This window comes from Leucobacter sp. G161 (assembly GCF_001482305.1).
Lineage (GTDB): Bacteria > Actinomycetota > Actinomycetes > Actinomycetales > Microbacteriaceae > Leucobacter.
In genome coordinates this window covers 1-94,114 of record NZ_LOHP01000053.1, presented here as the reverse complement: position 1 = coordinate 94,114, position 94,114 = coordinate 1, and the positions used below count along the sequence as shown (strand labels likewise).

Below are 94,114 nucleotides of genomic sequence, written 5' to 3'. Positions count from 1 at the left end.
TGGGTCACCGAAGCCGGAACCACCTACGACTTCACCACCCCCATCACCACCAACACCACCATCTACGCCGACTGGACCCAGCAGTCCGGGCCCGTAGTGCCTCCGACGGCAACAGTAGATCCGCCGAAGAAAACCGTGAAGCCGCCGAAGCTGCCGGTCACTGGCGGCGGCGAGCAGCAATTGATGCTCGGGCTCGCTGCTGGAAGCATCCTGCTTCTCGGCAGCGTCGTGCTCGTTGCGAGGCGACTGAGTAACCGTCGCAGTGGAGCCTAAGCTCTCAGAACACAGTTGAGGGCGGTTGCCCGCAGGAGTTCCTGCGGGCAACCGCCCTCAACTGTGTGTGTGCCCTCGCGGTTACGCTTGTAGGTCGACAGTGAACACCGCTCCGGTGTTTTCGCGCAGCTCCTCTTCAGTGTGACCGGGCGCGATCCGCCGGAGTACGAGCTCCCCGGCTTCAACGTCGAACACCGCACGGTCCGAGATGATCCGGTTCACGACACCAACGCCGGTGAGGGGAAGGTCGCACGCGGCCACAATCTTCGGGGTGCCATCTTTCGCGACGTGATCTGTGATGACGATCACGCGTGGCGTACCGGCGACAAGATCCATCGCCCCGCCCATGCCCTTCACGAGTTTGCCCGGGATGGTCCAGTTCGCCAGGTCACCGTTGCCCGCAACCTGCAGCGCGCCAAGGATCGCGGTCTGCACGTGGCCGCCGCGGATCATGCCGAACGACGTTGCTGAATCAAAGATCGATGCCCCGGGCACGAGTGTCACTGTCTGCTTGCCAGCGTTGATGAGGTCGGGGTCTTCGTCGCCCTCAAAGGGGAACTGGCCCATGCCAAGGATGCCGTTCTCGCTCTGCAGCATCACGCTCACGCCCTCGGGGAGGTGATTTGCAACGAGTGTCGGGATGCCGATCCCGAGATTCACGTACTGCCCGTCCTCGAGCTCTGCCGCAGCGATCGCGGCCATTTCGTCTCGTGTCCACATGGTTAGACCGCCTCTCGGGTGCGTACGGTGCGCTGTTCGATGACTTTGAGAGGATCTTCGACGGCGACGATGCGCTGCACGAAGACCCCGGGGGTGTTGACGAGCTCGGGGTCGATGTACTCCGCTTGAAGATGCTCGACTTCTGCGAGGGTCACGCGGCCAGACATAGCGACGAGGGGATTGAAGTTCTGTGCGGTGAGCCGGTAGCGGAGGTTGCCCTCGGGGTCGGCGGTGTGTGCGCGCACGAGCGCGAGGTCAGCGACGATGCCACGCTCGAGGATCGCGCGCTTGCCGTCGAACTCGGCCTCGGGTTTGCCCTCGGCGATCGGGGTGCCAACCCCGGTGGGCGTGTAGAACGCCGGGATGCCCGCACCGCCGGCCCGAAGACGTTCGGCGAGGGTGCCCTGCGGCACGAACTCGACCTCGAGTTCACCGCTGAGGTACTGCTCGGCAAAGAGCTTGTTCTCGCCGACGTAGGAACCGAGCACACGGCTCACCTGCCGGTTCTCCAACAGCAGTCCTAGCCCTTGACCGTCGACGCCCATGTTGTTCGACACGACTGTCAGGTCTTTCACCCCCGTGTCACGCAGGGCGACGATGAGATTGTGGGGAATCCCGCACAATCCAAAGCCTCCCACCGCGACCGTCATGCCGTCTCGTGCGACATCGGCCACTGCCTCTGCCGCGCTGCTCCAGGTCTTTGATGCCATCCTCGCCACCCTCCGTTCACGATGCGGTCACTGCGACCACGTTATGCCGAGCGTAGAACTCCTGCAATAGGCGGCGCAAGGGCCACGGGCGCGTCGGTTTGGAACCGCTCACCTCGTGATTCATCATCGTGCTATCGTTCACATTATGGACGCTACGTTGCGCATTCCCGGAACCCAAGTGGTGGGCCGCGTGGCCGGCATCCTCCGCGCACTCAGCGCCGCGATGCCCGAGGGCGCATCGACCACGGCTCTCGCACGCGAGTCTGAGATCACGCGCCCGACCGCGCACCGACTCCTCTCTGCCCTCGCCGAGGAGGGCTTCGTGGATCGCGAGCTACACAGCGGCCGCTGGCTCCTCGGCCCCGAGCTGTACCTCATGGGAACGGTCGCAGCAGACCGCTACGACGTCACCGAAATCGCGCGAACTCACGTCACCGCCCTCGCCTCCGCCACCGGAGAGAGCGCGTTCTTCTCCGTGCGGCGCGGCAGCGAAACCGTGTGTTTAGAGCGGCAGGACGGAAACTTCCCGATCCGCTCCTTCGTGCTTCACGAGGGTAAGCGCTTCCCGCTCGGGGTCGCCTCGGCTGGGCTCGCGATCTTGTCGTTTCTGCCAGCAGCCACCGTCGACGCCTATCTCGTGGACGCGCGCCTCACCGAGCACTACGGCGAGGCGCACGAGGCGGCAGCACTCCGGCAGCGAATCGCCGAGACCCGGCGAACCGGCTACGCGGTCAACCCCGGCCTAATCGTGCCCGGCAGCTGGGGCATGGGCGCTGCGGTCTTCACCAGTTCAGGGCAACCAGCGTGGGCACTGACGCTCACCGGGATCGAGTCCCGTTTCTCCCCGGACCGGATCCCCGAACTCGGCCGGCTGCTCCTCGACCACGCGCACCAGCTCACCGAGCAGCTCGCGCGGCGGTAGCCGCTCGGCGGCCCGCGCGCAGTCCCCCCACAGGGATTCGAACCCTGACTGAAGAGATTTTAAGTCTCCTGCCTCTGCCAGTTGGGCTATAGGGGGCTGTTCAATCTTCCCACAGCCGGGGCGCCTCTCGCGCGCCAGCAACGAGAAGAGCTCCGGCGCCGTGCGGAGATCCAGAGATCTCGCACCGCGCCGGAGCTCGTGCTCACGGAAGTGGTTACGCGCCCAGGCGGTTGCGCAACCCCTCGAGCTCTGCGTTCAGAGCTGCGGGCAGGCGGTCACCGAACTGCGCGAAGAACTCCTCGGTGAGGTCGGCCTCTGCGAGCCACGACTTCGGGTCGATGTCGAAAATCTCGTCAAGATCCTGTGCGACCTCTTCGATGCCGTCGAGGTTCAGCTGACCGTCGGCAGGCACGATGCCGATCGGAGTCTCGCGCCCTTCGTACTCGCCCTCAACACTGCGGATCACCCAGTCGATGACACGCGAGTTATCGCCGAAACCAGGCCACAGGAAGCGGCCGTCGTCGCCCTTGCGGAACCAGTTCACCTGGAAGATCTTCGGAGCCTTGTCGCCGAGCTTTTCGCCCATCTCGAGCCAGTGGCCCCAGTAGTCGGCCATGTTGTAGCCGCAGAACGGCAGCATCGCGAACGGGTCGCGGCGCAGCTCGCCGACGGTACCCTCCTGGGCTGCCGTCTTCTCCGAGGAGATCGTGGCGCCCATGAAGACGCCGTGGTTCCATGAGCGCGACTGCGCGACGAGCGGGACGTTGGTTGCGCGGCGTCCGCCGAAGAGGATCGCGTCGAGCGGGACACCGTCGTGCTCGAACCAGTCATCGGCGAGCGTCGGGGTCTGCTGGATCGGCACGGTGAACCGCGAGTTCGGGTGCGCAGCGGGGCGGCCCGACTCAGGAGTCCAGTCGTTACCCTGCCAATCGGTGAGGTGCGACGGGACCGCGTCCGTCATGCCTTCCCACCACACATCGCCGTCATCGGTCAGTGCAACGTTCGTGAAGACCGTGTTGCCCCAGAGGGTATCCATTGCCACCGGGTTCGTGGTCTCGCCGGTGCCGGGAGCCACGCCGAAGAAGCCGGCCTCGGGGTTGATCGCGTACAGACGACCGTCGCTGCCGGGGCGGAGCCATGCAATGTCGTCGCCGATGGTCTCAACCTTCCAGCCGGGAATGGTCGGCTGGAGCATCGCGAGGGTTGTCTTGCCGCAGGCCGAGGGGAACGCAGCTGACAGGTGGTAGTCCTTGCCAGTCTCGGTGTTCGTGAGCTTGAGGAGCAGCATGTGCTCGGCAAGCCAGCCCTCGTTCTTGCCCATGACGGAGGCGATGCGCAGCGCGAAGCACTTCTTCGAGAGCAGTGCGTTTCCGCCGTAGCCCGAGCCGTACGACCAGACCTCGAGGGTCTCGGGGAAGTGCGTGATGTACTTCAGGTCGTTGCAGGGCCACGCGACGTCTTCCGCGCCGTCAACGAGCGGTGCGCCGACCGAGTGCACGGTGCGTACCCACTCGCTCCCGGGCACGATGCCGTCGAGTGCGGCCTGCCCCATGCGCGTCATGATCCGCATGTTGAGCACTGCATAGGGTGAATCGGTGATCTCGACACCCAGCTGGGTGATCGCGCCACCGACGGGGCCCATGGAGAACGGCACGACGTACATCGTGCGGCCGCGCATCGAGCCCTCGAACTTGGGCATGAGCTCAGCGCGCATCGCGTCTGGAGCGACCCAGTTGTTCGTGGGGCCTGCGTCAGCTTCGTTCTCCGAGCAGATGAACGTGCGATCTTCTACACGCGCAACGTCGCTCGGGTTCGACCGGGCGAGGAAGCTGCCGGGCCGAAGGTTCTTGTTGAGGGCGATCAGCGATCCCGACTCAACCATTTCGCTCGTGATGCGGTTCCACTCGTCCTGCGAGCCGTCGCACCAATAAATAGAATCGGGCCGAGTAAGCTCGGCTACCTCGGTGACCCACTGCAGGATCTCGGGGTTGGTGGTGGTAGCGCTCTCGCGTACGAGCTCAGCGATCGAAGCGAGGGTTGTGTTGCTCATGCCTACGGATTCTCCCTAGTGGTGCCGTCGAAGTTGGCTTGTATTCCTATTCTGGCCGTCGTTTCGGGTAAACAATTACCAAACAGGCTGTCAATTTCTCAACTTCTTGCCATATAGTCAAATTATGCCTCAGGTTTCTGTACCCTCCCTCAGTGCCGCCACGATCGACCGTTTGGTGCTCGGCAAACGACTGCGCCACTTCCGCACCGAGGCGGGTCTCACCCTCGAACAGCTCGGTTCCCGTGTCGGTGTTGTCGCCAGCCAGTTGTCACTCATCGAGAACGGAAAGCGCGAACCGAAACTCACGCTGATCCAGTCCATCGCCAGGGCGCTCAACATCGACGCGGGTGATCTCCTCAACGCGGATGCTCCCGACCGGCGCAGTGAGCTCGAGATCGAACTCGAGCGAGCCCAAAGCACCCCGGGATACGAGCAGCTCGGGCTCCCCCGGATCCGCTCGCCACGCGCGCTCAACGATGACACGCTTGAGGCGCTCATTGGCCTACACCGCGAACTCGCACGTCGCACCCGCGCCGCGGCGACAACTTCTGAGGAAGCGCGACGCGCGAATACGTCGATTCGGATGAAGATGCAGGAGCTCGATAATTACCTCCCCGACATCGAACGGATCGCGACGGAGCTCATGGGACGGATTGGCCACACCGTGGGCGCCGTCACGCACCGCGATGTCGCAATTCTCGCCGAAATTCTCGGATTCACGCTGATCTTCGTTGACGATCTCCCACCGAACACGCGAAGCATCACCGACCTCGACAATGGGCGCATCTATCTGCCGCCAACCTCCATTCCCGGGGGGCACGGACTGCGGTCACTAGCACTTCAGGCGATGGCGCACCGGGTGCTTGGGCACTCCGAGCCGCAAAGTTACGCCCAATTTCTCGAACAGCGCCTGCAGATCAACTATTTCGCAGCCGCTTGCCTGCTCCCTGAGGATGGGGCAGTTGAGTACCTCCAGCAGGCCAAACGCGATCGGAATCTCGCGATCGAGGATCTCCGCGACGCGTTCGGCGTTACCCACGAGGCCGCGGCACACCGGTTCACAAACCTCGCCACCAGACACCTCGACCTCCGCGTGCATCACTACCGCACCGACGGAGCTGGCACCCTCGTTCGCGGATACGAGAATGATGGGCTCCCCTTCCCCGTGGACGAGGGCGGTGCGATTGAGGGAGAACTGCTCTGCGCGAAGTGGGGTGGACGAACCGCGTTCAACCGGCAGAACCGCACGAGCGAGTTTTATCAGTTCACGGCCACACCCAACGGGACCTACTGGTCGAGCGTGCAGCCCGGTGACGCCGAGCTCGGCCCGTTCGCCATTGCCTGTGGCGTGCAATTCGATGATGCGCGGTGGTTCCGCGGACGCGACACCCAGGTTCGTAGGCGATCCACGTGCCCCGACGAGTCCTGCTGCCGCACGGCTCCGCCGGCGCTCCGTGAGCGCTGGGAAGGAAAGGCCTGGCCGAGCGCACGCATGCACCAGCACGTGCTCTCACCGCTGCCAACCGGCACGTTCCCCGGAGTCGACGATACATCGATGTACGAGTTCCTCTCGAAGCACGCTCCCGCGATGTAGCTCCGCACTGGCCAGGGCGCCGGCGCGGCAGGGACGCGAAAAGGCCGCGGGGATCCATCAGGATCCACCGCGGCCTTTTCGTTTGAGCAGCTGTTAGTCAGCAGCGGGGCGCGGACGCGAAGCGAACTCTTCGAAGATCGCACGCGGCTCGGTCACTGCCTCGATGTTCACGATGTCGCGGCCGAGGAAGAAGTGCCCAACCCAGCCACCGAATACACGCCACTTGCGCTCCCACGTCGGGATTGCAAGGCCGTGGTAGAAGCGGTGTGCGAGCCACGCGACGTAGCCCTTCAGCGTGAAGTTGCCCGAGCGGAACACACCGGTGTTCATGCCGAGACCAGCAACAGCGCCGGCGTTCTTGTGGTTGTACTCGTGAACACCCTCGCCACGCAGCGTCGCCACGATGTTCTTTGCGAGGAGCTTGCCCTGGCGGACTGCGTGCTGTGCGTTCGGAACGCAGAAGCCGCCGGGGCCGGGGGTCGAGGAGATATCGGGGACCTGCGAGGTGTCGCCCGCGGTCCAAGCGCCCTCGACGATGTCGCCGTCTTCGGTCGCAACACGCAGCGACGGGGTGCCGACCACGTGGCCGCGCCCGCCGATGGGAAGATCGGTGCCCTTCAGGAACGGACGGGGCATCACGCCAGCGGTCCAGACGATGAGGTCCGACTCGTACTTCTCGCCGGTCGACAGCTCGATGTGGCCGCCCTCAGCGCTGGAGAGCTGCGTGTCGAGGTGAATGTCGACGCCGCGACGGGTCTGGTCCTTGACGACCCAGTCAGCGAGCCCCTCGGTGACCTCGGGCATGATGCGGCCCATTGCCTCGACGAGGTGGAACTTCGTCTCGTCGAAGGTGATCTCCGGGTAGCGGCGCAGCAGCGCGGTCGCGAACGAGCGGAGCTCGGCAACCGACTCGATGCCTGCGAAGCCGCCGCCAACGACAGTGACGGTGAGCAGACGTGCGCGCTCAGCCGAGTCCTTGGGCAGCGACGCTGCGCGCTCGAAGTTGCCCACCATGCGGTCGCGGATCGCGACTGCCTCTTCGATGGTCTTCATACCGATCGCGAGGTCCGCGATTCCCGGGATCGGGAAGGTGCGCGAGACCGAACCGGTCGTGATGACGATCTGGTCATACTCAAAATCGTACGCCTCGCCCACGGTCGGCGTGATGGTCGCCGTCTTCGTTGCGTGCGAAATGCCAGTCACCTTGCCGGCGATGTTCGCGGTCTTCTTCAGGTGGCGGCGACGCGCAACAACTGCGTGTCGGGGCTCGATCGAGCCAGCAGCCACCTCGGGAAGGAACGGCAGGTACGCCATGTAGGGCAGCGGGTCAACAATGGTGACCTCTGCCTCGCCCGAGCGGAGCAGCTTCTCGAGCTTCCATGCGGTGTAGAAGCCGGCGTATCCGCCGCCGACGATCAGAATCTTCTTCGCCACGAAGCGATCTCCTTGAATGCTCAAATATGCACAAATTGCAGGGTGCAGGGTGCGCCCGCACGTCGCGCGGGAAGCCTGCTGGGCAACATTCACCCAACCCAGTACACCCTACCTGCAAAGTTGCTGCAGATCGTCACAAACGTCGAGTTGGCGCACCCAAACCGATGATTCTACGAGTGAATTTCACTCATTCCGCACGATATGCGCGGTTATACACCCCAACCGGAACGCTCGAGCGCAAGATCGCCAATCGGGTTCACCCCGGGCCCCGCCGCGAGGGCGTGCCCAATCAGGGCGTGCAGGCACTTCACGCGGGTGGGCATGCCGCCGGCGCTAATTCCGGCGAGCTCAGGCACCTCGCCGACCGAGTCACGGTCAGCGATGTACTGCTCGTGAGCACGCGCGTATGCGGCGCGGAGCTCCTCGTCTTCGGCGAGCATCTCATTGAATTCGACCATCATCCCGACAGCTTCAAGCCGCGACGCAGCTGCAACGACCTCGGGATGCGACAGGTAGTAGAACGTCGGAAACGGCGAGCCGTCAGGGAGCCGCGGTGACGTCGCGACAACGGTCGGGCTGCCGTCGGACGCGCGCGCTGCGATTCCAACGACGCCTCGTGCTTCACGGCCAAGCTGGTCGCTCACCGCCGCGATGTCCTCGGGTGTCGGTGCGGGGAATGGGGGCCGGGTCACTTCGTGCTCCTTGCGGCTTCGTCTTCGGTGGGGGTATCGGGAACTGCAGTACCTGAGGCGATCACGGAACCAACCAGGTCCTTCGCCCAGTTACGTTCGACGTGCGTCAAGTCCTTGCTCGTCTGCTCTTGAGACTCGACGGGGAGCACCACATCGGAAATGATGCTCAGCTGGGTTTCGCCAGGCAACACGTACGAGAGTCGATCGCGAGCCTGGGCGCGAACATACGCCGGATCTTTCCAGCGTGAGCGCTCAGCGTCGATCTCCTCGACCGCCTCACGGTGCTGCCGCACGCTCTCACGCAACTGGGTGATCTCGCGCTGCTGCTGCACGAACGTCGAGATGTTTGGGCTGAGAATGAACGCCCCGGCAATGACCGAGACGACCACGACCACGGTGAACACACTAAAGCGCAGACTCGCGGCCCACGCCGCGATGTCTGCGCCCCAGTGCTTCACCGTGTACTCCTCAGCTTCGGCGTGTGGTTACGCCTGGAAACGCGGGAACGCGTCGCGGCCAGCGTAGCGTGCTGCGCCGCCGAGCTCCTCTTCGATGCGGAGAAGCTGGTTGTACTTTGCGACGCGGTCGGAACGAGCCGGTGCGCCAGTCTTGATCTGACCGCAGTCGGTCGCGACGGCGAGGTCGGCGATCGTCACGTCTTCGGTTTCTCCCGAGCGGTGCGACATGACTGCGGTGTAGCCGGCGCGCTGCGCCATCTGCACGGCGTCGAAGGTCTCGGTGAGGGTACCGATCTGGTTCACCTTCACGAGGATCGAGTTGCCGACCCCCTTCTTGATGCCGTCTGCGAGGCGCTCGGGGTTCGTGACGAAGAGGTCGTCGCCCACGAGCTGCACGCGTGCGCCGAGCTCGTCGGTGAGGTGCTTCCAGCCGTCCCAGTCGTCCTCATCGAGTGGATCCTCGATCGAGACGAGCGGGTAGCGGTCGACGAGATCTGCGTAGTACGCGGCCATCTCGGCTGCGGTGCGATCCTGGCCCTCGAACTTGTAGACGCCGTTCTCGTAGAACTCCGACGACGCGACGTCGAGTGCGAGCGCGATGTCGCGGCCCGGCTCGAAGCCTGCGCGCTTGATCGCTTCGACGATGAGGTCGAGCGCGGCGACGTTGTTCGGCAGGCTCGGGGCGAAGCCGCCCTCGTCGCCGAGACCGGTCGAGAGCCCCTGCTCGTTGAGCAGCGCCTTGAGCGCGTGGTAGACCTCGACGCCCCAGCGGAGACCCTCCGAGAAGCTCTCAGCGCCGAGCGGCACGGCCATGAACTCCTGAATATCAACGTCGGTGTCGGCGTGCGCGCCACCGTTGATGATGTTCATGAGCGGCACGGGAAGTGTCGATGCGTTCGGGCCACCGAGGTAACGGTAGAGCGGCAGCTCGGCCGACGCGGCTGCGGCGTGCGCAACTGCGAGGCTCACCCCGAGGATCGAGTTCGCGCCGACGCGCGACTTGTTGTCGGTGCCGTCGACCTCGCGGAGCACGGTGTCGATGATGCGCTGGTCGTCGGCTGCGAAGCCTTCGATTGCCGGGGCGAGGTCGTCGAAGACCGCGTCGACGGCCTTGAGCACGCCCTTGCCGAGGTAGCGGTCCTTGTCGCCGTCGCGCAGCTCGTATGCTTCGAAGGCGCCCGTCGATGCGCCCGAGGGCACAGCCGCGCGTCCCACCGAATCATCGGTCAGGCCAACCTCGACCTCAACGGTCGGGTTTCCGCGCGAATCAAGAATCTCGCGTGCGATCACCGCGTCGATAAATGCCACAGTTTGCTCCTTGTGGTGGAAGTCATGAGACGCGTGTTCCGCGCCTCTTCTCAGTGTAGAGGGTGTGAGGGTGTGAGCCCCGGGAGTTCAGGCCATTACTCGCCGAGATCGCGCCAGCTGAGTTCGGTGACGTCGCGCACTGCGGCGCGCACGTTCGCGAAGCGGCTGAAGCCCTCGGCTTCGAGCCGGGCGACGAGCGTCTTCATGTTCTTCTGGCGCTTCTCGAGGCGCACGCGCAATCCCTCGGCGACGAGGGCCCGCTTCAGCGTCATGAGGTCGTCGAGTGACGCGTCGGCGTCGGCGACGAGCGCGACGGCCTCCGGGCCTGCGCTCGAGTCGACCTCGATGAGGTCGACGACGCGCTCGAATCCGATGGAGAACCCGACGGCGGGCACGTCTTGGCCGAGGAAGCGGCCGATCATGCCGTCGTAGCGGCCGCCGCCACCAACGGAGGATCCGGATCCGGGGTGCGCGATCTCGAAGATTGTGCCGGTGTAGTAGCCCATGCCACGCACGAGCGTCGGATCGAAGCGGATCTCGACGCCCTCCGGCAGGCCGCCGGCGAGCGCCTCGCCAAGCGTGACGAGGCTCGCGACGCCCTCTTCGGCAGCGCCAGCGGGCAGCACGGACGCGATTGCCTCGCGGGTCACGGGGATGCCCGCTTCGAGCGCGGCGTCAACGCCCGTGAGGATCGCACGCATGGCCTCAGCGGCCGCGGCGTTCGTCTCGGCGAGCTCGGCGGTCACGCCGTCGACACCGATCTTGTCAAGCTTGTCGATCGTGATGAGCGCACCAGCCTGCTCTTCTGCGGCGAAACCGCAGTGATCGAGCAGCCCGAAGAGGATCCGTCGATCGTTCACGCGGATCACGCAGTCCTTGAGGCCGAGCTGCGCGAGCGCCTGCGACGTCGCGGTGATGAGCTCGATCTCGGCGATGACGCCGGACTCGCCAATAATGTCAATGTCCGCCTGTACGAACTGGCGGTAGCGCCCCTTCTGCGGGCGCTCGGCGCGCCACACTGGCCCGATCTGGATCGAGCGGAACACGGGCGACAGCTCTGCGCGGTGCGTCGCGTAAAAGCGCGCGAGCGGCACGGTGAGATCGAAGCGCAGGCCGAGGTCGGCAAGCTGTTCGGGGTCGCCGGCGTCGACAGCTGCGGCGAGCGCCTCCGGTTTGATGCCGCGCTTGAGAATCGAGAAGCTCAGCTTCTCGTTGTCTCCCCCGAGGCCCGAATGCAGCCGCGCATGATCCTCGACGACGGGCGTTTCGATCTCGTCGAAGCCGTGCGAGCGATAGACGCCCCGGATGATTCCGAGCGCGTGCTCGCGACGGGCCTTGTCGGCGGGCAGGAAGTCGCGCATGCCGCGCGGCGGGTTCACTGGGTTAGCCATGCGCTCCATTCTTCCATGTTGTGGCACGGTTCGAGCACGGCGGGGTCAGCGCGCGCCCGGCGCGGCCGCGCGGCCAATCGCACGGGCCGCCTCGTGCACGGCCGCACCATACTCCGCGTAACGCTCTGGGACGATGCGGCTCGACGGGCCGGACACTGAGACGCTGCCGAGCGGGTCCCCTCCGGGACCGAGAATTGCCGCCCCGAGCGACGTGATTCCCGTGCTCAGCCCCTCCTCGTTGATCGAGTACCCCCTGGCGCGTACGGCCCGGATCTCGTCGAGAAGCACAGTGCGATCGGTGAGTGTCCGTTCCGTGACACTGTCGAGCGAGCTTTCGAAGTAGCGGTGAATATACGCGTCTTCCGCAGCGGCGAGGTATGCGAGCCCGGTGGCAGAGGCGTGCAGTGGGATCTTGCTCCCCAGCGGGAGGAAGGCGCGCAGCACGTGCGGCGTGTCCAGCCGCTCGGCAAGGATGAGAATGTCCCCGTCTGGAATCGCGAGGTGCACCGTCTCGGTCGTTGCGAGCTGTAGCGCGTTCATCGGCGCGATCGCAATGTCTCGAAGGGTACTCATAGCGCCGCTTCTGACCGCGACAGCGTAGGCGTGCGCGGTCAGCGACCATAGCTTGCTTGAGTCGTTCTGCTCCACCCAACGCAAGCCCTCGAGGGTCGTGAGGGCACGCAGCACCGTGGCTTTGGACGCATCGAGTTCGCGCGCGAGCTCAGACAGCCCGACCGGCTGCTCATCTGAGACTGCTTCGATCACGCGGATAGCGGTCACCACACTTTGGGTACTCATGGTTCCATCATTGCGCGTACCGGCCTTGACGGAAAGCTGACAAGCACATACGTTAGTCGGAACGCGAAGTGAACCACTGGTTTATCTAGTGAACCAGTGGTGAATTCTCGTTCCCGAACTCTTGAGTGAAAGGTTGGCCAATGACGGCCCAAATCATCGCACTGCTGTTGTTCGTCGGAGTGTTCGTCCTCGCAACGTTGCGTAAGGTCCACCTCGGCGTCATTATGTTTGCGGCCGCCGCCGCAGTGGGGCTCTGGCTCGCCCAAATGAGTCTGCCAGACGTGATCGCGGGGTTCCCCGTATCTCTGCTCGTCCTCCTCGTCGGCGTCACCTACTTCTTCGGAATCGCGCAAGCGAACGGCACTGTTGACAGGATCATTGAGCGCGCAATCAGCGTCGTTGGCGATCGCGCGGCACTCCTCCCCCTCGCATTCTTCATCCTCACCGCCGGCATCAGCGCCATGGGCTCCCCCCTCGCCGGCCTCGTGATGGCCCCAGTGGGCATGCCGCTCGCAAAGAAATACGGGATCGACCGCATGCTCATGGGGCTCGCCATCGGCTGCGGGCTGAGCGCCGGCGCCTTCGCCCCGACGAGCCTCTTCGGAATCGTGACGTACGGCACGGCCCACTCCGTTGACATCGACCTCAACCCGCTCGTTCTATTCGCGGTCGCGCTGGGCACGAACCTGCTGCTCCTCGCTGCGGCATACGTGATGTTCGGCGGTCTCGCACTCTTCCGGAGGCGCGGAGCCGGCCTGGTCCCCGACGACCTCCCGCACCTGAGCGCCACGAAGCCGAACCCGCAGCACCCGTTCGAGCACGAGGGCCACGCAGCCCAGAGCCGCCATGCGGTCACCTCTGGCATCCAGACGCTCGAGGATCCCAAGCTGCTGCAGCCCGCGCTCGCGCGTATGAGCGGGGTGCAGGTCGCAACGGTGCTGTGCATGCTCGGGCTCATCGCAAGCGTCATCATTCTGGCTGCGCTCGGCCTCACCCCCGACATTGGTGTGCTCTGCTTTGCGTTCGGCACGGTGCTCACGATCATCGACCCGAGCGCGGGTAAGACTGCGGTCTCAAAGATCGACTGGTCGACCGTGCTCATGGTGGGCGGCATCATCACCTTCGTTGGGGTCCTCGAACACATGGGAGCCGTCGACCTACTGGGCGAGGCCGCAAGCAATGTGGGCACTCCCCTGCTCTCGGCATTCGTCATCTGCCTCATCGGCGGCCTCATCTCCGCCTTTGCGTCGACTACCGGCATGCTCGCGGCACTGGTGCCGCTCGCGATTCCACTCGTCGCTTCAGGCGACATCGCTGGCTGGGCTGTCATTGCGGCGCTCGGCGTCTGTTCCTCGATCGTCGATGTCTCCCCGTTCTCCACGGTCGGGGCGACCCTCGTGGCGACCGTCGACGAAGACGAACGTCCACGAATGAACCGCCTACTGACCCGCTGGGGGCTCTCCATGGTCATCGTCGGGCCGGTCTTGCTCGTCGGTGTGCTTGTCCTCCCCACGATGCTCTAAGCCACAACCCGAAACGGATCCACCATGCTTCCCTTGAGTTCTGTTCGCATTATCGATCTCAGCCGAGCACTCGCCGGCCCCCACTGCACGGCGCTGCTCGCTGACCTCGGCGCAGATATCGTCAAAGTCGAGTCCGGGCGGAGCGGCGACCCTGCGCGCGCTTGGCCCCCGTTTGAGGGAGAGCACAGTCTGTACTTCGACTCGGTGAACCGAAACAAGCGGTCCATCGCGCTCGATCTCTACAGCGCCGCTGGCACGGCGGTGCTCGACCGTCTCCTCCAGGGCGCTGATGCACTCGTTGAGAACTTTAAGCCGGGAACCCTTGCTGCCATGGGCTACACCGAGGAGCGCCTCTACGAACTCAATCCCAGGCTCATCGTCGCTTCCGTGACCGGGTATGGGGACACCGGGCCGCTCAGCGAGCGGCCCGGGCTCGACCAGGTGATCCAAGCTGTGTCCGGCATCACGTCGGTCACCGGCCCGGCAGATGCGAGCGGCTACCGGGTCGGCCTCCCGATCGTGGATCTGACGAGCGGGATGACGGCCGCAATCGGCCTGCTCGCTGCACTCCTGGGGCGAGAACGGCAGAGCTCCCCTGACGACCGGATTGGCCGCGTCTCGACTTCGCTCTACGAGACGGCGCTGAGCCTCTCGGTATTTCAGGGGCAGGGAGCACTCACGAACGGATCGGTGCCGCGCCCCCAAGGCAACGATCACCCGAGCATCACCCCGTACGGCGTATTTGCGACTCGCACCGAACCGATCGTGGTCGCGGTGACAACCCCGTCGCACTGGCGGAACTTCTGCGACACGCTCGGCGCTGAATCGTTGTTTGCCGACCCACGTTTCACCACGGGGCGAGACCGCACCGAGCACCGCGCAGTGCTCAACAACCTCATCACCGAGATCCTCTCGAACGAGGGGGCTGAGGCGTGGATCGAAGCGCTCAATGCCGTCGGGATTCCCTGCGGCGCGATCCACGACTACGGTCAGGTGTTCGCGCACCCGCACACCGCAGCGCTCGGGATGATCGCCGACACCGTGCGTGGCGACGGAAGCGACCTTCGGGTACTTCGCGGCCCACTGAGCCTCGACGGCGCCGCGACCGGCGTCCACCTCCCGCCGCCGCTATTCGGCGAGCACGGGCAAGACGTACTTCGCGAACTGGGCCTTCCACAGGGCGAGATCGACACCCTCATCGCAAATGGCGTGCTTGCCGGACACCCCAACACCGGAGTCCAGCGTTGACCGCCGGACAGATCCGCGTCTCAGTGCACAACTGGATCGGGGCGATCGAAATCCATCGTCCAGACAAGCGCAACGCGGTGACGCCGGAGCTGTGCGACGAACTCGCTGCAGCTGTGGCGCGACTTGACGAGAACCCAGATGTTCGTGTCATCACCCTCGCCGGCGCAGATGGGGATTTCTCGGCGGGGGCCGACATCGCCGAGCTTCCCCGAGTCCTCTTCGATACCTCGGATCGCGATCCCGCCGGTCGCACCGGATTCGACCATCTCACCGCTGCCGACGTAGCGTTCGGTGCCGCGACAAAGCCAACCGTCGCCCTCGTCCAAGGAGTCTGCATGGGGGGCGGTTGGCAACTCGCCTCAGCGTGCGACATCGTGCTGTGCTCTGACGACGCGAAAATCGCGATTACCCCCGCGCTCATCGGCATCGTCTACCCGCGACGCGGCGTCGACCGCCTCGTGCGACTCGTCGGCGCCAGCCGCGCAAAGTATCTGTTGTTCAGCGGCACAAGGGTTTCGCCTGTCGACGCGGAGCGCTGGGGGCTCGTAACCACGCTGCTTCCTGCGGCGCAGTTCGCTTCTGAGAGTGCCGGCTTCGTCGCTCGCATTGCGGTAAATTCACCGTACTCGGTACACACCACCAAGCGGCTCATCGATGCGGGCACCGGAGCAGAGGGTCGCGGCGGGAACACCCTCGACGATGAGTGGGCTGCGGTGTGGGAGGACATGCCAGACAACCCCGATTTCGCTACGGGCCGGACAGCTTTCCTCAGCGGGCAGAAACCAGACTTCACTTGGCATTGACCCGAGATCAGCACTCCCGTCGCCGGTCAAGGCGCAGCCCCACCACGCGCTTCCCGGGACACTTCGTCGGACAGGAATACCCCGGCACCATCTGCAATGGTGTCGGGGTATTGCCGCGGTGGGCAGCCGCACAGCTGGTCGCGCGACAGCCACTCGGTTAGTGGGAGCTGGGCGGTTCTGCGCCGTACCCGGTGAGCTCACGCACCTCCATTTCGGCCGCCAGTTTCTTAGATTCAACGGTCTTGTCGGTGATCGACACGATCCAGGCCAGGAGGAACCCGACCGGGATCGAGATGATGCCGGGGTTCGACAGCGGGAAGATCGCGAAGTCGATGTTCTCTCCGAACATGGAGTTCGGAGAGCCGGAGACCACGGGCGAGAGGATGATGAGTCCGACTGCCGTGACGAGGCCCCCGATCATCGACCACACTGCGCCGCGTGTAGTGAAGCGCTTCCAGAACAGCGAGAACAGGATCGTCGGCAGGTTCGCCGACGCTGCGACCGCGAATGCGAGTGCCACAAGGAAGGCAACGTTCTGGCCCTGCACCCCGATTCCGCCAGCGATCGCGACGAGGCCAATCACCACGGTCGTGTACCGTGCGACACGGACTTCCTGCTTCTGCGTCACCTTGCCCTTCTTAATCACGTTCGCATAAATGTCGTGCGCGAATGCCGCGGACGCGGTAATCGTGAGCCCGGCGACGACCGCGAGGATCGTCGCGAACGCAACCGCGGAGATGAACCCGAGCAGCACTGGACCGCCAAGCTCAGCCGCGAGCAGCGGAGCTGCAGAGTTCACACCTCCCGGGGACGAAACAATGGTCTCCGGCCCAACGAATGCGGCTGCGCCGTAGCCCAGCACGAGTGTGAACAGGTAGAAGATCCCGATCAACCAGATCGCCCAGACCACAGAGTGGCGTGCTGCCTTCGCCGTCGGCACCGTGTAGAACCGCATGAGTACGTGCGGCAGACCGGCAGTGCCGAGCACGAGGGCAAGCGCCAACGACACAAAGTCGATGGGAAGTGCTCCGTACTGGATACCGGGAGCGAGAATCGCATCGCCAGTCGTGTTCTCGGGGTTTGCGACGGCTGCTTCCAGCACCGCCGCGAAGTTGAACCATTTGAGTGCGAGTACCCAGATAGTCATGGCTGCGGCACCAAGAATCAGGAGAGCCGCCTTGATGATCTGCACCCAGGTCGTGCCCTTCATGCCACCAATGAGCACGTACAGGATCATCACGAGCCCGACGATCGCAACCACCAGCGATTGGCCCCATCCCGCATCGACGCCCAGCAGCAACGAGACGAGCCCGCCAGCACCGGCCATCTGTGCGAGCAGATAGAAGAATGTGACCGCCAGTGTCGTGAGCGATGCCGCCATACGTACTGGCCGTTCCTTGAGCCTGAACGAGAGCACGTCGGCCATCGTAAATTTCGCGGTGTTGCGCATGAGCTCGGCGACGAGCAGGAGCGCAACGAGCCAAGCGACGAGGAATCCAATCGAATAGAGGAAGCCGTCGTAGCCGTTCACTGCGATCGCCCCGCAGATCCCGAGGAAGGAAGCCGCGGAGAGGTAGTCCCCCGCAATTGCAAGGCCGTTTTGTCGACCGGTGAATGACCGGCCACCGGCATAGAAATCGGCCGCTGTCCGGTTGTTCCTGCTCGCTCGGACCACGATAACCATGGTCACCGCGACAAACAGCAGGAAGATGGAGATGTTCAGGACAGGGTTTTGTTCAGCTGCGCTCGCTGCTTTGAACGGCCCGATTGCCGCAAAGCTTGAAGATTCAGTCACGTTCATTTCACGTCTCCTTCAACTTCAACGTCGATCGTGGGGACCATCACTTCGAGCTCAGCGCGCAACGACTCCGCGAGCGGATCGATGCGCCGGTTCGTGTACATCACATACGCGGTCGTGATTGCGAACGTGGTCAGGAATTGCAAGAGGCCAAACCAGATCCCGACATTCATGCCGAGCAGCGGTTGGGCCATGAACTCGTGCGCATACGCGCCGAGAAACACATACAGTAAAAACCAGGCAAGAAATGCGCCCGCGAGCGGAAATACGAACTTCCGCAGGCGGTGTTTCAAATCTTGGAATTCCGGTCTGGCTTGGAACTCCTCGTAGTCGATGGAGGGTGCTGCACCTTCCACCGTTGGGGCATCTTCGTCGGACATTTGGGCCTCCTTGCCCTCCTCCGGATGTCAAGGTGCAGAGCATCCGTTCTACAGTGAACGGCTCGCCCCTTGAGAACCACGGCTATGCGGTCTGGTTCCGATGCTAGAAACCGTGATATGCATGTAGTACCCCCGAAAGTTGGGAAGCCGGTGATGTCTTCTCTCAGCGAAACGAGTCAGCAAATCATTCAGGACGCCGTTACAGAGTTTTCGCGCGCGACTAGATTTCCACTCGCTTTCGGAGGCTATGAGTCTCACGGTATAACCACGGTAACTGCGCTCAGCGGAACCCATGGGTTAAGCCTGCAGGGCCTGCGCGTGGCGAACCGGCGGGGGCTCGGCGGGAAGGCCATGGTTGAGCACCGACCACGATTCACCAGGGACTACATGTCCTCGCGCCAAATCAGCCACGACTACGATGTCGAGATCGGCGCCGAAGACATCGTGATGCTCGTCGCTGTGCCAGTCGTCGTCGAGGGCGAGACCCGCGCCGTCCTCTACGGCGGAACCCGTGGTGAGGCTCCGCCTGACGAGTCGTTCCTGCGCGCAGCAGCTGCCGTGTCCCATACGCTCGCGGACGAGATTCGCACGGAAGATGCCAGGGCCCCCGCTTCCCCAGAGCCGGCGGCACCAGAACTCCCGGGGCCGCTTCTCGAAGAACTGCGTAACAGCCACGCGGAGATCCGGCGGATCGCAGCAGAGACCACCGACCCAGTCGCACGTGCACGCCTATCAACATTGGAACACCGGCTCGCTGGTCTGGGCCGTGGGTCGCAGCCGCACGACACGATCCACCTCACGGATCGGGAACTCGACGTGCTCACACACGCGGCGTTGGGTGGAACGAATGCGGAAATTGGAGTGGTGCTCGGCATCGCTGAGAGCACTGTGAAGAGCTACCTGAAGACCGCAATGGGCAAGCTTGAGGCTTCAACCCGCCACGCTGCCGTCGCAGCTGCGCGTGGCTTCGGCCTCATCCCATAGCCAAGGGTCGCCGCGGGTTTTCATTGCCGTCCGTGCGGGGCCGTCAGAACGATCCGCGGGTCGCACGCGGGTAACGGCGAAGCCCCGGGCCACTCGAATGATCGAGCGTCCCGGGGCTTCGCCGTGCACGTTAGTGGTTGACTGGCGGCTCTGCACCGTATCCGGTGAGGGCCCGCACCTCCATTTCGGCGGCGAGTTTCTTGGATTCACGATTCGGATCGGTCACCGAGCCGATCCATCCCAGGAAGAAGCCGAGCGGGATCGACACGATGCCCGGATTCTTCAACGGGAAAATGGCGAAGTCAACACCAGCCCCAAGCATGGCGGTCTCGTTACCCGATACCACCGGCGAGAAGGCGATGAGCAGCACGGCTGCGAGCAGACCGCCCACCATCGACCACACGGCCCCACGAGTCGTGAAATTCGACCAGAAGAGCGAGTACAGGATGGTGGGGAGGTTCGCCGAGGCCGCTACTGCGAAGGCGAGTGCGACGAGGAACGCGACGTTCTGTCCTTGCACGCCGATCCCGCCGAGGATCGCTGCCGCTCCGATGACCAGCGTGGTGATCTTTGCGACGCGCACCTCCTGCTTCGCCGTGGCCTTTCCCTTTTTGATGACGCTGTTGTAAATATCGTGCGCGAACGACGCAGACGCGGTGATCGTGAGCCCCGCCACCACGGCAAGGATCGTCGCGAACGCAACTGCCGAGATGAACCCGAGCAGCAGCGGTCCACCGAGTTCGGCAGCCAGCAGGGGTGCTGCCGAGTTCTGTCCGCCGGGCGCGTTCATGATGGTTTCCGGGCCGACCAGTGCGGCCGCACCGTAGCCGAGCACCAGCGTGAAGAGGTAGAAGATGCCGATGAGCCAGATCGCCCAGACCACCGAGCGGCGTGCTTCCTTCGCCGTTGGCACCGTGTAGAACCGCATGAGCACGTGCGGGAGGCCGGCGGTGCCGAGCACGAGCGCGAGCGCGAGGGAGACAAAGTCGAGCGGGTTGCCGCCGTATTGCAGCCCCGGCGCGAGGATCGCGTCACCGTTGACGTTCTCCGGGTGATTGACCGCGGCCTCAAGCACGGCTGCGAAGTTGAATCCCTTGAGCGCGAGCACCCAGACCGTCATCGCGCCGGCGCCCGCGATGAGCAGTACCGCCTTGATGATCTGCACCCAGGTCGTGCCCTTCATGCCCCCGATGAGGACGTACAGGATCATCACGACGCCGACGACGGCGACGACGAGCGACTGCCCGAGCTTGTCGTCCACCCCGAGCAGGAGCGACACGAGCCCGCCGGCGCCGGCCATCTGCGCGAGGAGGTAGAAGAACGAGACCGCGAGTGTCGTCAGCGCGGCCGCCATGCGCACGGGGCGCTGGCGCAGCCTAAACGAGAGCACATCGGCCATCGTGAACTTCGCGGTGTTGCGCATGAGCTCAGCGACGAGGAGCAGTGCGACGAGCCACGCAACGAGGAATCCGATCGAGTAGAGGAAGCCGTCGTAGCCGTAGATCGCAATGGCGCCACAGATGCCGAGAAACGATGCCGCCGACAGGTAGTCGCCAGCGATTGCGATGCCGTTCTGGCGGCCAGTGAACGACCGCCCTCCCGCGTAAAAATCTGCGGCGGTGCGGTTGTTGCGGCTCGCACGGATCACGATCACCATCGTCACGGCGACGAATGCCAGGAAGATGGAAATATTCAGGACGGGATTCTGATCCCCAGAAACTTGCGCGGTAAACATCGTGGCGTGATTCATCGTGCGCCTCCCGGTGTGGTCGTCGGTACGTCGCCAGCTGCGGCGAGCGCTTCGAGCTCAGCTCGCAGTGCGGTGGAGGCGGGGTCCAACCGCCGGTTCGCGAAACTCACGTACCACATGGTGATGCCGAAGGTCGTGACGAACTGGGCCAGGCCGAGCCAGAGCCCGACGTTCATGCCGAGCAGGGGCCGCGCCATAAACGCGTGGTTGTAGGCGCCGAGCAAGACGAAGCCGAGGAACCAGACGATGAACGCGACTGCGAGTGGGAAGGTGAAGCGGCGGAACCGCGATTTGAGCTCTTGGAACTCGGGTTGTGCTTGGAACGCTTCGTAGTCGATTGGGGTGTCTGGGCGCGCTTCGGCGCTACCTTCACCACCTGTTGGATCTGTATGCATGGGGCCTCCTTGCCTCACGGTGTGGATCAAAATGGTTCGTGCGCTACCGCGGCAGCGTGACGACGTTGGTCGGCGGCGCGGAGACGGTCGTCGAGAGGGCCTCGATGAACTCGTCAACGACACCCGCGTCCTCGATCGTTGCCGGAACGGTGTACTCCTCGCCGTCGACGATCTGTCGCATGGTTTTGCGCAGGATCTTTCCTGAGCGGGTCTTGGGAAGTCGGTTCAGCACGGTGACGTCGCGGAAGGATGCGACGGGGCCGACCTGTTCCCTGATGAGGGCGATGAGCTCGCTCGCGAGCGTCGCGCTGGCGATGTCCGATCCGCGCGAGATCGTGACGAAGCCGGCAGCGCGCTGGCCCTTGAGTTCGTCGGCGATTCCGATGACCGCGCACTCTGCGACGGCCGGGTGCTGCGTGAGCACCTCCTCGAGTGAGCCTGTGGACAGCCGGTGCCCGGCGACGTTGATCACGTCGTCGGTCCGGCCCATCACAAAGAGGTGTCCGTCGTCGTCAAAGTGCCCGGCGTCGCCGCTCGCGTAGTAGCCGGGGAACGCGGCGAGGTAGGAGTCGATGAAGCGCTGCTTGCTCCCCCAGATCTCAAGCATGCCGCCCGGGGGCAGCGGGAGCTTGATCGCGATGTTGCCTTCAACCCCTGGCGCGGTAATGTCGGCTCCCGCCGCGTCGACGATGCGCACGTTGTAGCCGGGCATCGGGACAGTGGTGGAGCCGGCCTTCACCTGCAGCTCCTCGATGCCGAGCGGGTTCGCGCAGATCGGCCAGCCGGTTTCCGTCTGCCACCAGTGGTCCACCACTGGCACACCAAGGCCGTCGCGCAGCCAGTGCCACGTTTCGGGGTCCATGCGTTCGCCGGCGAGGTAGATCGCGCGGAGGTTCGAGAGGTCGTACTTCGCGAGCTCGGCGAGGTCTGGGTCTTCGCGCCGGATCGCCCGGAGCGCTGTCGGGGCGGTCGAGAGGATCTTCGCGCCCGTCTCAGCGAGCACTCGCCAGAATGCGCCGGCATCCGGCGTGCCCACCGGCTTGCCCTCATACAGCACCGTCGTACCGCCCGCGATGAGCGGCCCGTAGACGATGAACGAGTGACCGACGACCCAGCCGACGTCTGACGCAGTGAAGATCGTGTCACCCGGCCCGAAGTCGTAGATGCCGCGCATCACCCAGCTGAGCGCGACCGCGTATCCGCCGCTGTCGCGCACGATGCCCTTCGGGCTTCCGGTCGTGCCCGAGGTGTAGAGGATGTACAGCGGGTCGTTCGCGTTGACGGGTACGGGATCGGCTGGCTCAGCTCCGGCGACGAGCGTGTCCCAATCGTGCCAGGCCGCGCCAGCGCCGTCGTCGGCGTAGTCGGCAGCTGAGCCTGGCACCTCGTCACGGTTCGCGACGATGACGGCGTGTACCCCCGATGCTTCCTCCCCGCAGATCTCGAGCGCGCGGTGTACGAGCGGAAGGTAGCGGACCTGGCGCCCAGGCTCGAGGCCGCCGGAGGAGGTCACGATCACGCTCGGCTTCGCGTCCTCGATGCGGGTCGCGAGCTCATTCGCTGCGAACCCACCGAACACGACCGAATAGATCGCCCCGAGTCGCGCACACGCGAGCATCGCGACGACGGCCTCCGGAGTCATCGGGCAGTAAATCAACACCCGGTTGCCCTTCTCGACGCCGAGGCTGCGGAGCGCACCGGCGAATGTTGCGACGCGATCGCGCAGCTCGAGGTAGCTGATGCGCTGCTGCGTGCCGGTCATCGCTGAGTCGGCGATGAGCGCGATGGTGTCACCGCGGCCGGCATCGATGTGGCGGTCGAGCGCGTTTGCGCAGACGTTGAGCGTGCCATCTGGGAACCAGCGCCACTCCGTCTCGCTGCGCTGCTCAAGCGCGGTCTGTGGCGCAGTGTCCCAGTCGAGGCGTTCAGCAGCTTCGAGCCAGAAGTCGTCTCGGTGGGACTGACTGCGATCCCACACTTCCTGGTAGCCATTTCGGGGAACAGCTGACATGATCTCTGTCACGATGAGTCTCCTGAGCATTTGTTCAAGACACACTGCGTCGTTGCAATGCGTACCCTGATGGTATGGAGAGCGCGTACGATGGATATACCCCCGAAAGTTGGTAGCTTCAATGGTGAAACTCCTGCAGTCCAGTCTCAACCGCGTCATTGACGAGGCAGTAGCCGAGTTTTCTCGCGTCACGTCATTTCCGCTCGCCTTCGGCGGTTTCGAGTCGAACGGCACGACGACCGTCACTTCGGTCGCAGGCAACCGCACCCGCAGCCTCTTCGGCCTCAGAGTGCAGCGAGCGAGGGGGCTCGGTGGCCGCGCGATGAGCGAGGCGAGGCCACGTCTCACCCCCGACTACGCGCGTTCGCGCCTGATCACTCACGACTACGACACCGAGATCGGCGCCGAGGACATCGTGACACTGCTCGCGATACCCGTGATCCTCGACGGCCGCGTGCGCGCCGTGCTCTACGGCGGCAACCGGAGCGATTCCCGTTCCAGGCAGGCCTCCGTCCCGGCCGGAATTGCCATCGCGCAGGAGCTGGCCAACGAGCTCAGAGTGCAAGACGAAGTGGAGCGGCGGCTAGCTGCGCGCGAAACAGAGGACGGCCCAGGTGCAGCAGACCGAAGCCAATTGGGAGCGATTCCAAGCGCGATACTCGAGGAGCTCCGCAGCGGGCACGCTGAGCTGCGCGCGCTCACCGCAGCCGTGAACGATCCAGAAATTCGACAGCGACTCACCGAACTCGGCAATCGATTCGCGCGTATCGGGAGCCCCGCCGCGAGCATCGAAAGCTCCGTACACCTGTCCAAGCGCGAGATCGACGTGCTCGTCCTCGTTGCTCGAGGCAGCACCAATGTCGAGATCGGGCAGACCCTCCAGCTGGCGGAGAGCACCGTGAAGAGCTATCTCAAGACGAGCATGGCGAAGCTTGAAGCGTCGACCCGGCATGCCGCCGTCGCCACGGCGCGCAGACTCGGCGTGATTCCCTAGCTGGGAGCTCTCCGTGGGCTAGTCGCAGCTGACGCGCTCAGCGAGCCGATTCACCGCGAGGCGCAGTGACCGGTCCGGATCCACACCGGCCGCGTTCGCACGAATGACGAGCGCGAGCATCGCGTCGCCGATACCCACCTCGGCCATTGCGGTTTCCGCCGGTCCAATCGCGGCCGACAGTGGATCCTCGGCTGAGCGCTCAGCCGCGGACGGATCCACCAGCCTGGCGCGCTTGAGCCGTTCAACGACCTTCGCCGCGCGGGCCAGCGTCGGCATCCCGGCCGGTATCCCTTCGAGTGGCGCGCGCGAGCCGCGATCCTCCCCCGCCGCGTCTTCCTTCAGCCGTTCCCACTCTGCGTTGAGCTCGGCGACCGTCATGTGCCCCCGGTCGCCGAACACATGCGGATGGCGCGCCACGAGCTTCTCATTGAGCGACTGCGCGACCGATGCGAGGTCGTAGCCCTCGCCATCTCGCTCGGCGATGACCGCGTGGAACAGCACCTGGTACAGCACGTCCCCAAGCTCACCGCGCACCTCCTCCGGGGGCAGGTCGCGCTCGATCGCATCAATGAACTCGGCCGTCTCTTCGATGAGGAACGGGGCCAAAGATTCGTGCGTTTGCTCGGCGTGCCAGGCACATCCTCCGTCCGCGACCATGCGGCGTACTGTGTCCAACACCCCCTGCACGGCTTCGCTTGCGGGTGTCGGTTTGGGTCTGTCAGAGCCAGCATCCATACCGAGAGCCTAACGGGTGCGGTGAAAAGGTGCCCGGGTGGCACCGGTGTTGCGACTTCCGCGTAGGGAGAATCACAGCCCCACACGGACCGATGTCGTTAGGCTCGTGTGCATGAAACCCCGCAGCTTTCGTCGAACCCACACCGCGATCACTGCTTCCGTGCTGCTGCTTGCGCTCTCCGGTTGCGCATCGCTCCCGTTCAGCGCCGCGTCGACGCCCGAAGCCGGCGCCGAGGCCCCCGGCCGCGTGGGCCCGGAAGGGTGCGGCGTGAGTGCTGAGCGGGTGTCCGCCCTCGTCGATGACGCACTCGCTGAGCTTGGGCCGGTTCAAGATTCGGTGCTCGCCGGCGAAGTACCTGATCTCACCGCGCTCGTCGCGCCGTTCGAAACGGACCTTGCTTCGCTCACCGAGGGCATCACCGACCCCACGCTGCTCACCGCGTTGGAGCGCGTCCAGGCAGCCATGACGGGCTTCGAGGGCATCACTGCCCCTGCCAACGTGCTCGAGGCTCCCGGCTATGTCGGAGACATCACGGCGCAGCTCAAGGAGCTGCAGGATGCCGGCACAGCGCTGCAACAGCTCTGCACCGGCTCCTAGCTGGTCACGCTTCCCCGTTGTCGCTTACGCCTTCGCTTCCGCGTCGGGTTCAAGCAGCGCCGCGATCACGTTCGACGTCCACGCGACGATGTCGCCATCCTCGGGGGACGACCGCTGTCCGACACCCGCGAGCGGGCTACGGGACGACGCGGTACCCCCCGGCAACGGGATCTGCAGCGTCTTCGTGGACTCTGTGTACTTGCCGCCCGGGTACATGCGATTCATGCGCATACGGCGCGAGTCGAGCAGAGTGACCGGCTCCATGCGCAGCGTCGGCCCAAGCGCGACAACCTTCGACAGGCCGAGCAGCGAGGCGCGGCGGCGCAGCGAGGAAACACCGGCCAGGCGCAGCACCTCCGCGGGCGGCTCACCGTAGCGGTCGGTGAGTTCCTCAAGCACGAGCGAGACGTTCTCCGCAGGGGCCTGCGGGTGCGAGGCGGCCGAGAACTTCTGGTAGGCCTCAAGACGCAGCCGCTCGCTCTCGACATAGTCTTCGGGGATGTGCGCGTCGACCGGCAGCTCAAGGATGAGCTCTGTGTTCGTCTGCACGTCCTCACCCTTGAACGTGCTCACGGCCTCGCCGATCATGCGCAGGTACAGGTCGAACCCCACGCCCGCGATGTGCCCGGACTGCTCGCCGCCGAGCAGGTTGCCCGCCCCTCGCAGTTCGAGATCCTTCAACGCGACCTGCATGCCCGAGCCGAGCTCGTTGTTCGCGGCGAGGGTCTCGAGCCGCTCGTTCGCGAGCTCGGTGAGCGGCTTGTCAGGGTCGTAGAGGAAATACGCGTACGCACGCTCGCGACTGCGCCCCACGCGGCCGCGGAGCTGGTGCAGCTGGCTCAGGCCGTACTTGTCGGCCTGGTCGATGATGATGGTGTTCGCGTTCGCGATGTCGAGGCCGGTCTCGATGATGGTCGTCGAGACGAGCACGTCGAACTTGCGCTCCCAGAAGTCCTGCACGACCTGCTCGAGCTGGTGCTCGGAGAGCTTGCCGTGCGCGACGGCGACGCGCGCCTCGGGCACGAGCTCGGCGATCTTCGCCGCGGTGCGGCCGATCGAGCTCACCCGGTTGTGCACGAAGAAGACCTGCCCCTCGCGCAGCAGCTCGCGGCGGATCGCGGCCGAGATCTGCCGGTCGCTCCGGGGGCCAACGAAGGTGAGGATCGGGTGGCGATCCTCCGGCGGCGTCGCGAGCGTCGACATCTCGCGGATGCCGGTCACCGCCATCTCGAGCGTGCGCGGGATCGGCGTCGCGCTCATCGCGAGGATGTCGACGCCAGTTTTGAGCGCCTTGAGCTTGTCCTTGTGCTCGACGCCGAAGCGCTGCTCCTCGTCGATGATGAGGAGGCCCAGGTCTTTGTAGATCACGCCGTCGGCGAGCAGGCGGTGCGTGCCGATGACGACGTCGACGGTGCCGGCGGCGAGGCCCTCGATCGTCTCCTTCGCTTCTTTGTCGGTCTGGAAGCGGCTGAGCGCGCGCAGCTGCACGGGGAAGCCCGCGAAGCGGTTTTGGAAGGTCTCGAAGTGCTGGTTGGCGAGCAGCGTCGTCGGCACAAGCATCGCAACCTGCTTGCCGTCTTGCACGGCCTTGAACGCGGCGCGAATCGCCACCTCGGTCTTGCCGAAGCCGACGTCGCCGGCCAGCAGCCGATCCATCGGCACGGGGCGCTCCATATCGCGCTTCACCTCGTCGATGGTCGTGAGCTGATCGAGGGTCTCCGCGTACGGAAACGCTTCCTCGAGCTCGCGCTGCCACGGGGTATCGTCGGAGAACGCGTGACCGGGAGACGCCATGCGCGCCGAGTAAAGCTTCACGAGCTCAACCGCAATATCGCGGACGGCCTTGCGGGCCTTCTTCTTCGCGGTCGACCAGTCGCTGCCGCCCATCTTCGACAGTGGCGGTGCCTCGCCGCCAACGTAGCGCGAGAGCTGGTCGAGCTGGTCGGTGGGCACGTACAGCTTGTCGCGCGGCATGCCGCGCTTCGTCGACGCGTATTCGATGACGAGGTACTCGCGTAGCGCCTTCGTCGCGTCGCGGCCGACCCCCGTCGGCACCATGCGCTGTGTGAGCTCGACGAACTGGCCGATACCGTGCGTCTCGTGCACGACGTGGTCGCCCGCGACGAGCTTGAGCGGATCGACGACGTTCTTGCCGCGACGACGGGCCAGCTTCTGCCCGGTCTGGCCCTGCGAGGTGACCGTGCGCCCGAAGAACTCGGCCTCGGTTTCGAGCAGCAGCTTCGCTTCTTCGCTTTCGAAGCCCTGCCAGGCGATTCCCGTCACGACATAGATGACGCCCGCCTCGCGGGTCTCGGGCAGTTCGTCGACGATGCGTGCGGCCGCTCCGGCTTCGGCGAGCAGGTCGCGTGCGCGCTCCACGAGCCCCGCGCCCTGTGCAGTCACGACCGCGCGCCAGCCGTCGCTCACGCGCTGGCTCAGGTGCACGGGCGCCTGCGCGGTCGCGTCGCCATCTCCCACGCCTCGCCGCACCGCGCCGCCCTGGACCGTGACAATTGCGTCATCGACGCCGTCGATCACGGTGAGGCCGCGAGGCTCCTCCCCCTCAGGGGCGGCGGGCTCGTCGCCGGCGTCGCGCACGAACCCGGTCATGCTCCACCACGGGCGATGCTGCGAGGCGCGACGAAGTTCTGCGACGGTGAGCATCCCGCTGTTGCCGGTGGGCACCGGCGCATCTGCGCCGGCGGTCGCGGCGTGCCAGGCAGCCTCGAGGAACTCGCGGTTGGTCTCGGCGAGGCTCACCGCGCGGCCCGCTATGCGCTCGGGCGAGACCACGAGCACCGCGCCGCCCTCGGGCAGCAGGCTGGTGAGCGGCGCGAGCCCGTCGACGAGCTGCGGCAGCAGGCTCTCCATGCCCTCGACCGCGATCCCCTCGCTCATCTTCTCGAGCATCGTCGACAGCGCCGGGAACTGCGGCAGCAGCTCGGCCGCGCGCAGTCGCACGTCGTCGGTGAGCAGGAGCTCGCGTGCCGGCCACAGCTCAAGCGTCTCGACGGGGTCGCCGGCGCTGCGCTGGTCGGACACCGAGAAGCGGCGAATCTGGTCAACCTCGTCACCGAAGAAATCGACGCGCATGGCCTGCTCGGCAGCGGGCGGGAACACGTCGAGGATCCCGCCGCGCACGGCGAACTCACCGCGCCGCGTGACCATATCCACGCGGGTGTACGCGAGTTCCACGAGCCTGCGTGAGAGCGCTTCGAGGCCGTGGCTGCCGTCACCGATCTGCGGCTCGGCCCCCGCGCGCAGCACGACGGGTTCAGCGTGCGCGGCATGCGGCGACACCGGCTGCAGCGCCGCACGCACCGACGCGACGATTACGAGCGGGCCCGCCTCCGACTGTGCAGGGTTCTCGCTGTAGTCGCGCAGCATCCGCAGCGCTTCCGCCCGGCGGCCAACGGTCTCAGCGCTCGGGCTCAGCCGCTCGTGCGGCAGCGTCTCCCACGCGGGGAACTCCGTGGTGCGAGCCTCGGGAATGAGCGATGCGACGGCCTGGCGGATCGCGTCAGCCTCACGGCTCGTCGCCGCGATCAGCAGGTAGGCACCGCGGTCGCCGCCCTCGCGCCGCCGGCGAATGAGGCCGGCAATGAGGGGGGCGCGCAGCCCGTCTGCGACCGAAAACTCGGAGTCAACGGGGGCGGCATCGAGCGCACGCGCGAACGAGGGCGCAGTTTCGAGGAGGCTGTCGAGCCCTTTCAGACTCACCGGGCTCCCCCGTGGAAGCGCTGCTGGGTTGCTGTGAGACCGTCGGTCACGAGCATCTCGCTCGCATCGGCCGCGTCCTCGAGGAGCACCGCGAGCGTCTCACGCTCACCCGAGGCGAACGGCTTCAGCACGAAATCTGCGGGGTCTTGCTGGCCCGGCGGCCGCCCGATCCCGATCCGCACGCGCAGAAACTCGGGGGTGCCGAGCGCCTTCGCGATGTCGCGCAGGCCGTTGTGGCCGCCGTGGCCGCCGCCCTGCTTGAGCTTGAGCGAGTCAAAGGGCAGGTCAAGCTCGTCGTGCAGCACGATGACCCGCTCAGGGTCGACCCCGAAGTACTTCGCGAGCGCCGACACTGGCCCGCCCGAGGTGTTCATGAAGCCGTTTGACTTCGCGAGAATCAGTTTCGGGCCGCCCGGAACAGGCCGCCCCTCGGCGACACGGGAGTTCGTTTTGTGGGGCGAAAACTTCGCACTCATTCGGGTCGCCAGCACGTCAAGCGCCATCTGCCCGACGTTGTGCCTGGTTGCCTCATACTTCGGGCCTGGGTTGCCGAGTCCCACGACCAGCCAGTTATCACTCGCCACGGTCTCTTCGTCCTTCTTCGTTCGCCGCCAAAACACCCCTTAAGCCTAGGGGTGATTGTCGAGTTCACGCACCGAAATAGCTCTCGGCGGAACTCGCCCTCTCGTTACACGCAAAGAAACCCGCCGGGCGGTGGCCGCCCGGCGGGTTTCTTCAACCGTTACTGGTTACTCAGCAGCAGGAGTTTCGCCCTCTGCGGCCTCTTCGTCAGCTGCGCTGCCGCGCGGCACGACGACCTGAACGACCATGTGGGTGTCCTCATCGATGAGTTCTGCACCCTTGGGGAGCACGAGATCGCCAGCGACGAACTGGGTGCCCTCAACGGCGCCCTCAACGCTGACCTCAACCGACTCGGGAATCGCGGTCGCGGGAACGAGCAGGCGGAGCGTGTTGAGCTCCTGGATCGCGGTGGTGCCCGAGAACGACTCGCCGGTCACGTGGATCGGGACCTCGACCTCGACCTTTTCGCCCTTCTTCACGATGAGCATGTCGACGTGCTCGATGATCTGGCGTACCGGATCCTTCTGCACGTCCTTGACGAGCACGAGCTCCTGCTTGCCATCGAGCGTGATCTCGACGAGCGGGTTCGCGTAGCGCACAATCAGGCTCAGCGGGTGAGTCTCGACGGTGACGTGCTTCGGGTCGGTGCCGTGACCGTAGACCACTGCAGGGGTCTGGCCGACAGCACGGAGCTTGCGCGCAGCGCCCTTACCGAAGTTCTCGCGGACGGTTGCATCAAGCTTGTTCTCAACGCTCATAATGATTCTCCTTGCGGGCTCTCGCCCCGTGTCGGGTGGATTTCTCCACCGGCGTGGTGTCTCGCACTCAAAACGTGCGACGCAGCGATGCCCCAAAAGGCAGGTCGTTCCGCGTCGATAACGGGTGCTTGCGCACCCCTCGCCGAAGTACAGCCTCTAATATTACACGATCCGCAGCCCCGGCTACACCGCGAGCATTGCGACGGCGTCGCGCACCGGCGTATCGCCGTCAAGCAGATCGAACGCGACACCCGCGAGGTCGGCCCGTGCCACCACCTCGGCAAGCACCTGCGCGACGTTGTCACGGCTCACCGGGCCGCGTTCGAGCACCCCGACAGCGACGCGCGCCGTGCCCTGCTCATTCGTGAGCGTGCCCGGGCGCACGATCGTCCAGTCGAGGCCGCTCGCTTCGAGTGCAAGATCAGCAGCGTACTTCGCGCGCTGGTACGCGAGAAAGTCGGGGCCGACGCTTTCCGGTGGCGTGTTCGCCACACCGATGTACGAGATCTGCACGAGCCGCGCCCCGAGCTGGGCCGCGGCGGCCATCGTGGTGAGCGCGCCCTGGTGGTCGACGCTCTCCTTGCGTGCGGGGCCGGAGCCGGGGCCAGCGCCCGCCGCGAAGAGCAGGGTGTCAGCCCCGCCAATTGCTGCGGCCAGCTCCTCAGCTTTCGCATGTTCAATGTCGACGAGTACCGCTTCGCCGCCAGCCCGCTCGACGGCGCTCGCGTGGTCAGGATTGCGGATCACACCGAGCACACGGTGGCCCGCCCGCGTGAGTAGCGCCGTCGTGCGCAGCGCGATCTGCCCGTGGCCGCCGATGATCGCGATGGTGCGGGGATCTTGGGGATTCGTCACTGTGTCCTCCGTGCGGTGGGTGGGCTGGATCAGACCACGTCAGTCAACTGGGCGACCTCTGCCCCGTAGGCCCGCGCGAGGTCATCGGCACGCACGCGTGCCCCGATCCCGTGCTGACCCGCGCCGACGAGGATCTCCTCGCCGGCAAGGCTCCTGTCGAGGATGACAGGCCAGGCTGTCGAAGCACCGAGAGGGGTGATCGTGCCGCGCTCGTAGCCCGTGGCCGCAAACGCCGCGTCGGCGTCGGGCAGCGAGAGACGGTTGACGCCGAGGTGCGAGCGGAGCTTCGCCCAGCTGAACTGGGCGTCGAGCGGGGTGAGCACGAACACGAACGAGTCGCCGCGCTGCACCACGACGGTCTTCGCGACCGTCGCCCCGCCGAACTCGCCGGACGTCGGGCGGCCGGAGCCATCGCGCTGCACGAACTCGACCGCCAAACCGCGAGAGGCGGCGTCGGACGCCGCCCGCGGCACTTGTTCGTTCACGTCTGCTGGTGTCATCGCCTGACCTCATCACTTCTTCGGGGGCGTTCCATTCCGCTTCGATGAAACGCCCCGGGCCCCGAAACTATTTCCGCTTCGGGTGCCACAGCGACGTTTAGTCGTTCCACGACCAGATGTCGTCGCCGCGCAGCGTCGCGTCCGCGCCGCCGTCACAGTAGATGACCTGGCCCGCCATGTGCGTGTTCTGCGCGTCGGTGAGCCAGATGAGCACATCGGCGATCGACTGCGCGGGCTGGTGCGAGTTCAATGGCATCGGCACTGCCGAGTCGACCATCGCGCGACCCTCTTCAGTTGCGAGGAGCTCGGCCGTCATCGGGGTGACGACGGTTCCGGGCGCCACCGCATTCAGGGCGATGCCTGCACCGGCCCAGGCCGGGGTGATCGATTCGCGGCGTACCCAGCGCGCAATCGCACGCTTCGACGAGGGATACACGGCATAGCCGGCCTCGGGCCCCTGCGCAACAATCGACTCGGCGATTGCGAGCGTCTTCGCCTCGTCACCTGAGAGCGCCGCTTCCACCATCTCCTTCGAGTTCGGCTGCAGCGAGGCCATCGAAGAGACCACCGCCGCGCGCGGGGCGTCTGATGCGGCGAGCGCGGGCTGCAGCGCCTCGAGCAGTTCCGTGACACCGAAGTAGTTGATCGAGATGGTCTTGGCGATCGGTGCCGAGATGCCGGCGCAGGCGATGACGCCGTCGATCACGCCGCCGGCGAGGTCTGTGGCGCGCTTCGCTGCGTCGAGGCGGCCCGCATTGGTGGACAGGTCTGCCTCAACCTCGGCGCCTGCCAGGTCAATGCCGATGACGCGGTCGCCGCGGTCGCGAAGCGTCTGCGCGGTGGCGGCTCCGATGCCCGAGGCCGAGCCGGTGACAACGTATGTGCGAGTCATAGTGTTTCTCCTTCTGCTGTACTGCGCGCGCTGAGCGCGCAGTGGTACTTCCCCGTGTGGGGCGTCCCCAGGTGGTAACGATCCACCCGCGTTTAGTCGCGAAACTCCCCCGTGAGCCTCCTGGATGCCGCAGTGATCACGTCGATCTCCGCGGTCGTTTGATGTGCCATCGCCCGTTCGACCAGCTGCGTCCCCGCAGCGGCGAGGCGCTCGTAGGCGTCGCGTCCCTGCTCGGTGAAGGCGATCTCGATGGCGCGCTGATCCCCTTCGCCGCGCGCTCGTTCGACGAGGCCTGCGGCTTCGAGCCGCGCGATGAGCTTGCTCGTGGTCGGCCGGCTCTGCGCGAGCTCGTCAGCGAGAGCGGCGGGGCGGATGGATCCGCCGAGCAGCCCCATCGTGTAGAGCGCACGCACGTCACCAGCGGGGATCTCGACGCCGACTGCGCGCGCGACGCTGCCCTGCGTGGAGACCGCGTTCCAGTCTCGGACCAGGCCGATCACCGCGGCAAGCAGCTCGTGCACCGCTTCTTCGCGTGGGCGTTCGTTCATGCTTCAAGGCTACCAGTAGTTGCCTCAGGCAACTACTGTTTTGGCTGCCGGCGAACGTGGTACACGCAGGCGAGGCTGGCTCGTGCCGCGGTGCACGAGCGTCTGGGCAGCTGAACGCCCGAGCGCCCCACGTCTGCGTCGTTAGTCAGCGCCGCTAGTCGGCGACACTCACGAGGCCCGACTCGTAGGCAGCGACGACGATCTGCGTCCGGTCGCGCAGCCCGAGCTTCGAGAGGATCCGCGACACGTGCGTCTTCACCGTCTGCTCCGAGAGAAACAGCGCGGCCGCGAGCTCCGCGTTCGTCTGCCCGGACGCCACGAGCCGCATCACCTCGAGTTCACGTTCGGTGAGCTGCGACAGCGTCGCCCGCTGCTTCGGCTCAGGCCGGGCGGCGTAGTCGGCGATGAGCCGCCGCGTCACCGACGGCGCGAGCAGGGCCTCGCCGCCAGCAACGATCCGCACCGCCTGCACAAGATCCTCCGCGCTTGCGTCCTTGAGCAGAAACCCGCTCGCGCCGGCCCGGAGGGCGGCGAACACGTACTCGTCGGCGTCGAATGTCGTGAGCATGATCACCCGCGGGTTGTCGTCGCCGGGGCGCGCGAGCACGGCACGCGTCGCGTCGAGGCCGTTCATGCGGGGCATGCGAATGTCCATGAGGAGCACGTGCGGGCGCGTGCGGCGCACCAGCTCCACCGCGGCGTCACCGTCGGCCGCGTCACCCACGACGGTAATGTCGGGCTGGGCGCCCAGCAGTGCGCCGAAACCCTGGCGCACCATCTCCTGATCGTCGACGATGGCGACGCGGATGGGCTGGGGTTCGGGCGTGGAGGTGCTCATCCGTCGATCATAGGCGCCAGGGCTCGAAGTGGCTCGCGGGAACAGCCGATGCACCTCAGCTTCACTCCAGCGAGGGACCAGGAGTACCCTGGGGATCACTCCGCTGGGGGATGCTCTGCCCGCCACCCAATCTCTACAGTGAGGCGAAGGCCGACAGATAGGGAACACTTTCACCATGGACAACCACCTCCAGGCGGATCAGCGGGCCTCCGCGGCCCCGCCCAGGCGCGGGCTCTACTCGCTCACGATGATCGGGCGAGACCTCGGCTACATCCTCCCGGGCTTTCCCATCTCGGTGCTGTCGTTCTCACTCCTCCTCACCCTCTTCGTGACGTCTGTCACCACCGCGATCATTTGGGTGGGCGTACTCCTGCTTCCGGTGACACTGCTCTGCGCGTCGTTCTTCGCCGAACTCTCCCGGAACCGACTCCACTGGTGGGGCGGCGGAGTGACCGCCCCGCAGTATCTCGAACGTGGCGCGGGAATGGCCGGACTCCTTCGGCTCTTGCGTGACCCCCGCCGCTGGCTCGACCTCGTCTTCGAGACCTTCGTCAGCTTCCCGCTGCGTCTCTTCACGTTCGTGGTCACCATCACGTGGGTGTCAGCGGCACTCGGCGGCATCACCTGGGCCTTTTGGGGATTCTTCCTCCCTCGCGAGGGCAACACGTTCCCGGCAAACTTTCTCATCGCCATCTCGGAGGGCGCCATCTCCCCCGAGGTCGCGAATTCCTTCGCAGCTGAGGCGACCGTGTACACGGTCTTCGGCATCGCCGCCTGCGCGCTGACGCCACCGATCGTGCGCGGCCTCGCACTGCTCGACGCAACCGTCACCCGCGCCGCGCTCTGCTCGGCGTCTGCTTCTCCGACGGAGCGAGAGTGGCAGCGCCCATTGGCTCGCCGAATCAGCTCGGCAGAGGGATGGGCGTGGATTACCGCGGGCTACTCAGCCGCGATCCTGGTCGCCGTCGGCTGGCCGGTGCTCTCGAGTATCTACTCGGTGCACGTCGCTATCGCGATGGTGCTCGTCATCGGGCAGGCAGCGGCGCTCCTCCTCGCGATTCGACTCCCAGCGATTGCAATTGCTGTGGCCGCGGTCATTCCGGCAGTCACCGCGCTCGTCGCCGCAATCCATCCCGCGGTTCCGTGGCCGTGGCCGGTCAGCATGCTCATTGTGCAGTCCGGGATCGCGCTCATCGTCGCGCTTCGCCACCGTTGGCCGTGGGCGATCACCGCATGGCTGCTCCCCCAGCTCGCCGTGATTGCAACGGTGCCAGCCGGATCCGGGTTCACATCTGGCGCCGTCACCAACATTGTCGTCAGCGCCTCAATCTCGCTCGGCATTGTACTTCTCGGGATTGTCATCCGGGCGTTCGCTGCCGACCGCGGGGCGCTCGTCGAGGAACGTCGCGCGAACGCCGAGCTTGACGCCAAGCAGCGCGAGCTCGCCGCGCGAAACCTCGTTGCACGCGAACTGCACGACGTCGTCGCCCACAGCATGTCCGTCGTCAGCATTCAGGCCAACACCGCGAAATACCGTATCCCCGGACTCGACGAGGCCGCGGAGGCCGAATTCGCGGCCATTGCGCAATCCTCACGTCAGGCACTCACCGAGATGCGAAGCCTGCTCGCCACGCTGCGTGCGCCCGAGGGAACCGCGCCGCTCGTACCGCAGCCAACACTTGCCGACCTGCCCGCACTCATTGAGACAAGCCGGCAGTCCGGAGCAACCATCGCGTATCGGGCAGACGGCTGCGCTGACGGGGACGCAACCGCGCGGGTTCCCGCCGCCACCGCGCTCACCACCTACCGCATCGCGCAGGAAGCGCTCAGCAACGCGATGCGGCATTCCCCCGGCGCTGATATCGACGTCACCATTGCGGTGACCGACGCCGAGATCACGGTCGCCGTCACGAACGGGCCGCCGAGCCTCCCCATGGGTGGGGCAGCTGGTTCGGGGAGCGGGCTCTCTGGGCTCAGCGAACGCGTTGCGGTGCTGGGCGGCACCATTGCCGCCGGCCCCACCGCAGACGGCGGGTTCTCAGTTCGCGCAACGCTGCCACTGTAACTGGACTGAATCCGCGCTCGGCGCGTGCCCTGATTTCAAGATCACCCAGGCCCCCACCCCCGAACAGCGCAACAGCAGATTAGTATTTACTCAACGAGCAACGGGAATATATCTCCGCGGCCACGATGATTCGGACCAGCTATCCTTCACCGCTGAGCGCCCAGCGTGTTCCCCGGCTCGAGCCAGCGTCGCCGAGTAAGGCGACTTCCGAGGGAGGACATGGAATGACAGTGAACGGACACACCGACCCACGCTTCACACGACTCACCGAGCTACTCACAGCAAACATCGCGTCGGGTGACGAACTCGGAGCCGCCATTGCGGTCGACATCGACGGCGACAGCGTCGTTGACCTGTGGGGTGGCTACGCAGACGCCGCCCGGACGCGGCCGTGGCAGGCCGGCACCATCGTCAACGTCTGGTCAATCACGAAGGAGATCACGGCACTCGCGATACTCATGCTCGTCGACCGCGGCCTCATCGACGTCGACGAACCCGTCGCGACATACTGGCCCGAGTTCGCACAGCACGGGAAGGAAGCCGTGCTGGTACGGCACCTCATGTCTCACACCTCCGGGGTCTCGGGATGGGAGCAGCCGATGACCATCGCTGAGATGTACGACTGGGAGGCGTCGACCGCGAAGCTCGCTCAGCAGGCGCCCTGGTGGGAGCCCGGAACCGCGTCGGGCTATCACGCCCAGAACCAGGGGCATCTGCTCGGAGAAGTGCTGCGGCGCGTCACAGGGAAGACACTCAAGCAGTTCGTCGCCGAGGAGATCGCTCTTCCGCTCGGCACGGACCTGCAGATTGGCGCAGGAACGGCAGACGACCACCGTGTCGCGGAGATCGTCCCGCCCCCACCGATCGACATGAGTGCGGCACAGACGATGCCAGATTCACCGCGGGTGAAAACGTTTACGGGGCCCGTCATCGAAGCTGCAGCCGCGAACACCATCGCTTGGCGACGTGCTGACATGGGCGCAATGAACGGCCACACAAACGCCCGCGCACTCGCCCGGACGTTCTCGGTGATCTCACGCGGCGGGGAGATCGACGGAGTCCGGCTACTCTCGCCACCAACGATCGACCTGATCTTCGAGGAGCAGTCCCACAACGTAGACCTCGTCCTTGGTGTGCCGCTGCGGTTCGGCATCGGGTTCGGGCTCCCCGAGCCAACAACGCTGCCGTACATTCCAGACGAACGCGTCTGTTTCTGGGGAGGCTGGGGAGGCTCCCTCGCGCTCATGTTCCCCGAACGCCGCGTGACAGTCTCGTACGTGATGAACAAGATGTCGCCGGGAATCATCGGGTCGGAGCGGTCAGCCGCCTACCTCACCGAGATCCTCGCAGCCGTCAAGTAGGGGCACCTGCGCCCTGCACCAGCCCCTGCACCCTGCACCCTGCACCAGCACCTGCACCTCCACCTGCAGCACACATAGATCTGGGATCCACCGAAGATATGTCGTACACCGCGATTGCGGGCATATCTTTGGTGGATCCCAGATCGAACTGCAGACGCAGCAGGGAGGCGTGCTTAGGCGGCACCCTCGAACAGTGACGTCACGGAGCCGTCTTCGAAGACCTCGTGGATCGCCTTCGCCAGCAGCGGTGCGATCGGCAGCACGGTGAGCTTCTCGAACCGTTTCTCCTCGGGCACCGGGAGCGTGTCGGTGACGACAACCTGATCGATGAAGTCCTGCGACAGGTGCTTGATCGCGTCGCCGGAGAAGATCGCGTGCGTGCACGCGATGGTGACGCCACGAGCGCCATTTGCCTTCAGCGCCGCAGCTGCCTTTGCGATGGTGCCACCGGTGTCAATCATGTCGTCAACGACGACGCACCAGCGGTCCTTCACGTCACCGACGATCTCGTGCACACTCACCTGGTTCGGCACGAGCGGATCGCGGCGCTTGTGAATGATCGCGAGCGGCGCGCCGAGCTTGTCGCTCCAGACGTCGGCAACGCGCACGCGGCCCATGTCGGGCGACACGACAACGAGGTCGTCACGGTTGATGGTCTTCTGGAAGTGCTCGAGCAGCACCGGCATCGCGAACAGGTGGTCGACGGGGCCGTCGAAGAAGCCCTGGATCTGCGACGCGTGGAGGTCGACCGACATGATGCGATCCGCGCCGGCGGTCTTGAACAGGTCGGCGACGAGGCGTGCCGAGATGGGCTCGCGACCGCGACCCTTCTTGTCCTGACGCGAGTACGGGTAGAACGGCGCGACAACCGTGATCCGCTTCGCCGAGGCGCGCTTGAGCGCATCGACCATAATGAGCTGCTCCATGAGCCACTCGTTGATCGGGTTCGTGTGTGACTGGATCACGAACGCATCGGATCCGCGCACGCTTTCGTCGAACCGGGCGTAGAGCTCACCGTTCGCGAAGGTGCGGGCATCGGTGGGAACGAGTTCGGCGCCAAGCTCAGCGGCGACCTGTTCGGCGAGCTCTGGGTAGGCCCGTCCGGTAATGAGAACGAGCTTTTTCTGCCCGGTCATCTCGATTTTGCTCATCAGTGCTTTCCCACTTGCCCTTCGGTAATTACGTTGTGTGAGGTGTGTCGTTGAGTGAGTCTGTTGCGGGCTGTGCAGCCCGCTCCGCGGCTGCTGCGGAGGTCGTACCCTGGCGGTTCTCGGTGACCCAGCCCTCCAGGTTGCGCTGGGGAGCCACGGTCATCGCGAGCGCGCCAGCGGGCACGTTCTTACGTACGATCGTCCCCGCCGCGGTGTACGTTCCATCTTCAATGGTAACCGGAGCGATGAGGACATTCTTAGAGCCGATACGTACAGCGTCTCCCACCACCGTTTGGTGTTTGTTTACGCCGTCGTAATTCGCGACGATCGTCCCGGCCCCGATGTTCGACCCTTCGCCGACGGTGACATCGCCGACGTAGCTGAGGTGCGGCACCTTTGAGCCGTCGCCAATGCGCGCGTTCTTCGCCTCCACAAAGGCACCGATCTTGCCGCCCTCGCCGAGCTCGGTGCCCGGACGGATGTAGGCAAATGGGCCAATCTCTGCGCCCGCCTGGAACACGGCAAGCGTCGCCTCAGACCGTCGTACTCGGACGCCCTCACCCACCTCGCAGTCGGTGAGCGTCGTATCCGGGCCGATCACGGACCCGGTGCTGACCGAGGTCGCTCCGTGCAGGAAGGTGCCTGGCAGGATCTCGACGTCGGACGCAAGAGATACGTCCGCGTCGATCCACGTCGTCGCGGGATCTACGATCGTGACGCCGTTGCGCTGGTGCCCGCGAATGATTCGCGCATTGAGTTCGCGGCCCGCATCTGCAAGCTGGGCGCGATCGTTCACGCCGGCGACGACCCACGGGTCAGTCGTTGCGACCGCTTCCACTCCGCCGCCGCTCGCAAGGATTCGCGAAGCCGCGTCGGTGAGGTACTTCTCGCCCTGCGCGTTGTTGGTGTCGATGTCAGCGAGCGCGCGCGCCAGTGCACGGAACGCGAACACGTAGATGCCACCGTTGATCTCGGTGATGAGACGCTGCTCGTCGCTTGCGTCCTTTTCCTCGACGATTCCTGTCATGCCGCCGGAGGCATCGCGGAGGATCCGGCCGAGCCCCGTGGGGTTATCGAGCAGCGCCGAGAGCAGCGTCATGTCGCGCTGTTCTGCGAAGTGACTGTCGAGCAGCCCATCGATCGAGGGGCCGTCAACGAGCGGTGCGTCGCCAGAGAGCACCACGACCGAGCCGTCAAAGTCCGTCGGCAGGGCGGCGAGCGCAAGCTCCACCGCACGGCCGGTGCCGGGTACCTCGTCCTGATCAACGATCACCGTGTCGGGCGCATGATTGAGGATCGCAGCCGAGACGCGATCACGGTCGTGTCGCACGACCGCCACGATCCGCTCTGGGGTGAGCGCGGCTGCGGTGTCGAGCACGTGCTCGATGAGAGAACGGCCACCGATGCGGTGCAGCACCTTCGGAAGCGTCGACTTCATTCTGGTGCCCTGGCCAGCGGCCAGGATGACAACAGCGAGTGAGCGTTCTGCCATGTCGGGAGTCCCTTTCCTATTCGCGAGCGGGTGAGCGCTTCGCGGAGCTGCGCCGTGGTTGGCGCGACGTGAAGAGGGCGTTAACGCTCCCCCAGTCGCTCCGCCCCTAGGATTCGAACCTAGACTTAACAGCTCCAAAGGCTGTCGTGCTGCCATTACACCAAGGCGGACCGCACCGAAACCGGCACGGATATAGTCTGCCAGACGTCAGCGCCTCTTTCGTACTTCTTCGCCCGAACGGGGCCAACTCCGGCGGGTTCACGGCAAAAAAGCCTGTGTCACCCGCAATAATGAGTGAATGGACGACCGCATGCAAGACACGACCGATGAGGTCGACGGGATCATCGCGTCGTGGAGCGCAGCCCGCCCTGACCTTGATTTCGCGCCCCCCACCGTGTTCTCACGCCTCTCACGGATCGCGAAACACCTCGACCGCGCCAGGTCGCACGCGTTCGAACGCTCGGGGCTGGCCTCGTGGGAATTCGACGTACTTGCGGTGCTGCGCCGCAGCGGTTCGCCGTACCGGCAGAGCCCGAAAGTACTCGTCCAGCAGACCATGGTGTCCAGCGGCACAATGACCAATCGCATCGACAGGCTCGTCGAGCGTGAGCTCGTCAGGCGGCTGACAGACCCCAACGACGGCCGCGGGGTGCTCGTCGAGATGACCCCGCTCGGGCAGACCCTCGTCGATGCAGCGATGACCCGGCTCACCGACGCCGAGGAGCGCCTGCTCGGCGCGATGAGCCGGCCGGAGCGTGAGCGGCTCGCCGTGCTGCTCCGCAAGCTTGCCCGGAGTGTGGATCGTTTCGAGCCGGTCTCCGAAGTGATCGACGGGATCGACAGCCAAGAGCCCTAGGCCGCTCCTGGGGCAACGCCTGGCGGGACGCGCAGCGTTCCTGCCCCTGCCCCTGCTTCGAAGGCCGCCGCATACCCGAGCAGGTCGGGGTCGCTGTAGCCAGCGCCAGCGAAGGTCAGTCCGACTGGCATGCCAATATCGTCCATGACTCCCATGGCAACCGTGACCGATGGGATGCCGAGGTGCCTGAGCGCGTAGTTGCCGTTCGAAAAGAACACGCCGTTTGACCAGGCGTGGTCGGCTGCGGCCTCGTTGCGTTCCGCGTTCTCGGCGCCGACATCCGCGTTCGCGGGGAAGACGACACCGTCGAACCCCTCGGCGGCAAGCCACGATTCGAACAGTTCTTCGCGGAGCCGCACGAGCGCGCGCAGACCTGCCGCAAAGTCCTCCCGCTCCCGCGGATCAGGAATGCCGGCACGCGCAAACGCGACCACTGACCGGTACCGGTTCTCGTAGTCCTCGACCTCCTCGTAGCGGTCGGGGAGGGTACCCGGCGGTTGCGGAAAGATGGTGTCAGGGTCGACTGAAGCGAGGTCAGGAATCGCGGGGTCACCATTCGCGCGGAGAAAGTCATCCCAGCCGAAGGCCAGGAAATGATTGAACTCGGTGTCCATCCATCCCTCGGGGAGCACGCCGAGCGCCCCCACGTTTTCCTGGCCTGGCCGGTCACCCTCGTAGCGTTCAATGAGCGGGAAGTCAGTGGGCACGACCTCAGCTCCGAGAGCTTCGAGCCTGGCGCGGGATGTCTCCCACAGCGCGAGCACTGACGGCCGCACCGCGATCGGGAAGTTCGGGTCGAGTCCAAGGTACATTTTCGGCACGGCGAACCGTTTTCCGACGAGGCTGACCGACTCGGCGTGCTCAAGATACGAGTCGGGGCGGTGCTCGCTCGGCCGGGGCAGGGTAACCACCTGCTGGGCACGCCAGAAGTCACCGCGAGTGATCGCATCATCGGCGACGAGCACGTCGAGCAGCCGCAACATGTCTGGCATCGAGCGAGTGTGCGGCACGACGACGTCACGCGCCGGGAACAGCGGCCAGTTCCCACGAATCGATAGGATCCCCCACGACGGCGTGTACGCGCAGAGGCCGTTGTTCGAGGCCGGGCTTCTGCCGCTCGACACGGTTTCCTCCCCCATGCCGAACGCGGCAAGATTTGCCGCGGTCGCAACGGCGGAGCCGTTCGAGGATCCGGACGCGTATGCGGCCGCGAGATAGTCGCGGTTGTACGGCGATTCGGCGCGCCCGTAGACGCCGCGCTGCATGCCGCCGTCGGCCATGGGCGGCATGTTGGTCTTGCCGAGCAGCACTGCGCCGGCCTCGCGCAGCCTCGCGACGGAGAACGCGTCCCACTGCGCGATGAGCGTGCTGAACGCCGGCGATCCTGAGGCTACGGTGAGTCCACGCACCATGTACGAGTCCTTCACGGTGAAGGGGATCCCCTCAAGCGCGCGCGGCGTGCCAGCGGCCCAGCGCGCGTCCGATTCTGCCGCCTCGGCGAGCGCGTCGGGGTTGCGCACCACGATCGCGTTCAGCCCCGATTCACCCGTATCGAGCGCTTCGATTCTCGCGAGGTATTCCTCGGCGAGCTGGGTCGGGGAGGTCTCCCCCGAGTGGAACGCTGCGAGCACGTCATCGATGCTCGCTTCCCAAAGAGTAAAAGGCTCACGCATGCCCCCATGTTAGTGGGAGCAGGCGTGAGCCCTGGGCGAGGTGGGTCCGCTCAGCGGACCCACCTCGTGTCACTTACGGCCGATGACCGCGCGGGCGACGATCTCGCGCATGACCTCGTTGGTGCCGCCGTAAATGCGGTGTACGCGTGCGTCAAGGAAGGCGCGCGTAATCGGGTACTCGGTGATGTAGCCGTAGCCACCGTGAAGCTGGACACCCTGATCGAGGATCTCCCACTCGCGCTCGGTGCACCAGAACTTCACCTTGGCTGCCTCGTCTGCGCTCAGCTCGCCCTTCTGGAAGAGCCGCATCGCGCGATCGACGAACGCCCACATGACGTCGACGGTGGTCGCCATCTCCGCGAGCCTGAAGCGAGTGTTTTGGAAGTCAGCGACCGGCTGCCCGAATGCCTCGCGGCTCTTCGTGTACTCGAGCGTCCACCCGAGTGCTGCCTCCGAGATCGCGGCCGCGACGACGCCGATCGAGAGGCGCTCGAGCGGCAGGTTCTCCATGAGCTGCACGAAGCCGTGCCCCTCGACCCCACCGATGAGGTTCTCATCGGGAACGAACACGTCGACGAAGCTGAGCTCGGCGGTGTCGTGGCCGTGCGCGCCCATCTTGTTGAGCTTGCGTCCGTGGTCGAAGCCTTCCATGCCCGACTCGATGATGATCAGGCTGAAGGCGTCGGGGCGGTTGCCCTCGCCGGTCTTCACGAACGTGACGACCATGTCGGCCGTCTTGCCGCTCGAGATGAAGGTCTTTGCGCCGTTGACGATGTAGCCGCCCTCGGTCTTCTTCGCCGTCGTGGTGACGCCGCGCAGGTCACTGCCGGTGCCTGGCTCGGTCATTGCGAGCGCGCCGAGCACCTCGCAGGTAGCCATCTTCGGCAACCACTTCTTCTTCTGCTCGTCGGTGCCGAAGCGTGCGAGGTACGGGACGGCAAGGTCGTCCTGGATGCCAGCAGCGCCCGCGAGCGATGCGCCGGTGCCCGACTTGATGAGCTCCTCGTTGACGATGGAGCGGAAGCGGTAGTCCTCGAGCATGCCGGCGCCGCCGAACTCCTCGGGAACGGAGAGACCGACGAGGCCCTGTTCAGCTGCGGCAAGCATCGTGGCGCGATCAACCTCGCCGTCTGCTTCCCACTGCTCCATCTTTTCCTGGGTGACGTAGCGCTTGATGAATTCCTTCACCAGCTCGCGAAAATCGTCGTGGATCTCTTCGTAAATATCGCGTTCCATGTGCGTATTCCCTTCGCATCGTCGCGGTGAGCGGTTGTGACCCTTCCGACTCGCTCCTCGCTAGGGGCGAGCACAAGACGGGCTTTGGGTACTCCCAGCATGGGGGACGCGCTCATGCAACGTCAAGAGATTTGTTGCGCAGCTCCAGGATTCTGCGCTGCAAGCGCCGTTGGCCTGCGCAATAGCTCCACCGCGAGCACGAGGGCAAGCAAGCCGGCGAGGGCACCGAATACCATCCCGAGCGAGACCGGCCGGTTGAGAAAGATCGTGAGCACCGTGCCTGCGACGGCGATCGCCCAGATCGCCGGGCGTAGCCTGTCCACCCACGTGCCAAAGGCTCCCGTGCTGAGGTGTAGTCGATCAAGTCCGTTACGCATCCGGTCGAATCCGCGGTTCGCGGCGCCCCGGATGGCGCGAGCCTGTCGAGTTCCACCGAACAGCCACGCTGCGACCGCGATCAGCACGCACAGCACGATAAGGGCCACGAGGATCGCGTGCATATTCAGAGTCACCTGCACGAACAGCGTTTCGGCTGTGGATGTTGGCATGAACGCCGGGCTCATGGCGGCGAGGAAAAAGAGCTTTCCCGTACCGATACCGGCGAGCAGCAGCACAAACGATGCCGCAAGCCCGAGCCCGGCACCGAGCGCTGCACGGGTTCGGTTTCGCGCGAGCCCGACCCCGGCGACGAGCAGCCCGAGGACGACCCAGGGCAGCCAGTAGCCGACGGCCGTTGCAAAGCCATAGCCCGTTCGAACTGCGGTCAGGGACTCCGAAGACACGAGTGGGATGGACCGATCGACCTCAGGGATGTGCGCGGCGAGCCCAACGCCCTGCGCCACCAACAGGTCCTTGGCCTCGGCGATGACACTGCCGATTTCGATCGAGAGGGTGCCATCGGCCGCGAGCTGCAGTGCGGCATTCGGGTCGCCCTGGATCACCGCGATCGCGCGGGCGTGCGTCTCCCGGAGCGCTGTCTCCCAGATGCGGGCGAACTGCGGAGACTCCACCATGCGCTCAACGGTACTGCTGAGGATCGAGTGAATTCCGTGGACAGCCGGCCCCTCGAGCATGCCGAAGGCGAGCGCGGCCTGAGGCGGCAGGTCGAGCGCGCTCAACCCGGTGACAGCGTCGTGAACCACCGCTTCGATATCGAGGCTGTCCTCGACCGCGCTCACGACCTCGCCCGCGATGAAGGCCTGAATCTCCGGCTTCTCCGCGAGAGGAGCAAGGCCAGATACGAAGCGGTCGGTATCGACGAGTTCGGCACGCACCCACGTGCCGACGACCGCGACAGGTGCCAGCAGCGCACACAGCACGAGCAAGACCACTGCGAGGAGCGACCGAGCCCGCGCACCCCCAGACCGCCGCTGTCGCAACGTGCTGTTCTCACGCTCGAGCGCGCCGAGCCGTGCCCGCAGTTGCGTTACCTCAGTGTGCTCGCCCATGGGTGAGGCTCCTCTGTCCGAGCCGCGGCCCCGTGCGCCGCGAACATTTGCTCATAGCGGGAGATTAGCGCACCCTGTGTGATTCCCGTCAGGGTTAACGCCGCGGCCGTATGGATTCCGTTAGGGCCCCGTATTGCGGCTCCGAACGGGTATTGAATCGGGGCATGCGCCACCGCGGCGCACGGCTCCGGCTCCCGCCGTCCGCTATCTCATGAACGGAGTGCATCGTGCTCGATGTCGTCTTCGCGTTCGGCGTGATCGCGCTGTTCGCACTCATCGGCCTGCTGGCGAAGGCGGTGGAGAAGCTGTGATCGTCTTCGACGCCGTCGCTGCGCTCGCCGCCATTGCGGCGCTCGCGTACCTCGCGATCGCTCTCGTGCGCCCGGAGAAGTTCTGATGGGCTGGCTCTACGCGCTCCTCGCCGTCGCGAGCGTTGCCGTCGTCATCGCCGTCATCTACCGGCCGCTCGGCGACTACATGGCGTGGGTCTACACGTCAACGAAGGATTGGCGCATCGAGCGCGGCATCTACCGGCTCATCGGAGTGGATCCACGCGCCGAGCAGAGCTGGCAGGCGTACCTGCGCGGGGTGCTCGCGTTTTCAGCGGTCGGCCTCCTCCTCGTCTACGGCATGCAGCGGCTGCAGCAGTGGCTCCCCTACTCGCTCGGCCTCACGGCTCCGAGCGAGCACCTCTCGTTCAACACGGCCGCGTCGTTTGTCGGCAACACGAACTGGCAGGCCTACGCCCCCGAGTCCACCCTGGGTTACTCGGTGCAGCTCGCGGGTCTCGCCGTGCAGAACTTCACCTCTGCGGCCGTCGGCATCGCGGTTGCGATCGCGCTCGTGCGCGGCTTCGCGTACCGCCGCTCGGGCACGATCGGCAACTTCTGGGTCGACGTCACGCGTGGCACGCTGCGGCTGCTGCTGCCGATCGCTGCGGCGAGCGCGCTCGTACTCATCGCGGGCGGCGTGATCCAGAACTTCAACGGCTTCACCGATGTGACGACCCTCGCTGGGGCAACGCAGACGATTCCGGGTGGCCCGACGGCTTCGCAGGAGGCGATCAAGCTGCTCGGCACGAACGGTGGTGGCTTCTTCAATGCGAACTCCTCGCACCCGCTCGAGAACCCGACGCCGCTCACGAACCTATTCGAGGTGCTGCTCATGCTCGCGATCCCGTTCTCGCTGCCGCGCACCTTCGGCCGGATGGTCGGCGACAATCGGCAGGGGATCGCGATTCTCAGCGTGATGGGGCTGCTCTACCTCCTCAGCTTCTCGGCGCTCACGGCGCTCGAGCTCGCCGGGAGGGGCACGGCACCCGAGCTTGCGGGGGCCGCGCTCGAGGGCAAGGAGCAGCGGTTCGGCGTCATCGGCTCGACGCTGTTCGCGACGACGAGCACTGGCACCTCAACCGGTGCGGTGAACTCGATGCACGACTCGTACACTGCGCTCGGCGGGATGTTCCCGATGCTGAACATGCTGCTCGGCGAGGTCTCCCCCGGCGGCGTCGGCTCCGGCACGTACGCGATCCTCGTGCTCGCGGTGATCGCGGTGTTCATCGCCGGCCTGCTCATCGGCCGCACTCCCGAGTATCTCGGCAAGAAGATCGGGCCGCGCGAGATCAAGCTCGCTGCGCTCTACATTTTGGTGATGCCGACGCTCGTGCTCACGGGCACCGCGCTGAGCTTCGCGCTGCCGGGCGTGCGTGAGAGCGTGGCGGGTGAGTCGATCCTCAACCCCGGCGTGCACGGCATGTCTGAGGTGCTGTACGCGTTCACCTCGGCCGCGAACAACAACGGCTCGGCGTTCGCCGGGCTTACCGCGAACACCCCGTGGCTGAACACTGCCCTCGGCGTCACGATCTTGCTCGGCCGCTTTGTGCCGATCATGCTCGTCCTCGCGCTCGCCGGTTCCCTTGCGGCGCAGGATCGGGTGCCCGCCACCGCAGGCACCCTCCCCACCCATCGCCCACTCTTCGTTGGGCTGCTTGCTGCGGTGACGGTACTCCTCACCGCGCTCGCGTTTCTTCCCGTTCTCGCGCTGGGTCCCCTGGCTGAAGGGCTCGTGTAACCATGTCTACGACAACCTCTCCCGCCCGCGGCGGGTTCTCACTCGCCCAGCTGGGGGCCGCGCTTCCCGGCGCGTTCCGCAAGCTCGATCCGCGGGAGCAGTGGCGCAACCCGGTGATGTTCATCGTCTGGGTCGGTGCCGTGCTCACGACGGCGCTCGCGCTGGCCGAGCCGTTCCTCGGCGGCCCCGCCGATTCGGGCGGCAGCTCCGTTCCCGGGTCGTTTACCGCGGCGATCGCGTGCTGGCTGTGGCTCACGGTACTGTTCGCGAACGTCGCTGAATCGGTCGCCGAGGGTCGCGGCAAGGCGCAGGCCGAGTCGCTCAGGAAGACGCGTACGTCGACGACCGCGCGCCGCATCGACGGGTACGACGAGGTCGCCGATGCGTCGGCTCTCGACACCCGTTCGACCGCGGTGCCATCAGCTGACCTGCGCGTCGGCGACACCGTGCTCGTGGAGGCGGGCGAGTTCATTCCCGGCGACGGCGACATCGTGTGGGGCATCGCCTCAGTCGACGAGTCGGCAATCACGGGCGAGTCCGCCCCGGTCGTGCGGGAGTCGGGCGGCGACCGCTCGGCGGTCACGGGCGGCACCCGGGTGCTGTCGGACCGCATCGTGGTGCGGATCACCTCGCAGCCGGGCGACACCTTCGTCGACCGCATGATCGCGCTCGTGGAGGGCGCGGCCAGGCAGAAGACCCCGAACGAGGTCGCGCTGAACATCTTGCTCGCGAGCCTGTCGATTGTATTCGTCGTCGTCGCGCTCACGCTGAACCCGATCGCGTCGTTCGCCGCAGCCCCAGTGAGCCTGACGGTGCTCACAGCGCTGCTCGTCTGCCTCATCCCGACGACGATCGGCGCGCTGCTCAGCGCGGTCGGCATCGCGGGGATGGATCGGCTCGTGCAGCGCAACGTGCTCGCAACAAGCGGCCGCGCGGTTGAGGCCGCCGGCGATGTCACGACGCTGCTGCTCGACAAGACCGGCACCATCACCTACGGCAACAGGCGCGCAAGCGATTTCCTCGCACTCTCCGGCGTCGCGCACGGTGAGCTCGTCGCGGCGGCCGCGCTCTCGTCGCTCGCAGACCCGACGCCCGAGGGCAGCTCGATCGCCCGGCTCGCCGAGCAGCTCGGCGCAAACTTCGACCGCGCACCCGGCGGCACGCAGGTGCCGTTCACCGCGCAGACCAGGATGTCCGGCGTCGATCTGCCCGACGGCTCGGTCGTGCGGAAGGGCGCGGGGAGCGCCGTGCTCGCCTGGCTGCGCGAGGACGGCGGCGCGATCCAGCCCGAGACGGAGACGGAGCTTGAGGCGCGCGTCGCCGAGGTCTCGTCGAGCGGCGGCACCCCGCTCGTCGTCGCGGTCGCCTCCCCCGGCGGCGAGCGCCGCGTGCTCGGCGTCGTGCACCTCAAGGACGTCGTGAAGGAGGGACTGCGCGAGAAGTTCGTCGAGCTGCGCGCGATGGGGATCCGCACCGTCATGATCACGGGAGACAACCCGCTCACCGCCGCAGCAATCGCGAAGGAAGCCGGCGTCGACGATTTCCTCGCGGAGGCGACCCCGGAAGACAAGCTCGCGTACATCCGCAAAGAACAGGCGGGCGGCAACCTCGTCGCGATGACCGGCGACGGCACGAACGACGCCCCCGCGCTCGCGCAGGCCGACGTCGGCGTCGCGATGAACTCGGGAACGTCGGCCGCGAAGGAGGCCGGCAACATGGTCGACCTCGACTCCGACCCGGCGAAGCTCATCGAGATCGTGCGCATCGGCAAGCAGCTGCTCATCACGCGCGGTGCGCTCACGACGTTCTCAATCGCGAACGACATCGCGAAGTACTTCGCGATCATCCCGGCGATGTTCATGGGGGTGTTCCCGGGCCTCGCTGCCCTGAACATCATGGGCTTGAGCTCCGCCGCGTCGGCCGTGCTGTCGGCGATCATCTTCAACGGCCTCATCATCGTGGCCCTCATCCCGCTCGCACTCAAGGGCGTGAAGTATCGGCCGGGCGGTGCCTCCCAGCTCCTCGGTCGGAACCTCGCGGTCTACGGCCTCGGCGGCGTCGTCAGCCCGTTCCTCGGGATCTGGCTCATCGATCAGCTCGTCCGGCTCATCCCCGGGTTCTAACCGCCCTCGGAATCCGCAGCACACACTCACGAAAGAAGCACACACTGTGACTACCGCACCCCGCACATCCCGCCGCACGGTCTGGGTCGCGATCCGCGCGATGATCGTGTTCACTCTACTCGTCGGTGTCGCGTACCCGCTTGCGATCACCGGAGTTGGCCAGCTCACGTTCCCGAACCAGGCGAACGGCTCGTTGCGCGTGAACGGGGCGGGCGCTCCGGTGGGATCCGCGCTCATCGGCCAGCAGTTCCTCACGGCTGCGGGCGAGCCCGATCCCGCGTTCTTCCAGCCTCGCCCATCGGCAGCCGGTGACGGCTACGACGGGGCAGCTTCGTCGGGATCAAATCTCGGGCCGGAGAACCCCGAGCTCGTCGGGGCGATCGCCGAGCGCAAGCGCGCCGTCGCGACCCTCAACGGGGTGCCCGAGAGTCGGGTGCCGGCCGACGCGGTCACCGCCTCTTCCTCGGGCCTCGACCCGCACATCAGCGAGGCGTACGCCGCGATTCAGGTCGATCGTGTTGCCGAGGCGCGCGGGCTCGACCGTGCCGCGGTGACGCAGCTCGTCACCGATCACACGCAGGGCCCCGACCTGGGGTTCCTCGGTGAGAGTAGGGTAAACGTGCTCGAACTCAATCTGGCGCTCGAGCAGATGCGGGGGTGAGCATGGTGAAGCGGGGCAGGCTTCGCGTGTTTCTCGGTGCCGCGCCGGGCGTCGGGAAGACCTACTCGATGCTCGAAGAGGGGCGCCGCCTGCTCGCGGACGGCCGCGACGTGGTGGTCGGGGTCGTCGAATCGCACGGCCGCGCCGCGACCGCTGCCCTGGTGACGGGGCTGCCGCAGGTCGCCCGCGCCCGCGTCTGGCACCGCGGCGTCGAGCTCGAGGAGATGGACCTCGCGGCGATCATCGATCGGCGCCCCGAGCTCGCGCTCGTCGACGAGCTCGCGCACACGAATGCCCCCGGCTCGGCGCACGACAAGCGCTGGCAGGACGTCGAAGCGCTCCTCGCGCACGGCATCGACGTGATCTCGACGCTCAACGTGCAGCACATCGCCTCCCTGAATGACGTCGTCGAGCAGATCACCGGCGTGCCGCAGCAGGAGACGGTGCCCGATAGTTTCCTCCGCGGTGCCGACCAGCTCGAGCTCGTCGACCTCGCGCCGCAGTCGCTTCGCGATCGGCTCGCGGGCGGCTTCGTGTACCCGGCCGAGCGGATCGACGCGGCACTCTCGCACTACTTCCGCCTCGGAAACCTCACCGCGCTGCGCGAGCTCGCGCTCGTGTGGCTCGCCGACGAAGTCGATCAGGCCCTCAAGGGCTACCGGGCGGAGCACGGCATCGAGGGCACCTGGGAGGCGCGCGAGCGGGTCGTCGTCGCGCTCACCGGTGGCCCCGAGGGCGAGACGCTGCTGCGGCGCGGGGCCCGGATCGCGGCCCGCTCGGCCGGCGGCGAGCTGCTCGCCGTGCACGTCACCAGCCAGGACGGGCTGCGCACCGCGGGCCCCGACGTGCTCGCCCAGCAGCGCGCCCTCGTCGACCAGCTCAACGGGAGCTACCACCAGGTCGTTGGCGAGGACGTGCCGACCGCGCTCGTCGAGTTCGCGCGCTCGGTGAACGCGACGCAACTCGTGCTCGGCGCAAGCAGGCGCGGCAGGCTCGCCGCCGTGCTCACCGGCCCCGGAATCGGCGCAACTGTGGTGCGTGAGTCGGGCGATATCGACGTGCACATGGTGAACCACGCCGCCGCCGCCCGTCGCTTCGCGTTGCCACCGCGCACCGGTGCGCTCACCGCCAGGCGGCGGATCCTCGGCTTCGTCGTCGCCCTCCTCGGCGGCCCGGCGCTCACGTTCCTGCTCACGCGCGTGAGCACCCCGGATTCGATCACCAGCGACGTACTCAGCTACCAGCTGCTCACCGTCATCGTTGCGCTCGTCGGTGGCATCTGGCCGGCGCTCTTCGCAGCAGTGTTCTCGGGTCTCACCCTCGACTACTTCTTCATCGAGCCGATCTACACGGTCCACATCCACGAGCCGCTCCATCTGCTCGCGCTCGCGCTGTACGTGACCATCGCAAGCCTGGTGAGCTTCATCGTCGATCGCGCGGCCCGGCACACGCGCGCGGCGAAGCGTTCCGCCGCGGAGTCAGAGTTCATCCAGACCATCGCCGGCAGTGTGCTGCGCGGGGATGACGCGACGCAGGCGCTCGCGGACCGCACCCGCGAAGCGTTCCAACTCGCGGGCGTGCGGGTGCTCGCGGCGGGCAACGGCGAGGGCGAGTCGGCGCCGCCGCGGGTCATCGCGAGCTCAGGCGACCCCGGGGCAGACACCCCGGTCACCCGGGTGCCGCTCGGCGAACAGGCGACCCTCGAACTCACCGGCCGCCCCCTCGCGGCCGCCGAGCAGCGGCTGCTGTCGGTCGTCGTTGCGCAGCTCTCCGTGGCACTCGACCAGCAGCAGCTCGAACAGACCGCGCGCGACATCGAGCCGATCGCCGCGTCTGACCGTGTGCGGGGGGCTTTGCTCTCGGCGCTCAGTCACGACCTGCGTCGTCCACTCGCGGCGGCGACTGCCGCCGTCGGCGGGCTGCGCACGGCCGCTGCGAACCTCACCGACGCAGACCGGGCCGAGCTCCTCGACACCGCTGACGAGAGCCTTGCCGCGCTCGCGACGCTCCTCACCGACCTGCTCGACGTGAGCCGCATTCAGGGCGGCGTGCTGAGCATCGCCAGCGTCCCCACTGACCCGGCCGAGGCGATCGCTCCCGCGCTCGACGAGCTGGGCCTCGGACCCGCCGAGGTACAGCTTTCGCTCCAGCACGACGAAGCGCTCACCATCGCCGACCCCGTGCTCCTCCAACGCGTGCTCGTGAATCTCCTCGCGAACGCCCAGCGGCACTCGCCGCCGGCAACCCCCATCCTCATCACCACGAGCGTGTTTGGTGGCGCGCTCGAGATCCGCGTCATCGATCACGGGCCCGGAGTGCCACGTGACCGGCTCGACGATATCTTTGTGCCGTTCCAGCGGCTCGGCGACACCGACAACGAGACCGGCCTCGGGCTCGGGCTCGCCCTGTCACGCGGCTTTGTTGAGGCAATGCACGGTACGCTCACCCCAGAAGACACACCGGGAGGAGGCCTGACGATGGTGGTATCGCTCGCCGAGGCGGACGGGGCGGCAGCGTGAAGATCCTCATCGCCGACGACGACCCGCAGATTCTTCGCGCCCTGCGCATCACGCTCAGCGCGAAGGGCTACGAGGTGTTCACCGCAGCAGACGGCCGGGAGGCCATCTCGGCCGCGGTCGATCACGGGCCCGACCTTGTCGTGCTCGATCTCGGCATGCCCCAGCTTGACGGCCTCGATGTCATCCACGCGATCCGGGGCTGGTCGCGCGCGCCCATCCTCGTCGTCTCCGGCCGAGCAGGCGCAGACGACAAGATCGAGGCCCTCGACGCCGGCGCCGACGACTACGTCACGAAGCCGTTCTCGGTCGGCGAGCTGCTCGCGCGCATCCGCGCCCTCACCAGACGCAGCCCACACGACGAGGCCGCGCCGGTGGCGAAACTTGGCGCGGTCACGATCGACCTCGCGGCGCACAGCGTCATCCGCGAGTCGCCCACCGGCGACCGACAGATCCGTCTCACTCCGACCGAGTGGCAGGTGATCGAGATCCTCATCCGCAACGCGGGCAAGCTCGTCACCCGGCAGACCCTGCTCACCTGCATCTGGGGCACCGAGCACGCCGAAGACACCGGGTACCTGCGCTTGTACGTCTCACAGTTGCGAAAGAAGATCGAGGACGATCCAGCGAACCCCGCGCACATTCTCACCGAGCCCGGGATGGGGTATCGGCTCCTCACCTGAAACGCGGGACGGAACGCTCACTCGGGCAGCACTTCCGAGGTGTTCCGAAGGCCGACTACTCACTTTCCGACATAGGGCACTCAGGTTCCGTGCAATGGGCGCCAGAGCCCCGAAAAGACGGGTTCCGGGTCCTAGCGTGGTGATGTGACGCGCTGCGTCACGCGCGCTCCCAACTGCTGCGCGCCTCGCTGTATGTGAAAGGTCTCTATGTCCGCAGGACGACACTTGGGAGCTGCCGCTGTCGCGGCGCTCGCCACATCCCTCTTGGTCTCAGCGCCGCAGGCGGCGCTCGCCCTCGACGATCCACTGTTAGACGGCAAGGCCGAGGGCAGCAGCGAGTACGGGCTCATCGGCGACAGCCTGACCGCCATCAACAACATCTACGGGGTGACCGTCGACGCGGCCGGCAGCATCTGGTACGCGGTGACCGATGACTCTGCTGCCGCGAATCGGGGCATCTACGAGTACCGTCCTACGGGCTTCGACGCCGCCGTCGGAGACTACCGCGGCAACGGCGAGTACACCGAAACCGGAGGCTACCTCACATCTGCGTGGGAAGGCCCCATCCAGTACGCCAATCGGGACAGCACCGCCGCCGACCCTGCCGGCGGCAAGCTCCCGTGGGCAGAGCCCCGCGGCGTCATCTCCCTCGATGACGGCGGCATTGCGGTGAGCGACACGAACGGGAACCTCTCGGACCCGCCAGGCACGATCCTGTTCTACGACGACGAACACCGCATCGCCGGTAACGCCGGGCTCGGAGGCGACCAGGGCTGCTCCGAACTCGCAGAGGGTGAGCTTGCGTGGGCCCCCTTCTTTACCGTCACGGGCGACCGGCTCTTCGCCCCGTACGAAGGCTGCAACGTCGTGAGCGTCTTTGAGGTGCCAGGCGGTGACCCGCTCTACCGGCTCACCGGCGAGGGGCAGACCGCCGGGCTCGAGAACAACGGGCCGGTCACCGATGGCCCGGGCAACCTCGACGAGATCTACGGGGTATCGAGCGACGGCGATTCCATCATCACCTCCGATCTCGGGTTCAACCGCGCCACCAAGGCCGGTATGGTGCAGCGGTGGAAGGTCGACGACCCCTCGGGCAGCTGGGAGCTGGATACGAGCTTCGGTGAGGACGGGGCCATAGCGTTCCCCAACCAGATGATTTACGACACTGTCGTAGGCCCCGAGGGCTACCTCTATGTCGTGCCGCAGACCGGTGCGGTCTTGCGCTACAGCAATGACGGCAAGGAGTTGCTCGACGAGGTGCAGGTGCGCGACGTGCCGTACACACAGGCACGCGACCTCGACGTCACGACCGAGGGCTGGATCGTCATGACGGCGAAGGGCGAGCACAGCCTCCGCCTCATGGCACGCGCGCCCTCCCCCATGACCGGGTTCACCGGGTCACCCGGTGCCCTGGCGGGAAGCGTCGAGCTGGCGTGGGATGAGAACAAGACCGTGTACGGTCAGGCCCCCGTGCTGGACTACGTCGTGGAGCGCTCCGCAGACGACGGCAAGACGTGGGAGCTGATCGAGCGCGAGCCAAGCCTCGAGACGAGCCTCACCGTCACCGAGCTTGAGCCGGGCACGTACAGCTTTCGCGTCACCGCATACAGTGAGGCTGGCCGCGGCGACGCCGCGACCATCGACTCGGTGATCCCGAGCGAGGAAGCCCCAGCGATTGATGTCTCGCTCACCGGCAAGGCGCCTGCGACACCGGGGGCTGGCGAACCGATCGTGTGGACCGCGACGGTCACGAATGCTGGGAACACTCCCCTCGCAGACGCCGAGGCTGTGTTCATGCGCGGCGCAGACGACGCAGAGGAGACCGTCCCCGTCGGCGCCCTCGACGTCGGCGACGAAGCGGTTGTTAAAGTGACCACTGAGACCACACCCGAAGAGGTTGCCTCGCTGACTGCGGAGAACGCGGTGGCGGTGCAGGCGATCGATCCGAGCGGCGGCAAGGTCGCGGCTCAGGCGACGGCAACCGTCACACTCGGAGAGCCGATAGGCCCGGTGGTCCCACCGGTCGATCCACCCGTTGACCCGGTGGATCCCGTTGACCCGGTCAACCCGGTCACTCCGGCTGACCCGCCGGCCGTCGGGAAGGGCGCAGGGAGCGGTCTCGCGAGCACAGGCGGGGCTCCCGGCATCGCGGCGCTCGCGCTTGCTGCACTCCTCCTCGGCGGCGGCGCGGTGACGCTGCTCGTGCGGGCACGCCGAACCGTCTAGCCCAGAGACTCGAATGGGCTCGTCCACCCCCACGGTGGCCGAGCCCATTCGAAGTTTCAGGCGCTGTGTGAGTTGTTCGACCCAGCGACGATGCGTCCGAGCAACACCTCAGGCTCGGCGCGGGGACCCGTGAAGAACGGGATCTCCTCGAGCACGTGCCGTCGTGCCTCGGTCGCGCGAAGCTCGCGCATGAGGTCGACGATGCGGGTGAGATCGGCCGATTCGAACGCGAGGAGCCACTCGTAGTCACCGAGCGCAAACGACGCGACGGTGTTCGCGAGCACGTCGCCGTAGTCGCGCGCTGCCGCTCCGTGTTCGCGGAGCATGGTGGAGCGCTCCTCGTCGGGCAGCAGGTACCATTCCTTGCTGCGCACGAACGGGTACACGCAGAGGTAGTCACCCGGGGTCTCCCCCGCGAGGAAGGCGGGGATGTGCGCGCGGTTGAACTCAGCCGCGCGGTGCACGCCAATGTTCGACCAGACCGGCGACAGCCGACCGGCTGCGCCCGAGAGGATCTCCCGGTATCCGGCCTGCAGCGCCTCAGTGGTTGGCGCGTGCAGCCACACCAGCACGTCGGAGTCTGCACGGAAGCCTGCGATGTCGTACCAGCCCCGCACCGCGAGCCCCTCGATTGCGGCAAGCGCATCGATGGTGCGCTGCGTCGCGGCGGCGGGATCCGCGGGAACCGCTGCCGCGCGCTCCTCGCGGAACACGGCAAACATCGTGTAGTTCACCGCCTCATTGATGCTCTCGGCGATAGCACTGTGGTCAATAACGGGGCGGACGGATTCGGTCACGATCGTTCTCCTCTTAATCCTCGGTCCCGGCGAGCACGGGGATCCCCGTCACCTCACCGTGACGCATGCGGCAGCTCCCGGGCGGAGCGACGTCTGGGAGCGCCGGGTAGGCGCCAATAGTGGTGGCGGGGACATCCTCGCCGCGCTCGCGTGCGGCGCGCTCGAGAACCATGTCCACGAGGCCGGAGACGAAGCGGTCACGCACGCCAACGGTGTCGGCGCGGACAGCCTGGATGCCGTGTTCCGCGGCAGTTTCGAGGGCCTCGGTGTCAAGGTCGAACGCGACCTCCATGTGGTCAGAAATGAACCCGATCGGTGCGATCACGACCTTGCGAACGCCGGCCTTGGCGAGTTCCTCAAGATGGTCGTTCACGTCGGGCTCGAGCCAGGGCGTCCGCGGGTCGCCAGAGCGCGAGCAGTATGCCAGCGACGATTCGAACGATGGGGCAACGTCACCGGCGAGGAGCGTGTTGATCGTGGCGAGCACGTCCTCATGCTGCTCACGGTAGCCGGGGCCGGTCGCCGCCGAAGCATCTTGCATCGCGTCGGGAATCGAGTGCGTGACATAGACAATGTGCGCGCCTGCGAGACCGCCGTCAAGCTTCGCCGCCGCCTCCGCGACCGCGTCGGCGTTCGCGAGGACGAAGCCCGGGTCGTTGAAGAACGGCCGAACAATATCAATCTCGGGCGCGATGTCGCCGAGTTCGGAGACCGCCGCCGCGAGGTGCTCTCGGTACTGGCGGCTGCCCGAATACGAGGCGTAGGCGCTCGTGACAATGGTGAGCACGCGCTTGGTGCCGAACGCCGCAGCATCGCGCAGCGCATCAACGGTGTACGGATGCCAGTTCCGGTTACCCCAGATCACCGGCAGCGCGACCCCGCGGCGCGCGAGCTCCGCTTGCAGCGCCTCGAGAAGTTCGAGATTCTGCTCGTTGATCGGGCTCTTTCCACCGAAGTGGCCGTAGTGCTCACCCACTTCCACCAGACGGTCCTCGGGGATATTCTTCCCGACGGTGACGTTCCGCAAGAAGGGAAGCACATCGTCTGGCCCGTTCGGGCCTCCGAAGGAACACAGGAGCAGGGCATCGTAAGGAGCCGCAAGCACGGCAGGCGAAATCTCATTCACGCTCCGTACGCTATTCGACCGAACCTGAACGTCCGATGTGAAAGGTCTGACTTATCAGATCAGACCTATGACTAGAGTAGTTCCGGCGCCACATGACGCCGAAAACCACTCTAGTTCAGCAGGAGAGCAGTGAGCCGCACACGACATCCAGTCTTGTGGACAGCGACCGTTGGCGCAATCGCGCTCGGCGTTGCTGCGCTGCTCTCGCTCATGCTGGGCATCGTGCGCCTCACGCCGGCAGAGACATTCCTTGCACTCTTCACACCGCAGCAGGCAGACATTCAGGCCGCAACCGTGGTGTGGTCGATCAGGCTCCCCCGCATCGTGGTCGCGGCGCTCGTTGGCGCGGCCCTCGCGGTCGTCGGCACGGTCATGCAGGCAATCCTGCGCAACCCCCTCGCCGAACCCGGCATCACCGGCGTCTCGGCAGGCGCCGCAGTCGGCGCGGTCGCTGGCATCACGCTGGGCTTCTCCGGCAATAACCAGTGGGGCGTGCCACTCGCAGCGTTCGCCGGTGCCGCGACGGTCGCCCTGATCCTGCTCGGCGTGCTCCGCAGCAGGCGCGATCTGGGCCCGGGCACCATCATCCTCGTCGGCGTATCCATCAGCGCACTCGCGGGGGCGCTCATTAACGTCCTCATCGCAAACGCGAAAGACGATTCACTCGTCCGCAGCGCCATGTTCTGGCTCTCCGGCGACCTCGAGCTTCGCAGCTGGGATCACGTACTCCTCTCGGTTGGCCCCATTCTGGTGGGGATCGCGATCCTCATGACCCGCCTGCGCGCTCTCGACGCGCTCGCACTCGGCGAAGAGATCGCGTCAACCTCGGGCGTGAACGTCACCCGCGAGCGCACGGTGCTCCTCCTCGTCGCTGCTCTGGTCACCGGAGCAGCCGTCGCAGTGAGCGGCATTATCAGCTTCGTTGGCCTCGTCGTGCCGCACTTCCTGCGACTGCTCGTCGGCGCTTCTCACGCACGCCTCCTTCCGCTCGCGGCCCTCGGTGGCGCGCTCTTCCTCATCCTCGCCGACACCATCGCTCGCACCGCGTTCGGCTCGGTCGTCGTGCAAACCGGAGTTGTCGCAGCCCTCGTTGGCGCGCCCGTCTTCCTGTCGCTCCTCCTCCGAAAGCGCCGCGCATGATCCCCGCGCCCGCAACACTTCTTCCCCTCGAACTCGGCGGCTTCGGGGCGATTCGGGGCAGCGTTGCCCTGAGCGACCCACTCACGCTTCGGCTCGAACCGGGCACGGTACTCGGCATTGTCGGGCCGAACGGGGTCGGCAAGTCCTCCCTGCTCGGCGCGATCGCGCAGTCAGGGGTCTCGAGCTACGGGTCAGCACGCTTCGGGAGTGAGGAACTCACTCGCGCAAAAGCGAAGCGGCGCTCGGAACTTGTCTCACTCATGGCGCAGGATCACGGCGCCCCGGGCGAACTCCGCGTGCGTGAGCTCGTCGGCGTCGGAGCCTGGGCCTCGCGTCGCAGTGATCACGCCGCCGCAGTGGATGCAGCGCTCGCGCGTGCGGGCATCAGCCACCTCGCCGATCGCCGCTACAGCGTGCTCTCCGGCGGACAGCGCCAGCTCGTGCAGCTCGCACGCGTCCTCGCGCAAAACACCCCCATTGTGGTGCTCGACGAGCCCACAAGCGCCCTCGACCTCGCCCACCAGCGCGCTGTCGAACAGATCATGCGTGGCCTCGGCAATCAGGGCCGCATCGTGATCGCCGCAATCCATGACCTCAGCATCGCGCTGAACACCTGCACGCGCGTGCTCCTGCTCGACCCGGGTGGATCGTCGCACACCGGTACTCCGCACGAGGTCCTCGGCCCCGAGCGCGTGTTTGCCGCATACGGCGTTCGCACGACGATCCACACCACCCCGCAGGGTCGCCGCATTCTCGCGGCGGACGACTGAAACCCGGGCGCCATCCGTGCGCTACCGCGAAAGGACCCCATGAACATCGCTCGATCCCTCACCGTTGCCGCGCTCACCGCGGCAACGCTGCTTGGCCTCTCCGGCTGCGCTCCGGCAGCTCCAGCTGCGCCGTCGACAGACGCAGCCCCGGCAGACACCGCAGTGGTGGGCTTCCCACGCACGATCGAGATCCCGGCGGGCCGAGCAGGCGAGGCCCACAGCATTACCGTCGAAAGCGAGCCGCAGGCCATCGCCGCACTCGATTACGAGAGCGCTGAGGTCATCGCAGAGCTCGGACTTGCCGACCGGCTGGTGCTGATCCCGGAGGCCGTGCTCAACCCAACGCTCGGCGGCCATGTCGAGGAGATGCAGGCTGTGCCGCAGACGTTCCCCGTCGCGATGAACCTCGATACCGAAACCGTCATCTCGACCGCTCCAGATCTCGTGGTGATGAGCCCGAGGCACGGCGCCGAAGACACGATCGGTTCCGTGCTTGAACAGGCAGGGCTGACAACGCTGCAGCTCCCGGAGACCTGGACGAGCACCGCGACGCTGTCACGGAACATCGACCTCATCGGTCAGACCACCGGCACCGAGACCGCCGCCACGGCGCTCATCGAGGAGATCGAGTCCGGACTGGGTGAGCACGCGGCTCCGAAGTCGGGCAGTGACAACGCCGACGCGCCGCGTGTCCTCGTACTCACGAACCAGGCCGGCCGACCGTTCGCAACCGCGGGCGGAGCGTTCCCGCTCGAGCTCCTCAACCTTGCCGGTGCTGTCAGCGTGAGTGACGAGATGGGGATGGAAGCCACGGGCCCGATTAGTGCCGAACAAATCGTCCAGGCGAACCCCGACGGCATCGTACTCGTCGACATGAACGGCACTGGGGATCGGATGTACGCGGACCTCCTCGCGAACCCTGCGGTCGCCACGGTTCCCGCAGCGGCCGACGACGCGCTCATGCGCGTTACGGGTCGCGATGTGCAGGCACTCGGCCTCGGCTCGACCGTGACCGGGCTCGAATCCTTCACTGCGTGGGTGGCGACACTCAAGTAACCCGGGAGCTGCCTGAGCGTGCGCCGTCCCGGAGGAGGCGCACGCTCGATACACTCAGTGCATGTCCTCCACACAGCTCGGTTCGCACAAGGTGCGCGAGGCTCATACGTTTCTCCGCTCCCGCATCAGTTCCGGCGAGTGGCCCATCGGCGAGCTCATCCCGAAAGAGCCAGAGCTTATGGATCTCATCGGGGTCGGTCGGTCGACCGTTCGCGAGGCAGTTCGCTCACTGACCACCCTGGGGATGCTCGAGCCCGTGCCAGGCGTCGGCACGTTTGTGCGCGCACGCACGCCGGTGAGCTCACTGCTCACCGAATTCCTCATCGAACAGGATCTCGAGGAGGTACTCATCTACCGCCGCTCGCTCGAGATCGAGGCTGCCCAGACCGCCGCGGTGAAGCGCAGCGATGAGCAGCTCGCGGCACTTCGACGGAGCTATGAACGCAGCCTCACCTTCGACGAGGCACCCGACGGTGCTGCGATGAACCCAGAAAACTGCGAGCGCTGCAACGACATCGCTCGGCCCGACTCATTCCACAGGCTCATCGTTGAGGCGAGCGGCAGCAAGCTCCTGCTCGACCTGTACTCTGGCGTGATGACGGTCCTTGGCCGCGCTGTCGCCAGCGGGGTGGTGTTCCTCGGGATCTCCTCGGACACCATGCACCTCGACCACGGGGCGCTACTCAAGGCAATCGAAGAGCGCGACGTGCGCGACGCCGCACACTCCATGGCGCTCCACGCCGACCGCGACCTCGGTGTGCACGCGGACATGCTGGATCTCAGCCCGAACACCGAGCGCGCCGAGAGCCTCATCGAGGCAGGGTACGACCCGCAGGGCCTCAGCGAGGTATAACCGCTGGGGCGTTGCCGAGTGGGGTGCTGTCGCACGCCGCGCCACTGCACATGCAATCGACGATAGCTATGCCAGATCTTGCGATCTACGGCATAGCTATCGTCGTTTTGAGATTGTCTGTCTGGCGGATGGGCACGGGCCGCCCATCGGCCTAGCGTGAATCGCGCAGACTCACCCGGCCACGCAGTTCGGTGACGCTGTCGACCCCGGTCAACTGCATGGTCCGCAGCGCCTCAGACCGCATGATCTCGAACATTCGGTCCACTCCGCGCTCTCCCCCGGCCATGAGCGCGTACAGGTACGCTCGCCCGACCATGCAGGCGTCTGCGCCCAGGCCGACCGCGGCGAGCACGTCCGCACCCGACAGGATGCCAGTGTCGAGGAAGATCTGTGCGCGACCATTCACGGCCTCGGCGACCTTCGGCAGCAACTCGAGCGGCGTTGGCGCGCGGTCGAGTTGGCGGCCACCATGGTTCGAGACCACGATCGCATCCACGCCGAGGTCGACCACGCGCTTCGCGTCTTCGACGGACTGGATGCCCTTAACGACGAGCGAGCCTTCCCACTCGTCGCGGAGCCACTGCAGGTCGTCGAGATTCAGGCTCGGGTCGAACATCTGCCCGACGAGCTCTGCGACCGTACCGTCGAACGACTTCAGGCTCGCGAACTCGATCGGCTCGGTGGTGAGGATGTTGGCCCACCAGTTCGGGTACATCGCGAAGTCGATGAACGTCTTCATGCTCAACGACGGCGGAATCGTCAGGCCGTTGCGCGTGTCGCGCAGCCGATTCCCTGCGACGGGGGTATCGACGGTCAACACGAGGGTGTCGTAGCCCGCGGCGCGCACCTGTTCGATGAGCTGGCGGGTCGCGTCGCGATCCTTCCACAGGTACAGCTGGAACCAATTGGTACCGCTCGGCACAGCGTCCTGCAGGTCCCCCGGGGCGGTGGTGCCCATCGTCGACAGCGTGTACGGGACGCCGGCGCGTGCCGCTGACCGTGCGACGGCGATCTCGCCCTCGTGCTGCATCATTCGCGTGAACCCGGTCGGCGCGAGAATGAGCGGGAAACTCGCCTCCTTGCCGAGAATCGTCGTACTCGTGCTGACGTCGGCGACGTCGTGCAGCACGCGAGGCTCGAACTCGACGCGCGAGAATGCTTCCCTGGCGCGCCAGATGCTCAGTTCGGCTTCCGCCGCACCGTGAACGTAGTAGAACACGGACTTCGGGGTGCGGCGGCGTGCGGCTTCAGCGAGATCTTTTACGGTGAGCGCACGCTGCAGCCTACGTTCCACCGGGTCAAACTCGGGCTTCTTGAATCCGAGGAGCGGCGAAAAGTCGCTCCACTTCGGGAGCTTCCGCTCGATCTTGCGTGTACCGAGTTCGCTACCGTTGGTGCTACTCACTTCGTGCTGCCACCCGTTCCGAGGTATGCCTGAATAATGCTGTCGTCTGCCAGAAGTTCCGCGGAGCGCCCCGATCGCACGATCGAGCCGTTCTGCAGGATGTGTCCCTCGTCCGCGGCTTGCAACGCGCGCCGCGCGTTCTGCTCAACGAGCACGACCGTGGTGCCACCGGCGCGGATCTCTTCAATCACGTTGAAGATCTCATCGACAATCTTCGGCGCGAGCCCCATCGAGGGTTCGTCCATGAAAATCACGCGGGGTTCGGCGAGCATCGCCCGGCCAATGGCGAGCATCTGCTGTTCACCACCTGAGAGCGACCCCGCCGGAAGCTGCCGCCGCTCGCCGAGCACAGGGAATCGGTCATAGATGCCATCGATCGCAGCTGCGGCTCCGCCGCGCAGCAGCCTCGCTCCGAGCTGCAGGTTCTCAGCGATCGTGAGTGTGCTGAGCACCTGGCGCCCCTCGGGAACCTGCACGAGGCCGCGCTTCACGAGCTTGTGCGCCCCCGTGCGGGTGATGTCGTCACCCTCAAACAGGATTTTACCGCCGGCTGGTTTCACGATGCCGGCGATCGCGTTGATGATCGAGGACTTGCCCGCGCCGTTTGCTCCGACAAGCGTGACGAGCGCGCCCTGGGGCACGTCAAAGGAGATGCCGCGTACAGCCTCAACCTTGCCGTAGCTGACCTTGAGGTCAGTCACGCGGAGAATTGGATCGGCCATGCTTAGCCCCTCCCATCGGTTGAAGCGGAGCCGGCAGCGCCGGCCTGCTCGGCGTCGTCGTCCTGCGCCGCGCCAAGGTACGCGTCGATGACACGCTCGTCGGCCTCGATCTCGGCCGGCGTTCCAGTTGCAAGCAGCTGCCCGAAGTTCAGCACCGCGATGTGGTCGCAGGTGCCGAGCACCATGCCAACGTTGTGTTCAATAAAGACGATCGTCAGGCCGTCGTTCGCGAGCGAACGAATGAGCTCGGAGAGCTGCTCGGCTTCGACGTGGTTCATGCCAGCTGCCGGCTCATCAAGGATGAGTAGCGAGGGATCAGCTGCGAGGGCGCGAGCGATCTCCAGTCGGCGCTGGTCGCCGTATGAGAGCCCCTTCGCTTCGACGTTTGCCTTGTCGATGAGCCCTACGCGGTTCAGGCAGCGAGCAGCCTGCGCGAGCGCGGCCTGCTCGTCCCGACGCGCGGACGGCAGCCAGAGTAGGCGCCGAAGGAACGTCGGTTTCGCCACGAGGTGGGTGCCAATGAGTACGTTCTCGAGCGCGGTCAGCCGGTTGAACAGCTTGGAATGCTGGAAGGTGCGGGTGACGCCGGCCGCCGCGATACGGTGCACGGGGGTGCTGCCGATGTCGACGCCAAGCACGGTTGCCGAGCCGCTCGAGGGCGGGATCAGCCCGCTGATCATGTTCACCAGCGTGGTCTTGCCTGCACCGTTCGGGCCGATGAGCCCGACAACGTCGCCGCTGCGGATCGTGAGATCGACGCCCTGTACCGCGTGCACGCCCCCATATTCCTTGGCGAGTGCGTTGAGTTCAACGACGACCTCACCCTTGGCGGGGTGTGACCGCATCGACGCTGGGGCCACGTTGGCACCGTCCGCGGCGAGGCCGAGCGCGTCAATGTCGATCTTCTGCTTGCGGCGCGGAACGAGGCTCGCGATGCCGCCGGGGAGATAGAGGATCACGATGAGCAGCAGCAGCCCGGAGATGAAGGGCCGCAGCCAGCCGGCTTCGATCCCGACCGCGCGCTGGATCTCCGGCAGCATGGTCTGGAACCCGCTGCCCAAAATGGGGCCGAAGAAGTTGGTGGAGCCGCCAACGACGGCGGTCACGAGACCGTCAATCGCGGTCGAGAAGCTGAAGTCCTCGGGTGCAATGATCCGCATGAAGTAGGCCCACAGCACGCCGTACAGGCCGGCGATTGCGCCTGCCGAGACGAATGCGGTGAGGCGGTGCCGTCCGACATCGATGCCGATCGAGCGCGCGGCGAGCTCGTCCTCGCGGATCGCTTCGAGCGCGCGGCCGTAGCGCGAGCGACCCTGGCGCCAGAACCAGTAGGCGACGACTGCGAGGAGCACCCAGGCAAGCTCGGGGCCGACGACCTTTGGAACGGACATGCCCTGCGCGCCGCCGGTCCACGACTGATTGAGGATGAAGATACGAATGCCCTCGGCGAAACCGAGTGTCGCGATCGCGAGGAAGACGCCGCGGAGCCGCATCGTGGGCAATCCGAGGATGACTGCGGCAAGCGAGCCAACGACCATGCCGATCACGATCGCAATGATGAGTGTCGGGATGGGGCCCCAGCTTGCAGGGGTCGGGGCGAGAGTCGCTGCGACGAACGCCGCGATGCCGGCGAAGCCTGCCTGGCCGAGGCTGAGCTGGCCTGCAACCAGAACTGCGTAGAACGAGTACGCAAAGATGCCGTTGAGGGCGATGAAGACGAGAACGGATTCGGTAAACATGGGTTAGACCTCACGCACCTTCCGCTTGCCGAAGATGCCCTGTGGCATGAGGAGCAGAATGACGAAGAGCAGCGCGAACGCGATGAAGTCACGCCAGCTCGAGCCGATGTATTGGATCGCGAACACCTCCGCGATTCCGAGCACCAGCCCGCCAACGAGCGCGCCGGGGAGCGACCCCATGCCGCCGACGATGATCACGGCGAGGCCCTTGAGCTCGATCGAGGTGCCCATGCTGAGCTGTGCGCTGTTCACATTGAGCGCGAAGAGCACGCCCGCGACCGCGCCGAGTGCCGAGGAAATCGAAAAGGTCATTGCCGTGACGCGGTCGACGTTGATGCCGAGCACACGTGCGGCGGTCGGGTTCTCGGCCACGGCGCGCATCGAACGGCCGAGCGAGGAACGCTTGACGAGCACGTTCAGCGCGATCACGAGCCCGATGCAGATCACGACAATCGCGAGCTGCACGTACGTCGCACTGGCGCCGAAGATCTCAACCTTGCCCTCGGGCGCGGTGCCCTCGGGGAAGCGTCTCGTCTGCGGCCCGAAGAAGGCCTGCAACACGGCGACAATCATGCCTGCCATCGCGATGGAGGCGATAAGGCCCGCGAAGTGCGCATCGGGCCGGTTCTTCAGCGGGCGGAACGCCACCCGCTCAATCACGAGGCCGAGCACCGCGCCAAAGAGGAACACGAGAACGAGGATCACCCAGATCGACAGCTCAAAGGCTTCGGCGAGGCCGATGCCCACGAAGGCTGACGCTGCGAACACGGCGGGGTGCGCCAGGTTCAAGCGGTCAAGAATGCCGAACACCAGGGTAAATCCGATGGCGAACAGCGCATAGATCGAGCCTATAAATAGGCCATTAAGCAATTGCTGCATGGGTGATCCTCGTTCAGGGGTAATGCGGGGTTAGCGCAGAACGGCGAACTTGCCGTCCTTCACGATCTGCACGACGGCGGGGTGCTCGGCGTCACGGTCCGCGTTGATGCTCACGGCACCGAGCGGAGTTGCGACGTCCTTGAGACCGGCGACCGACTCGCGCAGATCGCTACGCTCAGCCGAGCAATCGCTGCGGACTGCGTCGTTGATGAGGTAGAGCGCGGAGTATGCCTGTGCTGCGAACTGGTCGGGCTGCTTGCCGAACTTCTCTTCGTAGGCTGCGAGGAATGCCTGGTTCTCGGGGTTGTCCGAAGCCGAGTTCCACGCTGCACCAACGACAACACCTTCCGCTGCCGCACCGGCGTCAGCCATGAGCTTCGGGTTGTTGAAGCCGTTACCGCCGACGATCGGCTGCTCGATGCCGAGCTCGCGCGCCTGCGTCACCAGCGGGATAGCTGCTTCGATGAGTGCCGACACCACGATCGCGTCCGGGTTCATGTCCTTCGCGGCCGTGAGCAGCGGGCGGAAGTCAGTGTCTGCCTTCGAGAACGTGAGCGTGTCGAGCACCTCAACGTCGGTGCCATCAAGCGTCTCGGCCATGACCTCGTAGCCCGACTCGGTGAACGCGTCGTCGTTGGAGTACATCACGACGACCTTCTTAAGGTCGAACTCGTCGATGACGGCGTCGACGGTCTGCGGGATGACCTGCGCTTCAGTGAGCGAGTCACGGAAGACGTACTCGCCAATGTCGGTGATGCCACCGGCAGTGGTCGAGATGCCCATGACCGGCATGCTCGCCTCGTTAGCGATCGGCATTGCTGCGACCGCGGTGTTCGAGAGCGTCGGTCCGAGCACGATGCTCGTGCCGTCACCGACGAAGGTCTCCATGACGCTAATGCCCTGACGTGGCTCCGAGGCGTCATCTTCGATGTTCAGCTCGTAGGTGACACCGTCCTGTTCGTTGAGCTCTGCGAGCGCAAGCTCGAGGCCCTCCTGCTGGGACAGCCCGTAGCTGCCTGCCGCACCAGTGAGGCTGAGCGCAGCGCCCACCTTGACCGGGCTGTCAATGACGCAGCTGTCACCTGAGCCGGTGCCGACGAGCCCGCCAGCTTCCCCGCCGGACTCACCGCCCCCACCTGTGCTGCTGCATCCAACGAGTAGCAGGGCCGATGCTGATACAACGGCGGCAGCGCGAAGCTTCATCTTCATTGAGTTCTCCAAGCGGTTCTGGGCACGCTAAAGCGCGGACGAATTGACATATGTATCGCACCACGGTGGCACAGCGATAGGAATTATTCAAAGACTCGCCGGAGCGATTCGTGATATGTGCTCAAATCGAAACATACGCAGCCTAGAGGGCAGCAGACAACTCGCCTCATGCGGCGCGCTTCACGCCCACTGCGTGCTGTTCCGACTCACTATCGAGCAGCTGCGGCGGGTGCACTCGATCGAGACGGAGCTCACGATTCGAGACCGCTCGTGCCACTGCTGCATCGCGCGTCAGGACGAGCAGGGCCGCCCCGCTCGTGGCGCGGATACGACCACACAGCTCGATGAACGCCGCCGTATCCCCGTGCTGGTCGTGCGCATCCCAGATCAGCACCCGCGGATCGTGCGCGAGCGCCCGCGCTAGGGCGAGCCGGTGAGCGGGGCCTGGTGCGAGATCACAGACACGCTGCAGCTGGATGTCGGCGCTGAGTCCGACCAGCCGCAGCAGTGCGGCGACGCGCGCGCCGACAGCCGTGGGCGCGGCGGCCGGACGCGACCGGCGCACCGCCCGCCTGAGCTGCGTGCGCACGGTGTGCGTTTCGACGGCTGAGCGGTGCGGATCGTAGGTGACAAGCTGGATCGCGCGCCGCTGCTCGGACGTGCGCATAGCCGCTCGTGGCGCCTGCGCCTCCCCCGCGATCAGCAGCTCGCCACTGATCCGCAACGCTGAGCTGGGTCGCAGTCCGCCGACCAACGCTCGGGCAAGCATGCTTTTTCCGCTGCCTGGCGGCCCGGTGATCGCGAGCGCCTCTCCGGCTTCGACGCTCAGCGTCAACGGCGATGCGGCCGGCGCTCCGTCAGCGAGCAGTACCGAATACTCGCGCAGCTCCAGGTGCGGCCGGTCGTGCCCTCGCTGCAGCGCCCTACGCTGGGCAGCCGAGACGGTCGGCTGGCGGCGACCGGCGGCATACCGAGAAGCAGGCCGCTCCGACGATCCGCCGATGCCGAGCGGCGCAGTCATCGTCCGCTCCGGATAGAAGGTCTCGACGATTTGGCCGCTCTCGAGCACCGAAATCTCGTCAGCGAAGCGCTGCGCCAGTGCCAGATCACGGGTCAGCACCACGACAGTAGCGCGGGTCGTTCGGCGCATACCGGCGAGCGCTTCGAGCACCTCCGCCGTGCCAGCAGCATCGAGACCACCCAGCGGCTCGTCGAGGACCACCAGCCGAGCGGGCTGCACGGCTGCGGGCCGCGCAAGCGCTTGCGCCATTGCGAGGCGGCGGCGCAACGCAGGAAGCAGGGTGGCCGGGTCGCGGTCAAGGATGCGCGCGTCGTTGATACCGACCCGCGCGAGCGCGGCGACGAGCGTGAGTTCGTCGCTCACCGCACCGGGAAATCGGCCAATGAGCGCGGTTCGCAGAGCCTCGCCGACGGTTCGGGCAGCGAGCAGATCAGCTTCGGTCGACTCACCGCACCATGCCACGGCGGCCGCTGCTACTGCGCCCCCTGAGGTCGGAGCGAGCGGGTCAACCTCACCGATCCGCACGCGGCCGGCAGTGTGGCGCAACCCGGGGGCAAGCACCCCTCTGAGCACGTCGCCGAGCACGGTCTTGCCCGACCCCGGTCCCCCAACAATGGCTCGCACCCGCCCGGACTCGGCACTCCCCGACAGGTGCTGCAGCACCGGGCGACGCGCACCGCTGTCAGTCTCGACCGTGAGTCGTTCACACGTAAACATGGCTCTCCCCGCCGGCGCAGCCGCTGCGCCCATGCTCGCCGATCGCACGCTGGAGTTGCACGCCAGCTCGATTCATCTGATGATTGGTATAGGCGAGATCGTAGCATCATTCTTAGGTAAACCTCAGTCACATCTGATGTGATCTTCTGGCGGGCCTCCCCGCACGCCGCCGCACGCACATACAAAGGCCCCACCACTCATGACCGAAACGATGGAGATCCCCCGAGTTCCCCTCGGATTCCTCCTCACCACGCTTGACTACGACGTGAGTGCATCAACCGACTGGCACGAACACGCACACGCACAGCACGAGCTGCTCTGGTCAGAGGGCGGAATTGTCACGCTCGAGGCAGGCGGTCGGGTGTGGGCAATTCCGCCAGCCCTGGGGGTGTGGATCCCCGCGAACGTGCCCCATCGCGCAGCCACAGTGGGCGCGGCACAGGTGCGCGCGACGTACCTCAGCCACGACGCGGGTGTCGCCGACGCAATGCCCGATGCGGTCACGGGAGTGGCCCTGAGCGACGCGCTCCGCGCGCTGCTTCTGCACAACCATCAGGCGGCGATTGGGGAGGCGGCACGCCTGCGTCTCCAGCACGTCATCCTCGACCTGCTCGCGCCAGCCCCACACACCTCGTTCGAGCTCAGCATGCCAGCGAGCCCACACCTCCGCGCCATCGCCGAGGCGGTGCTCACGAACCCCGCCGACAAGCGCACGACCGCTGACTGGGCGCAGCTCCACGGCATGCACCAGCGCACCCTCGCGCGGCAATTCGAGGCGGAGACCGGCGTGACGTTCACTCAGTGGCGGATCCATGCGCGACTCCAGCTCGCAATCCGCGAGCTCGCGAACGGAGCAGCTGTCGTGTCCATTTCCCGACGGCTCGGCTATCGCAACCCGTCGACCTTTATCGAGCACTTTCGCGCACTCACTGGCCAGACACCTACGGAGTACACGCGGGCCGACTCCCACTCAGCCGCGGCCTAAAAGTACCAAAACCGGCACAAGTTGTCACCAAACCGGGACGGCCGATCACTACCGTTAGTTAGGTTGCCCTTACCAACATCGGATGAGGCCGTCTCGGCCCCCGAAGCACCATCACTCACCAGGAGTCCCATGTCTGTCATGTCGTCTGCCCGCACCCCCGGCAGGGTCGCACTCTCCCTCGCCGCCGCGGCCACCGCGCTCGCTCTCACCGCCTGCGCAGCGCCCGCGAGCAACTCCGAGGACACCGACGCGACCCGCGTCTACGAGAACGAGTTCGGCACCGTCGAACTCCCCGAGACAGTCGAGCGGATCGTATCCGTCGATTTCTACACCCCCGCGGCCCTGCTCGACGTCGGCGTCACCCCCGTCGGCGTCGTGAACAGTTACTTCACCGACACCGAGGGCCTCGCAATTCCGCTGAGCTACAGCGAGCCCATCCGCGAGTCCGACGCGCAGTCAATCGGCGAGTACTACGAGCTCAACCTCGAAGCCATCGTGCAGGCGAAGCCCGACCTTGTCGTGGCTACCCAGGATTTCTTGCCCCTCGATGACCCCATGCGCGAGGAGATTGAAAAGATCGCACCGATCGTCACGTTCAACGCCCGCGATGGTGAAGCCTGGCGCACGCGCTCCGTCGAGCTTGCAAAGATTCTCGGCAAGGAAGACCTCGTGCAGCCGCTTGAGCAGAAGTACAACGAGCGCCGCGACGAGATCAAGGCCAAGTACCAGGATCTCCTCTCGGACAACATCATTACCCTCTTTGCGCCGATGGAGACCGAGTGGGGCACCTACTCCGACAAGCACTTCATGACCCCGATCCTCCGCGACCTCGGCGCGAATTTCAGGGAGCAGCAGGATGACGAGGTGAACCCCGACGGCTTCCCCGAGTGGTTCTCGTACGAGGAACTGAACCGCCTCTCGAACGCGGACATCGTGTTCACCCTCATGAACACCCCGGACGAGCAGCTCGCGACCCTCGAGAAGAACACCCTCTGGAACAACCTGCCCGCCGTGAAGAACGGCATGGTGTTCGAGTACATCAACCTCGGCCCGACCGGCTCTTTCGGCTGGGCGATGCAGAACCTCGACGACCTTGACGAGCGCCTCGGTGAGGTCCAGGCGAAGCTCGACGCGCAGTCGTGACCCAGGAACTCTTTGTCGCGGAGGTGACGCGCACCACCCGGCTGACGCCGGGTATGGTGCGCGTCACCTTCGGCGGCGCCGATCTTGCCGCGTTCACGACGACCGGCATTGGCGACGAATTCGTTCGAGTACGGTTCCCTGACGCTTCCGGCCACCTCAGACTGCCGACACTCGACGAGGCTGGGGTGTGGCACGAACCGGAGGGCGACGACTCGCACATCGAGCCGTACACGATCCGCCACCACGACCGCGCAGCCGGCGAGGTCACCCTCGACTTCGTGGTGCACGGACACGGCAAGGCAGGGGCTTGGGCGAGCGCGGCAGCTCCGGGCGACCGTGTCGCCTTCAACGCGCCCCGCGGGCTGTACCAGCCGCCAACCGGCGCACAGACACAGCTCTTCGTCACAGACGCGACTGGTATTCCGGCGCTCGCGCGGCTGGCCGAGCAGCTCCCGGATGGCGTCCAGGCCGTGGCAGCGATCGAGGTTGCCGAAGCCTCTCACCGGCTCGACATCGGCGGCGAGCGCATGCAGGTGGAGTGGATCGTGGGCCGCGGCAACGGCGTGGGTCCGAGCGCAATTACCGAAGCGCTGCGGGCGATGCCGATCTCCGCGGAATGCTACGTCTGGGTTGCCGGTGAGGCTGGGGCCCTGCGCGATGCGCGACGGTACCTTCGCCACGAACGCGGGCTCACCCCCGACCGCTACGACGTGATCGGGTACTGGCGCGACCGGCAGGAAGAGTGGCTCGAACACTATGAGGCGCTCGGCACGGATACGCTCACTGCGCTCGCCGCGATCTGGGAGTCGAGCGACGATCACGAGCAGAACCGCGACCGCTACGAGTCGCGACTTGCAGAGCTCGGGCTGTGACCGCACCGGGCCAGACGCGCCCCACCACCCTGGCAGCCAGGCGGGTGCTGTTCCTCGGTATCGCACTCGTTCTCGTAGCTGCGACGCTGCTGCTGAGCCTCTGGGTTGGGGTGCGGACGATCGAGCTCGACGTGCTGTGGCGCGTACTGTGGCACCCGGATGGGAGCGAGGAGGCGTACATCGTGACCGAGCTGCGTGCCCCGCGCGCGGTTCTCGCGATGCTGCTTGGCGCGGCGCTCGGTGTTGCCGGTGCGCTCATCCAGGCGCTGACGCGCAATCCGCTCGCCGACACCGGCATTCTCGGTGTCGGCGCGGGCAGCAGCTTCGCGGTCGTCGTCGGTATCGCGTTCTTCGGGGTGACGAGCCTCTCGCAGTACCTCTGGCTGAGCTTCGCCGGCGCGATCGTCGTGACGGTTCTCGTCTACGCGCTCGGCTCGATTGGGTCACTCGGCGCGACACCAGTGCGGCTCACGCTCGTGGGCGTCGCGCTCGGGGCGCTCCTCGGTGGCTTCTCGTCGGCGATCACCATGCTCAACCCCAACGCGTTTGACGACCTCCTGCGGTGGAGCGCGGGCTCGCTCGCTGGCCGCGGTTGGGGCACGCTTGAGCAGATTTGGATCCCGATCGCTCTCGGTCTCGCCCTCGCGCTCATCGCGGGCCGCCCGCTCAACGCGATCGCGCTCGGTGACGACGTCGCCAAGTCGCTCGGCGCCGGCGTGGTTCGCACGCGGGTGCTCGTGATCGTAGCGGTGACGCTGCTCGCGGGCGCAGCGGCAGCGGCAGCGGGGCCCATCGGCTTCGTCGGGCTCATGGTGCCCCACGTTGTCCGCTGGTTCACCGGGCCGGATCAGCGGTGGATCATCCCGTTTTCGGCAGTTGGTGCTGCCCTCCTGTTGCTGGCATCTGACGTCGTGGGGCGGGTGGTGCTCGCGCCGAAGGAACTTGAGGTTGGCATCGTGACGGCCTTCATCGGCGCCCCTGTCCTCATCGCGCTCGCACGGCGCAGAAATGTGAGCGCACTGTGACCGCCACTCCCTCCGTCGACTTCGGTTATCCGACGCTGTCTTCGCAACGGCCGCGGCTCTCCTGGCACGTGTCCCGTCGCTCCGTGCTCGTCGTCGCGATCCTCAGCGCACTCACGATCGCTGCGATACTGCTGTCGATCGCAACGGGCACGTATACGCTGTCTCTGCGCGACGTCCTCGCAGGGCTTGCCGGAACCGCGGACGAGGGAACCGTGCTCGTCGTGCGTGAGTGGCGACTGCCACGCGCACTCCTCGCTGCGCTGTTCGGCGCCGCACTCGGCATGAGCGGTGCCGTCTTCCAGTCACTCACACGCAACCCGCTCGGTTCCCCCGACATCATCGGCTTCGCCTCGGGTTCGTACACGGGCGCGCTCATCGTCATGCTCGTCACGGGTGGCGGATACTTCGCGGTTGCCGCTGGCGCGCTCGGCGGCGGTATCATCACCGCATTCATCGTCTTCGCGCTTGCATACCGTCGCGGGGTGCAGGGCTTCCGACTCATCATCGTCGGTATCGGCGTCTCGGCGATGCTCGCTGCGTTCAACACGTTCCTGATGCTGAAATCGACGGAGAGCGAGCAACTCACTGCTGCGGTGTGGGGCAGCGGTTCGTTGAACGGCCTGACGGTCGCGACACTCGGCCCGGCACTCATCGTATTCGCGGTCTTGCTCGTGCCGACGTTGCTCCTCTCCCCCGCGCTGCGTGTGCTTGAGCTCGGCGATGACGCGGCCGGTTCCCTCGGTTCGCGTCCGAACGCGGTCCGTCTCGCAGCAATCGTGTTGGGGGTCGCACTGGTTGCCCTCGTCACTGCGTCTGCAGGCCCCATCGCGTTCATTGCACTCGTCGCACCGCAGATCGCACGCCGGCTCACGCGCGCGGCGGGCGTCGGCATCATCGCGGCGGGTGCGACGGGCGCGCTACTCCTCGTGGTGAGCGATTTCATCGGGCAGCGACTGTTCGCGCCGATGCAGCTCCCGGTCGGCATCATCACCGTGTCCGTTGGCGGCCTCTACTTCGTATGGCTGCTCGTCCGCGAAACCAGGCGCCGATAATGACTCCACAAGAAAGACAACGCATGGCCGCTCAGTTCCTCTCTCCCGACACCCGTTTGCGCGCGCAGAATGTCACGCTCGGCTATGACGAGCGGGTGATCTCCGAGCATCTTGATGTGCGCATCCCAGACGATTCATTCACGGTCATTGTCGGGCCGAACGCCTGCGGAAAGTCGACGCTGCTGCGCGCCCTCGCGCGTCTCCTGAAGCCGGCCGCCGGCACGGTTGTGCTCGACGGAAAGTCGATTCACGAGCGCAAAGCGAAGGCGTTCGCTCGCGAGGTCGGGTTGCTCCCGCAGACCTCACTCGCGCCCGACGGTATCGTCGTCGCCGACCTGGTGTCGCGAGGCCGCTACCCACACCAGGGCATCGTCCGACAGTGGTCACACGGAGACGCCCGCGCGGTCGCGGACGCGCTCGATGCCACGAACACGACCGAGCTCTCAACCAGGCTCGTGGACGAACTCTCAGGAGGCCAGCGGCAGCGGGTGTGGGTCGCGATGGCGCTCGCGCAGGAGACGCCGCTGCTGCTGCTCGACGAGCCGACAACGTTCCTCGACATTGCGCATCAGATTGGCCTGCTCGAGCTGTTTCGGTCACTGCACGCGAGTGGCAGGACGCTCGTCGCCGTGCTCCACGACCTGAACCACGCCGCGCGTTACGCGACGCACATCATCGCGATGAAGGACGGGCGAGTTGTCGCCGAGGGGCCGCCGCGCGACATCATCACCCCTGCGCTCGTGCGCGAGGTCTTCGATCTTGAGTGCGTCGTGATCGCCGATCCGGTGACGGGCAGTCCGTTGGTCGTGCCGCTCGGCACGTCGACGGGCGCTTCCCAGCCCCGGGCCCCGCTCTCCCGACCCGAATAATCCTCTGCGAGGCTTATTCGGCCTTGGAAAGGGCCGGGAGGGAAAAAACGGGGCGGTGTAGATGGTTGGGGAGGGGCAGACGGCCTGAGTGGCGGCGCAGCGGCTCGCTTGCGCGGCACGGCTGACGGCACCGCGCTGCACGGCCCCGGTGCCAGCACGTCCTCCACCCCGTTCGTCCCCGAGTTGTTGAGTCTGAGCCTTTTGCCGGGTGTAGAAGGCTCAGAATCAATAACTGGGGAAGGAGAGGCGCTGTTCGCGCGCAATAGTGGCACAAACTGATGGGGCCTCGGGCTGCTGCTCCGCAGCCTTGCCGTGAGTCAGCGACGCGAACCGCGCGGGAGTCCCGGGAGCCAGCGCCCGCCAGGCGGGGCAAGCCGATGCATGGACAGGGGCAGCTGCCAGCCCGCGCGGGCAGCCGGCACAGTGAGAGCCTGGGGCCCAGCTAGCTCAGGCGCGTGCGCGGGGCGATGTTGTAGGTGTCCTCGGGGTCTCGGTTCACGACGTCACCGAGCGCTGTATCAATCGCGGCGAGCATGTCAGCATCGAGCGTCATTCCGGACGCCTTCACGGTGTCGGCGAGCTGCTCAGGCCGGGAGGCACCGACGAGTGCTGCGGACACATTCGGGTTCTGCAGCACCCATGCGATCGCGAGCTGCGCCATGGTGATTCCAGCCTCGTCCGCAATGGGTCGCAGCCGTTGCACCGCGGTGAGCAGATCGTCGCGCATGAACGATTCGATGAAGCGCGAGCCGCTGTGCGGGTCTGTGGCGCGCGACCCCTCCGGTCGCGGCTGCCCCGGCAGGTACTTGCCGGTGAGCACGCCCTGCGCCATCGGCGACCACACGATCTGCGAGATCCCGAGATCCGCAGACGTCGGGACCACTTTCTCTTCGATCACTCGCCACAGCATCGAATACTGGGGCTGGTTCGATACGAGCTGGACGCCGAGTTGACGGGCGAGCTCGTGCCCTTCCTGCAGCTGCTCGGCGGTCCACTCAGAGACGCCGATGTACAGCGCTTTGCCCTGCCGAACTACGTCTGCGAACGCCTGGAACGTCTCTTCGAGTGGGGTCTCGTAGTCGAAACGGTGGGCCTGGTAGAGGTCGACGTAGTCGGTGCCGAGGCGGCGCAACGAGCCGTGAATCGACTCGAAGATGTGTTTCCGGCTGAGCCCAGTGTCGTTCGGGCCCTTCGCTGCAACCGGGAAATAGCACTTCGTGAAGATTTCGAGCCCCTCGCGGCGCTGCCCGGCGAGGGCGTTCCCGAGCACGACCTCAGCCGCCTGGTTGGCGTACGAGTCCGCGGTGTCGAACGAGGTGATGCCAGCATCAAGCGCTGCATGCACCGTCTTCACCGCGGCCTCGTCGCCCACCTGCGAGGCGTGCGTCACCCAGTTGCCGTAGGTGATCTCCGAGACCTTCAGACCACTGTTTCCGAGATAGCGATAGTTGACCATGGCCCCACGCTAACCCGATTGTGCTCCGTACGGGCTCCTAATTCAGGAAGATATCGGGGAAGAGCCGGTCGTCGGGAGTTCCAGGAACGGCCGCATAGCCCGAGAAGTCGGTGATGCCGTCCGCGGCGAGCACGTCCTCGACGATAAGCGTCTGTCCGGAGTAGGACGCAGCAGGCTTGGTGAGCACCGAGTATGCCGCGTCAGCGTAGACCGCTGGTGTGCGACTCGCAGCCATGACTTTGTCTCCGCCGAGCAGGTTCTGCACTGCCGCAGTCGCAATTGTCGTCGCTGGCCAGAGCGTGTTCGCGGCGACTCCGGCCTCCGCGAATTCAGCGGCGAGCCCGAGTGTCGCCATCGTCATGCCGTATTTAGCGAGCGTATAGCCGGTGTGCGCACCCAGCCACTTGGGCGTGATGTTCAGGGGCGGTGAAAGCGAGAGGATGTGCGGGTTCTCGGCGTTCTTCAGCGCCGGGATCGCCGCGCGCGAAAGCATGAACGTGCCACGCACATTCACGTCTTGCATGAGGTCGTACTTCTTCGGGTCGAGCGCGCTAGAGGGCGACAGGTCGATCACGCTCGCGTTGTTCACCACAATGTCGATACCGCCGAACTCTGCGATGGTCTGCTCGATGGCCCGGGTGATGTCCTCATCGCTGCGCACATCACCGACGATGGCGAGTGCCTGCCCGCCGGCCGCGCGAATCTCCTCCGCAGCGGTGTGGATCGTGCCTTCGAGCTTCGGGTGCGGGGTATCGGTCTTCGCGAGCATCGCAATGTTCGCGCCGTCGGCCGCCGCGCGCAGTGCAATCGCGAGGCCGATGCCGCGACTGCCGCCCGACATCAGGATGGTCTTCCCGGCAAGGTTCATAGCTACTCCTTCGTAATATGCGGTGCCCACGGGGCAACAGCGTGCCCTCAGCTAATCAGATACCCGAGGGAGGCTGCAACGTTTTGTATTTCTTTGCGCATCCTTGCCAAACGGGGCGCCGATACCGCATGCGATTTGCACTATCTCATGCGGTATACCGGCGAGATCCCGATTCCTTCAGCGCCCGTTCGCGTGACCGAGCCGCCACCCAGCGGCTTGACTCTTCTCGGTCCAATACCGGGCGTAAGCGCCGTCCAACGCGAGGAGTTCCTCGTGAGTGCCCTGTTCGGCGATCCCACCTTGGCCGTTGAGCATCACAATGTGGTCGGCACCTCGGATCGTCTGCAGCCGGTGCGCAACGACGACGAGCGTGCGACCTTCCCTGATCTCGTCGATCGCGGCAGAAATCGCCTGTTCGTTGCCAATATCGAGCGCCGCTGTTGCCTCGTCGAGCAGCACGATTGGGGAGCCTTTGAGCAGGGCTCGCGCAATGGACACGCGCTGCCGTTCACCCCCTGAGAGGTTGCTGCCGCCCTCGCCAACCTGCGCGTCCCACCCGCCGGGCATCCGGGCGACAATCTCGTCGACCCTGGCCCGACGGCCCGCAGCCTGCACCGATTCAGGGGATGCAGTCGGGTCACCGAGCGCGATGTTTTCGAGAATCGTCCCGCCAAAAAGGTACACGTCCTGGAACACGGGTGACACCGCCCGGGTGATGCCAGCACTACCAATCTCCGGGAGCGGGCATCCTCCCAGCAGCACGGTGCCGTGCTCGGGGTCGTAAAACCTGGCGATGAGCTTAGTGATCGTCGTCTTCCCGGAGCCCGACGGCCCGACGATCGCGGTCATCGCGCCGGGCGGCGCCGTGAAACTCAGGCCGTCGAGCACCGGGGTGTCGCCGTAGCCGAAGGTCACGTTCTCAAACGTGATCCCGAAGTCGCAGGGCTGTGCGGGCGTCGCTGGCTCAGCCAGCGTCGGCTCAGCGAGCAGCCCTTCGATGTACCCGAGCGTATTCCCGGCCATCTGCATTCCGCCGCCGAGGGCCCCCGAGTTCGTGATGGGCTCGCTGAAGCGGACCACGAGCACCACGAGCGGCAGCAGCACCGCGACACTCAACGATCCCCCGAGCACGAGCCAGGTCCCGACCGCAAGCACCGCGGCGATGAGCACGCGCACCGCCGTGCCGAAGAGCGCGATGCCGGCGCCGCCTGTGAGATGCATTGTCCGCTTCGCGGCGTGCTGGTGACGCAGCGCGTCGTCGACGAGCTTCGTCGAGATCGAGTTGTCCCCCGCAGCGCGCAGCGCTGGCTGCACGAGACCGAACTCGATCACGCGCGCCGACGATTCCGCGGCCGCTGCCACCTCGACTTCGTCGGCGCTTCGGGTTCGTGCGCCGATCCACCGGTACAGCCCCCAGATGAGGGGGACGCCGATCGCCATCGTCGCGCCTATGCGCCAGTCGATGACGAGCACACCGACAAGCACGGTCGCGGGTGTCACGAACGCGCTAATGATCGCCCGCAGCAGCGCATAGGGCGCTGCAGCGACGAATGTCACCCCGCGCGTCGTGATGTTCGCGAGCTCCCCTGCCCGGTCGTGCGCGAACCACCCGAGCGGCAGCTCGACGACCCGATTACCAATGAGCTGAAGCTGTGCTTCGATGAGTTCGACAGCGGAGCGCTGCCCGTAGGCGCTCCCGATGAGAAACACGACGGCGTACACGGTTCCGGCGGCCACAAGCACGAGTAACCACCGAATGCTCGCTGCGCTGTCTCCCGCGAACAGCGCACCGAGCAGCGGTACGAGCAGCAGAAACACGGCCCCCTGCAGCACCGCTCCGGCGACGAGCCAGCCGAGCAGCGCGCGGAGGGTTCGGCTCGTTGCCTCATCGGAGAGGGCAAGAAGGCGTCTGATCATGTGCGGGGTCCTGTCTGTGAGGGGGCGAGGGGTCGGCTATCCGAAGCCGCGGTGGTTGCACCGCGGGCGCGCTGGTAGCTCTGCCACATCCCGGCGTACACGCCCCCAGCGGCGGTGAGCTCAGCGTGCGTTCCGCGCTCGACAATCGCGCCAGCCTCGAGCACGAGAATCTGGTCGGCCGCGGTGATCGTGTGGAGCCGGTGCGCGATCACCAGGAGTGTGCGCTCGCGTGCCAGCTCGGAGAGCGCGGTCTGGATCGCCGCCTCCGAATCAGGGTCTGCGAAGGCGGTCGCCTCGTCGAGCACGAGGATGGGGGCATCCGTCAGCAGCGCTCGTGCGATGGTGAGCCGCTGCGCCTCGCCGCCAGATAGGTGCGCGTCTTCGCCGATGACGGAGTCGTAGCCGCGCGGGAGCTCGAGCACGCGCTCGTGGATCTGCGCGGCGCGTGCGGCCGCCGTGACCTGTTCCGGTGTCGCCTCCGGCCTGGTGAGCCGAATGTTGTCGCGGATCGTGGTGCGCAGCAGATACGCGTCCTGGAACACGAATCCGACGGCGCCGTACAGCCCATCACCGCCGAGCTCGCGCACGTCGCGCTCCCCGATCCGCACGGCGCCGCCAGTGACGTCGTAGAAGCGGGGAACGAGTCGCGCGAGCGTGGACTTGCCCGATCCCGAAGCGCCGACAAGCGCGGTCACGGTGCCTGGGAGGCACGATGCGGTGACGTCCCGCAGCACGTCGCGCTCCCCGTCGTAGCTGAATCGCACTCGGTCAAACGCCGCACCAGTCCCGGTAGGTTCCGCCGGGTGCTCTGGCTGCGGCATCGGAGGGCTCGCGAAGAACTCGCGGAGGCTGTCGCGGGCTTGGAAGGCCGCGCGAAGAAACTGGGTGGAGAACCCCAGCTGCATGAGCGGTGCCGTGAGCCCCACCCCGAGCAGCAGCGCCGGCAGTACGTCGAGTGGGGCGATCGTCCCGGCAGCGGCGAGGAGCACACCCGGAGTCGCGATGAGCAGCAGCGACACCACCGGCGAGGTGAGCAGTTCGACGAGCGCCGCCCAAAACGCCGAGTCGCGCATCCAGCCGCCGTAGCGCGTCGCGTACTGCTGCGACTCGTCGGTGAATCGCTGGTGGCTGCGGCCGGCGAGGCCGAACGACTTCACGACGGTGATACCGTGCACGTATTCGATCGTCGCGGCACTCAACCGTTCGACGGCCTGCTCGTAGTGCACCCGCTGCTCGTCTGCGCCGCGGTTCATCATCGCGAACACCCAGGCGGTGAGCACGATGGGGACGAGCGCGAAGAGCGCCATGCGCCACTCGACGACGAAGAGATAGGCGAGCGTGATCACCGGCACCGCGACCGCCGTGATCACATCTTGGATGGCATGCGCGATGAGTTGGTGGATCGCATTCACATCGTTGTCGACCGCCTTCTTGATCGCCCCGGTAGAGCGCCCGTCGAACCACCCGAGCGGCTGCGTGCGGAGGTGCCGCACGATGCGGCCGCGCAGGTCGAGCTGCAGGTCATTGTCGGCCAGGTGGCTCACGAGGCCCGAGGCGCCAGCACTCACGAAGCTCAGCACGAGCGCACCAACGATGACGAGGATGGCACTCCAGGCGCGTGTCGGGTCGACAGGCAGCCCAGCGAGCGCCGGCCAGAGCGCACGCGCGAGCTCGATCATGCCGATGAAGGGCACCACGCTCGCAACCGCACCGACGAGGCTCAGCGTCACGATGATCCAGATCTTGCCGCGCACTGCAGCAAACAGGCTCAGCGGCTTCCGGGAGTCGGGTGGCGGGTGGTTCGACATGTTCTGCTTCTCTCGTTCTCGGTGACTACTTCAGCTTGCGCAGCCAAGTTAGGTTGCCCTAAGTTAGGTGTGATGAATCTAGAACCGCGTTCTAGTATGCCATTCTTCCGGCCGTTTTGGCCATCTCCCGAGAGGAACCTCATGCCCACTCCCATCCGTCGCGCCATACTCGCGGCCTCCGGCCTCGCGATCGCCTCGTCGCTGCTCCTCACAGGCTGCGCCGGACCCGGCGCAGCCCCCGCCCCAGACGCGGGCGGCGCCACGCGCACCATCACGAGTGAGGCAGGTGAGGCCACGATCCCAACGGACCCGTCGATGATCGTTGCGCTCGATGAGCCATCGGCGCTGAACATGATGAGCATCGGCGTCGTCCCCGACATCGTTTTCGCGTCGTGGCGGACGACAGTGCCGCGCGAGATCATCGAGGACGCCGGCATCACCGTCGTCGACACATCGGAGTTCTACCCAGCATCCGAGGAGGTCGCCGCGCATAAGCCAGACCTCATCGTCGGCACGTGGGCTGACGGCTGGAGCCAGAGCGCGCCTGACTATAGCGAGATCGCACCGATGGTCGGCGGGCTCTACACGGCGACCGGCGCCGAGATCATCGAAGCGTACGGCGAGTACTTCGACCGCGCGGAAGAGGCCGCTGGAGTCTCGGCAGCCCTCGAAGCAGCGACCGCAGCCGCAGCAGACGCGCAACCAGCCGACGGGCAGTCACTCTCGGTGCTCATGTCGTTCGGCGGGGACATGCCGCTGTACATGGATTCCGATAACTCACTCCACAGCTCGATCGCCGACTCCGGTTTCACACGGCCCACGCTGCAAGACACCGCACCCTCCGAAGGCAGTGCATACGGTGGCTGGACGACGTTCTCGCCGGAGCAGCTCACCGAGCACGACGCAGACGTGCTCGCGGTTGCCGTCGGCCTGCAGTACTCACTCGAGGGCGTCACAGAGCTCGCGCCGTACGACTCACTCGAAGCCGTGAAGCAGCAGCGCTCGGTGATCGTCGACGGTGATATCTGGTCGGGCGGCGCCGCGTTCTACACCTACTGGGTGCTGCGTGACCTCGAATCGATCGCCTCGGGCGAGCTCGTGCCAGGAGTCACCGCAGACGCCGCGTCGCGCTGGTCGGACTACACCGCCGCAATCGCCCGCTAGTCGTGACGGTGTCGATACCAGCGGCGTGGCGGGGAGCCCGGTTCCGGGTGCCCCGCCGCGTCGGCGGCGAGCGCCTGGGCGGGGTCGCCGGGCGGATCGCGGTGCTCTGCGCGGGCGTCGGGGTGCTCGTCGCGACCGCGTGGTTCAGCCTGTTCGTCGGCGCCGGTGATGCTTCTCCCGCGCAGGTTGTCGCCGCTCTCGGTGGCCACGACGGCAGCAACGCCGCAACCATCGTGCGCGACATGCGGCTCCCCCGCGGCTTGACCGCGATGCTCGTCGGGCTCGCGCTCGGTGTCGCTGGCACCATCATGCAGGCTCTCATTGGTAACCCGCTCGCAGACCCGGGGCTCCTGGGCGTGAACGCGGGTGCCGGGCTCGCCGTCGTGGTCGCAGTCGGGTTTCTTGGCCTCGTCGGGTTCAACGCGTACATCTGGTTCGCGCTGTGCGGCGCGCTTGTCGTATCGCTCTTTGTGTACGCCATCTCTGCGACCGCCGGTCGCGGCTCGCCGTTCACGGTCGTCCTGTCGGGGGTCGCGGTCTCGGCTGTACTGATGGGTGTGACGAATGCGCTCGCGCTCATCGACCCCACCCGGTTTAACGCGCTGCGAACCTGGATGGCCGGCAGCGTCACTGGCCGGGATGGCGGGAGCATGCTCGCCGGTTCCTTCATCATCCTCGCGGGGCTCGTTGTCGCGGTCATCATCGCTGCTCCGCTGGCGCAGCTAGGACTCGGCGAGGATACGGCGCGCTCACTCGGCGTGCGCGTCGGCCCCACCCGGTTTGGCGCGACGATTGCGGTCATGCTGCTTGCCGGAACGGCCACCGCGCTCGGCGGCCCCATTATGTTTGTCGGCCTCATGGTGCCGCACCTCGCGCACGCGCTCGTCGGCCCGAGGCTGGTCTGGGCCATCGTGTATAGCGCGGTGGGCGGAGCTCTCCTTGTGCTGCTCGCGGACATGGTCGGTCGGGTTGTTGCCCCACCAGGCGAGGCCCCAGCAGGGCTCATCACCGCGATCCTCGGCGCTCCAGTGCTCGCGCTGCTCGCGCAGGGCCGTCACGGGGCAGCCTCGTGACGGGCTCGGGCGGGCCCGTGGATTTCGGCGCAGGGCGAAGCGTGCTGCGCGTGCGCGGCTACTCGGCGCTGTGGAACACCCGTGTCGCCGCGCTCGTCGCCCTCGCGACGATCGGCGGCATCGGGGCATTCCTGCTCGCCGTGTCACTCGGCAGCTACCCGATCCCCCTTGCCGAGGTGTTCGCGATCCTCGGCGGCGCAGATCACGGGTTCTCATCCCAGGTCGTGCTTGAGTGGCGGCTCCCCCGCGCGGTCGCCGGCCTCGTGTTCGGCGCGGGCCTCGGAGTATCTGGCGCGATCTTCCAGTCGCTCACGCGAAACCCGCTCGGCAGCCCCGACGTCATCGGGCTCGGCGCGGGCGCATTCACGGGCGCCCTGCTCGCGGTGCAGTTCACGGACTCGCGGCTCGCGGTCATCGTGTTCGCGCTCATCGGCGGGCTCGGTGCCGGGCTGCTCGTCTACCTACTCTCCTACCGGCGCGGCCTATCGGGGATGCGGTTTGTCATCGTCGGCATCGCGGTCGCGTCGGCCCTCACCGCAATGAACTCGATCCTGCTGCTGCGCATGAACACGTTCACCGCAACCACCGTGAGCGTGTGGGGTCAGGGCAGCCTCGGTGAACTCAAGTGGCCAGCCGTAACGCCGGTCGCCATCGCGGTCGGTCTGCTCCTCGGATGCGCGAGTGCCCTCGCCCCCGCCCTACGCCAGCTCGAACTCGGGGACGCTGCAGCACACTCCACGGGCGTGCGTGTCGAGCGTGCTCGCCTGTTGCTATTGCTCGTCGGCGTGCTCCTCACCGCAGTGATCACGAGTATCACGGGCCCGATCGCGTTCATCGCGCTCATCGCCCCGCAGCTCGCCCGAATCACGAGCGGATCGGCCGGAGCCACGCTCGCGGGCTCAGCGGCGAGCGGTGCGCTGCTCCTCAGCGTCGCGGACCTCGCGGGAGCCCACCTGTTTCGCGTGTCCGTTCCCGTCGGCGTCGTCACCGCCGTGCTCGGCGGCGGATACCTCATCGGACTACTCATCAGAGAGGCAAGATCACGGTGATCGAACTCCGCAACACCACCCTGGGATACGGTCGCACAACGGTTGCGACCGATCTCACGCTCACCATTCCCACGGGTTCCGTGACGATGATTGTCGGCCCGAACGGCTGCGGCAAGTCCACTGCCCTGCGCGCTCTGTCACGCCTCATCAGGCCGACAGCGGGCACGGTGGTGCTCGACGGCGCCGACATTCACGGTCTCGCCACCCGCGACCTCGCACGCAAACTGGGGATCCTCTCCCAGCACCCGACGGCCCCGGCCGGGATTCGGGTCGCAGAGCTCGTCGCTCGCGGCCGCTACCCTCACCAGGGAGTCGCGAGCCGCTGGAGTGCGCAGGACGAGGCCGCCGTCGCCGAGGCACTGCGCCTCACCGGCGTCGCCGAGCTGTCTGCCGAGCCGGTTGACCGGCTCTCTGGCGGGCAGCGCCAGCGGGTGTGGATTGCAATGGCCCTCGCCCAGCGCACCCCGCTCCTACTCCTCGACGAGCCCACCACTTTCCTCGACCTCGCTCACCAACTCGACGTATTAGAGCTCTTTGGGGCGCTCGCTGCCGAGGGGCGCACCGTCGCCGCCGTCGTGCACGACCTCACCCAGGCCTGCCGCTTCGCCACGCACCTCATCGCGATGCGCGACGGCACGGTCATTGCTGCCGGGTCACCACGGGACATCGTCACCCCGGAGCTGCTCCGCGCAGTCTTCGACGTCGAGGCGACCGTGACCGTTGATCTCGATAGCGGGATCCCACACGTGCTGCCGCTGCGTACGGTTCGGAGCACGGCACGCGGGCCCCTCCGATGAGGGACGGATCAGCCGCGATCTCACGCCGCGGCCTCCTCCGGCTCGGGGCTGCGGGCGCATTTGGCCTGCTTGGAGCGAGCGCGCTGAGCGGATGCGCAACTGCCGGTGAGCGCCCCGACTACATCCTCGCGAGCGACCCCGAAATCGGCGAGACCGAGGCCACCCGTCCCCACACTGGCCGAACCGTGCACCATGTGCTGCGCGCGCAGTCAGCCACAATCGCCGTCACTCCTGGCCAGTACGTCGGCACCTGGGGCTACAGCGAAGATGTCGCTCTCGCAGCGCTCGGCCCGACACTGCGCGCACGCCGCGGTGACCGGCTGCTCGTCGACGTCGACAACACTCTCACCGAGGAAACCTCGGTGCACTGGCACGGCCTCCGCATTCGCAACGACATGGACGGCGCCCCTCCCGATACCCAGAAACCGATCCCGTCAGGCGGCCAATTCCGCTACAACTTCGTTCTCCCCGACCACGGAACCCACTGGTATCACTCACACACCGGGGTGCAGGCCGACCGGGCCATGTTCGGTGCGCTCATCGTTGAGGACCCGGATGACACGAGCGGCGCCGACACCGACCTCGTGCTCGTCATCGACGACTGGGTCGACGGCTTCGGAGCCACTCCCGAGGAGGTGCTCGCAGCGCTCGATCCCGTCGGCACCGGCGGCCACGCACACGGCGGGATCGCGGCGGCCCCGCCCGAGGTCACCGCCGCCGCGCTCGCGCTCGTCACCCAGGGTGTCGGCAACTCCGCCGTCCTCGGCGGTCCGACCCAGCACATCAACTACCCGCTGCACCTCATCAACGGCCGCTCCCCCGAGGATCCGCAGCGCCACACCGTGCCGGCCGGGTCGCGGGTGCGACTGCGCGTCATCAACGCCGCCGCGGAGACTCCCTACCGGGTCGCGCTCGCCGGGCATCGCGTCACCGTGATCGCTACTGACGGCTTCGACGCTGAACCCTTCGAAACCGACAGCGTACTCATCGCGCCAGCGCAGCGCATCGACCTCCTCGTCGACCTCACCTCGGGCAGCTGGCCGTTCGTCGCACGCGTCGAAGGGCGAGACGGTGCCGCGCTGGCGGTCATCGCCACGCACGACGCAGCCGGCGCCTCCCTGAGTGGCGCGCAAGCAACGCAGATCCCCGAACTCGACGGCCAGCTCGCCACCGACGCAGACCTCCACCCGCACGGCTCCACTCGCCTGAGCGAGCGGGAGCCCGACCAACTGTGGAGGCTCGAACTGCTCGAGTCCCCCGAGGGCTTCATGTGGGGCGTCGCGGGCGAGGACGCCGCGAACATGCGCCCCCGCATCGGCGAACGCATCCGCATCGAGGTCGCCAACCCCACCTCGATGTGGCACCCCGTACACCTCCACGGACACACGTTTGCGTCACGCACCCACAACGGCCTGCGCCGCGACACCGTCGCCGTGCTGCCGGGCGAAACCGCCGTGCTCGACTTCGACGCCGACAACCCCGGTCGCTGGATGATCCACTGCCACAACGCCTACCACTTCGCAGCCGGCATGAGCGCGCCGATCCGCTACGTGCGGTAGCCGCAGTGCCCCAGCTCCACGAACCAACCACCACCCACCAGAAAGGCATCCATGCCACGCTTCACCACTTCACTCGCAGCACGCCCGCTCCGCCTCACGGCCCGCATCGGGATCGCCGTCGCAGCCGTCGCGCTCACCGCGGGGCTCGCTGGCTGCGGCCAGTCGAGCACCGAGCACGTTGTGACGATTGACGGGCTCAAGTTCGCGCCAGCGGAACTCGAGATCGCGGCCGGAGACACGGTCGTGTGGAACATGGAATCCACCGGCATGGCCCACGATGTTGTTTCAGACGACGAACTCTTCGCGAGCGACCTCATGACCGAGGGTGAATTCAGGTACACCTTCACGGATCCGGGCGAGTTCGGATACCACTGCACCCCGCACCCGCAGATGACCGGCAACATCACCGTCACGGCGCCCTAGCCAGTCGAATCCGGGACCCGGGCCGAACAAGTACGCTGGAACGATGACTACGCAAGCAGGCGATGCGCGCGGCACAGACCGACGGGTCGGGATGACACCCGAGCGCGTCGCCGACGCCGCAATGCGGCTATCGCACGGCACCGGGCTCAACTCCTGGACCATCCGCGATCTCGCAACCGAGCTCGACGTTGCCCCGTCAGTGATCTACCATCACAGCGGTGGCCGAGAGGCACTCTTGCGCGGCGTTGTGGAGCGCGTGATCGCAGAGGTCACGATCCCGGATACGCGGCTGCCCTGGCAGGACTGGTTTCGGTCGTTCCTGCTGGGGCTCCGCCCACTGCTCAAGCAGTATCCGGGCACCGCGCGCTGGCTCCTGATGCACGGGCCCTCCTTTCCGAGCATCGCAACCGCGTTTGACTTCGGGATCAGCTCGCTCTCGGCCGCAGGCTTCACGCGTCCCGCGATCGGCTACGCGATGCTCGTGAACACCGCGATGCTCACCATCACCATGCACGACGACCGGCTCGAAACCAGCGACGACGGGCCGCGCGACCACGCGGCGATGCGGGAGAGCTTCGCAACGCTTGGCACGGACAGCCCGGGCGTCAACAGAATGCTCACCGAGCTCCTCGATCCGCTCGCGAGCGACCCACACGAGGCGGGTGAGGCAGTGAACGCCGACTACTACGCGCTGCTCATCGACACCCTCATCTCTGGGCTCGAAGCGCAACTGCACCTCAGGCCTCGTAGACGCTCGCTCCCCCAATGAAGGTTGCCGCCACAGTGATGTCTCTGATGGCCGCGTGGTCCACAGCAAAGATGTCGTCACTCAGCGCGATGAAGTCGGCGAGCTGCCCGTCGACGACCCGACCGCGCTCGTGTTCAGCGTTCACCGCATACGCCGAACCATAGGTATACGCAGAAATCGCCTCGGCAACGCTCACACGCTCATGCAATCCGAACGGTTGTCCGCCGCGCGTAACCCGATTCACCATATCGTGAATGGACACGAACGGGTTCGCGTCGGAAACTGGAGAGTCGGTCGATCCGGGAACGATCATGCCCGCATCGAGGAACGATCGCATCCGGTAGGTACCGGCAACCCTGTCCTCACCGAGGGCAGCGAGGATGCCATCGCCGAAGTCAGAAATAAACACTCCCTGTGGCACTGGGATGAGCCCAAGCTGCGCCGCCCGCGCGACCTGCTCATCCGTAGCAATCGCGAAGTGCTCCACTCGATGCCTCACGTCGCGCGGGAGCTCGCGTTGCGCGGCTTCAACCGCGGCAATAACGTGATCGATCGCGCGGTCACCGATCGCGTGGGTCGCGACCGTCCATCCTGCTCGGTGGTACGCGATAATCGCTTCGCGCAGTTCTTCCGCTGTGAGCTGGAGCACACCGAAGTTCTCGGGTTCGCCGCAAAAGCACTCGTGCACAGCGGCCGAACGGCCAATGAGAGAGCCATCCGAGACGATCTTCACCGGACCAATTCGCAACCGCTCGTCGCCCAGGCCAGTGCGGATTCCCCAGTCAAGCGATTTCACGCCCGCCGGGGCGTCAGCGATGCTGTGCAGCGCCGAGTGGAAGGGCATGACGGTCATTCGCGGCTTCAGCACGCCACTCGCAACCGCGTGCAGATAGTGGTCAATCTCAATCGTGCCCGCGCCAATGGCGCCATCAACGGCAATGCCAGGCTCTGTGATGCTTGTGAGGCCGTAGCTGATCGCTTGCTCGCTCGCCAGCCGGAGGGCCGCAGCAACCGTCACCGGCTCGCGCGAGGCCGCAGCCGCAGCCGCGCGCAGCGGGTTCATCGCTGTCTCCTGTAGCAGCCCCTCGGGCAGGCCCGCAGCATCTCGGATCACCCTGCCACCCGCGATGTCTGGGTAGTGCTCGCGGCCAGGATAGCCCGCACGTGCGAACGCGGCCGTGTTCGCCACCCCCATGTGCCCCGAGACGTGTTCGATGAGCACTGGGCGGCCGCCCGCAATGCGGTCGAGTGCGAGCGCCGTCGGATGTTCACCCCCGAGCGCGTTCTGATCGTAACCGCTTGCGAGCACCCAGGCATCGGCAGCCACCTGCGCGGCCCGTTCTGCAATGCGATCGAACAACTCGGCCAGCGTCGCCACCGCGGTCGGCCGGACGTTGACGTTGAGCAGCCTACGGCCGGTGAGTCCAAGGTGGTGGTGCGCATCGTGCAGCCCGGGGATAACCCGCTTCCCGCCCAAATCCACCCGGGTCTGCGCGACGAGGCCGGTAGTTGCTCCGACACCAACAAACCTGCCGTGCAGTACAGCGAATGTGGTGACCTCGGGCTGTTCAGCGTCACCCGTCCATATACGTCCGTTTTCAAAAATCGCGTCTACGCGCATTGCACAGTCCTCTCTGCTCCCAAGCGTTTCAGTTCGTGTTCACGAGAGCGGCGTCGTCGTCTGCAACTACCCGCGCAAGGTAGCGGTCTCGCGATCGGGTTGCTCCCCAGATGCCGATGAGGGTCAACACCGAAATTGCGAGGTAGAACGCAGCGACGCCCCACGGCCCGACTGAGGTCAGAATTGCCTGGGCAAGCACCGGCGTTGAGCCGCCGATGAGCACGGCGCACAGGCCGTTGGCGAGCGCAACCCCCGTGTACCGGACGTTCGGGGGGAACATTGCCGACAAGAAACTCGCCAGCATTGCATAGTACGCGGCGCCGCCCATCATGAGAATAAACATGGTGACCACGAGGAAAATAATGTTGCCGCTGAGAATAGCGAAAAAGTAGGGCACGGTGATGAGTATGGAGAGCAGCACACCGTAGTACATGACCCGGTTGCGACCGATTTTGTTCGCGATGAGTGCGGAAATCGGCTGCCAGATAAATTGCCCAACCGCCATGATGAACACCAGCAGGAGGATCTGCTGCCGGTCACCCTGCAATTCATTGGTCCACCAAGAGAGAAGGAAGGTGTTTTGGAAGAAGGCCGCGGAGATACCAAGCGCACTCGCGAGAATGCCGAAGAACACGATCGATGGGGTCATGCGGAAGACCTCGAACAGGGGCACTTTCACGATTTGCTGCTGCTGCTTCGTCTCAGCGAAGTCAGCAGATTCTTCGACGCGTGATCGAATAACCAGAGCGACAACAAGCAGCGCAGCGGACAGCAGGAAGGGCACACGCCAGCCCCAACTCATGAATGCATCGTCCGGGAGAGTGCCTACGGCAAGGAAGACGAGCGTTGCAAGGATCGACCCTGCCGGTGACCCCTGCTGCACCCACATGCCGGCGCCGGTTCGTTTGCTCCCCTGGGCGCTCTCGGTTGCCATCACCGTTGCGCCTGCCCACTCGCCGCCAACCGCTAGGCCCTGCATCGCGCGCAAAAGAATCAACAGGATCGGTGCGAGAACGCCTACCTGAGCGTATGTGGGAAGCAGGCCAATCGCTGTCGTTCCGATGCCCATGAGAAACAGGGTCGCCACGAGTACCTTTTTCCGGCCGATGCGATCACCGAGGTGACCGAACACAACACCGCCAATCGGACGAGCGAGGAAGCCAACCCAAAACGTCGCGAAGCTCGCGAGTACGCCGATCGTCGGATCTGCCGTTGGGAAGAAGACCGGCCCGAATACGAGCGCGGCCGCCGTGCCAAAGATGAAAAAGTCATACCATTCGATCGCGGTTCCGACGAACGCACCGACAACGGCTCTGCGACGCCTTTGATCGGCAGTGAGCTGTGTTGCACTCATTGTTTCCCCTCCATTGGGTGTGGTTCTCTGGCGTTCTCGCCAGTGCTGCACACAAGATTTCCCCAGCAGGTGCCATACTGTCTACGACCACTTACGCATGATCTCTATACCGAAATGCGATACATATGCTGCACCTTCGCCGCCTCACCTATTTTCTCGCGGTGCTCGATCAGGGCACACTCATGGCGGCAGCCGACGCGCTGCACGTCGCGCAGCCAGCACTGAGCAGGCAAATCCGGACGCTCGAAGAGGAACTCGGATTACACCTCTTCGACCGAGAGCGCGGCAGGCTCCGCCCAACTCCGACCGCACACCGCCTTGAGATCATTGCACGTACGCTTCTCGACCAGGCGCACCTCGCCGAGCGCGCAACCCTGAGTTTGCGCGCCGGTAGCCTCGAGCAGCTCGTGTGCGCAACGACGCGGGCAACCGCCGAAAGTCTGTTAGCCCCCTTCATTCAGGCCCTCGATCCCACCTCCCCGATCGTTGTGTGCCGCGAGGTCGAACACGGCGAGGTCGAAGGCGCGCTCTTCACAGGAGCTGACCTTGCGATCACCCCGAGCCCGCCATCGGCCGCTGTTGCCTCGCTGCAGCTCGGGTCATTTCCGGTGCTCGCAGCTACCCACCCCGCACATCACATCGCGCAAGCCTCACCCGCGTCCGTCCCGATCGCACAGCTCGCCAACGAGCTCCTCATCCTCCCGCCGCCCACAAGCATGAGCCGACAAGAACTCGATAGGGCCTACCGCCGAGATGGCCTTCCGCTCGGCAGACACGTTGTGGAGTCATCGGATTCAACGAGCCGAGCGCTCGCGGCATCGCAGCGTGGCGTCCTTATCACGACGTCCGTGATGGAGGCGCCCCTCTGGGTTGCTCCCGTCACCACAGCAGACGGCTCCGAGCTGCGCCTCAGCTTGTACGCCTGCTGGCAACGCGAGCACTACGCAGCTCCTCAGCTTGCCACTCTCGCGACGGAGCTCTCGCAGTTCATGCGCAAGCAGCATCACCCATGGCATAACTAAAACACATAAAAGACCTGCCTTTCTGGTCATTGTAGACATATCATCTCGCTTCTAGACTCCTGTCATCGGCGCACTGTCCGTGCGACGGATTGATCGAAGGGACCGGGATGTCATTTCAGGAGCGCAGCAACGTCGCGAACGCCGAAACAGAGGGACACGTCGGGTTAGCGATTGCCCGCTCGCTCGAACAACACGGCGTCGACCGTGTGTTCACAGTTCCAGGTGAGAGTTACCTCGCTGTGCTCGACGGCCTCTACGACACCGGGATTCACAACGTCGTCTGCCGCCACGAGGGTGGTGCGGCGTATATGGCCGACGCCTACGGCCGCGCAACAAGCGGGGTCGGAGTAGCAATGGTCACGCGTGGCCCCGGGGCAGCAAACGCCGCTGTCGCGATCCACACCGCGTGGCAAGACGCCTCACCCCTCGTGCTCTTTGTCGGGCTGATCCCCGTTCAAGACAGAGACCGGGAGGCGTTCCAAGAGTTTGATCCGCGAGCCTGGTTTGGGAGCCAGGCCAAACGCGTCCTCATCCTCGACGCACCAGAACGCGCTAGTGAAGTCGTCGCTGAAGCATTCCACGCAGCGCGCAGTGGCAGGCCTGGACCCGTCGTCGTTGGTCTTCCAGAAGACGTCGTCGCGAGCGCGTTCACCGGCACCGCTGTCGCCCCGTACCCCGTTACCAGCGGCGCAATTTCCACTGAGCAAGTAGCCACCTTGCATGACCTTTTGGCACAGGCAGAACAGCCACTCTTTTTCCTCGCGGGCGAGGGCTGGAACGACAGTGCCGTGCGGGCGGTGCAGCAGTTCGCCGAGCAACACAGCATTCCAGTGCTCACGGATTGGCACGGAACCTGGCGCATTCCGACAGTCTCACCAGCGTGCATTGGACAGAGCGCATTCGGCGGCCCGCCCTATGCCTGTCATGCCCTGGAGGAGGCAGACCTCATCGTCTGCCTCGGCGGCACCCTGACCGATACGACAAGCGACTCCTTTCGCATGCGGCGCGCCCAGGATTCCCAGACCGTCGTCATCAGCAGCGATGCCGCCCTTCGCGGCCACACGGGAAGAGTCGAGCAGCACTTTCTCGCCGCGCCGAGCGCAATCCCAGCGGCGCTCGCGGCGGTTCCCCTCGAGCAGTCGGCCGCACGCACACGCTGGGGGCAGGAACTCCGCGCGGCATATCTCGCGAGTCGCGCCGTGTCCGCGCCGACTGCACCCGACGGAGTCGCAAGTATGACCCGGCTGATCGGTGAAGTCGCCGCGCACTACCACGACCCACTGCTCGCTATGGGTGCGGGAAACCACGGCGCGTGGGGCGCGCTCTTCGACACCACGAGCACGCAGTCAGAACTCGCTCCTCGAAACGGTTCGATGGGATACTCGATCCCCGCTGCAACCGCAGCCGCACTCGCGCTGCCACACCGCAACGTGCTGGCGCTCGCGGGCGACGGCGAGTTCCTCATGAACGGCCAGGAGCTCGCAACCGCAACCCAAGAGGGTGCTGCGTTCCTCGCCGTCGTGATGGACAACAGGCAGTTTGGCACGATCCGAATTCACCAGGAGCGCGAATACCCAGGCCGTGTCTCAGGAACCCAGGTCACGAACCCAAGCTTTGCCGGCCTCGCAGCAGCCTACGGCGCCCACGCCGAAGAAGTGACCAACGATGAGCAGATCAGCACGGCCGTCTCTCGATCGGTTGCAGCGGTCGCAGCTGGCCGGGTCGCCGTCATACACATCCACGTCGACCCGTCGGTGCTCCTTCCAGAGTGACCCGCTGCGGGGCATGCAGCGCGTACCCAGCGCACGCTGCATGCCCCGCAGTCGCCCAGCTAGTTGAGCAGCTCCGAGAGCTCGAGCCAGCGCAGCTCAAGCTCGTCAACGGAAGCCTCAAGCGCGGTGATCTTCGCCATCTCGGCATTCAGCAGCTGGTAGTCGCCCTGGTCGAGCGTCGCGAGCCCCTCGCGGCCCTTCTTGATGTCGCCCTGCATGCGCGCAATCTTGCGCTCTACAGAAGCGATCTCCTTCTGCGCGTCGCGCAGCTCGCGACCCG

Annotated in this window: 81 protein-coding genes and 2 tRNA genes; 38 read left to right on the top strand and 45 right to left on the bottom strand. The window is 66.0% G+C overall.

Annotated elements, in window-relative coordinates:
• The coding region (locus AUL38_RS06185; protein WP_059060137.1) for an LPXTG cell wall anchor domain-containing protein at window positions 1–273 on the top strand (273 nt) is incomplete at its 5' end.
• Window positions 274–354: 81 nt separating this feature from the next.
• Here the strand turns inward: AUL38_RS06185 and AUL38_RS06180 are convergent.
• Both AUL38_RS06180 and AUL38_RS06175 read right to left on the bottom strand, forming a co-directional pair.
• Window positions 355–993: a 3-oxoacid CoA-transferase subunit B gene (locus AUL38_RS06180; RefSeq protein WP_059060135.1), complete on the bottom strand. Its 639-nt coding sequence runs from the start codon at window positions 991–993 to the stop codon at window positions 355–357.
• Window positions 994–995: 2 nt separating this feature from the next.
• A complete protein-coding gene (locus AUL38_RS06175) occupies window positions 996–1,703 on the bottom strand; it encodes a CoA transferase subunit A (RefSeq protein ID WP_059060133.1) in 708 nt (235 codons plus the stop codon).
• 145 nt (window positions 1,704–1,848) lie between these two features.
• Between AUL38_RS06175 and AUL38_RS06170 the strand changes: the two genes are divergently transcribed.
• Entirely contained in the window at window positions 1,849–2,625 is a 777-nt protein-coding gene (locus AUL38_RS06170; RefSeq protein WP_059060132.1) for an IclR family transcriptional regulator, read from the top strand.
• A gap of 22 nt (window positions 2,626–2,647) precedes the next feature.
• On the opposite strand, the gene AUL38_RS06165 is transcribed toward AUL38_RS06170, so the two are convergent.
• Window positions 2,648–2,721: transfer RNA gene (locus AUL38_RS06165), tRNA-Leu, on the bottom strand.
• 118 nt (window positions 2,722–2,839) lie between these two features.
• Window positions 2,840–4,675 (bottom strand): phosphoenolpyruvate carboxykinase (GTP), encoded by a 1,836-nt coding sequence (locus AUL38_RS06160; RefSeq protein WP_059060129.1) that lies wholly within the window; start codon window positions 4,673–4,675, stop codon window positions 2,840–2,842.
• Window positions 4,676–4,799: 124 nt separating this feature from the next.
• Between AUL38_RS06160 and AUL38_RS06155 the strand changes: the two genes are divergently transcribed.
• Window positions 4,800–6,269, top strand: a complete 1,470-nt coding sequence (locus AUL38_RS06155; protein WP_059060127.1) for a helix-turn-helix domain-containing protein — start codon at window positions 4,800–4,802, stop codon at window positions 6,267–6,269.
• A 93-nt stretch (window positions 6,270–6,362) separates the two neighbouring features.
• On the opposite strand, the gene AUL38_RS06150 is transcribed toward AUL38_RS06155, so the two are convergent.
• The 6 genes from AUL38_RS06150 to AUL38_RS06125 form a co-directional block, all read right to left on the bottom strand.
• Window positions 6,363–7,703, bottom strand: coding sequence for an NAD(P)/FAD-dependent oxidoreductase (locus tag AUL38_RS06150; RefSeq protein WP_059060125.1), 1,341 nt, complete (start codon window positions 7,701–7,703; stop codon window positions 6,363–6,365).
• Between the two features lie 209 nt (window positions 7,704–7,912).
• On the bottom strand, window positions 7,913–8,395 hold the full coding sequence (locus AUL38_RS06145; protein ID WP_059060123.1) for a DUF501 domain-containing protein: 483 nt from the start codon (window positions 8,393–8,395) through the stop codon (window positions 7,913–7,915).
• Window positions 8,392–8,853: a septum formation initiator family protein gene (locus tag AUL38_RS06140; RefSeq protein ID WP_059060121.1), complete on the bottom strand. Its 462-nt coding sequence runs from the start codon at window positions 8,851–8,853 to the stop codon at window positions 8,392–8,394. Before AUL38_RS06140 ends, AUL38_RS06145 begins: the two co-directional genes overlap by 4 nt.
• 27 nt (window positions 8,854–8,880) lie before the next feature.
• Entirely contained in the window at window positions 8,881–10,161 is a 1,281-nt protein-coding gene (eno, locus tag AUL38_RS06135; RefSeq protein WP_059060119.1) for a phosphopyruvate hydratase, read from the bottom strand.
• Between the two features lie 95 nt (window positions 10,162–10,256).
• Complete coding sequence (gene hisS / locus AUL38_RS06130) at window positions 10,257–11,552, bottom strand: histidine--tRNA ligase (protein WP_059060116.1); 1,296 nt, start codon at window positions 11,550–11,552, stop codon at window positions 10,257–10,259.
• Window positions 11,553–11,597: 45 nt separating this feature from the next.
• Window positions 11,598–12,350 carry an IclR family transcriptional regulator gene (locus AUL38_RS06125; RefSeq protein WP_059060114.1) on the bottom strand — a complete coding sequence of 251 codons (753 nt, stop codon included), beginning with the start codon at window positions 12,348–12,350 and terminating at the stop codon, window positions 11,598–11,600.
• A gap of 140 nt (window positions 12,351–12,490) precedes the next feature.
• Here AUL38_RS06125 and AUL38_RS06120 point away from each other — a divergent pair, with 140 nt between their 5' ends.
• The 3 genes from AUL38_RS06120 to AUL38_RS06110 are packed head-to-tail and all read left to right on the top strand — an operon-like array spanning window position 12,491 to window position 15,924.
• Window positions 12,491–13,873 (top strand): SLC13 family permease, encoded by a 1,383-nt coding sequence (locus tag AUL38_RS06120; protein WP_059060112.1) that lies wholly within the window; start codon window positions 12,491–12,493, stop codon window positions 13,871–13,873.
• Between the two features lie 24 nt (window positions 13,874–13,897).
• On the top strand, window positions 13,898–15,121 hold the full coding sequence (locus tag AUL38_RS06115) for a CaiB/BaiF CoA-transferase family protein (protein ID WP_059060110.1): 1,224 nt from the start codon (window positions 13,898–13,900) through the stop codon (window positions 15,119–15,121).
• Window positions 15,118–15,924, top strand: coding sequence for an enoyl-CoA hydratase/isomerase family protein (locus tag AUL38_RS06110; protein ID WP_059060108.1), 807 nt, complete (start codon window positions 15,118–15,120; stop codon window positions 15,922–15,924). The genes AUL38_RS06115 and AUL38_RS06110 overlap by 4 nt, the downstream gene beginning before the upstream one ends.
• A gap of 157 nt (window positions 15,925–16,081) precedes the next feature.
• Here AUL38_RS06110 and AUL38_RS06105 read toward each other — a convergent pair whose 3' ends face one another.
• The gene (locus AUL38_RS06105; protein ID WP_059060106.1) at window positions 16,082–17,725 is read right to left on the bottom strand and encodes a cation acetate symporter; all 1,644 of its coding nucleotides are present in this window, start codon (window positions 17,723–17,725) and stop codon (window positions 16,082–16,084) included.
• Window positions 17,722–18,102, bottom strand: a complete 381-nt coding sequence (locus AUL38_RS06100) for a DUF485 domain-containing protein (protein WP_059060104.1) — start codon at window positions 18,100–18,102, stop codon at window positions 17,722–17,724. The genes AUL38_RS06105 and AUL38_RS06100 overlap by 4 nt, the downstream gene beginning before the upstream one ends.
• A 387-nt stretch (window positions 18,103–18,489) precedes the next feature.
• On the opposite strand from AUL38_RS06100, the gene AUL38_RS06095 reads away from it, so the two are divergent.
• A complete protein-coding gene (locus AUL38_RS06095; RefSeq protein ID WP_235590626.1) occupies window positions 18,490–19,086 on the top strand; it encodes a helix-turn-helix transcriptional regulator in 597 nt (198 codons plus the stop codon).
• A 130-nt stretch (window positions 19,087–19,216) separates the two neighbouring features.
• Here AUL38_RS06095 and AUL38_RS06090 read toward each other — a convergent pair whose 3' ends face one another.
• From AUL38_RS06090 to AUL38_RS06080, 3 genes are read right to left on the bottom strand one after another with little or no spacing between them, the layout of a single operon-like run.
• A complete protein-coding gene (locus AUL38_RS06090; protein ID WP_059060099.1) occupies window positions 19,217–20,836 on the bottom strand; it encodes a cation acetate symporter in 1,620 nt (539 codons plus the stop codon).
• Window positions 20,833–21,231, bottom strand: a complete 399-nt coding sequence (locus AUL38_RS06085) for a DUF485 domain-containing protein (RefSeq protein ID WP_059060098.1) — start codon at window positions 21,229–21,231, stop codon at window positions 20,833–20,835. Before AUL38_RS06085 ends, AUL38_RS06090 begins: the two co-directional genes overlap by 4 nt.
• A 43-nt stretch (window positions 21,232–21,274) precedes the next feature.
• Window positions 21,275–23,242, bottom strand: a complete 1,968-nt coding sequence (locus AUL38_RS06080) for an AMP-binding protein (protein ID WP_059060159.1) — start codon at window positions 23,240–23,242, stop codon at window positions 21,275–21,277.
• Window positions 23,243–23,363: 121 nt separating this feature from the next.
• Between AUL38_RS06080 and AUL38_RS06075 the strand changes: the two genes are divergently transcribed.
• Window positions 23,364–24,236: a LuxR C-terminal-related transcriptional regulator gene (locus AUL38_RS06075; RefSeq protein ID WP_059060097.1), complete on the top strand. Its 873-nt coding sequence runs from the start codon at window positions 23,364–23,366 to the stop codon at window positions 24,234–24,236.
• A gap of 18 nt (window positions 24,237–24,254) precedes the next feature.
• On the opposite strand, the gene AUL38_RS06070 is transcribed toward AUL38_RS06075, so the two are convergent.
• Entirely contained in the window at window positions 24,255–24,893 is a 639-nt protein-coding gene (locus tag AUL38_RS06070) for a MazG nucleotide pyrophosphohydrolase domain-containing protein (protein ID WP_235590625.1), read from the bottom strand.
• Between the two features lie 190 nt (window positions 24,894–25,083).
• On the opposite strand from AUL38_RS06070, the gene AUL38_RS06065 reads away from it, so the two are divergent.
• Window positions 25,084–25,569, top strand: a complete 486-nt coding sequence (locus AUL38_RS06065) for a hypothetical protein (protein WP_153006489.1) — start codon at window positions 25,084–25,086, stop codon at window positions 25,567–25,569.
• A gap of 24 nt (window positions 25,570–25,593) precedes the next feature.
• Here the strand turns inward: AUL38_RS06065 and mfd are convergent, their stop codons facing one another.
• From mfd to AUL38_RS06025, 8 genes are all read right to left on the bottom strand, one after another.
• Window positions 25,594–29,289, bottom strand: a complete 3,696-nt coding sequence (gene mfd / locus AUL38_RS06060) for a transcription-repair coupling factor (protein ID WP_059060094.1) — start codon at window positions 29,287–29,289, stop codon at window positions 25,594–25,596.
• On the bottom strand, window positions 29,286–29,873 hold the full coding sequence (pth, locus tag AUL38_RS06055; RefSeq protein WP_059060093.1) for an aminoacyl-tRNA hydrolase: 588 nt from the start codon (window positions 29,871–29,873) through the stop codon (window positions 29,286–29,288). Before pth ends, mfd begins: the two co-directional genes overlap by 4 nt.
• 165 nt (window positions 29,874–30,038) lie before the next feature.
• Entirely contained in the window at window positions 30,039–30,629 is a 591-nt protein-coding gene (locus AUL38_RS06050; RefSeq protein WP_059060092.1) for a 50S ribosomal protein L25/general stress protein Ctc, read from the bottom strand.
• Between the two features lie 183 nt (window positions 30,630–30,812).
• On the bottom strand, window positions 30,813–31,484 hold the full coding sequence (locus AUL38_RS06045) for an SDR family oxidoreductase (RefSeq protein WP_201023695.1): 672 nt from the start codon (window positions 31,482–31,484) through the stop codon (window positions 30,813–30,815).
• A 29-nt stretch (window positions 31,485–31,513) separates the two neighbouring features.
• Window positions 31,514–31,984: an aminoacyl-tRNA deacylase gene (locus tag AUL38_RS06040; RefSeq protein ID WP_059060091.1), complete on the bottom strand. Its 471-nt coding sequence runs from the start codon at window positions 31,982–31,984 to the stop codon at window positions 31,514–31,516.
• Between the two features lie 97 nt (window positions 31,985–32,081).
• Window positions 32,082–32,876, bottom strand: coding sequence for an SDR family NAD(P)-dependent oxidoreductase (locus tag AUL38_RS06035; RefSeq protein WP_059060089.1), 795 nt, complete (start codon window positions 32,874–32,876; stop codon window positions 32,082–32,084).
• Between the two features lie 92 nt (window positions 32,877–32,968).
• A complete protein-coding gene (locus tag AUL38_RS06030) occupies window positions 32,969–33,424 on the bottom strand; it encodes a MarR family winged helix-turn-helix transcriptional regulator (protein WP_059060087.1) in 456 nt (151 codons plus the stop codon).
• Between the two features lie 154 nt (window positions 33,425–33,578).
• Complete coding sequence (locus tag AUL38_RS06025) at window positions 33,579–34,262, bottom strand: response regulator transcription factor (RefSeq protein WP_059060086.1); 684 nt, start codon at window positions 34,260–34,262, stop codon at window positions 33,579–33,581.
• A 175-nt stretch (window positions 34,263–34,437) separates the two neighbouring features.
• On the opposite strand from AUL38_RS06025, the gene AUL38_RS06020 reads away from it, so the two are divergent.
• Entirely contained in the window at window positions 34,438–36,327 is a 1,890-nt protein-coding gene (locus tag AUL38_RS06020; protein WP_059060084.1) for a sensor histidine kinase, read from the top strand.
• A 224-nt stretch (window positions 36,328–36,551) separates the two neighbouring features.
• The gene (locus AUL38_RS06015; protein ID WP_059060082.1) at window positions 36,552–37,688 is read left to right on the top strand and encodes a serine hydrolase; all 1,137 of its coding nucleotides are present in this window, start codon (window positions 36,552–36,554) and stop codon (window positions 37,686–37,688) included.
• Between the two features lie 173 nt (window positions 37,689–37,861).
• On the opposite strand, the gene AUL38_RS06010 is transcribed toward AUL38_RS06015, so the two are convergent.
• The 3 genes from AUL38_RS06010 to AUL38_RS06000 form a co-directional block, all read right to left on the bottom strand.
• Entirely contained in the window at window positions 37,862–38,839 is a 978-nt protein-coding gene (locus AUL38_RS06010) for a ribose-phosphate diphosphokinase (protein ID WP_059060080.1), read from the bottom strand.
• Window positions 38,840–38,867: 28 nt separating this feature from the next.
• Complete coding sequence (glmU, locus tag AUL38_RS06005) at window positions 38,868–40,331, bottom strand: bifunctional UDP-N-acetylglucosamine diphosphorylase/glucosamine-1-phosphate N-acetyltransferase GlmU (protein WP_059060078.1); 1,464 nt, start codon at window positions 40,329–40,331, stop codon at window positions 38,868–38,870.
• A gap of 98 nt (window positions 40,332–40,429) precedes the next feature.
• A tRNA-Gln gene (locus AUL38_RS06000) sits at window positions 40,430–40,501 on the bottom strand.
• Between the two features lie 140 nt (window positions 40,502–40,641).
• On the opposite strand from AUL38_RS06000, the gene AUL38_RS05995 reads away from it, so the two are divergent.
• Window positions 40,642–41,187 (top strand): MarR family winged helix-turn-helix transcriptional regulator, encoded by a 546-nt coding sequence (locus AUL38_RS05995; protein WP_059060155.1) that lies wholly within the window; start codon window positions 40,642–40,644, stop codon window positions 41,185–41,187.
• On the opposite strand, the gene AUL38_RS05990 is transcribed toward AUL38_RS05995, so the two are convergent.
• The 3 genes from AUL38_RS05990 to AUL38_RS05980 form a co-directional block, all read right to left on the bottom strand.
• Complete coding sequence (locus AUL38_RS05990; RefSeq protein ID WP_059060076.1) at window positions 41,184–42,860, bottom strand: amidase; 1,677 nt, start codon at window positions 42,858–42,860, stop codon at window positions 41,184–41,186. The genes AUL38_RS05995 and AUL38_RS05990 overlap by 4 nt on opposite strands.
• Before the next feature lie 69 nt (window positions 42,861–42,929).
• On the bottom strand, window positions 42,930–44,096 hold the full coding sequence (locus AUL38_RS05985) for an acyl-CoA dehydrogenase family protein (protein WP_059060073.1): 1,167 nt from the start codon (window positions 44,094–44,096) through the stop codon (window positions 42,930–42,932).
• Between the two features lie 122 nt (window positions 44,097–44,218).
• A complete protein-coding gene (locus AUL38_RS05980) occupies window positions 44,219–45,544 on the bottom strand; it encodes a hypothetical protein (RefSeq protein WP_059060072.1) in 1,326 nt (441 codons plus the stop codon).
• A 307-nt stretch (window positions 45,545–45,851) separates the two neighbouring features.
• Here AUL38_RS05980 and AUL38_RS05975 point away from each other — a divergent pair, with 307 nt between their 5' ends.
• From AUL38_RS05975 to AUL38_RS05945, 7 genes are all read left to right on the top strand, one after another.
• Window positions 45,852–45,941, top strand: a complete 90-nt coding sequence (locus tag AUL38_RS05975; RefSeq protein WP_059060069.1) for a potassium-transporting ATPase subunit F — start codon at window positions 45,852–45,854, stop codon at window positions 45,939–45,941.
• Window positions 45,941–47,614, top strand: coding sequence for a potassium-transporting ATPase subunit KdpA (gene kdpA / locus AUL38_RS05970; protein ID WP_059060067.1), 1,674 nt, complete (start codon window positions 45,941–45,943; stop codon window positions 47,612–47,614). Before AUL38_RS05975 ends, kdpA begins: the two co-directional genes overlap by 1 nt.
• Before the next feature lie 2 nt (window positions 47,615–47,616).
• Entirely contained in the window at window positions 47,617–49,737 is a 2,121-nt protein-coding gene (gene kdpB / locus AUL38_RS05965; protein WP_059060065.1) for a potassium-transporting ATPase subunit KdpB, read from the top strand.
• A 46-nt stretch (window positions 49,738–49,783) separates the two neighbouring features.
• Window positions 49,784–50,398, top strand: a complete 615-nt coding sequence (gene kdpC, locus AUL38_RS05960) for a K(+)-transporting ATPase subunit C (RefSeq protein WP_083506644.1) — start codon at window positions 49,784–49,786, stop codon at window positions 50,396–50,398.
• A gap of 5 nt (window positions 50,399–50,403) precedes the next feature.
• The gene (locus AUL38_RS05955; RefSeq protein WP_059060151.1) at window positions 50,404–52,917 is read left to right on the top strand and encodes an ATP-binding protein; all 2,514 of its coding nucleotides are present in this window, start codon (window positions 50,404–50,406) and stop codon (window positions 52,915–52,917) included.
• Window positions 52,914–53,597, top strand: a complete 684-nt coding sequence (locus AUL38_RS05950) for a response regulator (protein ID WP_059060063.1) — start codon at window positions 52,914–52,916, stop codon at window positions 53,595–53,597. Before AUL38_RS05955 ends, AUL38_RS05950 begins: the two co-directional genes overlap by 4 nt.
• A 207-nt stretch (window positions 53,598–53,804) precedes the next feature.
• Window positions 53,805–55,823: a fibronectin type III domain-containing protein gene (locus tag AUL38_RS05945; RefSeq protein ID WP_083506643.1), complete on the top strand. Its 2,019-nt coding sequence runs from the start codon at window positions 53,805–53,807 to the stop codon at window positions 55,821–55,823.
• 56 nt (window positions 55,824–55,879) lie between these two features.
• Here AUL38_RS05945 and hemQ read toward each other — a convergent pair whose 3' ends face one another.
• Both hemQ and AUL38_RS05935 read right to left on the bottom strand, forming a co-directional pair.
• A complete protein-coding gene (hemQ, locus tag AUL38_RS05940) occupies window positions 55,880–56,620 on the bottom strand; it encodes a hydrogen peroxide-dependent heme synthase (RefSeq protein ID WP_059060059.1) in 741 nt (246 codons plus the stop codon).
• A gap of 13 nt (window positions 56,621–56,633) precedes the next feature.
• Window positions 56,634–57,746: a ferrochelatase gene (locus AUL38_RS05935; protein ID WP_059060057.1), complete on the bottom strand. Its 1,113-nt coding sequence runs from the start codon at window positions 57,744–57,746 to the stop codon at window positions 56,634–56,636.
• Between the two features lie 129 nt (window positions 57,747–57,875).
• Between AUL38_RS05935 and AUL38_RS05930 the strand changes: the two genes are divergently transcribed.
• The 4 genes from AUL38_RS05930 to AUL38_RS05915 all read left to right on the top strand — a co-directional run bounded on the left by AUL38_RS05930 (window position 57,876) and on the right by AUL38_RS05915 (window position 61,565).
• The gene (locus tag AUL38_RS05930) at window positions 57,876–58,886 is read left to right on the top strand and encodes an iron ABC transporter permease (protein ID WP_059060055.1); all 1,011 of its coding nucleotides are present in this window, start codon (window positions 57,876–57,878) and stop codon (window positions 58,884–58,886) included.
• A complete protein-coding gene (locus AUL38_RS05925; RefSeq protein ID WP_059060053.1) occupies window positions 58,883–59,656 on the top strand; it encodes an ABC transporter ATP-binding protein in 774 nt (257 codons plus the stop codon). The genes AUL38_RS05930 and AUL38_RS05925 overlap by 4 nt, the downstream gene beginning before the upstream one ends.
• A gap of 39 nt (window positions 59,657–59,695) precedes the next feature.
• Window positions 59,696–60,712: an ABC transporter substrate-binding protein gene (locus AUL38_RS05920; RefSeq protein ID WP_059060052.1), complete on the top strand. Its 1,017-nt coding sequence runs from the start codon at window positions 59,696–59,698 to the stop codon at window positions 60,710–60,712.
• 61 nt (window positions 60,713–60,773) lie between these two features.
• Entirely contained in the window at window positions 60,774–61,565 is a 792-nt protein-coding gene (locus tag AUL38_RS05915; protein ID WP_059060049.1) for a FadR/GntR family transcriptional regulator, read from the top strand.
• A 151-nt stretch (window positions 61,566–61,716) separates the two neighbouring features.
• Here AUL38_RS05915 and AUL38_RS05910 read toward each other — a convergent pair whose 3' ends face one another.
• From AUL38_RS05910 to AUL38_RS05885, 6 genes are all read right to left on the bottom strand, one after another.
• On the bottom strand, window positions 61,717–62,970 hold the full coding sequence (locus tag AUL38_RS05910) for an alpha-hydroxy acid oxidase (RefSeq protein ID WP_235590623.1): 1,254 nt from the start codon (window positions 62,968–62,970) through the stop codon (window positions 61,717–61,719).
• Complete coding sequence (locus tag AUL38_RS05905; protein WP_059060047.1) at window positions 62,967–63,692, bottom strand: ABC transporter ATP-binding protein; 726 nt, start codon at window positions 63,690–63,692, stop codon at window positions 62,967–62,969. The genes AUL38_RS05910 and AUL38_RS05905 overlap by 4 nt, the downstream gene beginning before the upstream one ends.
• 2 nt (window positions 63,693–63,694) lie before the next feature.
• Complete coding sequence (locus tag AUL38_RS05900; RefSeq protein WP_059060045.1) at window positions 63,695–65,431, bottom strand: ATP-binding cassette domain-containing protein; 1,737 nt, start codon at window positions 65,429–65,431, stop codon at window positions 63,695–63,697.
• 3 nt (window positions 65,432–65,434) lie between these two features.
• Window positions 65,435–66,310: a branched-chain amino acid ABC transporter permease gene (locus AUL38_RS05895; RefSeq protein WP_059060043.1), complete on the bottom strand. Its 876-nt coding sequence runs from the start codon at window positions 66,308–66,310 to the stop codon at window positions 65,435–65,437.
• A 30-nt stretch (window positions 66,311–66,340) separates the two neighbouring features.
• Window positions 66,341–67,519: an ABC transporter substrate-binding protein gene (locus AUL38_RS05890; RefSeq protein WP_059060041.1), complete on the bottom strand. Its 1,179-nt coding sequence runs from the start codon at window positions 67,517–67,519 to the stop codon at window positions 66,341–66,343.
• A 166-nt stretch (window positions 67,520–67,685) separates the two neighbouring features.
• Complete coding sequence (locus AUL38_RS05885) at window positions 67,686–69,257, bottom strand: ATP-binding cassette domain-containing protein (RefSeq protein WP_059060039.1); 1,572 nt, start codon at window positions 69,255–69,257, stop codon at window positions 67,686–67,688.
• A 199-nt stretch (window positions 69,258–69,456) separates the two neighbouring features.
• Here AUL38_RS05885 and AUL38_RS05880 point away from each other — a divergent pair, with 199 nt between their 5' ends.
• The 6 genes from AUL38_RS05880 (at window position 69,457) to AUL38_RS05860 (ending at window position 75,203) form a co-directional block, all read left to right on the top strand.
• Window positions 69,457–70,242, top strand: a complete 786-nt coding sequence (locus tag AUL38_RS05880; protein WP_059060038.1) for an AraC family transcriptional regulator — start codon at window positions 69,457–69,459, stop codon at window positions 70,240–70,242.
• A gap of 129 nt (window positions 70,243–70,371) precedes the next feature.
• The gene (locus AUL38_RS05875) at window positions 70,372–71,385 is read left to right on the top strand and encodes an ABC transporter substrate-binding protein (RefSeq protein ID WP_153006487.1); all 1,014 of its coding nucleotides are present in this window, start codon (window positions 70,372–70,374) and stop codon (window positions 71,383–71,385) included.
• Window positions 71,382–72,257 carry a siderophore-interacting protein gene (locus AUL38_RS16795; protein ID WP_201023694.1) on the top strand — a complete coding sequence of 292 codons (876 nt, stop codon included), beginning with the start codon at window positions 71,382–71,384 and terminating at the stop codon, window positions 72,255–72,257. The genes AUL38_RS05875 and AUL38_RS16795 overlap by 4 nt, the downstream gene beginning before the upstream one ends.
• Complete coding sequence (locus tag AUL38_RS05870; RefSeq protein WP_083506641.1) at window positions 72,254–73,282, top strand: iron ABC transporter permease; 1,029 nt, start codon at window positions 72,254–72,256, stop codon at window positions 73,280–73,282. Before AUL38_RS16795 ends, AUL38_RS05870 begins: the two co-directional genes overlap by 4 nt.
• Entirely contained in the window at window positions 73,279–74,334 is a 1,056-nt protein-coding gene (locus AUL38_RS05865) for an iron chelate uptake ABC transporter family permease subunit (RefSeq protein WP_059060036.1), read from the top strand. The genes AUL38_RS05870 and AUL38_RS05865 overlap by 4 nt, the downstream gene beginning before the upstream one ends.
• 23 nt (window positions 74,335–74,357) lie before the next feature.
• Window positions 74,358–75,203, top strand: a complete 846-nt coding sequence (locus AUL38_RS05860) for an ABC transporter ATP-binding protein (RefSeq protein ID WP_201023693.1) — start codon at window positions 74,358–74,360, stop codon at window positions 75,201–75,203.
• Between the two features lie 442 nt (window positions 75,204–75,645).
• Here AUL38_RS05860 and AUL38_RS05855 read toward each other — a convergent pair whose 3' ends face one another.
• From AUL38_RS05855 to AUL38_RS05840, 4 genes are all read right to left on the bottom strand, one after another.
• The gene (locus AUL38_RS05855) at window positions 75,646–76,659 is read right to left on the bottom strand and encodes an aldo/keto reductase family protein (RefSeq protein ID WP_059060032.1); all 1,014 of its coding nucleotides are present in this window, start codon (window positions 76,657–76,659) and stop codon (window positions 75,646–75,648) included.
• Between the two features lie 37 nt (window positions 76,660–76,696).
• Window positions 76,697–77,527, bottom strand: a complete 831-nt coding sequence (locus tag AUL38_RS05850) for an NAD(P)-dependent oxidoreductase (protein ID WP_059060030.1) — start codon at window positions 77,525–77,527, stop codon at window positions 76,697–76,699.
• 177 nt (window positions 77,528–77,704) lie between these two features.
• Window positions 77,705–79,444, bottom strand: a complete 1,740-nt coding sequence (locus tag AUL38_RS05845) for an ABC transporter ATP-binding protein (RefSeq protein WP_059060028.1) — start codon at window positions 79,442–79,444, stop codon at window positions 77,705–77,707.
• Window positions 79,441–81,252, bottom strand: a complete 1,812-nt coding sequence (locus AUL38_RS05840) for an ABC transporter ATP-binding protein (protein WP_059060026.1) — start codon at window positions 81,250–81,252, stop codon at window positions 79,441–79,443. The genes AUL38_RS05845 and AUL38_RS05840 overlap by 4 nt, the downstream gene beginning before the upstream one ends.
• Before the next feature lie 141 nt (window positions 81,253–81,393).
• Between AUL38_RS05840 and AUL38_RS05835 the strand changes: the two genes are divergently transcribed.
• Genes AUL38_RS05835 through AUL38_RS05805 form a run of 7 tightly spaced genes read left to right on the top strand, consistent with a single transcriptional unit; the run spans window position 81,394 to window position 88,086 of the window.
• Window positions 81,394–82,416, top strand: coding sequence for an ABC transporter substrate-binding protein (locus AUL38_RS05835; protein ID WP_059060024.1), 1,023 nt, complete (start codon window positions 81,394–81,396; stop codon window positions 82,414–82,416).
• Between the two features lie 8 nt (window positions 82,417–82,424).
• On the top strand, window positions 82,425–83,489 hold the full coding sequence (locus tag AUL38_RS05830) for an iron ABC transporter permease (protein WP_161937411.1): 1,065 nt from the start codon (window positions 82,425–82,427) through the stop codon (window positions 83,487–83,489).
• Complete coding sequence (locus tag AUL38_RS05825) at window positions 83,486–84,538, top strand: iron chelate uptake ABC transporter family permease subunit (RefSeq protein WP_201023692.1); 1,053 nt, start codon at window positions 83,486–83,488, stop codon at window positions 84,536–84,538. Before AUL38_RS05830 ends, AUL38_RS05825 begins: the two co-directional genes overlap by 4 nt.
• The gene (locus tag AUL38_RS05820) at window positions 84,535–85,335 is read left to right on the top strand and encodes an ABC transporter ATP-binding protein (RefSeq protein ID WP_153006486.1); all 801 of its coding nucleotides are present in this window, start codon (window positions 84,535–84,537) and stop codon (window positions 85,333–85,335) included. Before AUL38_RS05825 ends, AUL38_RS05820 begins: the two co-directional genes overlap by 4 nt.
• A complete protein-coding gene (locus AUL38_RS05815; protein WP_059060021.1) occupies window positions 85,332–86,894 on the top strand; it encodes a multicopper oxidase family protein in 1,563 nt (520 codons plus the stop codon). The genes AUL38_RS05820 and AUL38_RS05815 overlap by 4 nt, the downstream gene beginning before the upstream one ends.
• Window positions 86,895–86,945: 51 nt before the next feature.
• Window positions 86,946–87,317 (top strand): plastocyanin/azurin family copper-binding protein, encoded by a 372-nt coding sequence (locus tag AUL38_RS05810; RefSeq protein ID WP_059060019.1) that lies wholly within the window; start codon window positions 86,946–86,948, stop codon window positions 87,315–87,317.
• A 43-nt stretch (window positions 87,318–87,360) separates the two neighbouring features.
• Window positions 87,361–88,086, top strand: coding sequence for a TetR/AcrR family transcriptional regulator (locus tag AUL38_RS05805; RefSeq protein ID WP_059060017.1), 726 nt, complete (start codon window positions 87,361–87,363; stop codon window positions 88,084–88,086).
• Here the strand turns inward: AUL38_RS05805 and AUL38_RS05800 are convergent.
• Entirely contained in the window at window positions 88,055–89,686 is a 1,632-nt protein-coding gene (locus tag AUL38_RS05800; protein ID WP_059060015.1) for an amidohydrolase, read from the bottom strand. The genes AUL38_RS05805 and AUL38_RS05800 overlap by 32 nt on opposite strands.
• 28 nt (window positions 89,687–89,714) lie before the next feature.
• Window positions 89,715–91,040 carry an MFS transporter gene (locus AUL38_RS05795; RefSeq protein ID WP_083506638.1) on the bottom strand — a complete coding sequence of 442 codons (1,326 nt, stop codon included), beginning with the start codon at window positions 91,038–91,040 and terminating at the stop codon, window positions 89,715–89,717.
• A 125-nt stretch (window positions 91,041–91,165) separates the two neighbouring features.
• Here AUL38_RS05795 and AUL38_RS05790 point away from each other — a divergent pair, with 125 nt between their 5' ends.
• Together AUL38_RS05790 and AUL38_RS05785 are read left to right on the top strand one after the other, a co-directional pair.
• Window positions 91,166–92,062, top strand: coding sequence for a LysR family transcriptional regulator (locus AUL38_RS05790; protein ID WP_059060013.1), 897 nt, complete (start codon window positions 91,166–91,168; stop codon window positions 92,060–92,062).
• Window positions 92,063–92,169: 107 nt separating this feature from the next.
• Window positions 92,170–93,834, top strand: a complete 1,665-nt coding sequence (locus AUL38_RS05785; RefSeq protein WP_083506637.1) for a thiamine pyrophosphate-binding protein — start codon at window positions 92,170–92,172, stop codon at window positions 93,832–93,834.
• Between the two features lie 59 nt (window positions 93,835–93,893).
• Here AUL38_RS05785 and AUL38_RS05780 read toward each other — a convergent pair.
• The coding region (locus AUL38_RS05780) for an ABC transporter C-terminal domain-containing protein (RefSeq protein ID WP_059060011.1) at window positions 93,894–94,114 on the bottom strand (221 nt) is incomplete at its 5' end.

What these genes read in the sequence shown, in the direction of transcription:
- AUL38_RS06180 (WP_059060135.1), bottom strand. Translation starts at nt 993, where the DNA reads ATGTGGACACGAGACGAAATGGCCGCGATCGCTGCGGCAGAGCTCGAG.
- AUL38_RS06175 (WP_059060133.1), bottom strand. Translation starts at nt 1,703, where the DNA reads ATGGCATCAAAGACCTGGAGCAGCGCGGCAGAGGCAGTGGCCGATGTC.
- AUL38_RS06170 (WP_059060132.1), top strand. Translation starts at nt 1,849, where the DNA reads ATGGACGCTACGTTGCGCATTCCCGGAACCCAAGTGGTGGGCCGCGTG.
- AUL38_RS06160 (WP_059060129.1), bottom strand. Translation starts at nt 4,675, where the DNA reads ATGAGCAACACAACCCTCGCTTCGATCGCTGAGCTCGTACGCGAGAGC.
- AUL38_RS06155 (WP_059060127.1), top strand. Translation starts at nt 4,800, where the DNA reads ATGCCTCAGGTTTCTGTACCCTCCCTCAGTGCCGCCACGATCGACCGT.
- hisS (WP_059060116.1), bottom strand. Translation starts at nt 11,552, where the DNA reads ATGGCTAACCCAGTGAACCCGCCGCGCGGCATGCGCGACTTCCTGCCC.
- AUL38_RS06125 (WP_059060114.1), bottom strand. Translation starts at nt 12,350, where the DNA reads ATGAGTACCCAAAGTGTGGTGACCGCTATCCGCGTGATCGAAGCAGTC.
- AUL38_RS06120 (WP_059060112.1), top strand. Translation starts at nt 12,491, where the DNA reads ATGACGGCCCAAATCATCGCACTGCTGTTGTTCGTCGGAGTGTTCGTC.
- AUL38_RS06115 (WP_059060110.1), top strand. Translation starts at nt 13,898, where the DNA reads ATGCTTCCCTTGAGTTCTGTTCGCATTATCGATCTCAGCCGAGCACTC.
- AUL38_RS06105 (WP_059060106.1), bottom strand. Translation starts at nt 17,725, where the DNA reads ATGAACGTGACTGAATCTTCAAGCTTTGCGGCAATCGGGCCGTTCAAA.
- AUL38_RS06100 (WP_059060104.1), bottom strand. Translation starts at nt 18,102, where the DNA reads ATGTCCGACGAAGATGCCCCAACGGTGGAAGGTGCAGCACCCTCCATC.
- AUL38_RS06095 (WP_235590626.1), top strand. Translation starts at nt 18,490, where the DNA reads ATGTCCTCGCGCCAAATCAGCCACGACTACGATGTCGAGATCGGCGCC.
- AUL38_RS06090 (WP_059060099.1), bottom strand. Translation starts at nt 20,836, where the DNA reads ATGAATCACGCCACGATGTTTACCGCGCAAGTTTCTGGGGATCAGAAT.
- AUL38_RS06085 (WP_059060098.1), bottom strand. Translation starts at nt 21,231, where the DNA reads ATGCATACAGATCCAACAGGTGGTGAAGGTAGCGCCGAAGCGCGCCCA.
- AUL38_RS06080 (WP_059060159.1), bottom strand. Translation starts at nt 23,242, where the DNA reads ATGTCAGCTGTTCCCCGAAATGGCTACCAGGAAGTGTGGGATCGCAGT.
- AUL38_RS06075 (WP_059060097.1), top strand. Translation starts at nt 23,364, where the DNA reads ATGGTGAAACTCCTGCAGTCCAGTCTCAACCGCGTCATTGACGAGGCA.
- AUL38_RS06070 (WP_235590625.1), bottom strand. Translation starts at nt 24,893, where the DNA reads ATGGTCGCGGACGGAGGATGTGCCTGGCACGCCGAGCAAACGCACGAA.
- AUL38_RS06065 (WP_153006489.1), top strand. Translation starts at nt 25,084, where the DNA reads ATGAAACCCCGCAGCTTTCGTCGAACCCACACCGCGATCACTGCTTCC.
- AUL38_RS06050 (WP_059060092.1), bottom strand. Translation starts at nt 30,629, where the DNA reads ATGAGCGTTGAGAACAAGCTTGATGCAACCGTCCGCGAGAACTTCGGT.
- AUL38_RS06040 (WP_059060091.1), bottom strand. Translation starts at nt 31,984, where the DNA reads ATGACACCAGCAGACGTGAACGAACAAGTGCCGCGGGCGGCGTCCGAC.
- AUL38_RS06035 (WP_059060089.1), bottom strand. Translation starts at nt 32,876, where the DNA reads ATGACTCGCACATACGTTGTCACCGGCTCGGCCTCGGGCATCGGAGCC.
- AUL38_RS06030 (WP_059060087.1), bottom strand. Translation starts at nt 33,424, where the DNA reads ATGAACGAACGCCCACGCGAAGAAGCGGTGCACGAGCTGCTTGCCGCG.
- AUL38_RS06025 (WP_059060086.1), bottom strand. Translation starts at nt 34,262, where the DNA reads ATGAGCACCTCCACGCCCGAACCCCAGCCCATCCGCGTCGCCATCGTC.
- AUL38_RS06020 (WP_059060084.1), top strand. Translation starts at nt 34,438, where the DNA reads ATGGACAACCACCTCCAGGCGGATCAGCGGGCCTCCGCGGCCCCGCCC.
- AUL38_RS06015 (WP_059060082.1), top strand. Translation starts at nt 36,552, where the DNA reads ATGACAGTGAACGGACACACCGACCCACGCTTCACACGACTCACCGAG.
- AUL38_RS06010 (WP_059060080.1), bottom strand. Translation starts at nt 38,839, where the DNA reads ATGAGCAAAATCGAGATGACCGGGCAGAAAAAGCTCGTTCTCATTACC.
- glmU (WP_059060078.1), bottom strand. Translation starts at nt 40,331, where the DNA reads ATGGCAGAACGCTCACTCGCTGTTGTCATCCTGGCCGCTGGCCAGGGC.
- AUL38_RS05995 (WP_059060155.1), top strand. Translation starts at nt 40,642, where the DNA reads ATGCAAGACACGACCGATGAGGTCGACGGGATCATCGCGTCGTGGAGC.
- AUL38_RS05990 (WP_059060076.1), bottom strand. Translation starts at nt 42,860, where the DNA reads ATGCGTGAGCCTTTTACTCTTTGGGAAGCGAGCATCGATGACGTGCTC.
- AUL38_RS05985 (WP_059060073.1), bottom strand. Translation starts at nt 44,096, where the DNA reads ATGGAACGCGATATTTACGAAGAGATCCACGACGATTTTCGCGAGCTG.
- AUL38_RS05980 (WP_059060072.1), bottom strand. Translation starts at nt 45,544, where the DNA reads ATGGGCGAGCACACTGAGGTAACGCAACTGCGGGCACGGCTCGGCGCG.
- kdpA (WP_059060067.1), top strand. Translation starts at nt 45,941, where the DNA reads ATGGGCTGGCTCTACGCGCTCCTCGCCGTCGCGAGCGTTGCCGTCGTC.
- kdpB (WP_059060065.1), top strand. Translation starts at nt 47,617, where the DNA reads ATGTCTACGACAACCTCTCCCGCCCGCGGCGGGTTCTCACTCGCCCAG.
- AUL38_RS05945 (WP_083506643.1), top strand. Translation starts at nt 53,805, where the DNA reads ATGTCCGCAGGACGACACTTGGGAGCTGCCGCTGTCGCGGCGCTCGCC.
- AUL38_RS05925 (WP_059060053.1), top strand. Translation starts at nt 58,883, where the DNA reads ATGATCCCCGCGCCCGCAACACTTCTTCCCCTCGAACTCGGCGGCTTC.
- AUL38_RS05920 (WP_059060052.1), top strand. Translation starts at nt 59,696, where the DNA reads ATGAACATCGCTCGATCCCTCACCGTTGCCGCGCTCACCGCGGCAACG.
- AUL38_RS05915 (WP_059060049.1), top strand. Translation starts at nt 60,774, where the DNA reads ATGTCCTCCACACAGCTCGGTTCGCACAAGGTGCGCGAGGCTCATACG.
- AUL38_RS05905 (WP_059060047.1), bottom strand. Translation starts at nt 63,692, where the DNA reads ATGGCCGATCCAATTCTCCGCGTGACTGACCTCAAGGTCAGCTACGGC.
- AUL38_RS05900 (WP_059060045.1), bottom strand. Translation starts at nt 65,431, where the DNA reads ATGTTTACCGAATCCGTTCTCGTCTTCATCGCCCTCAACGGCATCTTT.
- AUL38_RS05895 (WP_059060043.1), bottom strand. Translation starts at nt 66,310, where the DNA reads ATGCAGCAATTGCTTAATGGCCTATTTATAGGCTCGATCTATGCGCTG.
- AUL38_RS05890 (WP_059060041.1), bottom strand. Translation starts at nt 67,519, where the DNA reads ATGAAGATGAAGCTTCGCGCTGCCGCCGTTGTATCAGCATCGGCCCTG.
- AUL38_RS05885 (WP_059060039.1), bottom strand. Translation starts at nt 69,257, where the DNA reads ATGTTTACGTGTGAACGACTCACGGTCGAGACTGACAGCGGTGCGCGT.
- AUL38_RS05880 (WP_059060038.1), top strand. Translation starts at nt 69,457, where the DNA reads ATGACCGAAACGATGGAGATCCCCCGAGTTCCCCTCGGATTCCTCCTC.
- AUL38_RS05875 (WP_153006487.1), top strand. Translation starts at nt 70,372, where the DNA reads ATGTCTGTCATGTCGTCTGCCCGCACCCCCGGCAGGGTCGCACTCTCC.
- AUL38_RS05860 (WP_201023693.1), top strand. Translation starts at nt 74,358, where the DNA reads ATGGCCGCTCAGTTCCTCTCTCCCGACACCCGTTTGCGCGCGCAGAAT.
- AUL38_RS05855 (WP_059060032.1), bottom strand. Translation starts at nt 76,659, where the DNA reads ATGGTCAACTATCGCTATCTCGGAAACAGTGGTCTGAAGGTCTCGGAG.
- AUL38_RS05850 (WP_059060030.1), bottom strand. Translation starts at nt 77,527, where the DNA reads ATGAACCTTGCCGGGAAGACCATCCTGATGTCGGGCGGCAGTCGCGGC.
- AUL38_RS05845 (WP_059060028.1), bottom strand. Translation starts at nt 79,444, where the DNA reads ATGATCAGACGCCTTCTTGCCCTCTCCGATGAGGCAACGAGCCGAACC.
- AUL38_RS05840 (WP_059060026.1), bottom strand. Translation starts at nt 81,252, where the DNA reads ATGTCGAACCACCCGCCACCCGACTCCCGGAAGCCGCTGAGCCTGTTT.
- AUL38_RS05835 (WP_059060024.1), top strand. Translation starts at nt 81,394, where the DNA reads ATGCCCACTCCCATCCGTCGCGCCATACTCGCGGCCTCCGGCCTCGCG.
- AUL38_RS05815 (WP_059060021.1), top strand. Translation starts at nt 85,332, where the DNA reads ATGAGGGACGGATCAGCCGCGATCTCACGCCGCGGCCTCCTCCGGCTC.
- AUL38_RS05810 (WP_059060019.1), top strand. Translation starts at nt 86,946, where the DNA reads ATGCCACGCTTCACCACTTCACTCGCAGCACGCCCGCTCCGCCTCACG.
- AUL38_RS05805 (WP_059060017.1), top strand. Translation starts at nt 87,361, where the DNA reads ATGACTACGCAAGCAGGCGATGCGCGCGGCACAGACCGACGGGTCGGG.
- AUL38_RS05800 (WP_059060015.1), bottom strand. Translation starts at nt 89,686, where the DNA reads ATGCGCGTAGACGCGATTTTTGAAAACGGACGTATATGGACGGGTGAC.
- AUL38_RS05795 (WP_083506638.1), bottom strand. Translation starts at nt 91,040, where the DNA reads ATGAGTGCAACACAGCTCACTGCCGATCAAAGGCGTCGCAGAGCCGTT.
- AUL38_RS05790 (WP_059060013.1), top strand. Translation starts at nt 91,166, where the DNA reads ATGCTGCACCTTCGCCGCCTCACCTATTTTCTCGCGGTGCTCGATCAG.
- AUL38_RS05785 (WP_083506637.1), top strand. Translation starts at nt 92,170, where the DNA reads ATGTCATTTCAGGAGCGCAGCAACGTCGCGAACGCCGAAACAGAGGGA.